Raw genomic sequence first — 109971 nt, forward strand, 5'->3', positions numbered from 1 at the left:
TTTCGCGCATAGGTCAGACCGCGATCGCCGCGCAAAACCCAGCGCCCTTCCGGTGGAACCTCGACCTTGGCGACATCGGTGCCGTTGAGCTCGACGATGCGGCCGCGCAACATCGGTACCTCGATCAGCTTGCCCTCGGGCGCCATGCCTTCAACGAGATTGCGGAAGCCGTCGATCTCGCCGCTCTGGATGTCGACGAAGAAGAAGTTCGGTGCCCTTTCCGGCAGATTGCCGGTCAGTTCTCGCCGCAGATTGCCATCGATCAGCGCCAGCGCCACGAGCAGGCTGAGGCCAAGGCCGAGCGACAGGGTGACTGCAGGGGTCAAAGCGCTCGGGCGGTGAATGTTGCCGACCGCAAGCCTGAGTGCCGCCGAATTGATGCGCGGGCTGCGTTTCGCAAGCCAGGCGATGCCCATGGCAACCACACGGAGCAGCACAAATCCAGCCGCCATGGCGCCTAGGAAGATCGTCGCGATCCGCTGTTGTTCGGAGGTGAAGATGGCAAGAGCTGCCAATGCGGCAAGCGCCAGAGCCATGGCGAGAAGGTAAGGCCAGGAGGGCAGGCCTGACGCCTCAAAGCCCTGCTCGCGGAACAGGGCTGTCGCCGGCACCTTGCGGGCATGGCCCAGCGGCAGGATGGCAAAGGCAAAGGTGACGAGCATGCCGAAGAGGGCCGCGAGCAGAAGGGCGCGTGGGTAAAGCGTCGCTTCGGCGGAGATCGGCAGGATGCCGGAGAGATAATTTGCAACGATCGGGGGTGCGATTGCGCCGAGGACCAAGCCGGCGAGAATGCCGACGGACGCCACAAGCGTGATCTGGATCAGATAGACCATGACAACGACCGAGGCGGGTGCGCCGACGCATTTCAGTGTGGCGATCACGGTTCGCTTGGAATCGAGGAAGGCGCGAACGGCATTGGCAACGCCGACGCCGCCAACCACGAGCGCGGTCAGGCCGACCAGGGTCAGGAATTGCGAGAAGCGCTCGACATTTTCAGTCAGGGCAGGAGCTGCCCGATCACTGCTGCGGATCGACCAGCCTGCCGTCGGATATTCGGCTTGAGCGCGTTCGCGAATGGCTTGCGCCGACGGTGCGGGGTCAGTGTAGCGGATCTTGTAGGCGTGTTCGACGAGGCTGCCGGTCGCCACGAGGCCGCTGGCGAAGAGCCCTTCGCGGCTCGTCAGAAAGCGCGGCGCAAAACCGAAGCCATCGGATATAGCATCCGGCTCGGTGACGATGGTGCCACTGATCCTGAATCGGCTATTGCCGACCAGCAGTTCGTCGCCGACCTTCATATTCATCCGCTCAAGCAGGAGCGGGGCGACAACCGCGCCATAAGCGCCATTGTCCGCAACGAGCAATTCGGAAAGTGGCTGGTCGGGGTCGGCGATCAGTCTGCCATAGAGCGGATAAGCCTCATCAACGGCCTTGATTTCGACGAGCGACTGATCCGATCCGTCGGGCAGGCGCGCCATGGAGCGCAGGTTGGTGGTGACCGAGACAGTGCCGAAACCTTCGAGGAAGGCCAGTTCGTCCGATGTCGCCTCGCGATTGTCGAGTTCGAAGCGAACGTCACCTGCCAGAAGCGTCCGTCCCTCCGAGGAAATCGCATTGGTGATCGCCGTCGAAACGGAGTTCACGGCTGCGATCGCGCCAGTGCCAAGTGCAATGCAGGCGAGGAAAATGTAGAAGCCGCTCAGGCCGCCACGCAGTTCGCGCAGAGCTATACGGAAAGCGATGGACAGACGGGTGCCGAAGGACGTCATGCGGACACCGAAGCGAGACGGGTCTGCTCGGTTCGGCTGTCGCCGGCGATGCGGCCGGATGCCACCTTGATCTGCCGGGTGCAGCGGGCGGCAAGCGACGGATCGTGCGTGACGAGGATCAGTGTCATGCCGCGTTCCTGCTGCTTGGAAAACAGAAGGTCGGCAATCTGCCGGCCGGTCTCCGTATCGAGGTTTCCTGTCGGCTCATCGGCGATCAGAACAGCCGGCGAGGGAGCCAATGCACGTGCGATTGCCACGCGTTGCTGCTCGCCACCGGACAATTGGCCGGGATAGTGGCTGAGACGCTCGCCGAGACCGACAGATTCGAGTTCCTTGCGTGCGATGTCGAAGGCGCCCTTCACATTCGCGAGTTCCAGGGGAACGGCGACATTCTCGAGCGCCGTCATGTTGGCAATCAGGTGGAAGGACTGGAAGACGATGCCGATGTTCTTGCCGCGGAAATCGGCGAGCCGATCCTCGCTCAGCGTGTGAAGCGGCGTGTTGCGAACGTGGATCTCGCCGCTGTCGAGGCGTTCCAGTCCGGCCAGCACCATCAAAAGCGTCGACTTGCCGGAGCCTGACGGCCCGACGATACCCACGGCTTCGCTCTCCGCGATCGACAGGTCGATGCTCTTCAAAACGTGAACGGAGGCTGCGGCTTTGCCAAGGGTGAGATCGGCGCTTTTCAGTTCGATGATGCTGTTTCTCACACTCATCCATCCTATATCTGCGGGACTGAAGCTTCGCCGCACTGCGGCATTCTTGCCAATCTAGGGAAGCCACCATGACATTTAAAGCAGCGCTCCTTCATTTCGCCGTGATCCTGCTGGCCACCTTTGCCGGTCCGCGGATTGCTGCGGCCGAACCGCTCCAGCTTGTGGGCCTCGGTGACAGCCTGATGGCAGGCTATCAATTGCCTCAGGAAGACGCCCTGCCGGCCCAGCTGCAGCGCGAGCTTGTGGCCAAGGGACATGACGTCGTGATCAGCAATGCTGGCGTGTCCGGGGACACGACTTCGGGCGGTCTTTCTCGCGTCGATTGGTCGGTGCCAGAGGGGACCGACGGCGTTATCTTGGAATTGGGCGCCAACGACGCACTGCGCGGTATTCCGCCGGAGCAGACCGAGAAGAATCTGGAGCAGATCATCATCCGGCTTAAAGAGCGCAATATCCCGATCCTGCTCGTGGGTATGCTGGCGCCGCCGAATATGGGTGATGACTACGGCCAGAGGTTCAATGCGATCTATCCACGGCTTGCCGAAAAGTACGCCCTGCCGCTTTACCCCTTTGTGCTCGACGGCGTCATCACCGAACGCAGCCTCCTGCTCGACGATGGAATGCATCCCAATACCGAGGGGCTGAAGCTCATGGCCGAGCGCATGCTGCCCCTCGCCGAATCTTGGGTGGCCGGCATCAAGGGGCAGGCAAACTAAACGCTTGCGCCTGATGTCATTGCATGATTCGCTGTGAGCACCTGCAAAAGATTCGGGGAGCGCTCCATGCCGAGATTGTTCACTGCCCTCGAAATTCCCCGCAGCGCCGCAATGAGCCTCTCATTGCTGCGCGGTGGTCTCCCCGGGGCTCGCTGGATCGATGTGGAGAATTACCACATCACGCTGCGCTTCATCGGTGATGTGGATGGCCGGACGGCGGACGAAGTCGTCGACAGGCTCGATCGGATCGAGCGCCCCGAGTTTTCCCTGAGTTTGAACGGTATCGGTTCCTTTGGTTCGAAGAAGCCGCATTCGATCTGGGCGGGTGTTTCTCCGGCTCCGGAACTCTTCGCGCTGCAAGGAGAGATCGAGCGCATTTGCCAGCGCATCGGCTTGCCGCCGGACCCGCGCAAGTTCACCCCGCATGTGACGCTTGCCCGCTTGAAGGCCTCACGCCTCGATGACGTCGTTCACTACCTGAGCGGTCGCGGCAACTTTCATACAATGCCATTCGGCGTTGGACGCTTCGTGCTCCTGTCGTCCCGGGAATCCGTCGGCGGCGGTCCCTATCTCACCGAGGAGATTTTCCCTCTCTATGAGACGGGTGGCTACTCGAATTTCGAGACGACCGCGCTGCAGCCCGAAAAAAGCATGCTGTAGACCCGCTCGAAATCTTCGATTTGACCGTAGTAGGGGTCGGGCACATCTTCTTGTGTCCCGAATGCTAGCTCGGCGAAGAGATGCAGGCTGGCTGTCGCGTTTTGCGGTCGAAGCGACTGCAGCCTGGCCAGATTGCTTCTGTCCATGGCGACCACCAGATCGAACCTGTCGAAGTCCTGCGGCTGCACCTGACGGGCTCGCTGCCGGGAGATGTCGATCCCGTTTGTCGCCGCGACCTTGATTGACCGCCGATCCGGTGGATTGCCGACATGCCAGTTGCCAATTCCGGCCGAGGCGATCACGGGCTTTTCGCTGGTCCCTGCTGTGAGGTGGCGGTAGATTCCTTCCGCCAGGGGTGACCGGCAGATGTTGCCTAGGCAGATGAAGAGAATGGATGGTGCCGGCATCGGTTGATCCAGAAGGAGGGGTTCCAGGATGAAATACGAAAAACTGGACGCGGCGTCCATTGCGGCACGTTTGGGAGAGGTGCACGGCTGGACGCTGGGGCGTGATGGCGCCGCTATTGAAAAACACTTCGTCTTTCGCGATTTCCGCCAGGCCTTCGGCTTCATGACGGAATGTGCGCTGGCTGCGGAAAAGCTCGATCATCACCCGGAATGGTTCAACGTCTACAAGAAGGTCGATGTGACCCTCACCACTCATTCTGCCGGCGGTGTGACGGAACTCGATTTCAAGCTCGCCGTTCTCATGGATCTGGCGGCTTCCCGGACTGGGTGACGGTGATTGAAATTTCAGGCTGCCATTCACATATGATTGATCGGGTCCGAACGAAAGGATCGATGGGCTATGGATGACGTGAAGATCGGTGAGATCCTGCTTCCCGGCGATGAGAAGACGCAGGAGAAACAGGAGGCGAAGGTTCGTAGCCGTTTCTGGCCGACCTTCAAAAAGGCTGCCCGGCAGATACCGTTTTCGCGGGATCTTGTGGCCGCTTATTACTGTGCCACGGACCGTGAGACACCTTTTCGCGTCCGGGGAATCCTGCTGGCTGCACTCGGATACTTTGTCCTGCCGATCGACATGATCCCTGACATGCTCGTTGTGGTCGGCTTCACGGATGACATCGCTGTGCTGACAACGGCAATCGCCTTGATCAACAGGCACATCAAGGATCGGCACTATGATGCTGCCGATGCGGCGCTCGCTGAACATGAGTTGCCCGCCTAAACGATTTTGTGGCTGCTCTGGTCTCCAGACAGCCCAACTCTTGCCTTTTTCTTTCCTTCTACATCGTCGGCAGGACCGAGGTCCCAAAACCGTTTTATGCCGGATTTCGGGGCGCCAGACGGAATGTCGACACCGAATGTGACAACAAGGCGTGCGTCGTTCATCGTTTGGTAAGGTAAATTAAGTCAAACTGAACACAGGTTTTGACGATGAGCGCCCGGTCGCATGGCTGGGTGATGGATGGAAACAACCGGCAGGAAGACATGTTCGTAAGAAGTAGCGTAACCGCACTGGCAATCCTCCTGGCGAGCAGCGGGCTCGCCAACGCGCAATCGCCCACGCGAATCGAGCAGTTCAGGGCCTGGGGTGCCTACTCCTACAAGTCGAATGGCGGCACCGTGTGCTACGTGCTTTCCGTTCCGACGGCGAAGGAGCCGGCGAGTGTCAATCATGGCGACATCTTCTTTGTCGTCTCGCAGCGCCCGGGTCAGAACATCTCGTATGAGCCGCAGGCTATGATGGGTTACCCGATGAAGGGCGACTCCAAGGTCAATGTGACGATCGACAACAAGAACTTCGTGCTGTTCGTCAAGGACAGCTCGGCATGGGTTGAAAACGCAGCCGAAGAACCGGCACTCGTTGCCGCCATGAGGGGCGGGTCGACCATGACCGTCAAGGCGACTTCGGCTCGTGGTACGGCCACAAGCTACACCTATTCGCTTTCGGGCATCTCTGCCGCGCTGCAGAAGATCCAGAACTGCAGGTAAGTCTGCATTGCCTGTTTGGTTTGGGGAGGCCGGCGCAACATCGCCGGCCTCCTTCATTTTTGCATGACCACCCTTCATGGGGTCGGGGTGACGGAAGGCAAAAAAGCTGCTATTGGCCGCTGCAAATGAAAGCGATGGGTCCTTGGCCCTGTTCGCAAGTTCCGTGAATCCATATCTGCCAGGCGGTAAGCGCTCCATCCGAGCGTCCTTCTCCCTATGGTCCAGAGGTCCAGACGATGACTGTCACCGTGACGCTTCCAGAGCGTAGCCAGACTGCGGCCCCGGTTCGCCCGGCCGCTTTCGCCGAGAAACCGAGCCTTGTTGGCCTCGACCGAGACGAGCTGGGCGAGGCTTTGCGCGACAAGGGCGTGCCGGAGAAGCAGATCAAGATGCGCGTGGCGCAGATCTGGAACTGGCTTTATGTGCGCGGCGTCTCCGACTTCGACCACATGGTGAATGTCTCCAAGGACATGCGCGCAATGCTGAAAACGCATTTCACCATCGCGCGTCCCGAGATCGTCGAAGAGCAGGTGTCCAACGACGGCACGCGCAAGTGGCTGCTGCGCTTTCCTCCGCGCGGCGCCGGCCGTCCGGTCGAAGTCGAAAGCGTGTATATCCCGGAAGAAGGTCGCGGCACGCTGTGCATTTCGAGCCAGGTCGGTTGCACGCTCACCTGTTCCTTCTGTCACACCGGCACCCAGAAGCTGGTGCGCAACCTGACGGCCGAGGAAATTCTCTCCCAGTTGCTCTTGGCGCGTGATCGCCTGGGTGATTTCCCGGACCGGGAAATTCCCGTCGGCACCATGATGCCGTCGAGCGATCGCAAGATCACCAATGTCGTCATGATGGGTATGGGCGAGCCGCTCTACAATTTCGAAGAGGTGAAGAAGGCACTGCTGATCGCGACCGATGGCGATGGCCTGTCGCTGTCCAAGCGTCGCGTCACGCTGTCGACTTCAGGCGTCGTGCCGGAGATCTACCGCACCGGCGAGGAGATCGGCGTCATGCTGGCGATCTCGCTGCATGCCGTGCGCGACGAACTCCGCGACATGCTGGTGCCGATCAACAAGAAGTATCCGCTGAAGGAGCTGATCGAGGCCTGTCGCAACTATCCTGGACTGTCGAACGCCCGTCGGATCACCTTCGAATATGTGATGCTGAAGGACGTCAACGACAGTCTCGAAGACGCTAAGGGACTGATCCAGCTCTTGAAGGGCGTTCCGGCCAAGATCAACCTCATCCCGTTCAACCCGTGGCCGGGCACCAACTACCAGTGTTCGGACTGGGCGCAGATCGAAAAGTTCGCCGACTTCATCAACCAGGCCGGCTATGCCTCGCCGATCCGCACGCCGCGCGGCCGCGATATTCTCGCCGCCTGCGGTCAGCTGAAGTCGGAATCCGAGCGCATGCGCAAAACCGAGCGTCTGGCGTTTGAAGCGATGATGATCGCCAATCACGGCGAAGACGACGATTGAGGGTGAGGCGGGACCGCTGTCCCGCCCTCGACCTTACTTGGCTTGCGTCATGAAGATCTTCACCGCGAAGATCGAGAAGACGCCGGCAAAGGTGTAATCGATGCCGCGCAAAACCTTGCGGTTCGCCTGCAGCCAGCTCGACATGAAATCCGCGCCATAGACGATGCCGACGCCGATCGGCAGCGACAGGATGATCGACCACAGTCCCAGAAAGATCAGCTTGCCGGTCACATGAGGGTCGGTCGCGGTGACGAATTGCGGCAGGAAGGTCATGAAGAAGATGATGACCTTGGGGTTCAGGAGGTTGACCCAGAGCCCGTTCAAGAAGGCGCCTTTCTTCGAGACGACCGCATCACCATCCGCCTTGATGACGAAGTTCGAGCCGTGCCTGACGGCCTGAAGCGCCAGCCAGAGCAGATAGGCAGCGCCACCCGTCTTCAGGAGCATGAAGGCCGTCGGCGAGGCGACGATGAGGGCGGAAATGCCGAAGGCGACCAGCAGCGTGTGGATCGAGATCCCGAAACTGGTGCCGGCGAGCGTCATTAGGCCTATGGCGCGTCCGTCGCGCAGCGAGCGGCTGATCCAAAGGGTCATATCCGGACCCGGCGTAATGGCGAGCAGCAGAAGTGCCAGGCTGAAGGCGAGAAAGACGGGAAGGCTGGGGATGAAATCCATTATGGTCACCGCATGACAAAGCGCCCGCGACCTGCGGGCGCTTCATCCTTAGCGGCGTTCAGTGAGCTTGCCAATCAGCCCTTGGGAACGGACAGGTAGGTCTTGAAGGCGTCGGCATGTTCGGGATGCCAGCGCGACAGCGGCGGGCGGTTTTCGATGATGTCGCCGGCAGCCCAGGCGATACGCTTCTCGTCGAGCGCACGCGTCACTTCATTGTCGGGGCAGAGGATGTAGAAATCGCCCGCAACGAGGCTTTGCAGCATGAAATCGACCGTTTCCTCCGGCGTCCACGCACCGGCTGGCTTCTCGGTGCGGCCGTTTGCCGTCAGACCCGTGAAGACGAAGCCGGGGATCAGGAGATGGGCGGTGACATTGCAGTCTGGCGTGTTTCGCAGCTCGTGTTGAAGCGCCTCGGTGAAGGCCTTCACGCCGGCCTTGGAGACATTGTAGGCCGGATCGCCGGGCGGCGTGGTGATCCCCTGCTTGGAGCCGGTGTTGATGATGAGGGCCGCATCCTTGTGGGCGACCATGCCCGGACCGAAGGTGCGGGTGCCGTTGATCACGCCCATCAGGTTGACGCCGAGGACATTGTCCCAGTTGGCCTGCGGGCCGAACAGTGCGCTGCCCGGCTGGATCCCGGCATTGTTCATCAGCACGTGCACGCGCCCGAAGCGCTGGATGACGGCGCGCTCAAGGGATTCAAGTTCGTCCAACTTCGAAACGTCGGTGCCGATCGCCACGACATCGGCTTCGCCGCCGGCTGCAAGAGCTGTGACTTCTACGGCCGCGCTCGCCAGCCGGTCTCCCTCGAGATCGACGAGAACGACGCAGAGACCCATTTGCGCAAAGGCTTTCGCGGCCGCAAGTCCGATGCCCGAAGCAGCGCCGGTGATGACGGCGACATGGCCTTTGACGAGTGCGGGATGCTGGGGCGTCATGGGCGAACTCCTTCAGAACCTGTAGTGTTGTGGCTGGTCGCGATATGGTATCCTGCCGGGACATCGTCAACGTGACAGCGCTCGATGGAGGCAAGGCTGCCCATGAACAAGGTTACGACCGTCACGGTCTCCGGGGAACTGGCGGAGTTCATCGAAGCCAAGATTTCTGCCGGGGAGTATGCCTCGGAAGCCGAGGTCATTGAGGCCGCGCTCGCCCTGTTGCGCGATGAGGTCGATGGTCTTGCCGCTATCCAGGCGGCCATTGAGGAGGGCGAGGCCTCTGGTGAGCCGCAGCCGTTTGACCCCAGGCGGTTTCTCGACGAAATGCACAGCAAATACGGAGCCTGATATGGCTGCCTACAGGCTTTCACCGCAAGCGCGGAGGGATCTTGAAGGCATATGGCGATATTCTTGGGAGCGTTGGTCTAAAGACCAGGCCGACCACTATTACATGGCGATCATCGAAGCGTTCGAAGATCTTGAGGCCGGACGAAAGGCTGGCAGACCCTTGGCTATCGCCAAGCGCGGCTATCTCAGTCTCGCCTGTGGATCCCACTTTATCATCTACGCGCAGCGAAAGCAGACTGTTGAAATTATCCGCATCCTCCACCAGCGCATGAATATCGGTCGCCATCTCTGACCCAGTTGCCTCCCGCCCTTGCACGCCAGCGGAATCTCGCTAAAAGTGCCGCCATTCTTGATCCAGGCGGGGTTTGAGCCTCGCTCCTTCCAGACGGAACATCGACATGGCACTCCCCAAAGACGTGAAGAAAGTCGTCCTCGCCTATTCCGGCGGTCTCGACACCTCGATCATCCTGAAATGGCTACAGACCGAACTCGGTGCTGAAGTGGTCACCTTCACTGCAGACCTCGGTCAAGGTGAAGAGCTCGAGCCGGCCCGCAAGAAGGCCGAGATGCTCGGCATCAAGGAGATCTTCATCGAGGACGTGCGCGAAGAATTCGTCCGCGATTTCGTCTTCCCGATGTTCCGCGCCAATGCCGTCTATGAAGGCGTCTATCTGCTCGGCACCTCGATTGCCCGTCCGCTGATCTCCAAGCACCTCATCGATATCGCCAAGAAGACCGGTGCCGATGCCATCGCCCACGGTGCGACCGGGAAGGGCAATGACCAGGTTCGCTTCGAACTCTCGGCCTATGCCCTGAACCCCGACATCAAGATCATCGCTCCCTGGCGCGACTGGGCCTTCAAGAGCCGCACGGACCTCCTGAACTTCGCCGAGCAGCACCAGATCCCGGTTGCCAAGGACAAGAAGGGCGAGGCGCCGTTCTCCGTCGACGCAAACCTCTTGCACTCCTCGTCCGAGGGCAAGGTTCTCGAGGATCCCTCGGTCGAAGCACCTGAATATGTGCATATGCGCACGATTTCGCCGGAAGCCGCCCCGGACAAGGCGACCGTCATCAAGATCGGCTTCGAAAAGGGCGATGCCGTCTCGATCAACGGCGTGCGCATGAGCCCGGCAACCCTCTTGGCCGAACTCAACTCCTATGGCCGCGATAACGGCATCGGTCGCCTCGACCTCGTCGAGAACCGCTTCGTCGGCATGAAGTCGCGCGGCGTCTACGAGACCCCCGGCGGCACGATCCTGCTTTCGGCCCATCGTGCGATCGAATCGATCACCCTCGACCGTGGTGCTGCCCACCTCAAGGATGAGATCATGCCGCGCTACGCCGAGCTGATCTATTACGGCTTCTGGTTCTCCCCCGAGCGCGAGATGCTGCAGGCCCTGATCGACAAGAGCCAGGAGCATGTCGAAGGCGAAGTGACGCTGAAGCTCTACAAGGGCAATGTCATGGTCATCGGCCGTGAATCGGCAAAGTCGCTTTATTCCGACCAGCTCGTCACGTTCGAAGACGACCAGGGCGCCTACGACCAGAAGGATGCAGCCGGCTTCATCAAGCTGAACGCGCTGCGTCTGCGCACGCTCGCCAAGCGCAATTTCGGCAAGTAAGCCAGCTCATGTATTCAAGATCGCCTGTCTCCCCGTTTGGGGAGGCGGGCTTTTTCATGCCTGGCGTTCGAGGTGGCGGAGCCAGAAGAAACCGGCGACAGCGCTCAACTCCATGAAGGGTATGATGATGCCGAAGGCGGTCAAGGGATCGCCGATCGACGCGGCTGCCACACCGCCGGCAAAGCCTGCGCTCATCTGTAGGAAGCCTGTCAAGGCGGATGCCGATCCTGCAATATGCGGGAAGGGTGCCATGCTCGTCGTCACGACATGAGGGCTCAGGAAAGCGAGACCGAAGGTGCAGATGGCCACCGGGGCCATGACGGAAAGGAAAAAGGGCGGCACGGATGCGACCGAGAGCGCCATGATGACAGCACCGCTGCCGCAGAGGGCGATGCCTATCCGCGACGCCGTCAGCCCGGAAATCCTGCGGGAAACGAGCTTCAGGGTCAGTGATCCTGTCAGATATGCGCCCGATTGCATCAGCATGCCCAGGCCAAACGCGGTCGGTGTCAGGCCGACCTCGTTGATGAGGACGAAGGGCAGCATGGTCGACTGCGCATAGAGCGCGCCGATGGTGCCACTCAGGACGAGCGATGCTGCGAGGAAGCGGGCATTGCCGGCGACCTCCAGATAGTTGCGCAGCAACTGGGCAGGGCGGAGGCGTCCAAGATCTGGAATGATCGTTTCTTTCAGCAGCAGCATGGTAAAGCCCACGGCCATGGCGCCGAAGCCAACCATCAGCAGGAAAACCGCATTCCAGCCGAAGGCCGCGAGGGTCAGGCCACCGAGGGTTGGTCCCATGGCCGGACCGACCGCGAGGAAGATGCCGATCGTATTGAGAATGCGGGCGGCATCCGCGCCGGTATAGAGGTCTCGCACGATCGCGCGCCCGACGACAACGCCGACGGAAGCGCCGATGCCTTGCACAAGGCGCGCGGCGAGGATGAACTCCACGCTTGGGGCAAGCGTCGCCAGCAGTGAGCCTGCGAGATAGATTGCCAGAAAGATCAAGGTCGCCTTCTTGCGTCCGAGGGCATCGGCGAGGGGGCCTGCGACCAGCTGGGCAAGGGCGAAGCCAGCAAAGAACATCGAGAGGCTGAGCTTGATTGCCGCATCGGTCGTGCCGAAAGCGCGCACCAGCTCCGGCATCGCCGGCGTGTAGATTGCCATGGAGATGGGGCCGAGCGTGGTCAGGAACGCACCGAGAAAGGTGGTGCGACGCTCGCTCATGCGCATTGCTGTCATCAGAACTCGTCCGGCATCAAGAAGAAAGGCGCCGTCGCGGCGCCTCGTTCTGATGACTTAGTGCGATTGTGGTCCGGGATCGAGTGCCAATTGTCGCTTGCTGCGCGATCAGGTCGATTTCGAAAAGAAATCGAGAACCTTCGCATAGGAGCCCGCCATGTCCATGTCGCCGATCATCTCGGCAAGCGACTGCTGCGTGCGGTAGTATTCCGCATAGTCGAAATGGGAATCGTCGGTCAGTGTCGACAGATCCATCATCTTGCCGTTGCGATCGACGATCTGCAAAGGTAGCTCCGTCGAGAGCTCGCGATAGGTGTCGGCGTCGATCTCTTCCCGTTGAAAGCTCTCCGAAGCAATCTCACGTAAGCGGCGCGGTGTCATGCTGGCGAAGACGGACAGCGCCTCTTCGAAAACCTCGGTTTCTCTAGAGTTCGCTGTCTTCGGCGAAAGCTCAGGCAGGCCGACATTGGATTGCGGGCTGGTTTCTTTGACGCGAAGGGAGGAAGCGCCTACCGGTTGGATCGAGAAGATTTCCATGGCCGTGACCGTCCTTTCATAGGATGTATCGATCTATGTTCTTATTCGAAACTACGTCAATTGGCGCCTGAACCCCTGGTGGAAAAATCTCGCCTTGTTCACCGATTTTTGCGTGCTCACCCATGTGTTGCCGGGATAACATGGTGGAAAATCATTGCTTCGCCCGTTTGCGGTGCGATGCGTCAGGAGGTTTTCACATGGTTCAGTCGTCTGTTTTCAATCCCGCCGTCACCGATTGGCAGGGGCCGTTTGGCCTGCCGCAATTCGAGAAGGTCGGCGACGACGACTACGCACCGGCTTTTGAAGCGGCGCTGAAGGAGCATGACGCAGAAATCGATGCGATCGCGGAGAATCCTGAACCGGCGACTTTCGCAAACACGATCGTTGCGCTGGAGATCGCAGGTGACGCGCTTTCCCGTGTGTCGGCCCTGTTCTGGAATCGGGCCGGTGCCCATACCAATCCCGACATCCAGGCTCTGGAGCGCGAGATCGCGCCGAAGATGTCTCGCCACTATTCCAAGATTGGCATGAACGCGGCGCTGTTCCGCCGTATCGACGACCTCTGGACGCGCCGGGCGGATCTTGGGCTTTCGGTTGAACAGACGCGCGTTTTGGAGCGCCATTGGAAGGGTTTCGTGAAAGCGGGTGCCAAGCTGCCGAAGGCCGAGCAGGAGCGGCTGGCGGCGATCAACGAACGGCTGGCGAGCCTCGGTGCCAGTTTCGGGCAGAATGTTCTCGGCGACGAATCGTCGTGGACCCTGCCGCTTGTCGGGGAAGAGGATCTCGCCGGTATTCCCGCCTTCCTGCGCGACGCCATGGCGTCTGCCGCTGCCGCCCATGGCGGCGGACACGCCCACGTGGTGACGCTGTCGCGCTCGATCATCGAGCCCTTCCTCACGTTTTCCGAGCGCCGCGACTTGCGCGAGATCGCCTTCAAGGCCTGGACCTCGCGTGGCATCAAGGGCGGCGCCACCGACAACCGGGAAATCGTCAAGGAAACTCTGGCCCTCAGGGCTGAGAAGGCGGCTCTGCTCGGTTACAAGGACTATGCGTCCTACAAGCTCGACAACACGATGGCGAAGACACCGGAAGCGGTGAACGGTCTCCTGATGCAGGTTTGGGAAAAGGCGGTCTCTCAGGCGCGCGCCGAAGAGGCCGAGCTTGCCGCCTTGATTGCCGAAGAGGGAAAGAACCACGAGGTAGCGCCGTGGGACTGGCGCCACTATGCCGAAAAGCTCCGGGCCCAGAAGTTCAATTTCTCCGAAACCGAGCTGAAGCCCTATCTGCAGCTCGAAAAGATCATCGAGGCCTGCTTCGACGTTGCGGGCCGGCTCTTTGGCATCCGCGCCGTGCCGCTCACGAATGTGGTTGGCTATCATCCTGACGTGCGCGTCTTCGAGATCCGCGACCGGAACGACAAGCTGGTGGCGCTGTTCCTCGGAGACTATTTCGCCCGTTCGTCGAAGCGCTCCGGGGCCTGGATGAGCAGCTTCCAGGCGCAGCACCGGCTGCCGCTGAAGAACGGCCGCGAGGGTGAGCTGCCGATCATCTACAATGTCTGCAATTTCGCCAAGCCCGAGGCCGGTAAGCCGGCGCTTCTCTCGCTCGACGATGCCCGGACCCTCTTCCACGAGTTCGGCCACGCCGCGCATGGCATGCTGTCGGATGTCACCTATCCTTCTGTCTCCGGCACGGGCGTATCGCGCGACTTCGTCGAACTGCCATCGCAGCTCTATGAACACTGGCTGACGGTGCCGGAAATCCTGAAGACCTATGCGGTCCACTACCAGACGGGCGAGCCGATGCCGCAAGCACTGCTCGACAAGGTGCTGGCCGCGCGCACCTTCAATGCCGGCTTCAACACGGTGGAGTTCACCTCGTCGGCGCTGGTCGACATGGCGTTCCACACAAGCGGGGCGGTCGAAGATCCGATCGCTGTCCAAACCGAGGTGCTCGAGAAGGTCGGCATGCCTTCTTCGATCGTCATGCGCCACGCCACGCCGCATTTCCAGCATGTGTTTGCCGGTGACGGATATTCTGCCGGCTACTATTCCTATATGTGGTCGGAGGTGCTCGATGCCGATGCCTTCTCGGCCTTCGAGGAGACCGGCAATCCCTTCGATCCGGAGATGGCATCGAAGCTCAAGACCCACATTTATGCCTCGGGTGGATCGGTCGATCCGGAGGATGCCTACAAGGCATTCCGCGGCAAACTGCCAAGCCCGGAGGCGATGCTGAAGAAGAAAGGGCTTGCCGCTTAAGGCCTGCAATGCACCCGAAATTTGCCGCCGGCGGTAACCATCGCCGGCGCATCGGGCGTTTCCCCCTTTCGCAAATGCAAAAAACAAGGTATGAGCGCGCCAAAGTAAATCGGCGCCACTCTCCCGTATTGCGCCCCAGCTATCAGAGATCACAAACATGAAAATGCGCAACATCGCGATTATCGCGCACGTCGACCATGGAAAAACGACCCTTGTGGACGAGCTTCTGAAGCAGTCGGGGTCTTTCCGTGAGAACCAGCGCACCGCCGAGCGCATGATGGACTCGAACGACCTCGAAAAGGAGCGTGGCATCACGATCCTGGCCAAGGCGACCTCCATCGAGTGGAAGGGTCACCGCATCAACATCGTCGACACACCCGGCCACGCCGACTTCGGCGGTGAAGTCGAGCGTATCCTCTCGATGGTGGACGGCGCGATCGTTCTGGTCGATAGCTCGGAAGGCCCAATGCCGCAGACGAAGTTCGTCGTCGGCAAGGCGCTGAAGGTCGGTCTTCGCCCGATCGTCGCGATCAACAAGATCGACCGTCCGGACGGCCGGCACGAAGAAGTCATCAACGAAGTCTTCGACCTCTTCGCCAATCTCGACGCGACCGACGATCAGCTCGACTTCCCGATCCTTTACGGTTCTGGTCGCGACGGCTGGATGAACGTCAATCCTGAAGGTCCGAAGGATGCAGGTCTTGCGCCGCTTCTCGACCTCGTGCTGGAACATGTTCCGGAGCCCAAGGTCGAAGAAGGCCCGTTCCGCATGATCGGTACGCTTCTAGAAGCCAACCCCTTCCTCGGCCGTATCATCACCGGTCGCATCGCTTCCGGCTCGATCAAGCCGAACCAGGCGGTCAAGGTTCTCTCCCAGGACGGCAAGACGGTCGAAACCGGCCGTATCTCGAAGATCCTCGCGTTCCGCGGCATTGAGCGCCAGCCGATCGAAGAGGCCCATGCTGGTGACATCGTCGCCATCGCCGGCCTCTCCAAGGGCACCGTTGCCGACACCTTCTGCGATCCTTCGGTCACCGAAGCCATGACCGCTCAGCCGATCGACCCGCCGACGGTCACCATGTCCTTCCTCGTCAACGACAGCCCGCTCGCCGGCACCGAAGGTGACAAGGTCACCTCGCGCGTCATCCGCGATCGCCTGTTCAAGGAAGCCGAAGGCAATGTCGCGCTGAAGATCGAAGAATCCGACGGCAAGGACTCCTTCTTCGTGTCCGGCCGCGGCGAATTGCAGCTCGCCGTCCTGATCGAGACCATGCGCCGCGAAGGCTTCGAGCTTGCCGTTTCGCGTCCGCGCGTCGTCATGCACAAGGACGAGAACGGCCAGACCATGGAGCCGATCGAAGAAGTCGTGATCGACGTCGACGAAGAGCATTCCGGCGTCGTCGTTCAGAAGATGTCCGAGCGCAAGGCCGAGATGGTCGAGCTTCGCCCATCCGGCGGCAGCCGCGTTCGTCTGCGCTTCTATGCGCCGACCCGTGGCCTGATCGGCTACCAGTCGGAACTGCTGACCGATACGCGCGGCACGGCGATCATGAACCGCCTGTTCCACGACTATCAGCCTTACAAGGGTGCAATCACCGGTCGCGTCAACGGCGTTCTCCTGTCTAACCAGTCGGGTGAAGCTGTTGCTTACGCCATGTTCAACCTGGAAGATCGTGGCCCGATGATCATCGAGCCAGGTGAAAAGGTTTATGCCGGCATGATCATCGGCATCCACACGCGTGACAACGACCTCGAAGTCAACGTTCTCAAGGGCAAGCAGCTGACCAACATCCGTTCGGCCGGCAAAGACGAAGCCGTCAAGCTGACCCCGCCGATCCGCATGACCCTCGACCGCGCGCTGTCCTGGATCCAGGATGACGAGCTGATGGAAGTCACGCCGAAGTCGATCCGCCTGCGCAAGATGTTCCTCGATGCGAACGACCGCAAGCGCATGGAAAAGTCCAAGGCTGCCATCTGAGACACAAGTCTCTGAAAATATGTATCGTTTTGAAACCCCGGTCCAAAAGGCCGGGGTTTTGTTTGTGCATCCTCCGCCTTCTGCCTTGCGAGTAATCTTAAAAAAGCGTTAAATTTTCTCGTTGGGCCGATGCAGGTCCAGGCTCCGCGTCTCATCTGGGGGCGCGCCAGAGTGGATTTACGTTATGAAGACGTTGTCGATCGACATGCGCTTGGCAGGTCCCGGTGATGCCGCCGCGATCGCGGATGCCCATCGCACTGCCTGGATGCACGCCTATTCCGGTATCATTCCCTATCGTGCGCTGACCCGTATGGTCGAGCGCCGCGGCGAGAGCTGGTGGCGCAAGGCGACGCGTGGTCCGGCCACTATCCTCGTTGCCGAAGTGGCAGGTCAAGTCGCCGGTTACGCCTCGCTTGGCTACAACAGGGCACGCGCCTTGCCGCATGAGGGCGAGATCTATGAATTGTATCTCCGGCCCGAATATCAGGGTATCGGGCTCGGTTATAAGCTGTTCCACGAGGCGCGGCGGATTCTGAAGTCGCTCGGTTGCAACGGCATGGTCGTCTGGTGCCTTGAAGATAGCGAGATCGCCGCCAATTTCTTCCGGACGAACGGCGGTACGGATGCAGTCGAGGGGATGGAAGACTTCGACGACGTCCACCTGAAGAAACTCGGCTTCATCTGGAACTGAGACGGCGCTACGCGTCTATTCCACGACATAACCCTCGGGCCAGCTGAACGTTCGCTCGCTGACAAGGTCGCCGCGCTTGCCGATCCATTGCGGCTCGTTCATGCCGCAGGCGAAATCGGCAGCCTCGGTGTCTGCCGCCTGCCTCGCCAGTTCGTTGGCCTTGGGGTTGGCCTTGGCATCCACCATGGCGACGAAGCAGGAGCCGCCGTCTCCTTGCGTCGCAACTTTGGACACGACGAGGATCACGGCACGGCCTTGCCTGGTCGAGCTGCCGTCCGGGCCGGGATTGTCGATGAACCAGCGCAGGATCGCCGCAAATGGCCGGTCACCGTCATCGAGACGCCATTCGATCCTGGTGTTGACGTGGTTGAAGGCCGCGAAACTCTCGAAGCCCCCGTCGATCAGCTCCCTGTCGACCTGACCGAAGATCACGCTCTGGCGGATGTCACCTTCCTTGAAATAGACGGGATAATCTTCGTAGCCCTCGCATTTCAAGGAAACCCCCATCACGTCCTCGGCCAGTGTTTCGCAGGCGTTGAGGTCGAGATCGGTGTATACGCTTTCCTGAGCTAGCGCGGGTCCGGAGAGGAGTGCAAAAGGCGCCAGCCAGTGCAATCCTGCGAGCAGATTTTTCGTTCCCCTGATCATGCCGCTAATCCCCCTTCGTCGCTTGCCCCTTGCAGCGCCCGTCGCGTCCGCCGAAAGCCGTGTTGCATTGCGCCATAATTCGCATTAGGTAGCGCAGGAATTCAACACTCTACGGGGTCCAATAATATGCGTATTGATGCAATTGCCATCGGCAAGAACCCGCCGGAAGACATCAACGTCATCGTCGAAGTTCCTGTCGGCGGCCAGCCGATCAAGTATGAGATGGACAAGGACGCGGGCACGCTGGTGGTCGACCGCTTCCTCTACACCCCGATGACCTATCCGGGCAATTACGGCTTCGTGCCGCATACGCTCTGCAAGGACGGCGACCCGCTCGACGTTCTGATCTGCAACACGCGCCCGCTGGTTCCGGGCTGCGTCATCAATGTCCGCCCGATCGGCGTCATGATGATGGAAGACGATGGCGGCATGGACGAGAAGATCCTCGCCGTTCCGGTGCCGAAGCTGACGCGCCGCTACGACAAGATCACCAACTATACGGATCTTCCGGAAATCACGCTGAAGCAGATCCAGCACTTCTTCGAACACTACAAGGATCTGGAGCCTGGCAAGTGGGTAAAGATCGGCGACTGGATGGATGTCGATGCTGCCAAGCAGATCATTCTCGACTCGATCGAGCGCGCCAAGGCTGAAGGCAAGTAAGTTCTGAGGTCGACGCGAGAGCGTCCAACCGCGATTTCAAATCCTCCGGATCGCCCTCGATCCGGAGGATTTTTTGTCTGGCGGTATCGCCTGACGCCACCGATATCGAGGACTTCGGGACCTTCAGGGCTTTCGACAGCAGCGCGATGAGCGCCTTGTTAGCCTTGCCCTTTTCCGGCACGCTGCTCACGCGTGCCTTCAGATGCGCCAGACCGTCGGCTGAAACTTCCACCCCGTCAAACGCATCGCGCCCGCCGTTCGGTGTCAACCGGACGGCGATCAGTATGTGATCATGCGCAAGACGGTAGGGTCTTGTCACGCCACCAGCGGATAGATGCTATTCCAGAGGAAGGAACGCAGGAAGAAGATGATCAACAGCACGACGATCGGCGAAATGTCGATACCACCGAGATCCGGCATGAAGCGGCGGATCGGGCGCAGAACCGGCTCGGTCACATTGTAGAGAAACTGTCCAAGCGCTGCGACGAAGCGGTTGCTGGAATTGATCACGTTGAAAGCGTAGAGCCAGGAGAAGATTGCACTCCCGATCAGAATCCAGGTGAAGATGCTCAAGGCAAGGTCAATCGTCTGAAACAGGGCGTACATTCAGGTCTCCATTTCTCGGTTGACAGAGATGTAGACATTGGCGACTTAACGGACAAGTGGATGGGGCCCACGCAATCCGAATCATGTTTAACGGCGGGCCTGCCCGCAGCTCAAGGTCACTTCGATGCACCCGTCCTCGGCCGACGATCGTTTCGCGGCATTTCGGCATTCCTCCTATACTCGTTTCTTCTTTGCCCGCTTCCTGGGAGCCTTCGCCACCCAGATCCTCAGCGTCTCCGTCGGCTGGCAGATGTACGACATGACGGGCAATGTCTTCTATCTCGGCCTGATCGGCCTGGTGCAGTTCCTGCCGTCGCTGCTTTTGATCCTCGTCACCGGTTCCGTCGCTGACCGCTACAATCGCCGGGCCATCGTCTCGATCTGTATGATCGTCAGCGCCATCTGCGCCGGAGCGCTGCTTGGGCTCACCATTGCCGATGCCTTCGAGCCGACGATCGTCTTTGCCATTCTCGTCGTCTTCGGCATCGAGCGCGCCTTTGCCGCTCCCGCCGTACAGTCGCTTGCGCCCAACCTCGTGCCGCAGAAGGACTTGTCGAACGCGGTCGCCTGGAATTCGTCCTCCTGGCAGACAGCGTCGATCGTCGGCCCCGTGGCCGGTGGTCTGCTCTACGGAGCAAGTCCTGTTGTCGCCTATTCGGTGTCCTTCGCCTTCTTTGCGGCCGCGTCGATCCTCGTCTTCCTCGTCAAGCGCCCGCCGCAGCGAAAGTCAGAAAAGGCCGTCAGCCTCGACACGCTGTTTGCCGGTTTCCGCTTCATCTTCGGTGAGAAGGTGGTCCTGGGCGCGATCTCGCTCGACCTCTTCGCGGTGCTGCTGGGCGGTGCCGTCGCGCTGATGCCGGTCTTTGCGCGCGACATTCTCGATCTCGGCCCCTGGGGGCTCGGCCTCCTGCGCGCAGCACCCGGAATTGGGGCGATCATCGTCGCGATCGCGCTTGCAAGCTTTCCAATCCGCCACAATGCCGGGATCTTCATGTTCATCGGTGTTGCGCTCTTCGGGGCCGGCACGATCGTCTTTGGAATGTCCGAATATGCGTGGCTCTCGATCGTCGCCCTGATGCTGATGGGGGCTGCGGACATGGCCTCGGTCTATGTGCGCGAGACGCTGATCGCGCTCTGGACGCCGGACGAGGTGCGTGGGCGCGTCAATGCCGTCAACATGGTCTTTGTCGGTGCGTCCAACGAGCTCGGCGAATTCCGCGCCGGCACCATGGCGCATTTCATCGGGCCCGTCCCGGCCGTCGTGATCGGTGGCTTCGGGACGCTCGCAGTCGCCGTCGTCTGGGCGCTCGGCTTCCCGCAGCTGCGCAAGATCGACAGCCTCGAGGCGCCGGAGCGTCAGGAGGCGCGCTGATCACGCTCGAAGATCAGGTCGAGGAAATCCGACAGCCAGACCCGCAAGGGAGCGTCGAAGATCATCCGCCCTTCCAGATGCTCACGGCCTTGCTGTGCATTGGGCAGCACGAAGCGATGGGCGCCGTGGACCACCCAGCGGTGCATCATGGCGCGGGTGAGTTCGGCATGGAACTGCACGCCCCAGGCGTTCTCGCCATAGCGGAAGGCCTGGTTCGGATAGATGTCGCCGGTCGCCAGCAATTTTGCACCATGCGGCAGGCTGAAGCCTTCGCGATGGAAGTGATAGACCATCTTTGGCCAATGCATCAGCAGGCGGCCGTGCTCCGTCGGTCGGATCGGATACCAGCCGATCTCCGTGCGCTCCTCGCGGTCGGCCTCCACCTTGCCGCCGAGGTGGCGGACCAGCATCTGGGCGCCGAGACAGATGCCGAGAAACGGCTTGTTCTCTTTCAGGGGCACGTCAAGCCAGTTGATCTCGGTCTTGATGTAGTCCTCGGGGTCGTTGGCGCTCATCGGACCGCCGAAGACGACCGCGCCGGCATGATCCGCCAGTGTCTTCGGCAGGTCCTGGCCGAGCACCGGGCGGCGGATATCCAGCGCATAGCCTTTTTCTTCCAGCATCTGGCCGACCCGGCCGGAGCTTGAACGCTCCTGATGCAGGACGATGAGAACCGGTTGTTTGCGATCGCTTAGACGCGACCGAAGGTCACGAGGCATCGTCGATTGCTCCGAGACCGGCGCGTTCCGCCGCCTCCTGTCGCTGCACGATCCGCTCCCGGGCCGACACGCCGAGGAGATCGGCGACCCGCCAGATGGCGTGGTCTTCCATCTCGCTCCTGTTGCCGTCGGCATAAACAATGTCCCAGAGCAGACCGACGAGCTGCTGGCGCTGTTCCTCATTGAGCTGTCGCTTCAATTCCGTCGTGAAGCGATAGTAGTCCACCGCTTCGCTCTCGGCGTCCTGCCCGGCGGCAATCAGGGCATCGAGTGCCGCATCGTCCAGTGCGTATTGATCTTTCAGGATTTCACGCAGCTTCACTCGTTCGGCGTCGCGGACGACGCCATCCGCCTCCATGACCTGGAGACAGAGAGCAGCGACTGCGATGCGCGGGTCGTCGGGGGCAAAGACCGCCTTGGGGCGGTCCTGCATCACGGATTGGAAAAAGGCTTGCAAGCGGTCGAGCATGCGGATCCCGTCAGAAGAGTTTCAGGCGCGTCTTGGCTTCCGGTGCCGCGAGCGCCGGATCCTTGACACCCGGGTCATCGGGTGGCCGGCCAAAGAAAGGCTCAACAACCGCCTGTTCCTGGGTAGCGGGAGTGGCATCTCCAGATGCGATCACCACGGGTTTGACCGGCTTTGCTGGCTTCGCCGGAGGGGTCTCCGGTTCGATCGCTTTTGCCTGAGGTTCGGCATCGATCACCCGGGCTTCCGGTTGCACGATTTTCGGCTTTGCCGTCTCGAACTCAGGTTCGGGTCGCGCCGGTGCTTCGGTTCTTGCAACAGGCGGCAGGGAGGCAAGTGCCTTTTCGCCCTCGGAGACATTGCCTTCCTCGATCGGACCCGCCAGTTGGTCGAAGGGCGTCTTCCATTCGAAGGCATCGAGGCGACCGGTGACCGGCGAGATCGGCATCCAGCGTTCCGAGACATGGCCGTCGGCCACCCAGGCGGGATCGCGCGGCGCCTTCAGGGCCTGGCCCATCCAGTGGCGGATGCGGCCCTGGTCACCGGTCTCGGCTTCCTCGATATCCGCAAGCAGCAGATAGACCCGTTCGCGCGAGGCGATGCGGGCTGCGGCTTCTGCCTTGGTGCGTGCCTTCTTGAAATCCTGGGCATCGAGGGCTGCTTCGGCGACAATGAGCAGGGACTCGTAATTGTTCGGCTTCAGGGCTTCGAGCTTTTCCGCTTTCTTCAGGCGATCCACCGCGCTGTCGCCGCTGCGGGCGCGAACATAGGCACGGGCAATTTCGGGATGCGGGTCGAGTTTCCAGACCTGCTCCAGCGTGCTGGATGCCTTGCGCAGGTTGTCTTCACGCATATAGGCCTTGGCGGCGACGATCGCGGCTGGCACCAAATCCTTGGCAAGCTTCAGGGCCTTCAATGCACTGTCGCGTGCGGCCGCCGGTTCGGCTTCGAGTTGGTCCTCTGCCTTTGCCGTCAGCAGCACAGCCTTCAGGCGCTCCGCTTCATGGCGCTCCAGAACATGGGCAATCTTCTGTTGATCCAGCAGGCGGATCGCATCATCCCAATGACCGGCGCGGCAGCGGTGTTCGAGCGTCGCCTTGGCCGCCCAGGGCAGGTAGGGGGCGGCTTCCGCTGCGGTTTCGGCATATTGCCGGGCGGCCTCATGGGCTCCCAGCCGGTTTGCCTCGACGTAGAGGCCGCGCAAGCCGAGTTCGCGCGTTTCCGGATCCTCGGACATCTCCTGGAACAGGCGACGTGCCTCATCGTGGCGCCCTTCGATCAGAGCGGCTTGGGCATCCAACACGCGGATCAAGGGCTCCTGATCAGCACGGATCAGGCTTCTCGCACGGGCGCTCATTTTGCGGGCTAGGATCGCGTTTCCAGCACCTGCAGCAATCAAACCGGTGGAGAGCGCCTGATAGCCGCGGTCCCGCTTGCGGGCGCGGAAGAAACGGCGGACAGAGTGAGGCGACGTCCAAAGCGTGCGGAGCAGCCACCATGTCACCATGATCACTGCGACGAGCCCGACCAGAGCCGTCACAGCCACGATGAGATCTGTGTTGTATTGCTGGCCTTCCCAAATCAGCGAGATCTCACCGGGGCGATCCGCGACCCAGGAGAAGCCGAAGCCAAGCGCCAGGATGAAGCCGAAGAAGAAGAGGATCTTGAGGATGGTCGTCATGCGTCAGCCTCCATTTCCGGCCACGGTCTGAGACAGGGCCGCAGATACCCGTTCCTCGGCCTCGATCCGGTTCTTCAGCGTGGTCGCAAATTCCGACGAGACCGCCTTGCCTGCTTCAGGCAGGGTCTCCCACTCAAGAGCCGCGCCCTTGAGGTCGCCGTTCTGCAACTTGTTCTCGACGCGTGCAACGATGGCTTCCGGCGTGTCGCCCTCGACATTTCCAACGGGTCGCACCTTGACCAGCGAGCGGGCGCTCGCCATCAGGCGATCGGTCCAGCCTTCGCCTTGTTCGGGCTGGTGGATGGCGGCGAGGATCTTTTCCGCCACCCGATTGAACTGTCGCGTCAGATCCGAACGTGACGGTACGCCATTGCTCGCGAGGGGGCTCAAGGCCGCAACTGCAGGGTCCTCTGGTGACACGCTCTTCAGGGCGTCAAGTTCCGACAGGAATGGTCCACCGCGATCGATTGCTGTCTTCAACCCGGAAAGGGCGATCGCGCGCGCCATTTCAACGTCGCTACGTGGTTCGTCTAGCTTGCGCTCGGCTTCATCAAGTCGCGTGGCGCTCTGGTCGAGCGCCTGCTTGTTGCTGGCGACTTCCGCACGCAGGGACTCAATCGCCTGTTCAGCAGCGACCAGCTGTGTCTTCAACGCTTCGACGGCGGCAGCATCGGCGGTCGGCTCGGAGCCTGCATTGGCGACACTGGTTTCAAGTGCTGCAATGCGATCGGCAAGTGCAGGGTCGGTAGCCGGTGCTGCCGGTTGTGCCGCCAGGCGCGCAACCTCGGCCTTCAACGCGTCAAGCTCTGCCGTGTCCATGGCTGTTGCCTGGACAGTCTGTTCCGGTCCGAGACCCGGAACAATTCCGGCATATTGCATGCTGCCGGCCAGCGCGAGCGCCACGAGGCCGCCGAAGATGCCGGAGGCAACCAGGGTCGAGGTCGGCGGGGATTGGCGAGTGGGTTCCCGGCTGGTGGTCGTGTCGCTTTTTGCTGCCGTTTCTTCACGTGTGTCCGTGTCATCGGCTGGGGTAGTTTCGGCCGTCGGCTCCGGCGTGGGTGTCCAGGGATCTGCCGGAGCTTCAGTCGCAGCGTCGTTCGAAGCCGCGGCACTTGCGCTCGGCTCGTCCGCGACGGCAGACGAGGCAGGGGCATCCGATGGCGCAGCATCGGACTCGGCATTGCCGGAGTCCGCAGCGGACTTGGTTTCCTGTGCGGTCAGATCTATCGTCACCGGATCATCGGTGGCTTTCGATCGACGGGGTGGCTTTCCGGAAACCATGGCAACCTCTTCATTTCGCGCGTGTGACTAAACCTAGTCAGTCCTCAGGGCGAAGGGAAGGCCCGAGGTTCCATTTCACGCGGCACTGCATCAAAGCAGAAGAAGGAGCAGATCCTCGCGAGGTTCCATCGGCCATTGGCTTCTGGCCTGAAAATCTGCCGGCAGGGCACGTGCGATCTTCTCACTGAGGCACAGAAAACGTGTCCGAGGCCAGTCGAGACATTCGGCCGTACGGTCGTGCAAGTCCCCGAGACGCCTTGCCGTTTCTGAGGAGTAGACAAGAATTGCATCCGGCATGGGCGTGAGCTTTTCGATGACCGCCGCGTCGGAATAGGTACTTGGCACCATCAAGTAACATTCGCGTACGTCCATGCTACGTCCCGCCTCCCGCATTTTGGCTTCGAAGTCTGGAGAGCGAGGAGTTCCGGTCAGATAGATGATCGAGGCGCCCGGATTTTGGCCCGAGTTCACGATGAGCAGTTCAGCGAGGGAGTGTCCGTCACCGTCTGCAACCGAAACATCTCCGAAGCCCGCCTCTCTTGCCGCGCGGGCCGTTGCGCGACCGACCGCGAAGAGGGGCAACGACTGGAAGGGTGCTCTTGCATCGCCCGGCACTGTTTCGAGCACGCGCATCGCTTCGGCACTGGTCACGGCAAGGGCAGCGGTGTCGGGTGCGGGAGGGGAGGCGAGTGCTTCGGGTTGTTGCACTGCCTGCATCAGGGGCAGGAGTACGGCCTCATGACCACGGCGTTCGAGTTCGGCGGCGGTTCTGGCCGAGGCCGGCTCCGGACGCGTCACGAGAACGCGCATGGCTTAACTCCAGCTGTCGAAGAAGTCGCTGCCTGCCGCGCTGCGGACCGTTCCGCCGGCTCTTGCGCCGAGCACGGCAGCCTCCGTCCGGCTTCCCTCGATCTCAACGTCATGCCAGCGGCTGCCGTCGGGCGTCAGGATCATGCCGGCAAAGCGGATCGCGTCGCCCTGCACCGTTGCAAGGCCTGCAATCGGCGTGCGGCAAGAGCCATCGAGGGCGCCGAGGAAGGCGCGTTCGCAGCTGACAGCGTCAAAGGTATCGTGGTCATTGATCGCTTCGAGCAGGTCGTTGACCCTCGTGTCGCCGATGCGGCTCTCGATACAGATCGCGCCTTGTGCCGGTGCCGGCGGAAACTCGCTGGGGTCAAGCAGTTCGGTCGGGATCTCAGGCTTACCGAGACGCTTCAGGCCGGCAAAGGCAAGCAAGGTTGCATCCACTTCGCCGTCGGCAAGCTTGCGCAGGCGGGTGTCGACCAGACCGCGGAAGGTGATGACGTTGATATCGGGACGGATGCGGCGGATGAGGGCTTGTCGACGTAGCGAAGAGGAGCCGACGGTTGCTCCTTGCGGAAGCTCCTTCAGCGTCGGAGCCGTGCGGCCAACGACGGCATCACGGACATCCTCACGTGGCAGGTAGGCGGAGAGGAAAAGCCCTTCCGGCAGCTTGGTCGGCATGTCCTTGGACGAATGCACGGCGAAATCGAGGTCGCCCGAGAGCAGCTGTTCTTCCAGTTCTTCGGTAAAGAGCCCCTTGCCGCCGATCTCCGAAAGGGCCCGGTCAGTGATCCGGTCGCCCTTCGTGGAGAGTACCACGATCTCGAACATCTCTTCCGGAAGTCCGTGAGCCACCATGAGGCGGGCGCGTGTCTCCGAAGCCTGGGCGAGAGCGAGCGGGCTGCCCCGCGTGCCGATGCGGAAAGGTTTTGTTTGCATCCGAACTTGTCCGTTGTTACCGACAGGTTTCGTAGACCGGTTTCTCGGCGACCGCAATCAATGAACAGGTTACATGACATCCAAACTGCGCATCCTCGGTATCGAAACGAGCTGTGACGAAACGGCCGCGGCCGTCGTCACGCGGCTTTCTGACGGCTCGGCCGTCACCGAGGCGGATGTCGTCTTGAGCCAGCTCGACGAGCACAGCGCCTATGGCGGCGTAGTGCCGGAGATTGCCGCCCGCGCCCATGTCGATGCGCTGGATACGTTGATCGAGGAAGCGCTGACACGGGCCGGCATCACGCTCTCAGAAGTCGATGCCATTGCTGCCACGTCCGGCCCCGGCCTGATCGGCGGGTTGCTGGTGGGGCTGATGACCGGCAAGGCTATCGCACGGGCGACGGGTAAACCGCTCTATGCCGTCAACCATCTCGAGGGCCATGCGCTGACGGCGCGGCTCACCGATGGCGTTGCTTTTCCCTATTTGATGCTGCTTGTTTCCGGCGGTCACACACAACTCGTGCTGGTCAAGGGTGTAGGTGAATACGAGCGCTGGGGCACCACCATCGACGATGCTCTGGGCGAGGCCTTCGACAAGACGGCGAAGCTTCTCGGGCTTCCCTATCCGGGTGGTCCGGCTGTGGAGCGGGCAGCCGCCACGGGCAATCCCAAGCGGTTTGCCTTCCCACGGCCGCTTGTCGGCGAAGCGCGCCTCGATTTTTCCTTCTCGGGGCTCAAAACTGCCGTGCGTCAGGCGGCCGAAGGCATCGCGCCAGTCACAGATCAGGACATCGCCGATATCTGCGCCTCGTTCCAGCATGCCATTTCGCGTACGCTGAAAGATCGCATCGGCCGTGGCCTGCAGCGGTTCAAGGAGACGTTTCCCGATGTGGCCGAACCTTCGCTGGTCGTCGCCGGCGGTGTGGCTGCCAATAAAGAGGTGCGCCAGACGCTGGATACGCTCTGCGGAGAGCATCGATTCCGGTTCGTCGCGCCGCCGCACCATCTTTGCACCGACAATGCCGTGATGATCGCCTGGGCAGGTCTGGAGCGCATGGCGCTTGGCATGCCCTCGGATGATCTTTTCGTCGCACCCCGCTCGCGCTGGCCGCTCGATCAGGATGCCAAGGCCTTGCTCGCTTATGGAAAGCGGGGCGCCAAGGCATGAGCGAGATACAACGTATCGCCGTCATCGGTGCAGGCGCCTTTGGGACGGCGCTTGCCGCCGTGATTGCCCAGACCGGCAAGGCAGAGGCAGTTCTGATCGGCCGCGACGCGTCCGGGATGGGCGATCTTGCGAACAGTCGGATACACGAGGCGGCACTGCCCGGCATTCGATTGCCCGAGGCGCTGGCCTACTCTGCCAGACCGCAAGACCTGACCACAGCGGACATCGTCCTCTTCGTTATGCCGTCGCAGGCACAGGTCGCTGCGGCGGAGACCTACGGTCCCTATCTGAAGCCGGGCGCGCCCGTTGTCATCTGCGCGAAAGGCATCGAGAAGCAGACGTCTCGCCTTCTGACCGATGTGCTGGAGGCGGCACTTCCCGATCATCCGATCGCCATGCTGTCAGGTCCGGGCTTTGCGGCTGATATTGCCAAGGGGCTGCCGACGGCCATGGCGATTGCTGCAGAAGATCTGTCCCTTGCCGAACATCTCGCCAAGGCGATTTCCGGACAGACGTTCCGGCTCTATGCCTCCGACGACCGGATCGGCGTGCAGCTCGGCGGTGCACTGAAGAACGTGCTGGCGATCGCCTGCGGTATCGTCGAGGGCATGGGGCTCGGGGATTCGGCGCGTGCGGCGCTGATCGCCCGTGGCCTCGCTGAGATGTCTAGACTGGTCGATGCGATGGGTGGGCGAGGCGATACGGTGCGGGGCTTGTCGGGGCTCGGCGACCTGGTGCTGACCGCGACCAGCCACCAGTCCCGCAACCTGCGCTTCGGTATTGCGCTTGGCCGTGGCGAACCCATGGGCTCTCAGCATGGTTCGCTCGTCGAAGGTGCCTTTGCGGCCGCAGTCGCTGCCCGTCTCGCCGAAGGTCACCAGATCGAGATGCCGATCACGCAGGCTGTTGCCGCGATCATCGATGGCAGGTTGGACATCCCGACCGCGATCACCCAACTGATGTCACGACCGATCACCACCGAATAAGAGACCCTTGAGGAGAGAAAAGATGCTGTTTGCCGTCATTTGCGCCGACAAGCCAGGACACCTGAACCTTCGGATGGAAACGCGTCCGCCGCATGTCGAATGGCTGAACGGGCTGAATGCCGCCGGCCAGCTGAAGATTGCCGGCCCTTTCCTCGATGCCGAGGGCAAGCCCTGCGGCTCGATGCTAATCATCGCGGCCGATGATATCGAGGCTGCCAAGGCGCTTGCAGCGCAGGACCCCTATGCCAAGGCCGGCCTGTTCGAGACTGTCGAGATCAAGCCCTATAACTGGGTCTTCAACAATCCGGAGGCGTGAACGGCATGGCATTCTGGCTCTACAAATCAGAACCCTTCAAGTGGTCCTGGGAAATGCAGAAGGCCAAGGGTGACGCCGGGGAAGAGTGGACCGGCGTTCGCAATTATCTTGCGCGCAACAACATGCGGGCGATGAAAATCGGCGACAAGGGCTTCTTCTACCACTCCAACGAGGGCCTGGAAGTCGTGGGCATCGTCGAGGTCTGTGCGCTCTCTCATCCGGATTCGACCGCGGAGGGTGACGCGCGCTGGGACTGCGTCGACATCCGCGCCGTCTGCGACATGCCTAAACCGGTCAGCCTCAAGGACGTGAAGGCGAATGAGAAGCTGTCGAAGATGGCGCTTGTCACCTCCATGCGGCTTTCCGTTCAGCCGGTGACGGATGACGAGTATTTCGAGGTCTGCCGCATGGGCGGCCTCGAAAATCCGCCCGTGTGACCCCCTCGTGAAGACAGACCCCGATCGATTCATCCTCGTAAACACCAGCGTGCTGTCGCCGCCGCATGTGCCGGAAATCCGGCTTCATCTGGCAAGCGAGGTGCATGATCTCTGGCTGAAGACGGAGGAGGATCTGGAGGCGATCGGGCTGCCGCCGCCGTTCTGGGCCTTTGCCTGGGCGGGCGGCCAGGGGCTTGCGCGCTTTGTGCTCGATCATCCGGAGACGGTTCGGGGCAAGCGTGTGCTGGATTTCGCCAGTGGCTCCGGCATGGTAGCCATTGCTGCGGCGAAAGCCGGTGCAGCAGAAGTGCTAGCCGCCGATATCGATCCTTGGGCCAGAAGTGCGGTGCGGCTGAATGCCGCCCTCAACGATGTAAGCGTCGACTTCACCACCGAGGATCTCATTGGTCGATCCGTCGATTTCGAGGTGATCCTGGCCGGTGACGTCTTTTACGAAAGCGACTTCGCTCGGGCGCTCGTCACCTGGTTCGCGGACATGGCGAAAGACGGTTGTCTGGTGCTTGTCGGCGATCCCGGGCGAAGCTATCGCCCGATCGAACACCTAGAGCCTGTGGCGACCTATGAGGTGCCTGTCACGCGCGTTCTGGAAGACAGCGAGATCAAGAAGACGACCGTCTGGAAATTTCTCTAGTTCTTCGGCCTGATCACACAGACACCGGCTTCGAACGAGCAAGCCTCATCCGGATTTTCGGCAGAAATTTCAATGATTTTTGCCTTGGGCGCGCGATAGGCAATGACTTGCGGCCTCAAGCCCCTGTCTATGGCCAGGAACACGCCGTTGCCTTTGATGCGCAGGCCCGAGACGCTGCCGACGAAGGTGCCGATGCCGGGGATGACAGAGGGAAGACCGTTGCTGCCGATCACCGCCTGGCCCTGGGATTTGTAATGGCCATGGCCTCGGTCATGCTGCTCCCCGGCGAGGCCGCCGTCGGCGGTGGAGATGAGCGCGATGGCCGCAGCTGTCAAAACGGAACCATACTTTAGCATGCGGCAACCTCCGGGACGCAGTTAACAAATCGTTAACGCAACATGCCGCAACTGGTTGCTAAAGTCATCCATCTCAACGCTTTTTTCGTACGGAGGCATGCGGTTCGCATGGACGCTAAAGGTCTGTTCACGCGAATCGATTAAATTGAAATCGTCAAGCGAATGTGCTTGTCGTCCGGGGTTTCGAGGATTAAACGTCCCCCTGATGCAATGCCACAAACGTTATGACGCATTGCAAACAATATGTCCGGACTCTCGGACCGCATCGAGACGCCGCGAGGTTTAGATGGCGAATGTGACTAAAAACCGGCCCCTGTCGCCGCACCTGCAAATCTACAAGCCGATCCCCACCATGGTCATGTCGATCCTGCACCGCATCACCGGTGCGGCGCTATATTTCGGCACGATCCTCGTGGCTTGGTGGCTCGTGGCAGCCTCCACCGGCGCCGAGTACTTCGAATGGGTCAACTGGTTCATGGGCACCATCATCGGTCGCCTGATCCTGTTCGGTTATACCTGGGCACTGATCCACCACATGCTTGGCGGACTTCGCCACCTGATGTGGGATGTCGGCTATGGCTTCGAGAAGCATTTCTCGACGAAGCTCGCCAAGGCGAACATCATCGCGTCCGTCGTCCTGACGATCCTCGTCTGGGTCGTCGCCTATATCATTCGCACCTGAGGCACCATTTCATGGATATGCGCACTCCGCTCGGCAAGGTCCGCGGTCTCGGCTCGGCCAAGGAAGGCACAGAGCACTTCTGGCGTCAGCGTCTGACGGCCGTTTCGAACATCCCGCTGATCCTCTTCTTCGTCGGCTTTCTGGTCATGTACAACGGCGCGCCCTATGCCGAGGTGGTTGGCGCATTGTCGCACCCGCTCGTTGCCGTCGTCATGGGTCTGGTCGTGCTTTCGGCCCTGATCCATATGAAGCTCGGCATGCAGGTGATCATCGAGGACTATGTCCATGCGGAGATCGCCAAGCTTCTGCTTCTGATGCTGAACACGTTCTTCGCGATCCTGATTGGTGGTCTCTGTCTTTTCGCCATCTTGAAGATCGCATTCGTAGGGTAAATCAACATGGCAACCATTCATAACTTCGCCCAGACCGGCAAAGCCTATACCTATGTTGACCATTCCTACGACGTCGTGGTCGTCGGCGCCGGTGGTGCTGGCCTTCGCGCGACGCTCGGCATGGCCGAACAGGGCTTCAAGACGGCCTGCATCACCAAGGTCTTCCCGACCCGCTCACACACCGTTGCGGCCCAGGGCGGTATTGCCGCTTCGCTGAACAACATGACGCCCGACTGCTGGCAGTGGCACCTCTATGACACCGTCAAGGGTTCCGACTGGCTCGGTGATGTCGATGCCATGCAGTATCTCGCCATGGAAGCGCCGAAGGCGGTCTATGAGCTCGAGCATTACGGTGTTCCCTTCTCGCGTAATGAAGAAGGCAAGATCTATCAGCGCCCCTTCGGCGGTCACATGCAGAACTATGGCGAAGGCCCGCCGGTACAGCGCACCTGTGCTGCTGCCGACCGTACCGGCCACGCCATCCTGCACACGCTTTACGGCCAGTCGCTGCGCAACAATGCGGAGTTCTTCATCGAGTATTTCGCGCTCGATCTGATCATGTCTGACGATGGCAGCCGCTGCACCGGCGTCGTTGCCTGGAACCTCGACGACGGCACCATCCATCGCTTCTCCGCGAAGATGGTCGTTTTGGCGACGGGTGGTTATGGCCGCGCCTACTTCTCGGCGACGTCCGCGCACACCTGCACCGGCGACGGCGGCGGCATGATTGCCCGCGCGGGTCTTCCGCTGCAGGACATGGAATTCGTCCAGTTCCACCCGACCGGTATCTACGGCGCCGGCTGTCTGATCACCGAAGGCGCACGCGGCGAAGGCGGTTATCTCGTCAACTCCGAAGGCGAGCGCTTCATGGAGCGTTACGCCCCGTCCGCCAAGGATCTTGCCTCGCGTGACGTCGTCTCGCGTTGCATGACGATGGAAATCCGTGAAGGCCGCGGCGTCGGCAAGAACAAGGACCACATCTTCCTGCATCTCGACCACCTTGATCCCGCCGTCCTGCACGAACGACTGCCGGGTATCTCGGAATCGGCCAAGATCTTTGCCGGCGTCGATGTGACCCGCGAGCCGATCCCGGTTCTGCCGACTGTTCACTACAACATGGGCGGCATTCCGACGAACTATTGGGGCGAAGTGCTGAACGCCGACTCCAACAATCCGGAACGCATCATTCCGGGCCTGATGGCCGTCGGTGAAGCTGGTTGCGCGTCTGTTCACGGGGCAAACCGTCTCGGCTCGAACTCGCTGATCGACCTTGTCGTCTTCGGTCGCGCTGCAGCTATCCGGGCTGCTGAGGTCATCGACCGTACCTCGCCGATCCCGGCGCTCAATGTCGCTGCCTGCGACAAGATCATGGACCGCTTCGACAACACGCGTCACGCTTCGGGCCAGACCCCGACCGCCGTGCTGCGCGACAAGATGCAGCGCGCCATGCAGGAAGACGCGGCCGTCTTCCGCACGCAGGAATCGCTTGAAAGTGGCTGCCAGCGTCTGTCGGCGATCTGGAAGGAGCTGCCAGACATCAAGGTCACCGACCGTTCGATGATCTGGAACTCGGATCTGGTCGAGACCCTCGAGCTGCACAACCTGATGGCCAATGCGATCACCACGGTCTATGGCGCCGAGGCCCGCAAGGAGAGCCGTGGTTCGCATGCGCGCGAAGACTACACCTCCGGTCCGTTTGGCGGTCGCGACGACGAGAACTGGCGCAAGCATACGCTGGCCTGGGTTTCGGAAGCGGGCGACGTCAAGCTCGACTACCGTCCTGTTCATACCGAGCTCATCGCTGAAGGCATCGATCCCCAGAAGATCGCGCCCAAGGCTCGCGTCTACTGATTTGAGGAACTCATCATGGTAGAACTCGCTCTCCCCAAGAATTCCCAGGTCACCGAAGGCAAGGTCTGGCCGAAGCCGGCCGGCGCCAAGAACGTGCGCGAATACCGGGTCTATCGCTGGAACCCGGATGACGGCGCCAATCCGCGCATCGATACCTACTACATCGATGTCGACGATTGCGGCCCGATGGTTCTCGATGGCCTTCTCTACATCAAGAACAATATCGACCCGACGCTGACGCTGCGCCGTTCCTGTCGTGAAGGCATCTGCGGCTCGTGCGCGATGAACATCGATGGCACGAACACGCTTGCCTGCACCAAGGGCATGGATGAGGTGAACGGGACCGTTAAGGTCTATCCGTTGCCGCATATGCCTGTGGTCAAGGATCTGGTGCCTGACCTCTCGAACTTCTATGCCCAGCATCGTTCGATCGAGCCCTGGCTGCAGACGGTGTCGCCGCCTCCGGCGAAGGAATGGAAGCAGAGCCACGAGGATCGCCAGAAGCTCGACGGTCTCTACGAGTGCATTCTCTGCGCCTGCTGCTCGACCTCCTGTCCCAGCTATTGGTGGAACGGTGACCGTTATCTCGGTCCGGCCGTGCTGCTGCAGGCCTATCGCTGGCTGATCGATAGCCGCGACGAAGCGACCGGCGAGCGCCTCGATAATCTCGAGGATCCCTTCCGCCTCTATCGTTGCCACACGATCATGAACTGCGCGCAGGCCTGCCCGAAGGGGCTGAACCCGGCTAAGGCGATCGCGGAAATCAAGAAGATGATGGTCGAGCGTCGCGCCTGAGCCACATTGTCAAAAGAATGAGAGGCCGTCCGGAACTGTTTCGGGCGGCCTTAATTTATCCTTATAGTGCCGGCTATCGATCGGGCGCGATATGGAACTTGATTAACCATATTCACGTAACATATTTAAAACCCAGTTGTACGGCAGGTTGCGGCGCAGGTCGCGAGAGCGGGAGTATAATGATGAAATTCAGCCATGCAGTCACCGGAGCAGCCATCCTTCTGGCGCTCGCGGGGTGCCAGCGTACATCCTACAGCAACATGAATTCTGCCAACAGCGCTCTTCCGCCGCTGCAGGCCCAGCCCGTACCCTCGGTGCAGTCCGGCCAGCTTCCGCCGCCCGGCTCGGCTGACCCCAATCAGTTCCCCGCTGCTCCGGCAACGAATACGGCGGCTGCCGTCGGCGCTGCCGGTGCTCCGGCCACCGCGCTCGACGTCACCAAGGAATCGATGGTCGGCAACTGGCGCGTCCAGAGCGCTGGCGCAAGCTGCGACATGTTCCTGACCCTCACCAATCTCGGCAGTGGTTCGCGTGGTGGCACCCGCGGCTGTGCTGGCGAACTCACGACGATGGGTTCCTGGGAAGTGGCGGGCGGCAAGCAGGTTGTGCTCAAGGACCGCAACGGCAATACGATCGGCAGCCTCTACAAGACGGCCGATGCCCGGTTCGACGGCAGCACCGCGTCCGGCCAGCCGGTCAGCCTCAGCCGCTGATCCTCTTCTCATTCCTGCGGTGGCCCGCCTTGGGCCACCCTCCCGGCGGGACATTCATTCATGCAGCCAGTTCCTGACTACGGCTTGAGCGTCGTTGAGCAATTGCGCGCGATGACGGAGGGGGGAACACTTCAGCCTGATCGCCATCAGTTCGGCGTTGCCGAGAAGCTTGACCGTATCCTGACGGAGTTCAAGGCGCGCAAGCCCGCTGCCAAGAAGAGCGCGCTGGGCTGGATGTTTGCCCAGCGGCGCAAACAGGAAATCCCAATCAAGGGTCTCTATGTCCATGGCAGCGTCGGTCGGGGCAAGACCATGCTCATGGACCTGTTCTTCAAGCTCGCACCCGTCGAGAAGAAGCGCCGCGCGCATTTCCACGAGTTCATGGCCGACGTGCATGCGCGGATTCATGCTCATCGCCAGAAACTGAAGACCGGCGAAACGAAGCAGGCCGATCCCGTGCCGCCGGTCGCGGCAGCACTTCGCGAAGAAGCGCAGCTTCTCTGTTTCGACGAATTCACAGTGACCGATATCGCCGATGCGATGATCCTTGCCCGTCTGTTCACCGAGCTCTTTGCGCGGGGTTGCACGCTTGTGGCAACCTCGAATGTCGAGCCTGACAATCTCTACCGCGACGGTCTCAACCGGGGGCTGTTTCTGCCCTTCGTCGATCTGCTGAAGAAGAATGTCGATGTTTCGACGCTCGATTCTCCGACCGACTACCGTCTGGAAAAGATGGAGAGCCTTCCGGTCTACATCGCACCGCTCGACGACGCGCCGAAGATGATGGACATTGCCTGGAGGCGTGTGACTGAAGGCGCGCCCGAGGTGAATACGTCGATCGAGATGAAGGGCAGGACCATCGAGATCCCGCGTGCGGCTGGCCGGGCTGCGCGCTTCAGCTTCCGCGATCTCTGCGAGCGTCCGCTCGGCGCATCCGACTATCTGGCGATCGCCAAGCGCTTCGATGTGGTTTTCGTCGAGAACATTCCGCATCTCGGCCCCGAGAAGCGGAATGAGACGAAACGCTTCATCATCCTGATCGATGCTCTTTATGACGCCAGTGTGCGGCTGTTCGCGTCCGCCGTTGCGATGCCGGAAGCCCTTCTGACGGAGAAGAAGGGCACCGAAGGCTTTGAATTTGATCGAACAGTTTCGCGTCTTTTCGAAATGCGCAGCGCAGATTACCTCGCGCTGCATCATTCAAAACGTCAAAATCATGACGGCTCAGTGACATAATATTTGACGTTTACGTAAGAATTTTATCTTCTAACCGATTGAAATTGATACACTGAAAATTATCGTTTGCGATTTACACCCTTTGGAGCTATGCGGTTTGTCCACAAGGGCAGGCTAAAACTTGTCTCGACCTTGGTCGCGGATCCAAAAGGAAGTCTACAATGGCGCGCAAAAAGATCGCTCTTATCGGTTCTGGAATGATTGGTGGAACGCTGGCGCATCTCGCCAGTCTGAAGGAACTGGGCGACATCGTCCTGTTCGACATTGCTGACGGCATCCCCCAGGGCAAGGGTCTCGACATCGCCCAGTCCGGCCCGGTCGAGGGCTTCAATGCCAAGCTTTCCGGCGCGAGCGACTATGCTGCGATCGAAGGTGCTGACGTCTGCATCGTGACTGCCGGTGTTGCCCGTAAGCCGGGCATGAGCCGCGACGATCTGCTTGGCATCAACCTCAAGGTCATGGAACAGGTCGGTGCCGGCATCAAGAAGTATGCCCCGAACGCCTTCGTCATCTGCATCACCAACCCGCTCGACGCGATGGTCTGGGCTCTGCAGAAGTTCTCGGGCCTGCCGACCAACAAGGTCGTCGGCATGGCCGGCGTTCTCGACTCCGGTCGTTTCCGCCACTTCCTGTCTGAAGAATTCAACGTTTCCGTCCAGGACGTCACGGCATTCGTTCTCGGCGGCCACGGTGACACCATGGTGCCGCTCGCTCGTTACTCGACCGTTGGCGGCATCCCGCTGACCGATCTCGTCAAGATGGGCTGGGTCACCAAGGAACGCCTCGAAGAAATCATCCAGCGCACCCGTGACGGTGGCGCCGAGATCGTCGGTCTGCTGAAGACCGGCTCGGCCTACTACGCACCGGCTGCTTCCGCCATCGAGATGGCCGAGTCCTACCTCAAGGACAAGAAGCGCGTACTGCCTTGCGCAGCCTACCTCACAGGCCAGTACGGCGTGAAGGACATGTATGTCGGCGTACCGGTCATCATCGGTGAAGGCGGCGTCGAGCGCATCATCGAAATCGACCTGAACAAGGCCGAAGAAGAAGCCTTCCAGAAGTCCGTCGGCGCCGTTGCCAGCCTCTGCGAAGCCTGCATCAACATCGCGCCGGCTCTCAAGTAATTGCCATTTCGCCCAAAACAGGGACACGACAATGAACATTCATGAATATCAGGCCAAGGCACTTCTGAAGAGCTTCGGCGCACCGGTCGCCGAAGGTGTGGCGATCTTCTCCGCAGAGGAAGCCGAAGCCGCCGCAAAGCAGCTGCCGGGCCCGCTCTATGTCGTCAAGAGCCAGATCCACGCTGGTGGCCGCGGCAAGGGCAAGTTCAAGGAACTGTCGCCGGATGCCAAGGGCGGCGTTCGCCTCGCTTTCTCGATCGACGAAGCCAAGGCGCATGCCAAGGAAATGTTCGGCAACACGCTGGTGACCGCACAGACCGGCGACGCCGGCAAGCAGGTCAACCGTCTCTACATCGAAGACGGTGCCGACATCGCCCGCGAACTCTACTGCTCGCTGCTCGTCGACCGCTCGGTCGGCCAGGTTGCCTTCGTCGTCTCGACGGAAGGCGGCATGGATATCGAAGCCGTCGCCCATGACACGCCGGAAAAGATCCACACGATTGCGATCGACCCGGAAACTGGCGTCACCGATGCCGACGTTGCCAAGATCTCGGCTGCGCTGGAGCTGACCGGCGCTGCTGCGGAGGACGCAAAGTCGCTCTTCCCGATCCTCTATAAGGCCTTCGTTGAAAAGGACATGGCCCTGCTCGAGGTCAACCCGCTGATCGTCATGAAGAATGACCATCTGCGCGTGCTCGACGCCAAGATGTCGTTCGACGGCAACGCGCTGTTCCGCCATGACGACGTTCGCGCGCTGCGCGACGAGACCGAAGAAGACGCCAAGGAAATCGAAGCCTCAAAGTGGGACCTCGCTTACGTGGCGCTCGACGGCAATATCGGCTGCATGGTCAATGGTGCCGGTCTCGCCATGGCGACGATGGACATCATCAAGCTGTACGGCAAGGAGCCGGCAAACTTCTGCGACGTCGGCGGTGGCGCCGGCAAGGAGAAGGTCGCGGCTGCCTTCAAGATCATCACCGCTGACCCGAAGGTCGAGGGCATCCTCGTCAACATCTTCGGCGGCATCATGAAGTGCGACGTCATCGCGGAAGGCGTCATTGCCGCCGTGAAGGAAGTCGGCCTGAAGGTTCCGCTCGTCGTGCGCCTCGAAGGCACCAATGTCGAACTTGGCAAGAAGCTCCTGAACGAATCCGGTCTCGCGATCACCGCGGCCGACGATCTGGACGACGCTGCCAAGAAGATCGTCGCGGCGATCAACGGCTAATCTGAGGAACCTATTCGATGTCCATTCTTGTAAACAAGAACACCAAGGTCCTCGTTCAGGGCCTGACCGGCAAGACCGGCACCTTCCACACCGAACAGGCGCTTGCCTATTATGGCACGCAGATGGTCGGCGGTATCCATCCGAAGAAGGGTGGCGAAAACTGGACCGGCTCCAAGGGTGAAACCCTGCCGATCTTCGCAACCGTTGCCGAAGCCAAGGAAAAGACCGGTGCCGACGCATCCGTGATCTACGTTCCGCCGGCAGGCGCTGCTGACGCCATCATCGAGGCGATCGACGCCGAGATCCCGTTCATCACCTGCATCACCGAGGGCATCCCGGTCATGGACATGGTGCGGGTCAAGGCCAAGCTCGACAAGTCCAAGTCGCGCCTTCTCGGTCCGAACTGCCCGGGTATCCTGACACCGGAAGAATGCAAGATCGGCATCATGCCGGGCTCGATCTTCCGCAAGGGTTCGGTCGGTATCGTCTCGCGCTCGGGAACATTGACCTATGAAGCGGTGTTCCAGACTTCGAATGAAGGCCTCGGCCAGACGACTGCTGTCGGTATCGGTGGCGACCCGGTCAAGGGTACCGAGTTCATCGACGTGCTCGAAATGTTCCTGGCCGACCCGGCCACGACCTCGATCATCATGATCGGCGAAATCGGTGGTTCGGCTGAAGAAGATGCAGCCCAGTTCCTGATCGACGAAGCCAAGAAGGGCCGCAAGAAGCCGATGGCCGGCTTCATCGCGGGCCGGACTGCTCCGAAGGGCCGCACCATGGGCCATGCAGGTGCTGTCGTATCCGGCGGCAAGGGCGATGCAGAATCGAAGATCGAAGCCATGGAAGCGGCTGGCATCAAGGTTTCGCCATCGCCGGCGCGTCTGGGCAAGACCCTGGTCGAAGTCCTCAAGGGCTGAGACCTGACGAAAATCAAGCCAGGCGAAGGGTTGGTCCGCCAATCCTTCGCCTGGACTTCGCATATCTGAGACGATTCGCAGTTTTTGACGATCGCGAGCGGCAGGCCGGGCATCCGGCCATCAATTCTAGTCGGGAGGCGAGCCGAGAGGTTCGCAAAACACCATGGGTAGGCAAGAAGCCAACGAGCAGTTTCTGATCACGTCCTTCCTCGACGGATCGAATGCGGCCTATATCGAGCAGCTTTATGCGCGCTACGAGGAAGATCCCTCTTCGGTTTCCGACGAGTGGCAGGCCTTCTTCAAGGCGCTTGCCGATAATCCGACCGATGTGAAGAAGGCCGCGAAGGGCGCCTCCTGGCGGCGCAAGAACTGGCCGATTGCCGAAGGTGGCGATCTCGTCAACGCGCTCGACGGCAACTGGGGCGTGGTCGAAAAGGTTATCGAAAAGAAAGTTCAGGCCAAGGCAGAAGCGACCGCCGCTTCGACCGGAAAGTCTGTTTCGGAAGCTGAAGTCCTGCAGGCAACGCGGGATTCCGTTCGCGCCATCATGATGATCCGTGCATATCGCATGCGCGGTCACCTGCACGCCAAGCTCGACCCGCTCGGTCTCGCCGCTCCGGTTGATGACTACAACGAGCTTTCGCCGACCGCTTACGGCTTCACTGACGCCGATTACAGCCGCAAGATCTTCATCGACAACGTGCTGGGCCTGGAATACGCCACGATCCCGCAGATGCTCGACATCCTGCAGCGCACCTATTGCTCGACGCTCGGCGTCGAGTTCATGCACATCTCCAATCCGGAAGAAAAGGCCTGGATTCAGGAGCGCATCGAAGGCCCCGGCAAGGGTGTCGAATTCACGCCAAACGGCAAGAAGGCGATCCTCCAGAAGCTGATCGAGGCCGAAGGCTTCGAGCAGTTCATCGACGTCAAGTACAAGGGCACCAAGCGCTTCGGTCTCGACGGCGGTGAATCCCTGATCCCGGCGCTCGAACAGATCATCAAGCGTGGTGGCCAGGAAGGCATGGAAGAGATCGTGTTCGGCATGGCCCATCGCGGCCGTCTGAACGTTCTGTCCCAGGTCATGGGCAAGCCGCATCGCGCCATCTTCCACGAATTCAAGGGCGGCTCCTTCAAGCCCGATGAAGTCGAAGGCTCCGGCGACGTCAAGTACCACCTCGGCGCCTCCTCGGACCGCGAGTTCGATGGCAACAAGGTGCATCTGTCGCTGACAGCAAACCCGTCGCACCTGGAAATCGTCAATCCGGTCGTCATGGGCAAGGCCCGCGCGAAGCAGGACCAGCTTGCCAAGGTTTGGGAAGGCGATGTCATCCCGCTCAAGGAGCGCGCCAAGGTTCTGCCGCTGCTTCTGCACGGTGATGCGGCCTTTGCCGGTCAGGGCGTCGTTGCCGAAATCCTCGGTCTCTCCGGTCTGCGCGGTCACCGCGTCGCCGGCACGATGCACTTCATCATCAACAACCAGATCGGCTTCACCACCAATCCGGCTTTCTCGCGCTCGTCGCCCTATCCGTCCGACGTTGCCAAGATGATCGAAGCGCCGATCTTCCACGTCAATGGCGACGATCCGGAAGCCGTGGTCTACGCGGCCAAGGTCGCGACCGAATACCGGATGAAGTTCCACAAGCCTGTCGTCGTCGACATGTTCTGCTATCGCCGCTTCGGTCATAACGAAGGCGATGAGCCGTCCTTCACGCAGCCGAAGATGTACAAGGAAATCCGCGCCCACAAGACCGTGGTCAACATCTATGGCGAGCGTCTGATCGCCGAGGGCCTGATCACCGAGGGCGAACTCGAGAAGATGAAGGCCGACTGGCGCGCCCATCTCGAGCAGGAGTTCGAAGCCGGTCAGAGCTACAAGCCGAACAAGGCCGACTGGCTGGACGGCGTCTGGTCGGGTCTGAGGACCGCCGACAATGCCGACGAGCAGCGTCGTGGCAAGACGGCTGTGCCGATGAAGCAGCTCAAGGAAATCGGCCGCAAGCTGTCGACCATTCCCGAGGGCTTCAAGGCGCACCGCACGATCCAGCGCTTCATGGACAACCGCGCGCAGATGATCGAAACCGGCGAAGGCATCGACTGGGCCATGGGCGAAGCTCTCGCCTTCGGTTCGCTTGCCGTCGAAGGCCACAAGATCCGTCTGTCCGGTCAGGATTGCGAACGCGGTACCTTCTCGCAGCGCCATTCGGTTCTCTACGATCAGGACACCGAAGAACGCTACATCCCGCTCGCCAATCTCGCCCCGAACCAGGCGCGCTACGAAGTCATCAACTCGATGCTGTCGGAGGAGGCTGTTCTCGGCTTCGAATACGGCTATTCGCTCGCCCGTCCGAATGCGCTGACGCTCTGGGAAGCCCAGTTCGGCGACTTCGCCAACGGTGCGCAGGTCGTCTTCGACCAGTTCATCTCGTCGGGTGAACGCAAGTGGCTGCGCATGTCCGGTCTCGTCTGCCTGCTGCCGCACGGCTATGAAGGCCAGGGTCCGGAACACTCTTCGGCCCGCCTCGAGCGCTGGCTGCAGATGTGTGCCGAAGACAATATGCAGGTCGCGAACGTCACGACGCCGTCGAACTACTTCCACATTCTGCGCCGTCAGATGAAGCGTGACTTCCGCAAGCCGTTGATCATGATGACGCCGAAGTCCTTGCTGCGCCACAAGCGGGCAACCTCGAGCCTTGCCGAAATGGCCGGCGAAAGCTCGTTCCACCGCCTGCTGTGGGACGATGCCGAGGTCATCAAGGACGGCCCGATCAAGCTTCAGAAGGATGCAAAGATCCGCCGCGTCGTCATGTGCACGGGCAAGGTCTACTACGATCTGCTCGAAGAGCGCGAAAAGCGCGGCATCGACGACATCTACCTGCTGCGTATCGAACAGCTCTACCCGTTCCCGGCCAAGGCGCTCATCAACGAGCTGTCGCGTTTCCGCAATGCGGAGATGGTCTGGTGCCAGGAAGAGCCGAAGAACATGGGCGCCTGGTCGTTCATCGATCCGTATCTGGAATGGGTGCTTGCCCATATCGACGCCAAGTACCAGCGCGTTCGCTACACCGGTCGTCCGGCTGCTGCCTCGCCGGCAACGGGCCTGATGTCGAAGCACCTCGCCCAGCTCGAAGCCTTCCTTGAGGACGCTCTGGGCGGTTGATCCGCCCAGTCTTCTCCTCGCAGACCGTAACGTTCTCTGACCAACGGAATTGAGATCATGGCCACTGAAATCCGCGTACCCACCCTCGGCGAATCCGTCAGCGAAGCCACTGTCGGCACCTGGTTCAAGAAGGTCGGCGACACCGTGAAGGCCGACGAACCGATCGTCGAACTGGAAACCGACAAGGTGACCGTTGAAGTCCCGGCTCCCGCCTCTGGCGTGCTGACCGAAATCGTCGCCCAGAACGGCGAGACCGTCGGTCTCGGCGCGCTGCTCGGCCAGATCGCTGAAGGCGCTGCCGGTTCCGCCGGTGCTGCTGCCCCGGCTCCCGCTGCTGCGCCTGCACCTGCTGCAGCCCCGGCTCCGGCCGCTGCTGCTCCGGCCGCTTCTTCCGCCATGCCGGCTGCTCCGGCTGCCGCCAAGCTCGCTGCCGACAACAACATCGCGACCGCCGATGTCGATGGTTCCGGCAAGCGTGGCCAGGTGCTGAAGGGTGACGTGCTCGCCGCCATCGCCAAGGGCAGCTCCGCTCCGGCGCCGACCGCAGCCCCGGCTGCTCCGCGTCCGGCATCTTCCGGTGACGATGCCTCCCGTGAAGAGCGCGTCAAGATGACCCGTCTGCGCCAGACGATCGCCAAGCGCCTGAAGGATGCCCAGAACACGGCCGCCATGCTGACCACCTATAACGAGGTGGACATGAAGGCGGTCATGGATCTGCGCAACCGCTACAAGGACATCTTCGAAAAGAAGCACGGCGTGAAGCTCGGCTTCATGGGCTTCTTCACCAAGGCCGTGACCCACGCCTTGAAGGAACTGCCGGCCGTCAACGCCGAAATCGACGGCACCGACATCATCTACAAGAACTACTGCCATGTCGGCGTTGCTGTCGGCACGGACAAGGGTCTCGTCGTTCCGGTCGTGCGCGATGCCGACCAGATGTCGATCGCCGAGATTGAGAAGGAAATCGGTCGTCTCGGCAAGGCTGCCCGTGACGGCCAGCTGTCGATGGCCGACATGCAGGGCGGCACCTTCACCATCTCGAACGGTGGCGTCTACGGCTCGCTGATGTCCTCGCCAATCCTGAACGCACCGCAGTCGGGTATCCTCGGCATGCACAAGATCCAGGAGCGTCCGGTCGTTGTCGGCGGCCAGATCGTCATCCGTCCGATGATGTATCTCGCGCTCTCCTACGATCACCGCATCGTCGACGGCAAGGAAGCCGTCACCTTCCTCGTTCGCGTCAAGGAAAGCCTTGAGGATCCGGAACGTCTGGTTCTCGATCTCTAAGGAATATTCACGATGGAGCCGGTAACCGCTTCCGCCTCTCCGCTCGTCCTGCTCCTAGCCTGGAGCGTGGTCCTGCTGGTGGCCCATGTTCTCCTTCAGGGCATGCTGGCCACCAAGGAGCTGGGTACGGAGTGGAATGCCGGCCCTCGTGATGAAGGCAAACAGCCGGAGAGCAAGCTTGCCGGCCGCGCCGCGCGGGCATCCTCGAACTTCCGCGAAACCTATCCGGCCTTCGTCGCGCTTGCGGCAGGGTTGCTGTTCATCGGTGAGACCTCGGGCCTCGGCCTGATCGGCGCGATCGTCTGGTTTGTCGGGCGCATCGTCTACTACCCGCTCTATCTGGCGGGCATTCCCTATATCCGCTCGCTCGTCTGGCTCGGCGCCATGGCCGGCCTCGGCTTGATGTTCCTCGCGCTGGCGTTTTGAGGTGAGGCATGGGCGCGTCGTCAGGAGCAACCGTCCTTCTTGCCGCGCTCGCGCTGTCTGACGCGGCTCTAGCCGCCGATTGCCGTATTGAAAAGGCCACCTACCGCGAAGCCGAGACGGGCGTCGAGCTGGTCTTTGCTGCGGCCAGTGGCGAGAACACGCCTGTTTCCCATGGGTTCAGTACCGCAATCGGCGGTTTCAAGCTTAATGGTCATGTCATTTTCGATCCCGAGATCGAACGTCCTGTCGGCATGCTGATGAACAACTGCCCCGACGGCGATGTGACCGGTGAAACGATCGCTGCCTGCACCGTCTGGAAGGGCATCGTTTACGGCATCGATGAGACGACCGGCCATGTCGATCTCCTGCCGCCGGAAAGTGCCGATGCACCGGATGCACTTTTGCTCCCCGGCTTTGGCCCTGCGATCCTGTCGTCTGCTGTCGGCAAGGGGATGGAACGCGCGCCCTGGGATGTCTTCGAATTCAAGGGATGCGCCTCATGACCAACCGTCCCCTTCTCCTCGTCACCGGCGGTAGCCGTGGTATTGGTGCAGCCGTCTGCCGAAAGGCGGCAGCGCAGGGTTATGACCTGCTGGTCAATTATCACTCGAACGCAATTGCGGCTGAGGCGGTTGCGGCTGACTGCAGGGCTTTCGGCGCGAATGCTGAGGTTGTCCAGGGCGATACCGCGACAGAGGCTGGCATCGAAAGCATCTTCCAGGCGGTTGACCGCCTTGGATCGCTCCACGGTCTCGTCAACAATGCCGGTGTTGTCGATGCCACGGCGCGGGTCGAGGAATTCGACCGGGCGCGGCTCGACCGGATGTTTGCCGTCAACGTCATCGGCAAGATCCGCTGCGCCACGGAAGCCGTGAAGCGCATGTCGACAAAACATGGCGGGCAGGGTGGCGTGATCGTCAATATCTCGTCCATGGCCGCCGTCATCGGCAGTTCGGGCCAGTATGTCGACTATGCCGCCGCCAAGGCTGCGGTTGATACATTTACTGTGGGCTTGTCCCGCGAGGTCGCGACCGAGGGCATCCGGGTCAATGCCATCAGGCCCGGCATCATCGATACCGAAATTCACGCATCCGGCGGATTGCCGGACAGGGCGCGCGATCTGGCCCCGATCGTTCCGATGCAAAGGCCCGGAACGGCCGACGAAGTGGCCGACAGCGTTCTTTATCTCCTCTCGCCTCAGGCATCCTATGTGACGGGTGCCCTTTTGAATGTCAGCGGCGGTCGGTAACCGTCGAAAACGAAGGAAGCTCCCCATGTCTTATGATGTCATCGTTATCGGCTCCGGCCCCGGCGGCTATGTCTGCGCCATCAAGGCGGCCCAGCTCGGCATGAAGGTCGCCGTGGTCGAAAAGCGCGCCACCTATGGCGGCACCTGCCTCAACATCGGCTGCATTCCGTCCAAGGCCCTGCTGCACGCGTCGGAAGTCTTCCACCACGCGGCTCATGGCATGGCTGATCTCGGGGTCGAAGTCGGCGCACCGACGCTGAACCTTTCCAAGATGATGGCGCACAAGGACGCGACCGTGAAGTCGAACGTCGAGGGCGTCTCCTTCCTGTTCAAGAAGAACAAGATCGACGGCATCCAGGGCACCGGCAAGATCCTCGGCGCCGGCAAGGTCGAAGTCACCAACGACAAGGGCGAAGTCCAGGTTCTTGAAACCAAGAACATCGTCATCGCAACCGGCTCCGACGTCGCCGGCATTCCGGGCGTCAATGTCGATATCGATGAGAAGATCATCGTCTCCTCGACCGGCGGTATCGCGCTCGACAAGGTTCCGGGCAAGATGATCGTCGTCGGCGGCGGCGTCATCGGTCTCGAGCTCGGGTCGGTCTGGTCGCGCCTCGGCGCCAAGGTCACCGTTGTCGAATATCTCGACACGATCCTCGGCGGCATGGACGGCGAAGTGTCCAAGCAGTTCCAGCGCATTCTCGCCAAGCAGGGCATCGAGTTCAACCTCGGCGCCAAGGTCACCGGCGTCGAGAAGTCGGGCGAAGGCGCCAAGGTCACGTTCGAGCCGGTCAAGGGCGGTGAAGCCCAGACGCTCGACGCCGACGTGGTTCTCGTCGCCACCGGCCGCAAGCCCTATACGGCAGGCCTCGGCCTCGAAGAATCCGGCGTTGCCCTCGACAATCGTGGTCGCGTCGAGATCGACGGCCACTACCGCACAAATGTTGCCGGCATCTATGCCATCGGCGACGTGGTGAAGGGGCCGATGCTCGCCCATAAGGCAGAAGATGAAGGCGTGGCACTCGCCGAAATTCTCGCCGGCCAGCATGGTCACGTGAACTACGACGTCATCCCCGGCGTCGTCTACACCCAGCCGGAAGTCGCTTCCGTCGGCAAGACCGAGGAAGAACTGAAGGCTGCCGGCGTAGCCTACAAGGTCGGCAAGTTCCCCTTCACCGCCAATGGCCGTGCGCGCGCCATGCAGGCCATGGACGGCTTCGTCAAGGTTCTGGCCGACAAGGACACCGACCGCGTCCTCGGCGTCCACATCATCGGCCTCGGCGCTGGCGAGATGATCCACGAAGCTGCCGTGCTGATGGAATTCGGTGGTTCGTCGGAAGATCTGGGCCGCACCTGCCACGCCCACCCGACCATGTCGGAAGCCGTAAAGGAAGCCGCACTCGCGACCTTCTTCAAGCCGCTGCACATGTAAGGTTGCCGACCTAACATAGGCCAATTATTATATTTCGGTAAGGTTGAAGGCCGTCGCTTGTGCCCCAAGCGGTGGCCTTTATCATGTGTGGGCAGTGCCTCCCTTTGCTCCTCCCGAAAGGCAAGCCCATGGACCATGTCGCACCCGCCTCCTATTCCATCCCGCAGAAGGCCCTTCACTGGCTGATGGCCCTGCTCATCCTGTTCAACCTCCTCTTCGCCGAGGCGATGGAGGAGGTTGCCGAAGCCTATGAACGCGGCGAGGTGCCGTCGCCTGACGATCTTACCTTCGCGAACATCCATGCCTATGTCGGGATCGCCGTGCTCTGTCTCGGGGCCATCCGTATCGTCTTGCGGCTCATCAAAGGCGCGCCTTCGGCACCGCCGGAAGAGCCACCGGTCTTGCGTCTCGCTGCCAAACTCGCCCATGGCACCTTCTATGCGCTCTTCTTCCTTCTGCCGCTTAGTGGCATCGGCGCCTATTACTTCGGCAACGAGACGGCGGGTTTCGTGCATGGCGGCCCGCTGAAGAGCCTGATGTGGCTTTTGATCGCGGTGCATATCCTCGCGCTTCTGGTACACCAGTTCTACTGGAAGACGCCGGTCGCCACGCGAATGACGCGGGGGTGAGCGAAGATGGGGGTGCAGGATGGGTGTCGTTGTCGAGCAACAGGTCGCGTTGCCGCATCCCGACCTCCCCGAAGCTGACTGGGCGGACAGCTATGGCGTCCGGCTCGATGGATCGGATCTCGACCCGATGGAGGTCGCCCGGGATCTGATGGGTCGAGCGCCGCGCTGGGTCGGAGCTCTCCTGAAGATTCGGAACCTGATCGTCGGTTTTTTCGGATTGAAATCAGCTGAGCTGGAGCTGACGGGCCAGGACCGGATCGGTGGCTTTCCGGTCATTGCCCACGACGGCGATCATGTGCTGCTCGGCTTCAACGACAAGCATCTCGATTTCCGGATCATCGTTGCAGTCGAACCGGAGGGCACCGGACATCAGCATGTGTCGCTGACGACCCTCGTTCAGCGCCACAATCTCTTCGGCCGGGTCTACATCCTCGTCGTCACGCCGTTCCACAAGCTGATCGTGAAGACATTTCTGAAGCGTTTTGCCGCTTCAAGAGGTCTCAGCCGTCGATCCGCGTGACGGTATAACCCTGGCTGCGGATCAGTTCGACGAGGCCTTCTTCGCCCGGGAGATGCAGAGCACCGACGGCGATAAAGGCATTGCCCTTTTCCAGATGCTTCTTGCTGCCTTCCGCCATGACAAGGTTGCGATCTCGGACGATCCGGGTCTCGAAAGCGGCATAGGCGCTCTCGTCTTCACCGGCGGCGGTGGGGGCGACGACTTTCAGCAAAGGCATGGTCATGCCGATGTCACCGGCGAGGTAAAGTTCGGTCATCGTTTCGATGACGTCTTCCATCTTGTCGCCGAGTTCGATCGTTTCGATCAGCGCCTTGAAATGGAAATCGACCGGCAGGTCAGCCATGGCTTCCAGCTGCTCGACCAGCGTTTCGAGGCCGGCCACCGGCTTATCTGCGGCAACGGCATCTTCGGCGATCTTCTTGTCCAGGAAGGATGCGCCGGCCGCCTTGCGCGAAAGCTCGCAGGCCGGTAGCGCAACGAAACTTGCCAGGATCCAGGGCTTCATCTTGGCAACAGCGCCAAGCGCCAGGCCACGCTCTTTCAGCCCGGCTTCCAGTCGCTGGAGTTCCTCGGCGTCGAGATGGTCCTTCACCGACTTACCATCGGTGAACATGGTCAGTTCGGGATGCATGAGAAGCGAGGCCGCGGCATTCTTCTCGTCGAGGATCTCATCCGATTCGATCACCACGACATCAGCGGCGGCGGCCGCCTCACTGGCGCCTTGCGGCATGGTGAGAACGCGGGGGTCGGTGACATGCATGGTGCCGAGCAGGTAGGAGGGTTTAAGCCCGTCCTTTTCAATCTTCCAGAAAATGCCCTGGCCGTTCGGAACCTTGGCCGCCTCGGCGCGGATCTTCGCGAGCTCTTCCGGTTGTTCCGTCTCCATGGCGAGAAGCAGGTTTTCGCCATGGCAAGCGACGTCGGAGGCACGGGCGGGCGCGACCGCCACAAGTGCAGCGAGCAGGAGGGCGAAAACCATAAGAGGCAGTGCGCCTGTGATCCAGAGACCGATCTCGGACAGCGAAAGGCGCGGCAAGCTCGGCCGCGTAGGAAAAAGGCGGTGCGCGTTCATGTCATCTCCTGTCAGACGTTGCGGACAATAGGAGTGATCGCCCTCATGTTCGATTAACGACCTTGGTTAACGCAGGTCTGGTTGCACGCGTCAGGCGCGGGGATGGGCGCGATCGTAGATGTCTAGAAGCCTTGCACTGTCGACGCCGGTATAGATCTGCGTGGTCGAGAGGCTTGCATGGCCAAGCAGTTCCTGGATCGTCCTCAAGTCGCCACCGCTGCCGAGTAGATGGGTCGCGAAGGAGTGGCGAAGAGCATGAGGTGTGGCCGAATCCGGCAGGCCGAGCGCCGACCGCAGCTTCTGCATTTCCCGCTGGATGATCGCCGGCTGAAGCGGGCCGCCCCGGGCGCCTCGGAAAAGCGGTGCGCCGGCTTCGAGATGATAGGGGCAGAGCTTGTAGTAGGTTTCTACCGCCTCCATGACGACGGGAAGCAGGGGCACCAGCCGCGTCTTGCCGCCCTTGCCGGTGATGCGCAGGCTGGTCGGCCGGCCCTGGAAGACGTCGGGTGTCAGCCCTAGTGCCTCCGAAATGCGAAGACCGCAGCCGTAGAGAAGCGAAAGCACGGCGGCGTCGCGCGCCGCGATCCAAGGCTCCTCGTTCATCTGCGTATCGACCGCGACGACGGCCAATGCCTGGCGCCCACTCAGCGGCTTGGGGAGGGATTTCGGCTGCTTCGGAGACCGGATCGCGCTGGCACCCGCTGCATTCACCAGCCCCTTGCGCTCAAGATGGCGCAGGAAGGAGCGCAGGCCGGCGAGATGGCGGCCGAGAGACCGGGCGCCGTCCCCTTCCTTGCGGCGATGGGCGAGGAAGCCGCGCAGGTCTGCCGGGCGCAAGGCCTTGATATCATCGATCTTCACCGGCCCCCCGACATGGCCTGACAAAAATTGCAGAAATTGCCTCGTGTCGCGTTCATAGGCGTCGAGCGTGTTGGCCGACAGGCGGCGCTCGGCACCGAGGCTCTCCAGCCATGCGGCGCGTTCGCCGAGAAGTTTTTCGTCTGCGGGGATCAATTGCGCGCCTTTTGCGTTGTTGGCTGTTGGCCACCCGGCTCACGATGGCGCGGGAGGGTTAACGAAAGACGAATTCCGGGGCTGTCATGAACAGATCACAGATGGCTGCCACAAGACCTCTGGAATTCTGGCGAGGTAAATGCTGATGCGCCGCTCTCCCGCTTCCGCCTTGTCGAGCGTTACCGACACCCTGTCGCTCCTGTCTCACGGGCGCCCCGGACATATCGTCGACACGCTGATCGCCGAGCGCGGGCAAAGGCTGGTGGAGCATCCGCTCTGGCCCGCAATGCGTCCCTTTCTTTATAGCGTTTTGCGCTATGACAAGGCGATCCAGTTCGCCAATGATGTCGCAAATCTCCCGGGGCCGCAGGTGTTCGACTATCTGAGTGCGGCACTTGGCCTCGATATCCAGGTCCGTCACGCCGACCGCATCCCGTCATCCGGTGGATTCATCCTGGTCAGCAATCATCCGACCGGCATTGCCGATGGGGTCGCGATGTATGACCTGCTGAAAGATCGCCGTCCCGACATGACCTTCTTCGCCAACCGCGATGCCATCAGGGTCAACCCGCGGCTTGCCGAAATCATTATTCCGGTCGAATGGCGCGAAGAGCACAAGTCGAAGCTCAAGGCGCGCGAGACGCTGAAGCTCACCACGCGCGCCATAGAAGAGGGCAGGGTCACTATCCTCTTTCCCTCGGGCCGCATCGCCTATTGGGACGAGGGAAAGCTCAACGAGCGGCCCTGGAAGACGTCCGCGATATCGCTCGCGCGCAAATACAATCTGCCGATCCTGCCGGTGAACATGAAGGCCCGCAATTCGGGCCTCTTTTACTGGTTCGCCCGCTGGTCGACCGAGCTGCGCGACATGACCGTCTTCTACGAGCTTCTGAACAAGCGCGGCGGTCGCTTCGATTTCACGGTCGGCAATCTGATCCCGGTCGAGGCGCTGAACGGCGATCCCGCCGAGGTCACCCGTGCGCTGGAGGATTATACAGTCCATCAGCTGCCTGCCGATCCCGACCGCAGCTTCCGCTGATCTCCCCTCACATAAAGCCTGTTTTCTTTCCGTTCTTCCGGGGGCAAGTTGCAGCCCGATGAAGGACGATTCGAAAAGCCTGTTCGGGGAACTGTTCGAAACACCGCGCCGCAAGGTGGTGCCGGTGCTCGTTCCCATGCCAGCACCAACCGCCTATAGTTATGCCGTACCGGATGGCCTCACGGTCGAGCCGGGTGCCATCGTGCAGGTGCCGCTCGGGCCCCGTCAGGTCATCGGCGTCGTCTGGGACGGTGGCGAGGACACATCAGTTGATCCGAAGAAGCTCAGGGAAATCACGAAGGTCTTCGACTGCCCGCCGCTCGACCAGGATATGCGCACCTTCCTCGATTGGGTGGCCGCCTATACGCTGTCGCCGCCCGGCTATGTCGCCCGCATGGCGCTCCGGGCGCCTGCCGCCCTGGACCCGGATCCGATGATCGAGGGCCTGCGATATGCCGGCTATGAGCCAGAGCGGCTGACACCTGCGCGCCAGAAGGTGCTGGAGATAGCAGCGGATGGCCTCTCCTGGACGAAGAGCGGACTTGCCCATGCGAGTGGCGTCTCGACCAGCGTCATCGATGGTCTCGTGAAGCAGGGCGTGTTCGAACAGGTTTTCCTGCCGCCGCCGCCGCTGGTCGCCGCTCCGGATCCTGACTATGCCGAAAGCCGGCTCGCCGGCCCGCAGAAGGAGGCGGCCGAAGAGATCCTTCAGAGCCTGAGCAAGGGCGGCTTTCACGTCTCGTTGATCGATGGCGTGACGGGCTCGGGCAAGACGGAGGTTTATTTCGAGGCGATTGCCGAGACACTGAAACAGGGCAAGCAGGTGCTGATCCTGCTGCCGGAAATCGCGCTGACAGCCAATTTCCTCGAACGCTTCCAGGATCGTTTCGGCTCCAAGCCCGGTGAATGGCATTCGGACCTTGCGACCCGCACCCGTGAAAAGGTCTGGCGCCAGGTCGCGACCGGCGAGATCCGTGTCGTGGCCGGTGCGCGTTCGGCGCTTTTCCTGCCCTTCGAGAATCTCGGCCTGATCATCGTTGACGAAGAGCATGACCCCGCCTTCAAGCAGGAAGACCGCGTCTTCTATAATGCGCGGGACATGGCGGTCGTGCGGGCCCGCATCGCGGGCTTCCCCGTCGTGCTGGTCTCGGCAACCCCCTCCGTCGAGAGCCAGGTCAACTGTATCGCCGGCCGCTACACCCGCATTCATCTGCCGACACGCTTTGCCGATGCGGCGATGCCGGATCTGCATCTCATCGACATGCGGCGTGCGCCGCCCGAACGGGGTGGCTTTCTGTCGCCGATCCTGCTCCGCTCCGTCGGCAAAGCCGTGGAACGGGGCGAACAGGCCCTGCTCTTCCTCAACCGACGGGGATACGCACCCCTGACGCTTTGCAGAGTCTGCGGCCATCGTTTCCAGTGCCCGCAATGTTCAAGCTGGCTGGTCGAGCATCGCTTTCGTGGCCAGATCCAGTGCCACCAATGCGGCTATCACGAGCCGACGCCGAATGCCTGCCCGGAATGTGGGACCCTTGACCACCTCGTCGCCTGTGGTCCCGGGGTCGAGCGTATCGCCGAGGAGGTCGAGAAGCACTTTCCCGATGCACGCACACTGGTGCTCTCCTCCGACATCGGCGGCGTCAAACGTTTACGCCTGGAGCTCGAAGCGATCGCCAATGGCGAGGCCGATATCGTCATCGGCACGCAGCTCGTCGCCAAGGGCCATAACTTCCCGCTGATGACCTTGGTCGGAATCATCGATGCGGATATCGGCCTTTCCAACGGCGATCCACGTGCTGCCGAGCGAACCTTTCAATTGCTTTCCCAGGTGACCGGTCGTGCCGGCCGTACCGGACGCAAGAGCCTTGGTCTGTTGCAGACGTTCCAGCCCCAGCATCCTGTCATGCAGGCGATCATTTCAGGCGATGCCGCCGCTTTCTATGAGCGCGAAATTCTGGAGCGCGAGCGGGCGCAACTGCCACCCTTCGGTCGTCTCGTCTCGATCATCGTCTCAGCCGATAGCCGCGCCGAGGCAGAGGGGCATGCGCGCGGGCTGCGTCAGGCTGCACCCCACGAAAGCGGCATCATGATCCTCGGTCCCGCCGAAGCGCCGCTTGCGCTCGTCCGTGGTCGCCATCGCTTCCGACTGCTCGTCCATGGGCGCCGCAACAGCGACATGCAGGCTTTCGTCCGAAGCATGCTTGAGCGCGGGCCGAAGGAACGACGGTCGATCCAGGTACAAGTGGATGTCGATCCGCAGAGCTTCCTTTGAGCCGATCGGTAAAGATTGCGTTGCATCACCTGAGAATTAGGGCTCGGAGCCATACCGCAGGCGCGCGTTTCGTGGCATAAGCCGCGCGATTTGTTTCCAAGCGGGTTAATCCATGGAATTCTACTTTCCCATCGAACTCGGCGAGCAGCTCGCCTTTCTTTCGGCTTCTGTCGCAGCGCTCATCGGGTGCTTTATCCTGTTTGCTCCAGGTCTCACCCTGAAGGCGCTTGCGCTTGTTCCGGCAGACGGCCGCCCGGAAGGGCTGGGAGCTGCGCGATCCATCGGCGGCTTGATCGTCGGCTTTGCCGGGACTGCGCTGCTGCTTGGCCAGCCAACGGTCTATCTGGCATTTGGCGCCGCCGTCGGGCTGTCCGCCTTCGCCCGGGTCCTATCCATCATGTCCGACCAGGGCAGCACCTGGCGCAACCTTCTCCTCCTGGTTGTGCAAGCGATCATCGCTTCGCTCGCCCTTGCCTATGTCTTTGGTCTGACTTGATCTTCGGTTTGTGGCAGGGCTTGGCCGATATCTCGTCAATTTGACGCAGTTTCGGACAAAAAAAGCCCCAAGGCCTTGCTCTCAAGGAGCAAACCGTTAATACGCGTGTTGCGAGTCTAGACCTGCTATGCTAGACGAACCGCGAAATTCGGAAAACGCAAGTGCAACATGCTTGTGTTTTTGGGGAAAAACAAAACGATATCAGGAGCTTGAGAGGCCTCGATAGAGGTGTCCGGCGCCCTGGATCAAGATCAGGGAATTTTTTGCCCGTGGCAGACGCATCCCAAGTGATTTCAGGCGTGGCGGAGCGTTACGCATCGTCGCTTTTCGAGCTTGCGCTCGAAGCCGGCGTGCTTGACGCCGTCGCCGCCGATCTCAACCGTTTCCAGGCGATGATCGACGAAAGCGCCGATCTGAAGCGCCTGGTACAGTCGCCCGTCTTCACGGCCGAAGACCAGGTCAAGGCTATCAGCGTCATCGGCGAAAAGGCCGGTTTCAGCGCGCTGGTGTTGAACTTCCTGAAGGTCGTCGCAAGCAATCGTCGCCTGTTTGCCGTTCCCGGCATGGTGGCTGCCTATCGCCAGATCCTCGCCCGTCACAAGGGTGAGATGACGGCTGACGTCACGTCTGCTCATGCCCTCTCGGCCGAGCAGGAAACTGAACTGAAAGCGGCGCTGAAGGGCGTTACCGGCAAGGAAGTTTCGATCTCCGTCACGGTCGACCCGTCCTTGCTCGGCGGCCTGATCGTCAAGATCGGCTCCCGCCAGATCGACACGTCCCTTCGCACCAAACTTTCCACCCTTAAGCTTGCACTGAAAGAGGTTGGCTGATGGATATCCGCGCCGCGGAAATTTCCGCAATTCTTAAAGATCAAATCAAGAACTTCGGCAAAGAGGCGGAAGTCTCTGAAGTTGGCCAGGTTCTGTCCGTCGGTGACGGTATCGCCCGCGTCTACGGCCTCGACAACGTTCAGGCCGGCGAAATGGTCGAGTTCCCGGGCGGCATCCGCGGCATGGCGCTCAACCTCGAAGCCGACAACGTCGGTGTGGTTATCTTCGGTGCCGACCGTGGCATCAAGGAAGGCGACATCGTCAAGCGGACCGGCGCAATCGTTGACGTTCCGGTTGGTCCGGAGCTGCTCGGCCGCGTCGTCGACGCGCTCGGCAACCCGATCGACGGCAAGGGCCCGATCAACGCGACCCGCCGTTCGCGCGTCGACGTGAAGGCTCCGGGCATCATCCCGCGCAAGTCGGTTCATGAGCCGATGTCGACCGGCCTCAAGGCCATTGACGCCCTGATCCCGGTCGGCCGTGGCCAGCGCGAGCTCGTCATCGGTGACCGTCAGACCGGTAAGACCGCCATCATTCTGGACGCCTTCCTCAACCAGAAGGCCATCCACGACAACGGTCCTGACGCTGAAAAGCTGTACTGCGTCTACGTCGCTATCGGTCAGAAGCGTTCGACTGTCGCCCAGTTCGTGAAGGTTCTCGAAGAGCGTGGCGCTCTCCAGTACTCGATCATCATCGCTGCTACCGCTTCGGACCCGGCTCCGATGCAGTATCTCGCACCGTTCGCCGGTTGCGCCATGGGCGAATACTTCCGCGACAATGGCCAGCACGCCCTGATCGCTTACGACGACCTGTCCAAGCAGGCTGTTGCTTACCGTCAGATGTCGCTGCTGCTGCGCCGTCCGCCGGGCCGCGAAGCTTACCCGGGCGACGTCTTCTATCTGCACTCCCGTCTGCTCGAGCGCGCCGCCAAGATGGGTGACGCTGCCGGTGCCGGCTCGCTGACCGCTCTGCCGGTCATCGAAACCCAGGGTAACGACGTTTCGGCCTTCATTCCGACCAACGTCATCTCGATCACCGACGGTCAGATCTTCCTTGAAACCGACCTGTTCTATCAGGGCATTCGTCCGGCCGTTAACGTCGGTCTGTCGGTATCGCGCGTCGGTTCTGCCGCGCAGATCAAGGCGATGAAGCAGGTTGCCGGCTCGATCAAGGGTGAACTCGCCCAGTATCGTGAAATGGCCGCCTTCGCCCAGTTCGGTTCCGACCTCGATGCCGCAACCCAGCGCCTGCTGAACCGTGGTGCCCGTCTGACGGAACTCCTGAAGCAGCCGCAGTTCTCGCCGCTGAAGACGGAAGAACAGGTTGCGGTGATCTTTGCTGGCGTGAACGGTTATCTGGACAAGATCCCCGTCAGCGACGTCGGCAAGTTCGAGCAGGGCTTCCTTTCCTACCTTCGTTCGGAAGGCAAGGCGATCCTGGACTCGATCCGCACCGAAAAGGCGATCAGCGACGACACCAAGGGCAAGCTCAAGGCCGCCCTCGACAGCTTCGCGAAGAACTTCGCCTAATTCAGGCTCAAGCCAAGGACGGATAACGGATGCCTTCACTTAAGGATCTGAAAAACCGGATCGCCTCCGTCAAGGCGACGCAGAAGATCACCAAGGCGATGAAGATGGTCGCCGCGGCGAAACTGCGTCGTGCGCAGGAAGCGGCCGAGGCTGCCCGCCCGTACTCGCAGCGCATGGGTGTCGTCCTGGCCAACATCGCGCAAGCCGTGGGTTCGGACGACAGCGCACCCCGCCTGATGACCGGTACTGGCAAGGACGACGTGCATCTGCTCGTCGTCTGCACTGCCGAGCGTGGTCTGTGCGGCGGTTTCAACTCGTCGATCGCCCGTTTCGCCCGTGACCATGCGCGCAAGCTCCTGGCCCAGGGCAAGACGGTGAAGTTCTTCTGCGTCGGCAAGAAGGGTTACGACAGCCTGCGTCGCGAATTCGCGGGCATGATCGTCGAACGAACGGATCTGCGTGAAGTGAAGCGTGTCGGCTTCACCAATGCGGATGCCATCGGTCGCAAGGTCATCGGCATGTTCGATCGCGGCGAATTCGATGTCTGCACGTTGTTCTACTCCGAGTTCAAGTCGGTGATCAGCCAGATCCCGACCGCCCAGCAGATCATCCCGGCCGCCCCGGCCGAGGCTGCTCCGCAGGGTGGCGCATCGGCTCTCTATGAATATGAGCCGGATGCGGCTGGGATCCTCGAGGATCTCATCCCGCGCAACATCTCGGTTCAGATTTTCCGGGCCCTGCTCGAGAACGTCGCGGGTGAAATGGGCGCCAAGATGAGCGCCATGGACAATGCGACACGCAATGCCGGTGAGATGATCAATAAGCTGACGCTTTCGTACAACCGCCAGCGTCAGGCGCAGATCACCAAGGAACTCATTGAAATCATTTCGGGCGCGGAAGCGCTCTGAGGTTAAGGAAAGAGGGTAAGATAAATGGCTAAGGCAGCTACCCCCAAGTCTAAGGCGGTGAAGTCCGCAGCCGGCGCTCTCGGCAAGGTCACGCAGGTCATCGGCGCCGTCGTCGACGTCTCGTTCGAAGGCGAACTGCCCCCGATCCTGAACGCGCTGGAAACCGACAACGGCGGCAACCGCCTCGTTCTCGAAGTTGCGCAGCACCTCGGTGAAAACCAGGTCCGCACGATCGCCATGGACTCGACCGAAGGTCTCGTCCGCGGTCAGCCGGTAACCGACACGGGCGCTCCGATCACCGTTCCGGTTGGTCCGGAAACGCTCGGTCGCATCATGAACGTCATCGGTGATCCGGTTGACGAAGCCGGCCCGCTGGTCACCGAAGGTCGCCGCGCCATCCACCAGGAAGCGCCGTCCTACGTCGAACAGTCGACGGAATCGCAGATCCTCGTCACCGGCATCAAGGTTGTCGACCTGCTCGCTCCTTACGCTAAGGGCGGCAAGATCGGCCTGTTCGGCGGCGCCGGCGTTGGCAAGACCGTTCTGATCATGGAACTGATCAACAACGTTGCGAAGGCACACGGCGGTTACTCGGTGTTCGCTGGCGTGGGTGAACGTACCCGCGAAGGCAACGACCTTTATCACGAAATGATCGAGTCCGGCGTCAACAAGCACGGCGGTGGCGAAGGCTCGAAGGCTGCGCTCGTTTACGGCCAGATGAACGAACCGCCGGGCGCCCGCGCTCGCGTTGCTCTCACCGGTCTGACGATCGCTGAAGACTTCCGCGACAAGGGCCAGGACGTTCTGTTCTTCGTCGACAACATCTTCCGCTTCACCCAGGCAGGTTCCGAAGTGTCGGCTCTGCTCGGCCGTATCCCGTCGGCCGTTGGTTATCAGCCGACGCTCGCCACCGACATGGGCCAGATGCAGGAACGCATCACCACCACGACCAAGGGCTCGATCACCTCGGTTCAGGCCATCTACGTTCCCGCCGACGACTTGACGGACCCGGCTCCGGCCACCTCGTTCGCCCACTTGGACGCAACGACCGTTCTGTCGCGTTCGATCGCCGAAAAGGGTATCTACCCGGCCGTTGACCCGCTCGACTCGACCTCGCGCATGCTCGACCCGATGATCATCGGCGAAGAGCACTACGAAGTCGCCCGTAAGGTTCAGTCGACCCTGCAGCGCTACAAGGCACTTCAGGACATCATCGCGATCCTGGGCATGGACGAACTGTCGGAAGACGACAAGCAGACCGTTGCCCGCGCTCGTAAGATCGAACGCTTCCTGTCGCAGCCGTTCTTCGTTGCCGAAGTCTTCACCGGTTCGCCGGGCAAGCTGGTTGCTCTCGAAGACACGATCAAGGGCTTCAAGGGCCTGGTCAACGGCGACTACGACCACCTGCCCGAAGCTGCCTTCTACATGGTCGGCTCCATCGAGGAAGCTATCGAGAAGGCCAAGCGCTTGGCTGCAGAAGCCGCTTAAGTACAGGGACTGCCGGCACGCGGGATCAACTCGCGTGCCGCCTCATCCTTCATGAGAGAAGTGAACGACCATGGCCGACAATTTCAACTTTGAGCTCGTTTCGCCCGAGCGTCTTCTGCTCTCCGAACTGGTGAGCGAAGTCGTGATTCCGGCAACGGAAGGCGAAATGACCGTCATGGCCAATCATGCGCCGACCATGACGACGATCAAGCCGGGCGTCGTGACTGTGAAGCTCGCTTCCGGTCAGGTCACGAAGTACGTGGTCTTCGGCGGCTTTGCCGACGTTCTGCCGACCGGCTGCACGCTGCTTGCCGAATCGGCCGTCCCGCTGGCCGAAATCGCTCCGGATACGCTGACCAAGCGCATCGACGAGGCACGCAAGGAACTCGAAGGCGTCGAGCATCACGAGCACCGTACCAAGCTCGAGCAGTATCTTGCCGAGCTGACCAATCTGAACGGCGTTCTCGTCGCTGCCTGATCGGCTTCGGACGACGGACAAGAATTGAAGCCGGACCTTTGGGTCCGGCTTTTTTAATGCCCTTAGGTCAGGCGGAGACGGCGTCTTCGAGGATCATCGCAGCACCCTTTTCCGCAACCATCATGGTCGGGGCGTTGATGTTGCCGGCTGTAATGTTGGGGAATACAGAGGCGTCGACGATGCGGAGACCCGGCACGCCATGCACGCGGAGCCGCGCATCCACCACAGCCTCATGCGGATTGGCACCCATCGCGCAGGTGCCGCAGAGGTGATAGATCGAGCCGCTGTTGAGACGGAAATAGTCGAGCAGCTTGTCATCTGTATCGGCAGCCTTGGATGGCGACACTTCCTCCTCGACCCAGCCTTCCAGCGCCCGCGCGTCCACGATGCGGCGCATCAACCGGCTGCCTTGCAAGACTTCCTCGATATCGCGATCCGTCGACAGGTAGTTTGGTCGAATGAGCGGAGCGTCGGCAGCGTCGGGCGAGGCGATCGAGATCGTGCCCTTGCTGGTCGGGCGGCAGGCATTGAAGGCGATCAGGAAACCGGGATAGGGCTCCGGTGTCAGGCCCGCGCGCGGGTTGTCCGGAATGCGGTAGGAGAGCGGGTTGAAATAGACCTGGATGTTCGGGCGCGTCTCCTCAGGCGATCCGCGGAAGAAGCCCCCGGCCTGATTGACGCTCATGGCGAAGGGGCCGGTACGCTTCAGGAGCCATGTCAGTCCGAAGCGCACCTGGCCAATGAGGCTCGCGAAATCGCCGTTCAGTGTGGGCTCTTTCGAACGGAAGTAGTAGCTGGCGCAGAGATGGTCCTTAAGGTTCTGGCCGACCGCCGGCAGATGTTTGCGGGTCTCGATGCCCTGCGCAAAGAGCATCGATCCATCGCCAAAGCCTGAAAGCTGCATCAGCTTTGGCGTATCGACGGCGCCGGCCGCCAGTATGACCTCGCGGCGCGCGGTGAAAGTTCTCACCCGGCCATGCTGCATGACCTCGATGCCCGACACCCTGCCATCCGTCTCGACCAGCAAACGCCGCGCATGTGCCTCGCGCTCGATTGTCAGGTTCGGTCGTTTGAGCGCCGGGCGCAGATATTCGGCGCTGGAATGCGAACGCTGGCCGCGCCTTGTATTGACGTCGTAGACGCCGGCCCCCTCAAGCGTCTCGCCGTTGAAATCCTCGTTCAGCGGGATGTCGAGCTCGTTACAGGCATTGAGGAAGGCGTCGCTTACCGGATGCGTGGCGCCACGCATCGGTGTCACATGGATCGGGCCGCTTCCGCCATGCCAGCGGCTTTCGCCACGGGCATGGGTTTCCAGCTTCCGGAAGAAGGGAAGCACGTCATCGAAGCCCCAGCCCGGGTTTCCGGCGTCGCGCCAGTCGTCGAAATCTTCGGCTGCGCCACGCACGAAAACCATGGCATTGATCGAGCCGGAGCCGCCCTGCACCTTGCCGCGCGGGGCGTAGATCCGCCGCCCGCCAAGGTTTGCCTCCGGCTCGGTACGGTACATCCAGTTGACCTTGGGATTGTAGTAGCTCTTGGCGTAGCCGACCGGGATCTTAAACCAGAAGGACTTGTCTTCGCCACCCGCCTCGATGAGCAGCACGGAATGACGCCCGCTTTCGCTCAGGCGGCTCGCCACGATGCAGCCTGCCGAGCCTGCACCGACCACGATGAAATCGAAGATCATGGGCGGAATCCTTTAGCCCTTGGCCGGCATGAAGGCCTTCACATCGGCATGCTCCGGCGCCATCTGCAGGTGCAGTCGCTCGCCGGTATAGGGCGTGTGGCGGGCGATGACCTCGTGGTTCAGCTCAATGCCGAGGCCCGGCTCGCGTGACGGGATGAGATAGCCGTGGTCGAAGCTCAGCTTTGTCTTCAGCACCTCGGCGTGGAAGCCGCCAAAATCCATGATCGCCTCATGGATGAGGAAGTTCGGGCAGGTGGCTGTGAGCTGGATCGAAGCGGCTGCCCCGACCGGGCCGTTGTAGAGATGCGGCGCAATCTGCGCATAAAAGGCCTCGGCCATCCCGGCGATCTTCTTCGCCTCCAGCAAGCCGCCGACGCGCGCGACATTCATTTGCAGGATGGACGCAGAGCCGTGCTGCAATACCCTCTGGAATTCATACTTTGTCGTCAGCCGCTCGCCAGTCGAGACAGGGATCGAAGTGGCGCGCGCGACTTCGGCCATCGCTGCTTCCTGGCCGGGCGGTACAGGCTCCTCGAACCAGAGCGGATCGTATTTCTCAAGGCGTTTGGCCAGCCGGATTGCCGAAGAGGGCACCATCTGGCCATGGGTGCCGAAGAGGATGTCGGCGCGGTTGCCGATCGCATCGCGGATCTTGCGGCAAAACTCCTCGCAGCGGTCCATGACCGGCAGCGACAGCTGATGGCCGGAATAGTTGGTGTAGGGGCCGGCCGGATCGAATTTCAGCCCGGTGAAGCCGGCCTCGACCATGCGGATTGCCTCTTCGGCAGCAAGATCCGGATCGTTGTAGTCGTATTCGCCGGCTGAATTCTTCGGATAGAGATAGGTATAGGCGCGCAGCTTGTCGTGGACCGGGCCGCCGAGCAGGTCTGCGACCGGCCGTCCTGCCGCCTTGCCGATGATGTCCCAGCAGGCGATTTCGAGACCCGAGATGATCCCGACCATAGTCGGATCGGGCCGCTGGGTGAAGCCGCTCGAATAGGCAGCGCGCCAGAATCGCTCGATCTGGTGCGGATCATGACCTTCGAGATAGCGGGTGAAGACGTCTTCGACGAGGACGGCGATGCCAGAGGGGTGAAAGGCGGTCGAGTAGATTTCACCGACGCCCTTGATGCCACAGGCCGTCTCCAGCTCGACAAAGATCCAGTACATCCCGCCGATATGCGGTGCGGGCGTTGCGACAACGTGTGTCTTGAGCGAAGCGACTTTCATAGATGCCCCCGATGAAGAATTCTTGAGCCGGCTAATCGGCGATCAGTGTTTCAAGATGACGAGGCGGGTCTGGGTGAACTCCAGCATGCCGTGCTTGCCATCATCGCCGCCGAGACCGGAGCGCTTCCAGCCGGCGTGGTAGCCCTGGTAGGGATCGGCCGGAAAGCGGTTGATGTAGAGCTCACCCGCCTCGATCTCGTTCGCCGCCTTCATCACCTTGCGGTAGTTTTCGGTGAAGACGACGGAGGCGAGGCCGAACTGGTGGTCGCTGGCCATGTCCAATGCCTCGTCGAAATCGGTGTAGGGAATGACTGCGAGTACGGGGCCGAAGACTTCTTCCTGGACGATTTCCATGTCCTGGCGGCAGTCGGAGAGCAGGGTCGGCGGATAGAAATAGCCGTCGCCTGCAGGCAGGAATCCGCCCGTCTCGATGACGGCGCCGTCTGCCTTGGCACGTTCCACCATGTGATGAACCCTGAGACGGGCTGCGGCATTGGCCAGCGGTCCCATGCGTGTCGGATCCTCGGCGCGGTCGCCATAATGGCGGCGTTCGAAGGCATCCTTGAGCTTGGCGAGAAGTGGGCCATGCACGGAGGCATGTACGTAAAGACGCTCGACGGAGGTGCAGACCTGGCCGCAATGGGCCGTCTTGGCCGCAAGCACGCTTTTCGTCACCACATCGAGATCGGCATCCGGCTCGACGATGACAGGTGTCTTGCCGCCGAGTTCCAGCGAGGGCTTGGCGATGTTTGCCTTGCAATAGTCGAGAACCACCTGGCCGGCAGCCACGCTTCCGGTCAGCGTGATCATGCCGACTTCGCGGCGGGTGCACATGACTTCTGCCACCTCATGGCTCATGGTCATGATGCTGACGAGACCCGCAGGGAGATCTGCCTCCTGGATCGCTTCGGCAAACACAAATGCGGAGCTCGGTGTGTTGTTGCTGGGCCTGACGACCACGGCATTGCCGGTGATCAGGGCCGGGGCGATCTTGCGCACCAGCGTGTAGATCGGGAAGTTGAAGGGGATCAAGCAGGCGACGACGCCGATCGGTGCCCGCTTCAGCATCAAGGTTTCATCCGGCGTATCGCTCTCGATCACCTCGCCCTCGACGCGGCGCGCCCATTCGGCGTGGTAGCGCATCAGTTCCACGCCGTAACCGGTTTCGGCCACGGCATCCTCGAGGCTCTTGCCGGATTCCTCAGCCAGTGCTGCACCAATCTTCTGCTGGTGGCGCTCCACGGCGTCGGCGAGCCTGCGGAGTGCATTGCCGCGCTCAATGGCGGGCAGACGCCCCCAGGGCTTCTGGGCAATAGCAGCAGCGTCCACCGCCTCGATCACATCAGCCTCTGTCGCCGATGTCACTGACGCAAAGACCCGACCGGTCGCCGGGTTCTTCACCTCGATCGGCTGGCGGGAACCGGTCTCGCGAAAGGATCCGGCGATGAAGTTGTGGAAGGTGGACATGGCAGGCACTCCGACTAAGGTCAGTTCGCCAGCAGTAGGAAGTTGCCCTTCCTGCTTCGCAAGCGACTTATTGTCGGGTCGAGCATTCCAAAAAGGAATGCTTCAAGCGTGCGCTTGTTTGAGCTGTGCAATCGAGCCTTCGGTGATTTCTTGCCGCAGCCAGCATTTGAGCGCTTCGACATGCGGAGACAGCGCCCGGTCGGTGCGTGTCACCAGCCAGTAAGATTCGTGCCCCTCCACCTCGACATCCAATACCTGGGTGAGCGCGCCCGTCTGCATCAGCGGTGCTACCATCGAGCGATCCGCCACCGCGACCCCGAGTCCATTGCAGGCGGCTTCGATCACGAGATCGAGGAGGTCGAATTCAAGGCCACCAGCTGTGTCAGTTTCGGTGAGCCCCGCCGCATCCAGCCAACGTTGCCAGGTGAGGTAACGTTGATCGGCAGATGCGAGTACATGCAGGAAGGTGAAGCGCGAGAGATCGATGGTCTCGCCAGCTCGCAATCCGTCCATGAGATGTGGCGCGCAGATGGCAATATGCCGTTCGGTGAACAGTCGTTCCGACTTGAGGCTTGGCCATTCTCCATCGCCGAAGCGGATCGCGCAGTCCAGCATTCCGCGCTCCGAAAGATTGTCTTCGACATCCGTGGTGATGCTCAGATCCACGTCGGGCAGGATGGCTCGAAGGTTCGTCAGGCGCGGCATCAGCCAGCGCTTGGCAAAGGTCGGCGGCACATTGATCCGGAGACGGCGGAGATTGCTCTTCTCGCGAATATTGCGAACGGTCATCTCGACCGTGTGGAAGGCCTGCTGCAGCGAGGCCAGCAGTTCGGCACCGGAGGGCGTCAGCTCCAGGTGATGATGCCTGCGGATGACAAGGGGTTCGCCGAGCTGTTCCTCGAGATTGCGCACCTGACGGCTGACGGCGCTCTGGGTAAGGTTCAGCAATTCCGCTGCACGCGTGAAGCTGCGGGTCTGACCGACCACCTCAAATACCTTCATCGCGGATAGCGCCGGCAGTCGTCTCATGATCCCTCGTGATGCTCCGATGAGCCTTTGATGATTAAATCAGAGGCCACAGACCTGCGCCATGCAGTTTTGACGCGAATGTGTCATGCTTTCCGGTATAGCTGATTGAAAGTGTCGGGTGACCGATGAGATAAGGAACCAGCATTTTATGCTTTCGGGGGAATCGGCATGAAGGTCGGTATCGTGGGTGCGGGAATGGTCGGCAGCTCGGCGGGTTATGCGCTGGCGCTGATGGGGCTTGCCAGCGAGATCGTGCTCATCGATCGCAATGAGGCACTCGCCATCGCGCAGGCGGAAGACATTGCCCATGCGGTACCGTTCATGTCCTCGACCATCGTGAATGCCGGGCAGTACCGGGATCTTGAGGGCGCGGGTGTGGTCATCCTCTCCGCCGGTGTGAGCCAGAAACCCGGCGAAACACGCCTCGAGCTTCTGGAGCGCAACGCTGCGGTCTTCCGTTCCGTGCTTGCCGAGGTGTTGCCGGTCGCACCGGATGCAATTCTGCTGATCGCCTCCAACCCCGTCGATATCATGACCCAGATCACCACACGACTTTCCGGGCTCGATCCTCGCCGGGTGATCGGCTCCGGGACCATTCTCGACACCGCGCGTTTCCGCAGCCTTGTCGGGCGGCATCTCGGGATTTCCCCGCAATCGGTGCATGCCTATGTGCTCGGCGAACATGGTGACAGCGAGGTTCTCGCCTGGACGAGTGCCCGTGCAGGCTCCGTGCCGCTGTCTTCCTTTGCCGCGCAAGTCGGGTCCCCGCTTACGGCGGAAGTCCGCGCCCAGATCGACGACGGCGTGCGCAACGCGGCCTACAAGATCATCAACGGCAAGGGCTCGACCTATTACGGGATCGGCGCAGGTCTCGCCCGTATCGTCAAGGCGATCGCGCGTGATCAGCGCGATGTGCTGTCCGTTTCCATCACAACCCCGGAGGTGGCTGGCGTTCGTGATGTCGCTCTATCAATTCCGCGCGTGGTCGGTGCCGAAGGTGTCGTCGCCGATCTGTTTCCCGATCTCGACGACGAGGAGTATGCGGCCTTGAACCGCAGTGCGTCGCTTTTGAAGGAACGAGCCGACGCCATTCCTTTATAGGGGGAACTGCCTATATAATGCCAGGATATGCAGGCGCACAAGCGCCGCGACGATCAGATACTGCGCTCCGATTTCTGGATCACTTGATGGACGAAACGCCGCCACTCACCCCTGAGGCTCTCGATGATTTCCTGCTGAAGGCGCGTGCCGCCAGCGGGCTTTTAAAGGCGCTGTCGCACGAGACGCGTCTGTTGATGCTCTGCATGCTCTGCCAGGGCGAGAAGACGGTCACGGAAATCGAACAGTTCCTTGGCATCCAGCAGGCCGTCGTTTCCCAGCAGCTTGCGCGGCTCAGAGGCGACAAGGTTGTCCAGACCCGCCGCGAAGGACGCCAGATCTATTACCGGATCGCCGATCCGCAACTCGCTGAACTGATCTCTGTTCTCTACAAGATGTATTGCGGCCCGACACCCGTCACGAACAGCCAAACGGCGGCGCTCACCGAGGCGTAAGCTCAAGAGCGCATCGAAAGGGCGGGGGATGATCGACAAGCTGGAATTCTTCATCGCGCTCGCCCGCCAGCAGCATTTCGGTCGCGCAGCCGAGGAATGCGGCGTGACACAGCCGACGCTGTCGGCCGGCATCCGACAGCTCGAGGAGCAGCTGGGCGTCATGCTGGTGCAGCGCGGTTCGCGCTTTCTCGGTCTCACCCCGGAAGGCCAGCGGGTGCTCGAATGGGCGCGGCGGATCGTTGGCGATACACGCACCATGCGCGAAGAAATGCGCGCTGCCCGGCGCGGTCTTGCGGGGCATATCCGGCTCGCGGTCATTCCCACCGCGCTTGCCATGGTGCAGAAGCTCACCGAACCCTTCCAGGCCCGGCATCCGGACGTCACTTTTTCCGTCGTGTCGCGCACCTCGCTGCAGGTGTTGAGCCTACTTGAGAATCTCGAGATCGACGCCGGCATCACCTATCTCGACAACGAGCCGCTCGGGCGGGTGACAAGCGTGCCGCTCTATTCCGAGCGCTACCACCTGATCACCGGTGTCGGTACCCCGCTTGCCGATCGCGACAGCGTCACCTGGAGCGAGGTTGCCGATCTCAGGCTCTGTCTTCTGACTGCCGACATGCAGAACCGCCGGATCATAAACCAGCACATGACTGAGGCGGGCGTGTCGCCCATGCCGACACTCGAATCCAATTCGATGATCGTGCTTTTCTCCCATATCCGCACCGGCAAATGGGCCTCGATCATGCCGAGAAACGTGGCTGAATCCTTTGGCTTCGGCGAGGAGATCCGGATGATCCCGATCACGGCCCCGGACGCCGAGCATCTGGTGGGACTGGTCGCCACCCATCGCGAACCCTTCACCCCGCTCGTCTCCGGCCTGTTGCATGAGGCACGCTTGCTGGCGGCCTCGCATGCCTTCGATAGAAATCTTCTATCGAGCGACGGAAGCGCCGTATTGACCTCCTGACATCAGACCCATCATCATCTTCCGATAGACGAACCTGTCAGAGCTCGGCGGGCGAGGAGGATTTCGATGAATATTCGTGTGGCTGCGGACGACGTCTCCGCCCGCATATCGGCCGTGATCGCCGAGTTGCAGCATCTGGAGGGGCCGATGCTGCCGATCCTGCACCGTCTGCAGGAGGAATTCGGCTATATCCCTGAGATCGCAAAGCAGATCATCGCCAGCGCGCTGAACCTGTCGCGCGCCGAGGTGCATGGCGTCATCACCTTCTACCACGACTTCCGCGCCCAGCCGGCCGGACGGCATGTGCTGAAGCTCTGTCGCGCCGAGGCTTGCCAGTCGATGGGCTGCGAGCCTCTTGCGGACAAGATCAAGGCCAAGCTCGGCATCGACTGGCACGAGACGACGGCGGATGGTGCTGTCACCCTCGAACCCGTCTTCTGTCTCGGCCTCTGCGCCCAGGCGCCAGCCGCCATGCTCGATGGTGAGCTGCACGCCCGGCTCGACGAGCACTGTCTTAGCGACATTCTGGCGGAGGTGCGCTCATGAGCGTTACCGTTTTCGTCCCTCGCGATGCCGCAGCGCTTGCCGTCGGTGCCGACAAGGTGGCGGCTGCCATCGAGCACGAAGCCAGGGCGCGCGGCCAGGATGTCAACATCGTCCGCAATGGCTCACGCGGCATGCTATGGCTGGAAGTGCTGGTCGAGGTCCGCACAGACAAGGGCCGTGTCGCCTATGGTCCAGTCAAGGCTTCGGATGTGCCATCCCTGTTCGATGCCGGTTTCCTTCATGGGGGCGACCATCCGCTCGGCCATGGCCTCACCCACGACATCCCCTTCCTCAAGGGGCAGACGCGGCTGACCTTCGCCCGCTGTGGCGTCACCGATCCACTGTCGCTTGATGACTACCGCCACTATCAGGGCCTCAAGGGTCTCGCCAATGCGATTGCCATGGCGCCGGCCGAGATCGTCAAACAGGTCACCGACAGCGGCTTGCGCGGTCGTGGCGGTGCCGGCTTCCCGACCGGCATCAAGTGGAAGACGGTTGCGGACGCGAAGGCCGACCAGAAATACATCGTCTGTAATGCAGACGAGGGCGACAGCGGCACCTTTGCCGACCGGATGATCATGGAAGGCGATCCCTTCGTGCTGATCGAAGGCATGGCGATTGCCGGCATCGCGGTCGGCGCCACCAAGGGCTATGTCTATACCCGCTCCGAATATCCGCATGCCATCGCCATGATGGAAGAGGCGATCGCGATCGCCCGCCGCGAGGGCATCCTCGGTGACTCCGTCCTGGGCTCACCTTACGCCTTCGATATGGAAGTGCGCATGGGCGCCGGTGCCTATGTCTGCGGCGAGGAAACCTCTCTGCTCAATTCGCTGGAAGGAAAGCGCGGCGTGGTGCGCGCCAAGCCGCCGCTTCCTGCGCTTCAGGGCCTGTTCGGCAAGCCGACCGTCGTCAATAACGTCATGTCGCTCGCTTCCATTCCCGTGATCATGGATCGGGGTGCTGCGTTCTACCGCGATTTCGGCGTCGGCCGCTCGCATGGCACGATCCCGATCCAGCTTGCCGGCAATCTCAAGCATGGCGGCCTCTTTGAGACCGCCTTCGGTCTGCCGCTCGGCCAGCTCATCAACGAGATCGGCGGCGGCACGATTTCGGGGCGTCCGGTCAAGGCAGTGCAGGTGGGCGGGCCGCTCGGCGCCTACTTCCCGCCGTCGCTGTTCGACACGATCTTCGACTACGAGGCCTTCACCGCCGCCGGTGGCCTGATTGGCCATGCCGGCGTGGTGGTCTTCGACGATACGGCTGACATGCTGAAACAGGCGCGTTTCGCCATGGAGTTCTGTGCGGTCGAAAGCTGCGGCAAGTGCACGCCCTGTCGCATCGGCTCCACCCGTGGTGTGGAGACGGTCGACAAGATTGCTCGGGGCATCGAGCCAGAGAAGAACAAGGTGCTGCTGGAGGATCTCTGCAACACCATGAAGTTTGGATCGCTCTGTGCTCTGGGTGGTTTCACGCCTTATCCTGTCATGAGCGCCATGACGCATTTTCCGGAGGATTTTGCGCGGGTGCCTGTGGTGGAGGCTGCGGAATGATGGGCGGTTCTCTTTCGTCATCCTCGCGCTTGTCCCGAGGATCTACCGACTTTGTCATGCGGGTGACGTTCATTGCTGAACCGACACCCGAAATTCAGACGCAGCAGATCCTCGGGACAAGCCCGAGGATGACGGCGGAAAGGTAAGCGCCATGCCCCTCGTTCCTGAAATCGACTACGGCACGCCCGCTTCGCGCTCGGAAAAACTGGTGACGCTCACCATCGATGGCCGCGAGATCACGGTGCCGGAGGGTACGTCGATCATGCGCGCCTCGATGGAGGCCGGCATTCAGGTGCCGAAGCTCTGCGCCACGGACATGGTCGATGCCTTCGGTTCCTGCCGCCTCTGTCTGATCGAGGTGGAGGGCCGCAACGGCACGCCCGCCTCCTGCACGACGCCGGTTGCGCCCGGCATCGTCGTTCACACCCAGACGGAGCGGTTGAAGGCCATCCGCAAGGGCGTGATGGAGCTCTATATCTCCGACCACCCGCTCGACTGTCTGACCTGTGCTGCCAATGGCGACTGCGAGCTGCAGGACATGGCCGGTGCCGTGGGCCTGCGCGATGTGCGCTATGGCTATGAGGGCGAAAACCACGTGAAGGCGCGGTCTGCCGAAGGCGGGATCAACGCCCAGTGGATGCCGAAGGACGAGAGCAATCCCTATTTCACCTATGACCCGTCGAAATGTATCGTCTGTTCGCGTTGCGTGCGCGCCTGCGAAGAGGTGCAGGGTACGTTTGCGCTGACCATCGAGGGCCGTGGCTTCGACAGCCGCGTGTCACCCGGCGCGCATGAAGCCTTCCTCTCGTCGGAATGCGTCTCCTGCGGTGCCTGCGTGCAGGCCTGCCCGACCGCGACGCTGACGGAGAAGTCCGTCATCGCCATTGGTCAGCCGGAGCATTCCGCCGTCACCACCTGCGCCTATTGCGGCGTCGGCTGTTCGTTCAAGGCGGAGATGCGCGGCGAAGAGCTGGTGCGCATGGTGCCGTGGAAGGATGGCCAGGCCAATCGCGGCCATTCCTGCGTCAAGGGCCGCTTCGCCTATGGCTATGCCAGCCACAAGGACCGCATTCTCAACCCGATGATCCGCGAGAAGATCAGTGATCCCTGGCGCGAAGTAACCTGGGAAGAGGCCTATGCGCACGTCGCCTCCGAGTTCAAGCGGATCCAGTATCAGTATGGCCGGGAAGCCATCGGCGGCATCACCTCGTCGCGCTGCACCAATGAAGAGACCTATCTGGTCCAGAAGCTGATCCGCGCCGGCTTCGGCAACAACAATGTCGACACCTGCGCCCGCGTCTGCCATTCGCCGACCGGTTACGGTCTCGGCCAGGCTTTCGGCACCTCTGCCGGTACGCAGAATTTCGATTCGGTCGAGCATTCCGATGTCGTGGTCGTCATTGGCGCCAACCCGACCGATGGCCATCCCGTCTTCGGCTCGCGGCTGAAGAAGCGGCTGCGCCAGGGCGCCAAGCTGATCGTGATTGACCCGCGCCGCATCGATCTTGTGCGCACCCCGCATGTGGAAGCGGCCCACCATCTGCCGCTGAAGCCCGGCACCAATGTCGCCGTCTTGACGGCACTGGCCCATGTCATCGTCACCGAAGGCCTGTTCGATGAGCGCTTCATCCGCGAGCGTTGCGACTGGTCGGAGTTTGAGGATTGGGCCGGTTTCGTCTCCGAGCCGCAACATTCGCCGGAGGAAACCGAGAAGTTCACCGGCGTGCCTGCTGCCGAACTCCGTGGTGCCGCCCGCCTGTTTGCCACCGGCGGCAATGGCGCCATCTATTACGGCCTCGGCGTCACGGAACACAGCCAGGGCTCCACCACGGTTATGGCGATCGCCAATCTCGCCATGGTCACCGGCAATATCGGCCGCCCCGGCGTTGGCGTGAATCCGCTGCGCGGCCAGAACAATGTCCAGGGTTCCTGCGACATGGGTTCCTTCCCGCATGAGCTTCCGGGTTACCGCCACGTCTCCGACGATGCGACTCGCGAGACCTTCGAAAAACTCTGGGGTGTCGAGCTCAGCAACGAGCCTGGCCTGCGCATCCCCAACATGCTGGACGCTGCCGTCGATGGCTCCTTCAAGGGGATCTATATCCAGGGCGAGGACATCCTGCAGTCCGATCCCGATACCAAGCATGTCTCGGCGGGACTCGCTGCCATGGAATGCGTCGTGGTCCACGACCTCTTCCTCAACGAGACGGCAAACTACGCGCATGTCTTCCTGCCGGGTTCGACCTTCCTCGAAAAGGACGGGACCTTCACCAATGCCGAGCGCCGTATCAACCGCGTGCGCAAGGTGATGAGCCCGAAGAACGGCTATGCGGATTGGGAAGTGACCCAGAAGCTCGCCCAGGCCATGGGGCTTTCCTGGAACTACACCCATCCGTCTCAGATCATGGACGAGATCGCAGCGACGACCCCGAGCTTTGCCGGCGTCTCCTACGACTATCTGGAAAAGATGGGCTCCGTGCAGTGGCCCTGCAACGAGAAGTTCCCTGTGGGATCGCCGATCATGCATGTCGACGGCTTCGTGCGCGGCAAGGGAAAGTTCATCCGCACCGAATACGTCGCGACGGACGAGCGCACCGGACCGCGTTTCCCGCTGCTGTTGACGACAGGTCGCATCCTTTCCCAGTACAATGTCGGGGCGCAGACGCGGCGTACCGACAATGTCGTTTGGCATGAGGAAGACCGGCTGGAGATCCATCCGCACGATGCAGAACAGCGCGGCGTCAAGGATGGCGACTGGATCAAGCTTGCCAGCCGTTCCGGCGATACGACGCTTCGCGCCTTGATTACCGATCGCGTCGCGCCGGGCGTGGTCTATACGACCTTCCACCATCCGAATACGCAGGCGAATGTCATCACCACCGACTTCTCCGACTGGGCCACCAATTGCCCGGAATACAAGGTGACCGCCGTGCAGGTCTCGCCGTCGAACGGCCCTACCGAATGGCAGGAAGAGTATGAAGAACTGTCGCGTCAGTCGCGGCGGATCGTCGGCAAGCTGGAAGCGGCGGAATGAGCGACCTGATCGGCTCCACGGCGCGCATGGTCGGCGGGCTCAAGGCGAGCCGCGGGCTCGTTTCGAGCAGCAGCCGGCTCGTGCCGGAGGAGGTGCCGATTGCTTTTTCCTATGGCGGCACCACCCATGCGGTGATGATGGCGACGCCCGATGATCTCGAGGATTTTGCCGTCGGCTTTTCGCTCGCCGAAGGCATCATCGAGAGTGCCGAGGATGTACTTGCCATCGACCCAATCGAAGTGGGTGAGGGGATCGACGTCCAGGTGACCCTGAAGGAGATGACGGCCGAGGCGCTGGTTGCCAGGCGTCGGCGGATGGCCGGCCCTGTCGGCTGCGGTCTTTGCGGCATCGAGTCGATCGAACAGGCGAGCCGCCCTGTCCGGCTTGTCGGGGCGGAGGGATTGCGTATCACCGCGCGTGAGATCGCCGACGCCATGGTGCGCCTCGGTGCAGCGCAAGACCTCAACTGCCAGACGCGTGCCGTGCATGGCGCCGGCTTTTATATTCCCGATCAGGGGCTTGTCGCGATTCGCGAGGATGTCGGCCGTCATAATGCGCTCGACAAGCTCGTCGGTGCTGTTGTTATCGGCGGCTGGGGCCCTGCCCAAGGGGCGGTCGTGGTGACGAGTCGTCTGTCCGTCGAGATGGTGCAGAAGACGGCGGCCCTTGGCGCGCCGCTGCTGATTGCCATTTCCGCGCCGACGGCACTTGCCATCCGCACGGCGGCGCAAGCCGGGATCACCTTGATCGGGATCGCGCGTGACGAGGATTTCGAGATTTTCACCCGGCCCGACCGGGTGGCTGAGGGAGTAGCGCTGCATGTCTGAAACCGGCACGGATGCCAAACTGATCCGCATGGCGAACCAGATCGCCACTTTTTTTCTGTCGCAGCCGGAAGAGGTTCGTGCGGAGGGGGTGGCCACGCATATCAACAAGTTCTGGGAGGTCCGCATGCGTCGGCGTTTCCATGAACTGGTGGCGATCCCCGATGCCGGTTTTCTGCCGCTGGTGATCGAGGCCGCCAGCGGCATCAAACGCCCCGGCGCGCCGGATGCCACCGCCGTCGGCCTTGGACGGGAGGCCGCCGATGGTGCACCCGGCGGCAAAGGTGTTGCCGCAGGCGAATCGCTATCGGAGCCGAGCATCCCGGAGACCACGCTCTAAGCGAGGTGCCGCCCCCAGTGGGCGATGTCTGTTGAAACACGCGGAATGACCGAAGAGCTTTCGTCAGTTCAGCCAGAGATGGATGAGCGCGGCTTCCGGTGTCTCGGTGCCACCGTTTTCGATGCCCGTGCTCCAGAGACCGGCGCCGGCCGCATAGGCGCCCGGTGACAGGCCACCTGCCTCGCACTGGCTCACCGCCCGCAGCCGCTTTCCGTTTCTCACTGCTTCGGCGAGCACCGACAGCAGAACGGTATCGTTCATCGCCGTGCCGGCGCCGAAAATACGCAGCACCGCACCGTCCAGTCTTTCTAGCATCGCCTTCACGGCTTCTGCCGGAATGCCGGGGGAGAGCGTCAGGATCGCGAGCTTTCGGTCCTCAAAAGTCCGACGCTGCGGCACGTCGGGTGTCGCCTGCGGCTGCGCGCGAAACGCATCCGCTTCGTGGCTGTCATGTTTCACCAGGCCGTCAGCGGCGAGAAGTTTGCCTGCGAAGGCAAGGAAAACGCCGGGCTCTTTGCTTGCCGTAGCCGAGATCGCGAGATCGAGATTGCCCTCGGCATCGCCCTGATGCCCGAGTGGCAGCATCGAGCCGCAGAGGATCACGCGGCGGTTCTCCCCCGCCAGAGCCTGGCTCAGCGCTGCACCGGTAAAGGCCATGGTGTCTGTGCCGTGGGTGATGATTACGGCTGCGTCGGGGTGGCGGCGGACCGTTTCGAGCATTCGGTTCCAGTGGGCAGGACCCACATCGGCACTGTCGAGCAGGGGGTCGAAGACGTCAGCGGTCAAAACCGCGCCAGCGGGCAGGCGTTCCGCAATCGCTTCTTCCACGAGCCCCTTGAGGGGTGCCAGGCCCTCGGATGTCTCGGCCATCCCGATCGTTCCACCCGTGTGGATCAGCAGCAATTTCATTCTCGCCTCCCGGATTTGTCGTCATCTGGTAGGGCAGGGCTACGCTGAGATCAACCGGGCTTCGAAACGCGAAAGGGCAGCGCCTGACAGCGCTGCCCTTTCAAAATCAGTGAACTGTCGCCGTGATCAGGCGGCCAGATCTTCGAGATCGCTGCCCTTGAACATCTTGGCGAGGTTCAGGAAGCAGATCATGCCGTTCTCGTTGGCGATGATGCCTTCCGAGAAGGTCTTGTCGAAGGAGGCGGAAACTTCCGGCACCGGCTGTACCTGACTCGACGGGATGGTCAGGATGTCCGAAACGCGGTCGACCAGCATGCCGATGACCATGTTGTGGACTTCGGCCACGACGATCGCCGAACGCTCGTTGGCAACCGTGCTCTTCATGCCCAGCTTGTAGGCCAAGTCGATGATCGGGATAACCGAGCCGCGCAGGTTCATCACACCGATGACATCGGCCGGCGCATGCGGGATCGGCGTCGAGGGTGCCCAGCCGCGGATTTCGCGGATGGTCGTAGTCTTGACGCAGAATTCCTGATCATGAAGCCGGAAGGCGATGATCTCGAGGGTCTCACTGCCGAAGCTGGTGGAGCTGATAGTTGCCATTAGAAATCTTCCCAACCTTCCTGTACCTTGGCGGCGGCGGCGCCACCTGTGGCGCGAGCGACACTCGCCATGAGCTTGCGTGCCGGTGATGCCACAGGTGAAGCATCGGGACGCGCTTCCATGACTTTATGCGAAGAGTGTTGCCCAATTCTAAACTGCGACACCAGTTCGCGCAGTGAAGCCGCCTGTTTTGCAAGACTATGGCTCGCGGCAGTCGATTCTTCGACCATGGCGGCATTCTGCTGGGTGTTCTGGTCCATGGCGTTGACCGCCTTGTTGATCTCCGACAGTCCGGTCGACTGTTCGCGCGAGGCTTCGACGATCGCTGCGACGTTGGTGTTGATGTCCTTGACTTCAATGACGATCTGCTCGAGCGCCTTGCCCGTCTCGCCCACCAGCTGGACACCCGTCTTCACCTGATCCGAGGAGGTGTTGATCAGCGCCTTGATCTCCTTGGCGGCCGTTGCCGAACGCTGCGCCAGTTCACGTACTTCCTGGGCAACCACGGCAAAGCCCTTACCGGCTTCACCTGCGCGGGCAGCCTCGACACCCGCATTCAGGGCGAGGAGGTTCGTCTGGAAGGCGATGTCGTCGATCACGCCGATGATGTTGGAGATCTCCTTCGAGGAGTTCTCGATCTGGCCCATTGCTTCGATGGCGTTCTTGACCACATGACCCGAGCGCTCGGCACCTTCCTTGGTGCGTGCCACCAGCTGGCCAGCCTCATTGGCGCGCTTGGAACTATCGGCGACGGTCTGGGTGATCTGCTCCAGTGCGGCCGCCGTCTCCTCGACGGCTGCGGCCTGCTGTTCGGTGCGCTTGGCGAGATTGTCCGAAGCTTCGCGGATCTGCGAGGAGCCTGAGGCAATAGCATCCGTATTGTGGCTGACATTCTGCATTGCGGCTGCAATGCGTGTCATGGCGGCATTGAAGTCGGTGCGGATCTGTTCGAGCGACGGGATAAAGGGCTTGTCGATGGTCGCCGTCAGATCACCGTTGGCGAGCGCCGTCAGACCTCTGGCGATCTCCTCAACGGCGTTGACGCGGCCGGTGATATCAGTCGCATATTTCACGACCTTGAATACCCGTCCGCTGGCATCGAAAATCGGATTGTAGGAGGCCTGGATCCAGACGACCTTGCCGCCCTTGCCGATGCGCTTGAACTCCTCGGAGACGAATTTTCCCGCAGCGAGCGTCTTCCAGAAGTCGCGATAGGCGTCTGTTCGCGCGTAGTCTGGCTCACAAAACATAGAATGGTGCTTGCCGGCGATTTCACCCAGCGAATAGCCGAGAGTCGACAGGAAGTTTTCGTTGGCCGTCAGAATCTCGCCTGTCGGTGTGAACTCGATCGTCGCCTGCACGCGGGAGATCGCCTCGAGCTTGCCGCTGTCTTCCGCCGTTTTCAGCTTGGCTGCCGTGATGTCGGTCGCAAACTTGACGATCTTCCAGAGCTTGCCGTTCCTGAAGACAGGATTGTAGGAGGCCTGGATCCAGATTTCGCTGCCATCCTTCCTGAAACGCTTGTATTCGCGGCTCTCGAATTTCCCGGAATTGAGCATAGCCCAGAATTCTCGGTAGTCAGCGGTGGCGGTGTAGGCGGGATCACAGAAGATGCGGTGATGCTTCCCCTTGATCTCTTCTAGGCTATAACCGAGCGCACGACAGAAATTCTCGTTCGCTGTGATGATCGTCCCGTCCAGTTTGAACTCGATGACGGCCTGCGAGCGACCGAGTGCATCCAGCACCGCTTTCGATTCCAGTCCGGGAAATGCAATCAGTGCCATGTCGGCCCCCCAATAAGCGTGCACCGCCATTGGTGCTCACGGCGAATATTAGCCATTCCATCTTAAGCAATGGTCAATGTTTTGTGCTGTGGGCAAATGCCCGTGAGTAAAAATCGCTCATTTCTGATATTTTTTAGGGGGGTAAAGCTAACAAATTTCAATTTGGCTGCGGGAAATCATTCATACCGGTGCCAGCAGATATACAAGCGATGACCTAACCACCCCTCGTCGGACGGTCCAGAATGCGGCGGCCGAAGAGGCTCGCAGCCAGTTCCACCATGACACGGGCGCTGCGGCCTCGGTCATCGAGAAACGGGTTGAGCTCGACGAGGTCGAGGGAGGAGACAAGCCCGCTGTCGTGCAAAAGCTCCATGATCAGATGCGCCTCGCGGAAGGTCGCGCCGCCCGGAACCGTGGTGCCAACGCCGGGTGCAACGTCGGGATCGAGGAAGTCGACATCGAGGCTGACATGCAGCAGAGCGTTGGCCTCGCGGACATCGGCCAGGATGCGCTTGACGATGCTTCCCATGCCCTCTTCATCAATCGCGCGCATGTCGTAGACATTGACGGCATTCTCCGAGATCAGTCGGCGTTCCTCCTCGTCTACTGAACGGATGCCGACCTGGTAGACATGGCGTGAATCGACAAAGGGCCGTTCTTTGGGAAGGATCGGGGCAAATTCAGCCTTGCCGCAGAAGAACGCGACGGGCATGCCGTGGATATTACCCGACGGAGAGGTCTCCGGCGCATTAAAGTCCGAATGGGCATCCAGCCAAAGCACGTAGAGCGGTCGGCCCACCTCACTTGCATAACGCGCCATGCCGGAAACGCTGCCCATGGAGAGGCTGTGATCGCCGCCGAGCAGGATCGGGACGCCACCGCTTGTGGCCGCCTCATAGGTGGCGGCCTCGATTGCGCGGGTGAAGGCGCCGACGACGGGCAGGTTCTTGGCACGTGGCATGTCCGCCAGATCCGTCGCCGGCTCCGGCCGAAGATCGCCGCGATCCTCAACTTGATAGCCGAGGTCACGCATGGCCGGACCGATCCCCGCGATGCGATAGGCCGCAGGCCCCATGGCGCATCCGCCGCGGCCCGATCCCTCTTCGAGCGGTACCCCGATGAGGGCGACAGTCTTCTGTTGCATGGCCATGTCTCGTCCTTCTCTTCACTGACCCGCATGATCGGGCAAAGCGACGTTGTCAAAAAGGTGGAACTTCGTCACAAAGCGCTATAGTTTGCGCAGATCGCAACCGTGATGTGACAGTTTGTAAAAATGGACGACCTCGATCGCACCATCCTCGGCGCATTACGCCAGAACGCTCGCCTGCCCGTTGCTTCGCTTGCGGCGATGACGGGGGCTTCGCGCGCGACGATTTCGGCCCGAATCGACCGGCTGGTGGCGAACGGCACGATTGCAGCCTTTACCATCCTGACCGGCAGCGAGATCCAGCCCAGCGGTGTCAGGGCGATCATCATGATCGAGGTTGTCGGGAAGTTTCACGACCGGGTGGCGCATCAGCTGCGCGGTATGCCGCAGGTGCGTTCCCTGCACAGCACGAACGGCAAGTGGGACTTCATTGCCGAGCTGGAGGAGCGGGATCTCGCGAGCTTCGATGAGACGCTGCGACGGATCCGGCTGATCGAGGGGATCAACTTCACCGAAACCAACATTCTCCTCAAGACCAGCAAGGTCGCCTGATCGTTTCGACCGGCGACCGGCTCAGTATTCCCTTTCGTAGAAGATGCCGCCGCCGGCACCGTCTCCACCGGCTTCGCCTTTCAGCTTCAATCCCCGGCCGATGTCCAGGTTGATTGTTGCCCTCGTCTCGCCGGCACCGCTCTGCTCCAGTTCGATATAGGTCCGGTCGTTCAGATATTTCCCGGCACTGATACTGGTGCCCCCGGTTTCATCGGTCGAAATATCGAGATCATCAATGCCGAGTGTGCTGCGCAGGGACTGGAAGAGCGATGTGCCCTGTCCGCCGGCCAGTTGCGCAGCGGCATCGGCCAGCTGGGCGATCTGCAGCGGCGAGAGGCGCGACAGCGACTGACCGAAAATCAGCTGGGCCAGGATCTCGTCCTGAGGCAGCGAAGGGGTCGAAGTGAAGGTCACCTGCGGATTGCTGGCGAGCCCTGTCAACAGAATGACGATGGTTGCGTTGCCGGAGGTGGTGGTCGCCTCGAGGTCGAGCAGTGGCACGAGATCGCCACCAAAGGTGATCGTGGCGCGGGTGATGTCCAGCCGTTTGGTCAGGATCTGCATGCGACCGCGCCGCAGTTCGAAGGCGCCCGAAACCACAGGAGCGGCAGCGCTGCCGGTCAGGCGAATCGTCCCGCCCAGTTCCGCATCGATGCCTCGGCCCCGAATGAAGGTTTGGGATGGAGAGGAGATCGTCAGGTCGAGCGCAATGGGTGCGCTGGCGGAACGGCCTTCGGCCGGCGCCTGCTCGCGTTGTTGCCTGAGGATTGCCGGCGGGGCGTGGCGGTGTTCGATGTCCAGCGCCTGGAGGCTGGCAGGGCGGCTCTCCTGGAGTGTGACCGATGTGCGCGAAAGGTTGATGGTGCCGCCCAGCGTCGGGCCGTTCAGCAATTGCCCTGTCAGGGTAAGCCGGCCATCCGCCGTGCTGGTCACGGTAGTGCCGTCAACATAAACGGCCTGGTCGAGGTTGATCGTCAGGTCCGCGGGCAGGCCCGGATTTGCGATGTCGATGAAACCGCTTGCGGATACCCGTCCGCCGGTCGCGAGGTTTCCGGTGAGGCTGCCGATCTCGGCGCGCGTGCCGGTGAGGTTCACTGTCGTTGCAATCTGTTCGATCGCAAGGTTGCGCCTCACGTCGACGATACGGGCGCCGCTGGTCGATACGGTACCGCTGATGTTCGGCTGTGCGCCGGTTCCGCCGATCGTGAGGTTAACGCTTGCATTGCCCTCGGCGACGAAACCCTGCGCACCCAGCTGGCCGTTGGCGGCGGAAAGCGGCACATCGCCCTGGACCCGGATGTCGAGGCCGGGACCGTTCTGGAGCGAGACGGTGCCGCCAGCCGCGAGGCCGATGCCAGCCCCGCTGATACGGCTGTCCAGGGTCAGGTTCTGGTTTTCGAACCGGCCGTTTGCCGTGATGCCGAGCGGAGGCACCCCGGCGCCCCGGGTCTGGGCGATCGCCGCGTTCTGCCAGTCGAGGCGATAATCGGCAACGGGCGCCGCTGTCGTACCACGCACCGTGACCGTGCCGGAAATCGTGCCTTCCGGCGCGATCTCGGGTGCAAGCGCCGCGGCGAGCGAGGCGGGAAGGGCGGTGATGTCGGCTGCGAGATCCAGCCTTTCACCAACCGTGCCCGACAGGGCGATCCGGCCTGAACCTGCGGAAATGACTGTCTCGGCGATCGAGACCTGCCCGTCCGTCAGGCGAATAGAGGTGGGAGACGCCAAAGCGAGTGCAATGCCACGCGGTGCAGCGTTCAGTTCTTCGATCGCGACAGCGAGGCCTGCGTCTCCCTGGTTCAGTGCGCCACGGAGGCGAACAGGAGCATTGTCGTATCGCCCGGTGACGTCGAAATCCGTATCGGTGCCCGATCGCGTAAAGGCTACTGTCACCGCATCCAGGCGGTTGGCGCCGGATGCGATACTCGCTGCGCGTATCGTGCCCTCGGCGGCAAGCGCCATGACGTCGGACAGCCGAAGATCGATTGTCGGCTCTGCAATCGTCAGCGCACCTTGTCGGATTGCCGTGCCGGAGGCCTGAACGTCAGCCGCGAGCCGGCCCTCGCGAGAGGCGAGCGTCACCTCTCCCTTGAGATCGCCCGCTACGGTCTGACCGGCAAGTGCAGCAAGCAGGCTCAGATCCGGAAAGTCGAATGCAACGTCGCCGCTCGGCAGCATGTCCGGCCCGAGGTCGAGCGCACCCGTCAGCCGGTTCGGGCCGATGGCAAGATCCAGTGCATCGACCCGCGTCACGCCATCGGCACTGACGACCTGCGCCTTCGCATCGACCGGCTTCCCATCGATCTGGCCGCGTGCGGTCAGGTTGGCGGACGGCGCCTGGCGATTTGCCACGCCGTCGAGCTGGAGCGTCAGATCGTCGATGCGATAACCGGCGGCCTGGCCCTCTTCGACCACGAGGGTGACGGACGCCTCGATCGCATCGAGTGGGCCGGATGCCGAGAGGTTGAAGGAGGCGGGCGCCTCAAGTCGTTCAACGAAAAGCCCGATGTCGCGGAGCTGGCCGGTCAGGTCGGTGGCGATCATGCCGTCCTGATCGAGGGAGAGGGAGCCTTCGGCTTGGGCGATGTCGCTCGACAGGACGATCTCCCGCAGCGCCACCGCGCTCGGAGCGACGTAATCGACCCGGGCCGACAGGTCGACGGGTCCGTTGAGTCGGCTCGAAAGCGCGGGAGGAAGCATTTCGGGTTCTGCCCGAACGGCGAGACGCCCGGAAAACCCGTTGTCGGAGAGCGTGTATTCACCGGCGCCTTGCAGATCGAGCCCATTGCTGTCCAGGACCAACTGCTCGAAGGTGATCGTTTCCGAAGTCACGGTCAGCGGCGCTGTCAGCGTCAGCGGACCCCTGACATAAGGGCGGATGGCCTCGTCGCGGATGTCTGTTCTCTGGACCGATGCCTGAAGGTTGACCGGTCCCGCACGGTTTGCAAGGTGGAAGCTGTCACTGGCGGCCGAGAGCGTCACATCCGAGAAGAGGCCCTGCGGGACGGTAATCTCTGCCAGATCGGCGCGCAGCGACAGGCTTGCGGCCGGTGCCTGTCCCGTCACGGCAAGATCGAGGCTCCGGAGCTTCACACCGCCGGTGAAGTCCGGCGACTGCGAGGTGATGCCGACGGGTTCACCGGTCGCACGAGCCGTCAGCCTGAGATCGTTCTGACCGTTGGGATCATAGAGACCGGCGGCCTCGACTTCGGCCGAAGACGTTGCAAACTGGCCGCGCTCGATGGCAACCGATCCGTCTGCCCCCAGTCGGGCCGCGACATCGATCGACGTTTCCCCGGCCATGACATCACGCAGTTCCGGCGGGACAAGACCGGAGAACAGGCCGCCGCCATTTGCGGTCAGTGTTCGCATTCCGTCCTGGGCGAGCTTGTGGGTGACATCGACCGTGATCGTGCGTTCGCCGTCGAGCGACGCTGTGACCTCGCCTGCCCAGTCATCGAGCGGTCCGTCGCCGTCCACCTTGATCGCCAGCGCCGGGAGACCGGGCAGTTGCAGCCTTTCGCCGAGAAGACCTGCTGCCGGCTCCTGATAGTCCAGGTTGATGCGCAGCTGGTTGTCGTTCGGCGCATAGAGCAGGTCGACCACGGCATTGTTGCCGGGATCGTCGAGCCGTGTCGCTGTCAGTCGGCTTGCAATCGTCTCGCCGACAATCGTCAGGGATCCCAGTGCCGAAAGGTTCAGGTCCTGTTCTGCGAGGGCTGCCCCGATTGCGATCGACGGCAGGTCGACTGAGGCGACATCGATCTCGATTGGCAACGAGAACGGCTCGTCCGATTGTGGCTCCTCGGATGGAAGCGGTGCGCGTTCGACACTCACTTGGCGCGCCGTGATGCGTTCGGCCGTAAACCGCTTGCGGATGAGGTCGCGCGGTGTCCAGTCGAGTGAAAGGTCATCGACGGTCGCGTAGACGCCCTGGCTGTCTGCAATCGTGATGCGATCGACGGAAAACTTGCTGCTGAGCAAAGGTCCGGTGCCGGTCAAAGTGATCTGCTGATTGTCGGCCGAGATGAGCTTGGCAATCTGGTCGGCGAGAAATTGGCTTCCCGTGCGCGAGAAGCCGCCGACGAGAATGATGACCACAAAGAGCGCGATCAGCGCAGCCATCAAGCCGCCCAGCAGGCGAATCGTCCAGGTCAGGATGCGCTTCAACCAGATCATGTTTACTATTGTCCTGTCTCGCTCGGTCAGAAGCTCTGGCCGATGCCGGCATAGATTGCGTAACGGCTGCCGCCGTCATACGGATCCAGAGGAACCGCTACATCGAGCCGCAGAGGGCCGAATGGGGTCGTGTATCGCAGACCAACACCTGCGCCCATCTTGATGTCCGAGAAATCAGGCACTGTGGTGTCGGTGACCGTGCCGATGTCGAAAAAGGGCACGATGCCGATCGTATCGGTCACTCCGATGCGGGCTTCAAGATTGGCCGTGACATAGGATCGGCCGCCGGTGCCCTCGTCGGCGGCGGTCTTCGGGGTGATTTCCTGGAAGGAATAGCCGCGCACCGAGCCACCGCCTCCGGCGAAGAAGCGTCGGGTTGCGGGGATGGCCGAGAGGTCGCCGCCGCCAACCAGCGTGCCTGCGTTCAGGCGACCGGCAAGCACGAAGCGGTCTTCTTCGCCAAAGCCGAGATAGGCTGAAATCGAGCCCTCAAGCGAGGTAAAGAAGGTCTGGCCGAGGAAATCGTAGCTCGGTGTCAGCGAGATGGTGCCGTAATGGCCCTCGGTGGCGTTCAGCCGGTTGTCGCGCGTGTCCCTGATGTAGCCGAGCGGAATGCCGAAGGTCAGGTATTCGTTGTCGTCGCCGAAGGCGTCGTCGATGCTGTCATAGGCCAATGACACCCCGGCATTGACGATGTCGGTATCGGTCAGTTCATAGGCATAGGATACCTTGCCGGTCACCGTTGCGGCATCATAGTAGTCTGTTTCGAGCGTGCTGCCCTTGATGCTGGCCTCAAGCGTGCCCGAGGGGACGAAGGCGCCCGGCTTGATGAAAGTGATGCCGGCCGTGTAGTCGAGCGAGGTGACGTCGCTGACGTCCTTCAATTCTCCAAGCCCGCGCACAGCGCCTTCGATCCTCAGCGATTCCGCCTGGCCGAACAGATTGCGGTGGCCCCAATAGCCTTCGACGCCGCCGCCATCGAGCGAGGAGTAACTCGCGCCGATGCCGAAATAGCGATGCTTGCCCTCCGAGACGGTGATGCCGATCGGCAGGGATCCGCTCGGATCCAGTCCTTCCGCCTCGTTGATGGTCGCAGACGAGAAGACGCCGAGTGTGCGCAACCGCTCGCCTGCCTTGCGCAACTGTTCGGGCGAATAGGTCTGGCCCGGCCTCAGTCTCGAATAGTAGGCGATGAAGTCCGAATCGACTGTCCGAGCGCCCTTGACCGTGACGGCGCCAAGCGGCGCGACGGGCCCTGCGTCAACGGCGATCGTTACATCGACGGTATTTGTCTGGTGGTCGGCGACCACCTGACGGCGGGTCACGTTCGTCAGGGGCCTACCTTCTTCTTTCAGGCGCTCTGCCATCTGTTCGGCTGCGCGCAGAATGACCAACGAGCCCGCATTGCCTCCGGGCACCAGATCGAATTCCGTGGGGTCGAGACGCGCCGCATCGCCTTCGAGGCTGATATCCCCCAGTTCAAAGGTCGGACCAGGCTGCACGGTGATGGCGACCGGGACCGGGCGTGAGCGGTCGAAGACGGGGTTCGGCGGCAGGGTATCGATGTCGCGGCCGTCGATGGTCACGGTGACGATGCCGCCATAGAGCGCGTTTTCATAGAGTGTCGCGATGAGGCGATCGCGATCATCGCGGGCCTTGATGACGAGGCCAAGATCGCCGGACACCGGCTGATCTTCGTCAGCGACCAGCAACGACGTGCGTTCCAGGGATTTCTTTAGGGCGCGATCGGCCTCACCGGTATCGAGGACAATGCTGTAATCGACGGGATCGATAATGTCGCGGTCGGCTTCGTCGCTGCCAAAAAGACGGATTCCGAACAGCTCGAAAGCGTGGGCCTGCGAGGTTATGCCGATGGACAGGGGGCTCGCGACGGTCAGTAAAAGCCCGAGCCGGAACGCATGACTAAATTTCGGCAATGTCCATCCACTCGGTCTCGGCATGTCGCTTTCATCGCGATCCGTCAGGCACTCCCCACCCGCCGGACAACTTAGGCGGAAATGCGCCTCATAGCATACCCCCTTTTTAAGCGCTCATGAAAAAAAGGCGGGAAGTGTTGCTTCCCGCCCTGTCTCGTTTGCGGCAGTAGCTTCAGTAGCTGCGCGGGCAAGCGTCGATATAGCGGTTGCCGTAACGGTCGCGGTAGTAGCACTGGCCCGGCTGCTCCGAGACGCGGCCGATCACGGCGCCTGCTACGCCGCCGATGGCTGCGCCGACTGCGGCACCCCGGACATTGCCAGTGGCAATGCCACCGATAATCGCGCCAGAGGCAGCGCCGATGCCGGCACCGCGTTCCGTCTGGGTGCAGCCTGCGACCGAAAGGCCGACCAGCATCAGCACAAGAGCTTTCTTCATCTTCATCTCTCCAAGTTCCACGCGCCCGGTCGAACCGGTCTTGTTGTCACACTATGCCTCGCCGCTCGAGCTCTCCCCACGCGGCTTAAGGCTTTCATGAGCATAATCTTGGCCATGGGAAAGTCCATGGCCGTGGCTCACACCCGATGGGGTGTTCCATTGCATGAGACACGGAAGATGAACCCAGGATTTACAGGCGGTTTGATGCTGCGATGCGGCACATAATTTTTCGTTTGCGACGTTCTAGACGGTTGCACATGTCACATAAAACTCACACCATGCTCCTCGTGTCCGGGAGAGACACGAGGAGGAACAAGATGGCTAAAGTGACACTGACGGTGAACGGCCGGACAGTGAGCGGAGAGTGCGAGGATCGCACCCTGCTCGTGCATTTCATTCGCGAAAAACTTGGTCTGACGGGAACGCATGTGGGTTGCGATACGACTCAGTGTGGTACCTGTGTCGTGCATATGGACGGCAAATCGATCAAGAGCTGTTCGATCCTTGCCGTACAGGCCTCGGGATCGTCAATCACGACGATTGAAGGTCTCTCTTCCGGCGGCGGTGAGCTCCATCCGGTTCAGGCAGCGTTCAAGGAGCACCATGGCCTGCAATGCGGCTTCTGCACGCCCGGCATGGTGATGACGGCGCTCGACATGATCTGTCGTCACAATGGTGCGCTTGACGAGGCCACCGTCCGCCACGAGCTTGAAGGCAATATCTGTCGCTGCACGGGCTACCATAACATCGTTAAGGCCGTGCTTTCGGCCAACGAAGCGATGACCGCCGGCCGCCAGGCCGCCGAGTGACTTAAAGCGAATAGGGAATAGTGGGTAGCGAATGGTCCGTCGCGTCGCGACGCCACTCAAACGCCCTCCGTCCTTTATTCGCCGTTCGCTATTCGCTCACTTCTGGAGGAGAAGACAATGGGTGTTGAAGGAATCGGCGCACGCGTGGCGCGCAAGGAAGACAAACGTTTCCTGACCGGCAAGGGCCGGTATACCGACGACATGGTCGTCCCCGGCATGAAATATGCCTATTTCGTCCGTTCGCCCTATGCACATGCCAAGATCAAGTCGATTGATGTCGCCGCTGCCAAGGCGATGCCCGGTGTCATCGATGTCCTCGATGGCAAGCAGCTCTTGGCCGATGGCATTGGCAACCTGATCTGCGGCTGGATGATCCATTCGAAAGACGGCACGCCGATGAAGATGGGCGCCTGGCGTCCCCTCGCGCATGAGACCGTGCGTTATGTGGGTGATGCGGTCGCCATCGTCGTTGCCGATAGCATTGGCGAGGCGCGTGATGCTTCGGAGGTCGTTTCGGTCGAGTATGAAGAACTGCCTGTTGTCACCGGTGCGGTTGATGCGCTGAAATCAGGTGCGCCGCAGCTTCATCCGGAAGCCCCAGGCAATCTGATCTTCGACTGGGAGATCGGTGACAGCGCTGCGGCCGATGCCGCAATCGCCAGTGCCGCGCATGTCACTGAAATCGACATTTACAACAACCGCCTCTCGCCCAACCCGATGGAGCCGCGCGCGACGCTCGGCATCTACGACACGGCGGAAGATCACTTCACCTGCTATACGACCTCGCAGAACCCGCATGTCGCGCGTCTCGTGATGAGCGCCTTCTACAATGTGGCGCCCGAGCACAAACTGCGCGTCATCGCGCCTGATGTCGGCGGTGGCTTCGGCTCGAAGATCTACATCTATCCGGAAGAGGTCGTCTGTCTCTGGGCCTCGAAAAAGACCGGCGTACCGGTCAAGTGGACCTCCGATCGCACCGAAGCCTTCCTCACCGACGCCCATGGCCGTGACCATGTGTCGAAGGTGAAGATGGCCTTCGACAAGGACCACAGGATCATCGGCCTGAAGGTCGATACGATCGCCAATCTCGGCGCCTATATGTCGCTCTTCTCGTCCTCGGTCCCGACCTATCTCTACGCCACGCTGCTGTCAGGCCAGTATGCCATTCCGGCGATCCATGCCAATGTGCGGACCGTCTATACCAATACCGTGCCGGTCGACGCCTATCGCGGGGCAGGGCGTCCGGAGGCGACCTATCTCCTCGAACGCACCGTTGAAACCGCCGCTCGTGAACTCGGCATCTCCCCGGCGGAACTGCGCCGCAAGAACTTCGTGCGGACCTTCCCGTACCAGACGCCGGTGATCATGTGCTACGACGCTGGTGACTACGACGCCTCGCTGGAAGCCGCTATGTCTGCCTCCGACTGGAACGGTTTCCCGGCGCGCAAGGCGGAAGCGGCCCGGCGCGGCAAGCTGCGCGGCATCGGCATGAGCTGCTATATCGAGGCCTGCGGCATTGCGCCGTCGGCGGCGGTCGGTTCGCTTGGTGCTGGTGTGGGCTTGTGGGAATCGGCTGAAGTCCGCGTCAATGCGGTTGGCACGGTCGAGGTGCTGACCGGCTCGCACAGCCACGGCCAGGGCCATGAGACGACGTTTGCGCAATTGGTCTCGGAGCGCTTCGGCCTGCCAATCGACAATGTCTCCATCGTCCATGGCGATACCGACAAAGTGCAGATGGGCATGGGCACCTATGGCTCGCGCTCCGGTGCCGTCGGCATGTCGGCCATCGTCAAGGCGCTCGACAAGGTCGAGCTGAAGGCGAAGAGGATCGCCGCTCATCTGATGGAAGCCGACGAGAGCGACATCGTCATCGAAAATGGCGAACTAAAGGTGGCGGGGACCGACAAGTCGGTGCCGTGGTTCCAGGTGGCGCTCGCCGCTTATACGGCCCACAACCTGCCATCGGGCATGGAGCCGGGTCTGAAGGAAGGCGCCTTCTACGACCCGTCGAACTTCACCTTCCCGGCCGGCTGCTACATCGCGGAAGTCGAGGTCGATCCGGAAACCGGCAAGGCCGAGATCGTGCAGTTTGTCGCGGCTGATGACTTCGGCAACATCATCAATCCGATGATCGTCGAGGGACAGGTGCATGGTGGCATTGCGCAGGGCATTGGCCAGGCAATGCTCGAAGGCGTGCATTACGATCCGCAGACCGGCCAGCTTCTGACCGCGAGCTACATGGACTATGCGATGCCGCGTGCCGACGACCTGCCGTCCTTCAATGTCTCGCACCAGAACACGCCATGCCCGGGCAATCCGCTCGGAATCAAGGGCTGTGGCGAGGCCGGTGCGATCGGGTCGCCGCCGGCGCTGATCAATGCGATCACCGATGCGATTGGCAATAACGACCTCAACATGCCGGCGACGCCGCTTGCCGTCTGGAGCGCGCTCCAGGCCAATGCGACCCGCCAGGCAGCCGAATAAGGGAGGAGAGGACCATGCAGCTCTATTCAACCAGCTACCATCGTGCCTCCTCCCTCGAGGATGCCGGCAAGCTCCTCTCCGGTGCCGAGGACGGCAAGTTCATCGCCGGCGGGCAGACGCTGATTGCGGCACTCAAACAGCGCCTCGCCCAGCCGTCTGATCTCGTCGATCTCCGGCACATCGACACCCTCAAGGGCATCAAGGTCGAGGGCCGCCGCGTCACGATCGGGGCGGCCGTCACCCATGCGGAGGTCGCCTCTTCTTCGGCCATCCGCGCGATCTGCCCGGCGATTTGCCATCTTGCCTCGATGATCGGCGATCCGCATGTCCGCCATATGGGCACGATCGGCGGATCCGTCGCCAATGATGATCCGGCTGCCGATTACCCGTCAGCCGTCCTCGGCCTTGGTGCGACTGTCGTCACCAACACCCGCGAGATCGCCGCTGACGATTTCTTCCTGGGCCTATTCGAGACGGCGCTTGCCGAGGATGAAATCATCACGGCCATCCGTTTCGACGCTCCGGAAAAGGCCGGCTATGCCAAGTTCGCCAATCCGGCCTCGCGTTATGCGATGACCGGCGTCTTTGTCTCGAAGGGGGCAGGGGGTGTGCGTGTCGCGGTGACCGGCGCCGGATCGTCAGGCGTCTTCCGGCATGCCGGACTTGAAGCGGCTCTTTCGGCCAACTGGTCACCGGAGGCAGTCGCAGGTGTCGAGATCGATTCGTCGGAGCTGATGTCAGACCTGCATTGCACGGCCGAATACCGTGCCAATCTCATCCGGGTCATGGCCAAGCGCGCCGTCCAGGCGTCTTGATGCCTGGGTCTGTCACCAAAAACGGAAAAGGGCGACCGTTGTCGCCCTTTTTCTCTGCAGCTTGACGCAGATCAAGTTTCGACCGCTGCAATCCGTTAGGATTTATGTGAGAAAGTTCTGAAATTCGCGCCTTTTGTCGCAGTTTAGAATGAATATACAGAAGCAGGGTTGACCGGAACCGCGGACGGACCCAAAAGAGGCTGAAAGACTGGAGTGACAGGCATGGATTTCGAGGCGTTTTTCAAGGATCAGCTCGCGGGGCTTCACGAGGAAGGCCGATACCGCGTCTTCGCTGATTTGGAACGCCAGCGCGGAAACTTCCCGCGCGCGACCCGCTACACCGAAAACGGCACCCAGGAGGTGACCGTGTGGTGCTCCAACGATTATCTCGGCATGGGCCAGAACCCGCTCGTCATCGACGCCATGAAACAGGCGATCGACGACTGTGGCGCGGGTGCGGGAGGCACCCGGAATATCTCTGGTACCAACCACTACCATGTCCTGCTTGAGCGCGAACTCGCTGACCTGCACGGCAAGGAATCGGCGCTGATCTTCACCTCGGGCTATGTGTCGAACTGGGCGGCGCTCGGCACGCTCGGCGCCAAGATCCCGGGTCTGATCATCTTCTCCGACGCCCTCAACCACGCGTCGATGATCGAAGGCATCCGCCATTCCAAGGCCGAGCGCGTCATCTGGAAGCACAACGACGTGAAGGATCTGGAAGCCAAGCTTGCCGCTGCCGATCCCAAGGCGCCGAAGATGATCGCATTCGAATCCGTCTACTCGATGGATGGCGACATCGCACCGATCAAGGAAATCTGTGATCTCGCCGACAAGTATGGCGCGATGACCTATCTCGATGAAGTGCATGCTGTCGGCATGTACGGCGCCCATGGTGGTGGCATCGCAGAACGCGAAGGCCTGATGGATCGCCTGACGATCATCGAAGGCACGCTCGGCAAGGCCTTTGGCGTCATGGGTGGCTACATCGCCGCCTCGACCGCTCTCTGTGATTTCGTTCGCTCGTTTGCCTCGGGCTTCATCTTTACGACGGCTCTGCCGCCGGCGCTCGCTGCAGGTGCGGTTGCCTCCATCCGCCATCTGAAGACGAGCCAGGTGGAGCGCTTCGCCCATCAGGAGCGCGTGCGTCGTCTGCGTTTCATGCTCGACAAGGCCGGCATTCCGCATATGCCGAACCCGAGCCATATCGTGCCGGTCATGGTCGGCGATGCCGCCAAGTGCAAGTGGATCTCCGACCTCTTGCTCGACAACTGTTCCATCTATGTGCAGCCGATCAACTACCCGACGGTCCCGAAAAAGACCGAGCGTCTGCGTATTACGCCGACGCCGCTGCACACGGACGCCGATCTCGAACACCTGGTCGGCTCGCTGCACCAGCTCTGGTCGCGTTGCGCCCTGGCGCGTGCGGTGGCTTGATCGGGCTCAAACCTTCCAAAATGCAAAACGGGCTGCGGTGACGCGGCCCGTAACCGAGATATAGAAATCCAAACCTACTTACCAAAGCGGATTCGATAGTCGGATGGAGCAATCCCCTTGGTTCTGTGAAAAGCCCGGCGCATTCGTTCCGCGTTACCGAAGCCGAAAAGAAGCGGTAGTTCCGATAGTCGGGCTTCTCCCCTTTGGAGGGCTTCGCAAGCTGCATCAACCCGCAGATCTTCTACGAAACGAGCCGGGGCGGTACCCATCGTAGCAGTGAACTTGCGGGCAAAGCTTCTCTCGCTCATCCGTGCCATCGCGGCCAGACGGGGCACTGACAGGTCGGATGACAGGTGTGCAAGCACCTTGGCAATGAGGTCGTCAAACTCCCCGCCTTTGCTCTGCATCTGCCTTGTCAGAGCTGCACTGAACTGATGCTGCCCTCCTGTTCGCCTGACATAGAGAACCAGAGACTGAGCCAGCCGTAGTGCTTCTGACCGATTCAAGTCTTGCTCGATCATCGCCAGGGCCATGTCTATGCCTGCAGTGACGCCGGCCGAGGTCCAGATCCCGCAGTCCTCTTCAAAAATGGCGTCACTGTGCACGTCGATTTTTGGAAATTCCTCTCGGAGTTGCGCGCAGTTCTCCCAATGGGTCGTCGCGCGCCGTCCGTTCAGATGGCCGCCATGCGCAAGCACGAACGCGCCGAGACATACCGAGGCGAGGCGGCGGCATTGCCCCTTCATCTCATCAAGGAAGGACAGCAGCGCGGTTGATCGGGCGGCGAGGATGGCACTGTCGCCACCGGATACGATCACTGTGTCCGGTGGGCTTGCCCGGCATGTCTCAAACGGCTGGGTTTCCAGTGCAAAGCCTGTATCCGTCACAACAGGGCCGCCGGCTTCCGAAACGAGCGATACACGGTAGGCTTTTTCGCCGGAGGGCAACCGGGCGTCGTTGAAAACCTGCAAAGGTCCGGTGACGTCTATAAGCTTGGTACGGTCGAACAGCACAATGGCGACATGGCGCTGGAACGGAAGATGATTGGCGGAAAACGAGGGCATATTGTCATTTCTGCCAAAATCGTCCCGAGGTAGCAATATGGGCTGACATTGTTCTTAAAGGAGGCTTCTTTGCTGGAATTGCGCCCCAACTGCGAACTCTGCGACCGTGACTTGGCCCCGGATTCCGCCGATGCTCGCATTTGCACCTATGAATGCACCTACTGCGCTGACTGTGTGGACTCCGTCCTGCAAAACGTCTGCCCGACCTGCGGCGGCGGGTTTGCACCACGTCCGATCCGACCTGCCAATGCTTGGCGTCCTGAAAAGCGGTTGGGGCTGCGCTATCATCCAGCAAGCACAACCCGTCATTATACGCCCTTCACACTGGATGATATCAAGGCGCATGTTGACCGCATCAAGGACTTGCTGCCGGCGGGCCGTTGAGGTCGCCGGCGCACGGTGTCGCGAAGATCCTGACTTCCGTCGCAAAAAAAACGGCGCCACGGAGTTCTGAGGAAAGGTCTGCCGCAACAGTCAGATGCAAAGATCGGAGTTCCGCGCCAGGGAGCAGTCCAACTTCAACTCCCGGCCCGTTTCTTGTTCGCATAGGCGGTTAGCTCAGTCACCGCGCAGCGATAACCTCAGCCGCCTTGCGACGCGCTTCCCTGTCCGCGGCATAGACGTCGGCAATCGTGTCCGCCGGCACGCCCTCGACCATGGCATCCATCACTATCTCAACGACCTCTGCCATGTCGAGGAAGCGGATCTTGTCCTCGACGAAGGCATTGAAGGCTGTCTCCTCGGCCGCATTGAGGATCGCGCCCTGCAATCCGCCACGCACAAGCGCGGTGCGGGCAAGTCTCAGGGCCGGGAAGCGCGTCTCGTCCGGCGCCTCGAAATCGAGCCTTGCGAGCTTGGCAAAGTCGAGCCTGTCGACATTGAGCGCCGGGCGCTTCGGATAGGTCAGCGCGTAGCCGATGGCGGTGCGCATGTCCGGCACGCCGAGCTGGGCGATGACGGAGCCGTCGGTGTAGCCGACCATGGAATGAATGATCGATTGGGGATGCACCACAACCTCGATCTGGTCGGGGCGGACGTCGAAGAGGTGCTTTGCCTCGATCATCTCCAGCGCCTTGTTGAACATCGAGGCGCTGCCGACGGAGATCTTGAGGCCCATCGACCAGTTCGGATGGGTGCGAGCCGTCTGCACCGTGACATTGGCCATCTGCTCGCGGGTGTGGGTGCGGAAGGGGCCGCCCGAGGCCGTGAGCACGATACGCTCCAGCGCGTGGCGCTGGTCTTGCTCCAGACACTGGAAGATCGCCGAGTGCTCGCTGTCGACCGGGATCAGGCGCCCGCCGCCCTTGTTTACCGCATCGACAAAGAGAGGGCCTGCAGACACAAGGCATTCCTTGTTGGCGAGCGCGATATCGGCACCGCGCGCGGCCGCCTTCAAGGTCGGAGCCAGACCTGCCGTGCCGACAATCGCCGCCATCACCCAGCCGGCGTCCATGTCAGCGGCCTCGTCCAGTCCGCTTGCGCCTGCGGCGACGTCTGTGTCGGATCCCGACAGCAGATCCTTGAGCGTCCTATACTGGCTCTCGTCGGCGGTGACGGCGAGCTTGGCGCCGGTGCGGCGGGCCTGTTCGGCGAGCAGATCGAGATTGCCGTTGCCGGTGAGCGCCATCACTGCGAAGCTATCGCGACCGCCTAGCTGTTCGATCACGTCCAGCGTGTTCACGCCGATCGAACCCGTCGAGCCAAGGATGGTAAGGCGGCGGGGCCGGTCGTTATCGATCATGCTGCTTACGTCCGATTGCTTCATGCTCAGAAGGCTCTACAAGGGAAAGAGAAGACCAGCAAGAGAGGTCAGTTTCGACCGATCGGCAGCGCCTTTGGGAATGTGACGATGCCGGACGTTCTGCAGCCGACACGATTGCGTGAGAGCCTGCCGGTCCTCCTTGCAGCGCTCGCCTTTCTCTGTCTCGCCGGCGGCGGGGTGCTGTTCCTCGCCGCCTTGCCAGAACAGGCGGCGCAGGTCTGGATGATCGGTGCGGCCGCCGTTCTCGTCGTTCTCGTCTTCGATATCCTTCGCGCACTTCTGCAAGGGCGCATGGGGGTTGATGCGATCGCGGCGCTGTCGATCGGCGTCGGTCTCGCGCTCGGCGAAAACCTCGCGGCCGCGATTGTCGCCGTGATGTATGCCGGCGGACAATTGCTCGAAAGTTTTGCCGAGGGCCGTGCCCGGCGCGACATGACCGCGCTTCTCGGCCGTGTCTCGCGAACCGCAATGCTGTATCGCGGCACAAATCTCGACAGCGTGGCGATCGAAGCGCTCAAGCCGCAGGACCGGATCCTGGTCCGCAAAGGCGAAGTCGTGCCCGTCGATGGTCGTCTGCTTGCACCGTCCTCGGTGCTCGACCTGTCGGCACTGACGGGGGAGTCCCTCCCGGTCTCGATCACGCTCGGCGCAGAGGTGCCGAGTGGCGCAACGGCAGTCGGGGATGCCTTCGATCTTCTGGTTCTCAGGGAATCGAAAGAGAGCACCTATGCCGGCATCGTCCGCCTTGTCGAACAGGCGCAGGCGAGCCGTGCTCCGATGGCGCGACTGGCCGATCGCTACGCACTCGTCTTTCTCGCCATCACGCTGCTGCTTGCCGGCGGCGCCTGGTGGTGGAGCGGCGAGGCGACGCGGGCCCTTGCGGTGCTCGTGGTGGCCACCCCCTGTCCGCTGATCCTCGCCGTGCCCGTTGCCGTCATTGCCGGCATGTCTCGAGCTGCGTCCCAGGGCGTGCTGGTCAAGACGGCCGGTGCATTGGAAGCGCTGGCCGCCGTCACCACCGTTGTGGTCGACAAGACGGGCACTGTCACCTCGGCACGCCCCGAGGTCGCAGATGTCAGGGCGGAAGCCGGTTTCACGGTGGATCAGGTGCTCGCGCTTGCCGCCTCGCTGGATCAGGCTTCGAGCCATGTCGCGGCCGAAGCTCTCGTACGGGCCGCCACCGCGCGTGGCCTCGCCCTCACCCTGCCGCAGGGTGTGGCTGAAGATGCCGGCCGCGGCTTGTCAGGGCTCGTCGGTGAGCGGCGGGTGGTGCTGGGCGGCAGCGGCTATGTACTGTCACACCTGGTGGCGGGGGAGGCGTTCGATCGCGCAAATGTGGAGAATGGTGCCGCCGTCGTGGCGGTCGGTATCGACGGACGTGCCGCAGGGCTTGTCCTGCTCTCCGATCCGCTCCGGCACGATGCCGGCGATGCGATCGCCGGTTTCCGGGCTGAGGGCATAGGGCGGATCGTCATGGCGTCCGGCGACAGGACCGATGTTGCCGAAAAGGCGGCCGCAACTCTTGGTCTCGACGCCGTTTCGGGTGATCTGACGCCGGAAGGGAAGGTGGAGCTGATCCGTCGCGAGCGTGACACGGGCACAGTGATGATGGTCGGCGACGGGGTCAATGATGCGCCGGCGCTGGCGCTGGCCGATGTCGGCGTGGCGATCGGTGCGCGGGGTTCGGCGGCTTCGTCGGAAGCGGCCGATGCGGTGCTGCTAGCGGATGATCTGTCACGCCTGCCGCTGGCCTGTGGCATCGCGAGGCGATCCCGCAACATCGCCCGGCAAAGTGCGGTTGCCGGGCTGATTCTCTCCGGCGGCGCGATGATCTTCGCTGCCTTCGGTTATCTCACGCCCGTTCAGGGTGCGCTGCTGCAGGAGGTCATCGACGTCGCCGTCATCCTCAACGCCTTGCGCGCTCTTCGGAGCTAGGTCGGCCTCAGGCCTGCGTCATGACGCTGCCTTCGCCTGAAATCCGCACACGCAGATTGTTCTGCACATGGGCAACGCCACTGACGCGCTCGGCACAGTCTTCAGCGCGGCGTTTTTCGAAGCGATCCGTCACATGGCCGGACAGTGTCACTTCGGCATCCTTCACGGTCACCTCGATATCGGAGGCATCGACGGCGGGGTCGTCGACCAGACGGTCATTGACGTCTTCCAGGATGCGGGCATCCGAACGGCGGTAGCCCTTGGGACCCTTGCCGCGGTGGCTGTCCATCTCGCGACGCCGTGCGGCCTCTTCGTCACCGAACCACGATGCGACTTCGTCGCTGGCGCGGTCAACGAAGCCGCGTTCGTCGTCGTAGTCGCGATTGCCTCGATTGTAACGACCGCGATAGCCGCGATTGTTGTCTGACGGATAATGGCCGCGTCCGGCACCCCGGGCATAGCGGCGTTCGTCATCTCCGTAACCGCGGTCACTGAGCTCGCCGTCATAGCCCAGATCGTCGGTCGTCCAGTCGGAGCGTCCCATGCGTGGATAGCGCGATCCGCTGGCGCCGTAACCGCCATCCATGCCGTAGTCGCGCTGGCGCATGGCGTCATAGCGATCGGCATCGGGGCGGTTGTCGCCATAGCCGCGAACGAAGCCGCTGTCACCGGGGCCGTAGTCACCGGTCGGGCTGTGGCGCGTGTTGCGATTCCGGTTCCGGCCGTCTCCGGCGTCCCAATTGTCGTTGCGATTGACCATCGTTTCCTCCTTCGGGTCTGGAGGGCAGCGTCGTGCGCCACCTGCGAATCTAACCCTGCGGAGCCGTGGATCGTTCCGGTGAAAACCTGAAAAACAAGTCAGGAACAAAGCGCCATCCGGCCGGTTCTTTTCTCGCCATAACCGATAACCGAGGAGATAACGACATGGCTACCAAGACACTGGAAGAGCTTTTTCACGAGACCCTCAAGGACATCTATTATGCTGAGCGCAAGATCCTCAAGGCCCTGCCGAAAATGGCACGTGGCGCGCAGGACGAGAAGCTGAAGGCCGCCTTCCTGCAGCACAAGGAAGAGACTGAGGGCCAGGTCGAGCGCCTGCAGCAGGTGTTCGAGATCATCGGCAAGCGTCCGCGCGCCAAGACCTGTGCCGCCATCGACGGCATCGTCGAAGAGGGCGAAGAGATCATGGAAGAGTTCAAGGGTTCGCCCGCCCTCGATGCCGGTCTGCTCGCCGCCGCTCAGGCCGTCGAACACTATGAAATCAGCCGCTACGGCACGCTGCGTACCTGGGCCCAGCAGCTCGGCTACAAGGATGCTGTCAAGCTTCTCGACGAGACGCTGGCGGAAGAATCGAAGACCGACGAGGCGCTGACCAAGCTCGCCGAAACGGCGGTCAATGCCGCAGCCCAGAAGAAGGCGGCCTGATCGCTGCCAATCGAAGCAAGGGGTCGGATCTGTTCCGGCCCCTTTTTCCGTGCGGGTTGACTTTGCGTTCGCGCACTCAGTCCTTGGCTGAGCCCTTCCGGGCATAATGATCCTGCAGAAAAGCCATCAGCCGGTTTTCGTCGGCGCGAAGCAGGGCGCGTGAAGGTCCCGTCCGCACCAGGTCACGCACAGCATCAAGGTCCGTGCTCTTGTCGGCAAGGTTGAGGATCGCCGGATGCACATAGCTTGAGCGGCAGATCGTCGGCGTGTTGTGCAGGCGGTCGGAGGCCATCTGGCACATCTGCCGGATTGTGGGACGTTCCGAAGCCTCGATATGCTTCCATGCTTCGGCAAATGCCGCGACAGATCCGCCCCAGGTGCGGAAGGTCTTGGCCGAAAGCCGCATGTTGGTGATCTCAGCGAGATAGGTGTTGAGACGGCCCGAATCGATGCGATGCAGCTGCCCGTCTTTGTCCCGCCACGAAAACAGGTCCCGTCCGGGCAGGTCGGCAATCTCTTCGAGGATCTTTTGCAGTTTCGGCTGGCGAAGCTTTCGGCGCACCCGCTTGCCGCCCTTCGCGATGAAGCTCAGCCGGATGCCATCGGGCTCGAAGGTCAGATGACGTTTCTGAAGCGTGGTTGCGCCATAGGTCTTGTTTTCCTCGGCATAGGCGCGGTTGCCAACGCGCATATAGGTCACGTCGAGCAGACTGATCAGAGCTGAGAGCAGGAAGTAACTTGAATCGGCATGTTCGGCGATGTCGCGGGCGATCTTGCGCCGGATCGTCGGAAGCGCCTCGCCGAAGCCGATGAGATCATCGAATTTCCGCTCGCTGCGCCACGCGGCCCAGTCGAGATGATAGCGATACTGCTTGCGTCCCCTGGCGTCGTACCCCGTGGCCTGAAGGTGGCTGCGGGGCTCGAGGCTGATCCAGACCCGTTCGTAGGCCGGTGGCAGCGCGAGCTTGCGGACGCGGGCGAGAACAGTCTGGTCGGCAACGACCGTGCCGTCCGGAAGATGATAGGAAAAACCCTTGCCGCGGCGGCGGCGACTGATGCCGGGCTCGGAGTCTGTGCCATAGATCAGACCGATCTCGGTCAGCTCAGGCACATCGTCCGTCGAAGGGGGAGGTCCCGCAGTCTCCGCTGCATCCTCGATGTCGGTCTTGCTCATCCGACGGGACTGTCCGTCCCGGTTTCGCCGAGTTCACGGCGCAATTGCTGGCGCGCGCGGCTCAAACGGCTCTTGACCGTGCCTACGGCACAGCCACAGATTTCGGCTGCATCTTCATAGCGTTCGCCGAGCATGACGATCAGGACCAGCATTTCCCGGTGGTGTTCGGGCAATCGGTTTAGAGCCCGGCGCACCTCGTCCGCCTGAACGGTCCATTCCTGGCTCGCCTCGCTGGTCAGTCGCGAGGCCACACCCTCGGGCAAGCCAACGGTCTCGCGGCTGCTCTTCTTGAAGCGCGTGCAGAAAGTGTTGCGCATGATCGTGAACAGCCAGGATTTCAGGCGTGTTCCCGGCTCGAATTTGTCAAGATTGGCCAGCGCTTTTGTCAGGGTTTCCTGGACGAGATCATCTGCCTCTTCAGGCTTCTGGCAAAAGGTCCGCGCAAAGGCGCGCAATGCCGGTATCAACTCGACCACTTCAGATTGTGCGGCAAGCTCGGCTCTACGGGTCGTCAAGATCGCCATCCTCCGATGTCTGTGGTACCAGGCAGAACGACGCAAAAACGCGCGTCCCATGCCTTGGTTCCCGAAATTGTGAACGGTCGGCCAAGCCGGCGACCATGTCAGCTACGGCTTACGAACTTGCTGAAGCGGCTCAGTTTGCCGTCGGCAGTTTTGTCCTGATGGAGAAAGGCGAGATCGTTCTTTTCGAAGATTCGAAAGAACTCCTCCCATTCGACCTTTTCCAGCGTTTCCTCCGGCTTGCCGAAATCCACTCGCAGGATGCCGCCTTCGCCGCTGTCCTTGACGCGCGTCGGCATGCCATCCCGCTCCTCGATCCAGCGGCGTATCTCATCATGGTCCGTCGTTTGACGCGCACTGCTCATGGTGTGTCTCGCTTGTTGTCATTCCTCCCCTTGACCCGTTGATGGAACGCCTCTGTCAGCCAGTGGTTCCCGGCCCTGCACCGCTTTTTCCGACGGAACCGAGAGCGTCTCCGGATGTTCTCTTTCCCGAAAGATCCGAAAGCGAGAGGGAGAAGCATGACACATGTGCAGAATGTCGACGGCCAGGGCCAGTTGCTGATCGGCGAACGCGTATCACCCATCAGCTATCACGTCGCAGTGGAGCGACGGGGAGAAGGCTATACCGCGAAGGTCGAGATTCAGGCGCCGCGCGATTGGCTGATTCGCCAAGGCTTCGAGACGCGCGCCACCTTGGTGTTCGCATCGGGCGGGCGAGCTGAACTCGAGCACGATGGCCAGCTGGACGTATCCGACAGCATCAGCGTAATCCTTCAAGCTGAGCCGCTGGAATACACGGATCGCCAGAAGCTGATCGAAGCCTTTCCTGAAGCGGAAAGGGGCGTCAACTGACCAAGGCGGTTGATTTCGGCAAAAAGACTAATCCGAGATGGACCGGATGACGTATTGAAGCATCAGGGACAAATCAAACTCAACCCGCCAGCAATGCCCTCAAGTCGGAGGTCCACATGGAAGAACTGAAAATCTCATCTCCGGAGACGCGACGCGACAGGACGGGCGGCATCGTACGCGACAAGCTGGACCTGCTGATGCACGAGACGCGCCGTGAAGCAGTGCCTGAGCACCTGATTACCCTTGCCGAAGAGTTGCAATCGGCCATCGATGAAAAGGTTGCGTCCTCCAAGACGCCGACCTGATTACCATCGGAACCTTTTCCTCCTGCGATTGGTTGCACTTTTGAATGTGCATCCAGATTTGAGGAAAGGGTATTTCATGACCAACTATTTATGGTTGTTTGTCGTCGCGCTCGGGCCGATTCTGCTCGGTGTTGCCGTCTTTTATGCCATCATGCGGCAGAGACGGCTCAGCGCCCGTGAGCGCATCAATCAAGACGCGGCCACGAGGGAGCTGTATGAAAAAGATGAAAGGGCAGATACCAGCCCCTATGGCGGCAACCGATAGACATCGGTGCCGTATTCGTCGTTACAGGAAACTGCCGTTGTTCGGGTCGTAACGCTTACCATTCGCGATGCTCGCGAGTTCGACGAGATCGTCTTCGTCACGAATGCCGCTCTTCACCAGATAGCTGACGAGCGCTTCGGCATTTTCCTGGACATGCCTGTCGGTATGCTTGCGCTCGTACAACCGCCGTACGGCCCGTTCCACGATCGCATGTTCGTCATTGTTCTTGCCCGGGGGTCTTGGTGCCATGGCATTCCCTCCGTTCGAGGCCGACGATAAAAAGAATAAGCACCCGTCGGCGTGGCATGGAACCATCATGCCGTATAACGGCACGAACGCAACCCTAGATTCGTAATGGCAAGATGTGGGTGGTCAGTTGATGGTGATCCCGACGCGATTCGAACGCGTGACCCTCAGATTAGGAATCTGATGCTCTATCCTGCTGAGCTACGGGACCACTTCTTCCTCCATACAAAAGCACAGGCTTCAAGCCAAGCGGTTTTGCGCGGTTGAAATGTCGTGTTCAGCGTTGCAGGCGTTGCTCGGTCAGACGCACCCAATACGATATCCCCGCTGCGATCGCCTCGTCGTTGAAGTCGTAAGCCGGATTGTGGAGGCCCGCCGTCTCGCCATTGCCGATCATGATGTAGGCGCCGGGGCGCGACTGGAGCATGAAGGCGAAATCCTCGCCGGCCATGCTCGGATCCACTTCGGTGTCGACGTTGTCAGGGCCGACCACGTCGATCGCTGCACGCGCGGCGTAGTCCGTCTCGGCAGGATGATTGACGGTGACGGGGCAGGCGCGCTCGTATTCGTATTCGATGGTGGCGCCATGGGCAGCCGCAATGCCGGCAGCGATTTCACCGATGCGGCGCTCCGCGAGATCACGCACGCCTTCGTCGAGCGAGCGGACGGTACCTGATATGAAGGCCTCCTCCGGGATGATGTTATGGGTCGTGCCGGCATGAAACTGGGTGACGGAGACCACGACCGAGCGTAGCGGATTGGCGTTGCGAGCAGCAATGGTCTGGAGGGCGCCGACGATCTGGGCCCCGATGACGATGGTATCCGCGGTATTGTGCGGTTCGGCAGCATGGCCTCCCAGTCCTGTCAGCTTAAGCTGGAACTTGTCGGGCGCTGCCATGATGCCGCCCTTGCGGATGGCGAAGGTTCCGACAGGTTTTCCGGGCATGTTGTGCATGCCGTAGATCTCGTCGATGCCGAAGCGCTCCATCATTCCGTCTTCGACCATGGCGAGCGCGCCGCGCCCGCCTTCCTCGGCCGGCTGGAACACCACCGCCACCTGGCCTGTGAAGTTGCGGGTTTCGGCAAGATATTTCGCTGCTCCAAGCAGCATGGCCGTGTGTCCGTCATGGCCGCAGGCATGCATGCGGCCTGGAATGGTCGAAGCCCAGGGCTTGCCGGTGATTTCGTCGAGAGGAAGCGCATCCATATCGGCGCGCAGGCCGATTGTCCTGCCTTCGCCGCCAGAGCCCTTGATGATGCCGACGACTCCCGTGCGGCCGAGGCCGGTTGCGATCTCGTCGACGCCGAATTCCCGCAACTTCGCCTCGACAAAGGCTGCCGTGTTTTCAACGTCGTAAAGGATTTCCGGATTGGCATGCAGATGGCGGCGCCATTCGGTGGCTTCCGACTGGAGTTCGGAAGCACGGTTCAGAAGCGGCATTCTCTCTTCCTGCGTTCATTCTAGATCACGGTCGCGCGGATCACGTGATTGTCGGCATGAATGTGCGCCTTTCAATTGACGTATTCAATGGGCTTTGCCATTCCTTCCCTACATAAGATCTCGTCATGCGTTGATGAGAGCCCAGCCGAACAAGAGGATCGAAGTCGTGTTAGCGAAACGTCCCCGCATGTTGTCTTCAACCGGATCCGCCCGCCGACTGGCGGTCGCCGTCTCGCTGGTGGCGATGGTTCTGCCGGGTCTGGCTGCCGCGAATCCGATGATGGTGGTCGATGTCGGCAGTGGCCGGGTCATCGCCCATGAAGAAGCCTTCCGCAAATGGTATCCGGCCTCGCTGACCAAGCTGATGACGGCTTATACGACCTTCCGCTCCATGCGCTCGGGCGAGCTTTCGCCCGAGACGGTGGTGGTCATGAGCAAACATGCGGCTGACCAGCCGGCAAGCAAAATGTATTTCAGGCCGGGCTCCAAGCTGACGCTCGACAGTGCCTTGAAGCTTCTGATCATCAAGTCTGCCAACGACGTCGCGGTCGCCATCGGGGAGACCGTCAGCGGCAGCGAAGCGGCTTTCGTCCAGCGCATGAATCAGGAAGCCGCCCGGCTCGGCATGACGTCGACGCGCTTCGTCAATCCGAATGGTCTGCCGGGCAAGGGGCAGTATACGACCGCCCGCGACATGGCCCTGCTTGCGACGACCATCCGGCGGGAATTCCCTGAATATGCTGGTTATTTCGCGCTGGAAGGGGTGACGACCGGCAAGAAGGACTATCCGAATTTCAACCTGCTCGTGGGCCGCTTTCCCGGTGCCGATGGCATGAAGACCGGCTATGTCTGTGCCTCCGGTTTCAACCAGGTCTCGTCTGCCACCCGCAACGGACGCACCGTGATCTCGGTGGTGCTCGGCGCCGACAGCCTCGGTGCGCGCGCCGATCTCTCCGCCGATCTCCTGCAGAAGGGCCTAACGTCTTCGGTCGCCGGCAACCGGCTGGATCAGCTCGCGCCGTATGGCGAAGGGCAGGATCAGGTCACCGACATCAGCGCCGAGATCTGCAATCCGAAGGCGCGCCAGATCCGCAGCGAAGGCCGTGACGAAGCCGGGCGCATGAAGCTGACCTCTCCTTACATCCGCGAGATGGGCCGCCCGCCGGCGATGAGCTTTGCCGGCCTCATTCCCGGCAGCGAGCCGGTCGAAACAAAACAGGGCTCCGGCACGGGTGAGATCGCCAATGTGCCGATCCCGAGGCCCCGTCCCACATTCTGAGTAACTTGATGACCCAGTCGCGCATTCCCGTCTCCATCCTCACCGGCTTCCTCGGGGCCGGCAAGTCGACGCTTCTCAACCGGTTGCTCAAGGACCCGGCGATGCGGGATGCGGCCGTCATCATCAACGAGTTCGGGGAAGTGGGTATCGATCATCTGCTCGTCGAGACCTCGAACGATGCAGTGGTCGAGTTGGCCGACGGTTGCCTCTGCTGCACCGTGCGCGGCGAACTCGTGGATACGCTGGCGGAGCTGATCGACGGCATGCAGACCGGCAAGGTGAAGCCGCTGTCACGCGTCGTCATCGAGACGACGGGCCTTGCCGATCCGGCACCCGTCATGCAGTCGGTCATGGGCCATCCGTCGATCGCCCAGCATTTCGATCTAGACGGTGTCGTGACGGTCGTCGACGCGGTCAATGGCCTCTCGACCATCGATGCCTTTCCGGAGGCCTACAAGCAGGTCGCGGTCGCCGATCGGCTGATCCTGACCAAGAAGACGCTCGCCGACGAGGCCGCCGTCTCAGCCATCACGCAGCGCCTGCGCATGCTCAACCCCCGTGCGCCGATCACCGATGGCGATGCTGAGGATGCCGGCTCGGCCGCGATGCTGATCAACGGGCTTTACGACGCCTCAAGCAAGATCGCCGATGTCGATCGCTGGCTGAAGGACGAAATGGCTGCGGTCGGCGATCACGAGCACCATGACCACCATAATCATCATCATGATCACGGTCATCATAGCCACGGGCACTCGCACGGCCATCACCACCATCATGACGTTAACCGGCACGGTACCTCGATCCGCTCCTATTCCATCCTTCACGACGAGCCGATCGATCCGATGGCGATCAACATGTTCATCGATCTCCTGCGCTCCACGCATGGCGAGAAGCTGCTCCGGATGAAGGCAATCGTGGCGCTCACCGACCGGCCGGACAAGCCGCTGGTGCTGCATGGCGTGCAGTCGATTTTCCATCCGCCCGTGCGCCTGCCGGCCTGGCCTGAAGGGTCCGACCGCAAGACGCGGCTGGTGCTGATCACCAGGGATCTGTCGGAGAGCTATGTGCGGGATCTCTTCGGTGCCTTCACCGGCAAGGTGGCAATCGACCGCCCGGATCGCGCGGCAATGATGGATAATCCGCTGTCGGTTCCCGGTCTCAAGTTCTAGCCGAGCGTCACGCCGCCCTTGCGTATGTGAAAGCGGTGACCGGCGTCGAGCCGTTCCTGCGCGACCAGTTCATGGCCGTCCTCGTTACAGAAATGTGGAATGTCGATGCCGGCGAGCGGATCGCTGGTCTCCACCACCAGTTCGTCGCCGGGCTTCATGTCGGCCATGCGCCGGCGGGTCTTCAAAACGGGAAGGGGGCATTTCAGCCCCCTCAGATCATAGATCACCGTCTCGGTCATGCCCTTACCAGAGTTTCCAGAAGGGCTTCTTGTCGGCCGGTGCCTGTGCTTGCGCCGGTGATGCAACTGCGGCCTCGGCTGTCTGAGGTGCAAGCGGATTGGGCTGCGGCACCGGGACGGCGGAGGTGGCCGGCGCTGCAGGCGCCGCTGTCTCTGCGGCCTGCGCCTGCGGGTCGCCGTTCGGGTTGGTCGCCATCTGGTTGACAGCGGCCGTGCCATTGGCAGCCGGAGGCGCAGACTGGTCCGCATCGTTGATGTTAAGCAGCCTGCCGGCCTTCAGGGCAGAGCCCGTCGGGGCGAAAGCGAGATCGTGCGAACGCGATCTGCGCAGGTCGGCCACCAGCGCCTTGCGCTCGGCTTCCGTCGGGTCATACCAGATCTTGCCGTCATATTTCTTCAGCGCCTTGGCATAGGCAGCGTCATAGGCTTCGTTGAAGCCGTTAAGCGCGACCGAGAGTGCCGGAGGCGTGCTCATGGCCGGGCAGGCGCCCTGTGGATTGAAGCTCGAGCCGGCCGGAACCGACTGATTGAAGACGTATTTCTTCTCGCAGACATTCACCTCGGGCGGCCGTTTGGTGACCTCGAAATTGTCGTAGCCGACCTTCAGCATCTTCCAGAAATCGAAGTGCGGGCTGTGGCGATGACGCGCCATGTTTTCCGCCGTCATGCGGAAGGGGAAGGCCTGCAACTGCACCGCTTGCTGTCCGCCCTTGAAGGCGTCGCGCGCAAAGGCGTAGATCTCCAGCATCTGGGCATCGGTCATCGAATAGCAGCCTGACGACGAGCAGGCCCCGTGGATCATCAGGTGTGATCCGGTGCGGCCGTTCGCGCGGTCGAACTGGTTCGGAAAGCCGGTGTTGATCGCCAGGAAATACTTGGAATTCGGGTTCAGGTGATAGGGCGTCAGCGGATAGAAGCCTTCAGGCGCCTGACGGTCGCCTTCCTTCAACTTCGGCCCGAGGCGACCCGACCAGGCGCAGATATCATATTCGACGACCTTGTCGAAGCGGCCGTTGGTCTTTGCCTTCCAGACCTCGAGCTTGCCCTCTTCCTTGAAGATGCGGATCATGATCGGCGAGTTGCGATCCATGCCCTTCTTCTGGATTTCGGAAATCAGGCGGGCGGGGAGTGGCTGCGCGACCTTGTTGGCGACGCGCGGCGTATCGTAGGCAGCACTCTCCAACGTGTCGTTGCAGCCTGCGAGGGCGGCGGCGAAAACCAGAACCAGGGCCGTTGATGTCAAACGCATGCGCGAAGGCTCTTTCCAGAAACACATGTTGGTGGCTCGAACCGAGCCGATCATGCGTAGTTTAGAACTGCTTTCTTCACAAATTATAAACCAATGGCCGCCGATTTCGCCATCCGTCTTCCGCCGCTACCGCTGCAAAGCGGCGGAGTGATGGCAAATTGCCGCAGCCGCAGCCTCAGATCTTAGAGGTTGCGGCCGATGTCGAGAAACTTCTGGCGGCGGTCAGTGCGCAGCTGGTCGCCGGGAATCGGTGTCAGTTCCGCAAGCGCGGTCGCGATCACGTCGCCCGTCATGCCGATCACCCGGTCCGGTGCGCGATGGGCGCCGCCGACGGGCTCCGGAATGATGGCGTCAATAATGCCGAGGCCTTTAAGGTCTTCCGCCGTGATCTTCATGTTGGTCGCGGCTTCCTTGGCGCGGGTCGAATCACGCCAGAGAATGGAGGCGGCACCTTCCGGCGAGATCACCGAATAGATCGCATGCTCGAGCATGTAGACGCGGTTGCCGGTGGCAATCGCGATCGCGCCGCCCGAGCCGCCTTCGCCGATGACGACGGAGACCATCGGCACCTTGAGGCCGAGGCACATCTCGGTGGAGCGGGCAATCGCTTCCGCCTGGCCGCGTTCTTCTGCTCCAACGCCCGGATAGGCGCCGGCCGTATCGATCAGGGTGATGACTGGCAGGCCGAAGCGGTCGGCCATTTCCATGACGCGGATCGCCTTGCGATAGCCTTCGGGGCGCGGGCTGCCGAAGTTGTGCTTGATGCGCGACTTGGTATCGTTGCCCTTTTCCTGGCCGATCACGGCCACGGGCTGGCCGCGGAAGCGCGCGAGGCCGGCCTGGATGGCGGCGTCCTCGGCAAACTTGCGGTCACCGGCCAGAGGGGTGAATTCGGTGAACAGCGCTTCGGCATAGTCGACGAAATGCGGACGCTGCGGATGCCGCGCGACCTGCGTCTTCTGCCAGGCGTTGAGCTTCGAATAGATATCCACCATCGCCTCGTCGACGCGGCTTTCCAGCCGGCTGATCTCTTCCGAGGTGTCGATGCTCTCGTCCTCTTCCGCGATCTTCTTCAGTTCGCGGATCTTGGCCTCGAGGTCGGAGATGGGCTTTTCGAAGTCGAGATAGTTGTGCATGAACTCCGTTCCGATCGTTAGTTCCTGGCGCTCGCCGCCCGCAGGAACCGGCTTTGCCGGTCCTAATCGGGGTTTTTGGCCTGTTTTGCAAGGGGGTGATGCGTATGCACCAGTTGCTGCAGGCGCTCTTCGAGCACATGCGTATAGATTTGTGTCGTTGAAATGTCGCTGTGGCCGAGCAGTTCCTGCACGGCGCGAAGGTCCGCACCATTGCCGAGAAGGTGGCTGGCAAAGGCATGTCGCAGAACATGTGGAGATACGGCATTCGCCGATAATCCCGCCCGTATGGCGAGATCCTTGAGGTCGCGCGCAAAGACCTGGCGGGGCAGATGGCCTTCCTTGCTGGCGGCTGGAAACAGAAATGGGCTGTCGGCGTGAACGGGATCGGCCCCACGAACTTTACCGTATCTTGCCAGGGCTTCGATCGCCGTCCGCGACAGGGGGACAAGCCTTTCCTTGTTGCCCTTGCCGCGCACCAGCAGAAAGCGACCCTCCTGCGTCAGCACCTTTACCGGCAGCGAGACAAGTTCGCTGACGCGCATGCCGGTTGCATAGAGAAGCTCGATCAGCGCCAGTCGCCGGATCCGCGCCGGCCGGTCCGGTCCTTCGAGGTTCGCCTCCTGCTCGGCGAGCGACAGAAGCCCGGTGACATCCTCGACAGTCAACACCTTGGGCAGGGAGCGGGTCTTCTTCGGCGCGTCGAGGATCGCGGTCGGATCATCGCTGCGCAGGCCTTCCGCATAGAGAAACTTGTAGAACTGGCGCATCGCCGACAGACGCCTTGCCTGGGACGTTGGCTGAAAGCCGCGTCGGGCAAGGTCGGAGAGATAGGCGGCCAGATCTTCCCGTGTCGCTGCACCCAGCGTCACCTTGCGGCCGGAAAGAAAATCGGCGAGATCGTCGAGGTCCCGCTCATAGGAAGTGAGCGTGTTCTGGGCTGCTCCGCGCTCGGCGCTCAGCATTTCCAGAAAGGCTTCGACGCGAGCCCGGCTCAGATCCGACATGTCTTGCTTCCCGCTATTGCTCGACCGGATTGATCCGCTCGGAAGGAATGCGCACCGTGACGTCGCGTTCCCGCGGTTCGACGAAGACGGCAAAGGACCACATGGTGACATAGACCAGGCCGACGATGGTCCCGCAGATGAACAGGAAGCGAAACAGAGTGGGCATGGTTGGTCCTTCGCCGGTTCTCAAAATAAATAGGTCGAAACATGGAGTTTACCAAGGCCGGGACAGGCCTTGCGGAAATGCAGCCATGGCTTGACGCTAGCCCTCTATATGTCAATAGGTCATGAAACAGTCGTGAACAGGCCGATGACCGATACGATCCTCAACCTTGCTCCCAGTCTGGGTGTGCGTGCCAAGACGGCGCTCGGCAAACGCAATCTTGTTCTCGTTGGTCTGATGGGGGCCGGCAAGTCGGCGATCGGCCGGATTGTCGCGCAGCAACTCGGTCTGCCATTTGTCGATACCGATACGGAGATCGAGCGGGTGTCGCGGATGACGATCGCCGAACTGTTTGCCGCCTATGGCGAAGAGGAGTTCCGTGCGCTCGAAACCCGCGTCATCAAGCGTTTGCTGCGCACGGGGCCGCGTGTCGTCTCGACCGGCGGCGGCGCCTTCATCAACGAGAGGACCCGCAAGCAGATCGAGCGTGGCGGGCTTTCGGTGTGGCTCAATGCCGATCTCGATGTGCTCTGGGAGCGGGTGAATAAGCGCGACCACCGGCCCCTGCTCAAGACCGAGAACCCGAAGCAGACGCTGAAGGATCTGATGGACAAGCGATATCCGATCTATGGATTGGCGGATATCACGGTCCAGTCGCGTGACGTGCGTAAGGAAGTGATCGCCAACGAGGTCTTGACCTCGGTGATCGAACATATCGGCAAGGACAAGACGCAATGACGAAGGTCGAGACCCTGGAACGCCTGGTGCATGTGCCCTTGGGTGAGCGCTCTTATGACATTCTCATCGGGCCTGGCCTGATGGCGCGTGCCGGCGGCGAAATCTCGACCCGCATCAAGGGTCGCCGTGCCGCCATCGTCACCGACGAGAATGTCGGTGCGCGCTATCTCGATGGGCTGATGGACAGTCTGCAGACCGATGGCATCGAGGCAGTCTCGGTCACGCTTCCCGCCGGCGAGAAGACCAAGAGCTTCGACTATCTCACCAAGGTCTGCGACGTGCTGCTTGAAGCGCGCATCGAGCGCAATGATACGGTGATTGCGCTCGGCGGCGGCGTTATCGGCGATCTCACCGGCTTTGCCGCCGGCATCGTCCGGCGTGGTGTGCGTTTCGTGCAGATCCCGACCTCGCTGCTCTCGCAGGTCGACAGCTCCGTTGGCGGCAAGACCGGCATCAATGCGCGGCAGGGCAAGAACCTTGTCGGCATCTTCAATCAGCCGGATCTGGTGCTCGCCGATACCGACGTGCTCGACACGCTGTCTGAGCGCGAATTTCGCGCCGGTTATGCGGAAGTGGCGAAATATGGCCTGATCGACAAGCCTGACTTTTTTGAATGGCTGGAAAAGAACTGGCGCGAGGTTTTTGCCGGCGGTGCTGCCCGTATCGAGGCGATCGCCGTCTCCTGTCAGGCCAAGGCCGACGTGGTCGCTGCCGACGAGCGCGAAAACGGGCGCCGTGCGCTCCTCAATCTCGGCCATACTTTCGGCCATGCGCTGGAAGCCGCGACCCAGTATGACAGTAGCCGGCTCGTGCATGGCGAGGGGGTTTCGATCGGCATGGTGCTCGCGCATCGCTTCTCGGCGCGCATGAACCTCGCCAGTCCAGATCTCGCGGATCGCGTAGAGGCGCATCTGAAGGCTGTCGGCCTGCCCACCCGGATGGATCAGATCCCCGGCGAATTGCCGCCAACCGGTGTCCTGATGGATGCCATCGCCCAGGACAAGAAGGTCAAGAGCGGTCAGCTCACCTTCATCCTCACCCGTGGTCTCGGCCAATCCTTCGTCGCCGACGACGTACCGACATCGGAAGTTCAGCGTTTCATCGAGGAGATGCGCCCATCATGATCGAGCAAATCCTGGCCGGCCTTGCCGAGTACTGGCTCACCATCCTCGCCATCTTTCTGTTGATCTGTTGCTCAGGCTTCTTTTCCGGGTCGGAGACGGCGCTGACCGCCAC

The 109971-nt window shown here is 61.5% G+C and carries 111 protein-coding genes and 1 tRNA gene (2 of these 112 cut by a window edge); 68 read left to right on the forward strand and 44 right to left on the reverse strand.

Annotation, left to right across the window (positions count from 1 at the left end):
* Positions 1-1766, reverse strand: partial view of an ABC transporter permease gene (locus tag ACQKP1_RS19640; protein WP_427276661.1) — the 5' portion only. It extends 781 nt beyond the left edge of the window; only the first 1766 of its 2547 coding nucleotides appear in the window; it begins with the start codon at positions 1764-1766; its stop codon lies beyond the left edge, outside the window.
* The gene (locus tag ACQKP1_RS19645) at positions 1763-2476 is read right to left on the reverse strand and encodes an ABC transporter ATP-binding protein (RefSeq protein WP_427276662.1); all 714 of its coding nucleotides are present in this window, start codon (positions 2474-2476) and stop codon (positions 1763-1765) included. Before ACQKP1_RS19645 ends, ACQKP1_RS19640 begins: the two co-directional genes overlap by 4 nt.
* 74 nt (positions 2477-2550) lie before the next feature.
* Between ACQKP1_RS19645 and ACQKP1_RS19650 the strand changes: the two genes are divergently transcribed.
* Complete coding sequence (locus ACQKP1_RS19650) at positions 2551-3198, forward strand: arylesterase (RefSeq protein ID WP_427276663.1); 648 nt, start codon at positions 2551-2553, stop codon at positions 3196-3198.
* A gap of 66 nt (positions 3199-3264) precedes the next feature.
* On the forward strand, positions 3265-3858 hold the full coding sequence (gene thpR / locus ACQKP1_RS19655; RefSeq protein ID WP_203018508.1) for an RNA 2',3'-cyclic phosphodiesterase: 594 nt from the start codon (positions 3265-3267) through the stop codon (positions 3856-3858).
* Here the strand turns inward: thpR and ACQKP1_RS19660 are convergent.
* Entirely contained in the window at positions 3807-4265 is a 459-nt protein-coding gene (locus ACQKP1_RS19660; protein WP_427276664.1) for a low molecular weight protein-tyrosine-phosphatase, read from the reverse strand. The genes thpR and ACQKP1_RS19660 overlap by 52 nt on opposite strands.
* Before the next feature lie 28 nt (positions 4266-4293).
* On the opposite strand from ACQKP1_RS19660, the gene ACQKP1_RS19665 reads away from it, so the two are divergent.
* From ACQKP1_RS19665 to rlmN, 4 genes are all read left to right on the forward strand, one after another.
* A complete protein-coding gene (locus ACQKP1_RS19665; RefSeq protein ID WP_427276665.1) occupies positions 4294-4596 on the forward strand; it encodes a 4a-hydroxytetrahydrobiopterin dehydratase in 303 nt (100 codons plus the stop codon).
* Between the two features lie 69 nt (positions 4597-4665).
* Positions 4666-5046 carry a YkvA family protein gene (locus tag ACQKP1_RS19670; protein ID WP_203018501.1) on the forward strand — a complete coding sequence of 127 codons (381 nt, stop codon included), beginning with the start codon at positions 4666-4668 and terminating at the stop codon, positions 5044-5046.
* Between the two features lie 263 nt (positions 5047-5309).
* On the forward strand, positions 5310-5813 hold the full coding sequence (locus ACQKP1_RS19675) for an invasion associated locus B family protein (protein ID WP_203019837.1): 504 nt from the start codon (positions 5310-5312) through the stop codon (positions 5811-5813).
* 236 nt (positions 5814-6049) lie between these two features.
* Positions 6050-7288 carry a 23S rRNA (adenine(2503)-C(2))-methyltransferase RlmN gene (gene rlmN, locus ACQKP1_RS19680; RefSeq protein ID WP_427276666.1) on the forward strand — a complete coding sequence of 413 codons (1239 nt, stop codon included), beginning with the start codon at positions 6050-6052 and terminating at the stop codon, positions 7286-7288.
* A gap of 33 nt (positions 7289-7321) precedes the next feature.
* Here the strand turns inward: rlmN and ACQKP1_RS19685 are convergent, their stop codons facing one another.
* Positions 7322-7963, reverse strand: coding sequence for a LysE family translocator (locus tag ACQKP1_RS19685; protein ID WP_427276667.1), 642 nt, complete (start codon positions 7961-7963; stop codon positions 7322-7324).
* A 74-nt stretch (positions 7964-8037) separates the two neighbouring features.
* The gene (locus ACQKP1_RS19690) at positions 8038-8901 is read right to left on the reverse strand and encodes an SDR family NAD(P)-dependent oxidoreductase (RefSeq protein WP_427276668.1); all 864 of its coding nucleotides are present in this window, start codon (positions 8899-8901) and stop codon (positions 8038-8040) included.
* Positions 8902-9003: 102 nt separating this feature from the next.
* On the opposite strand from ACQKP1_RS19690, the gene ACQKP1_RS19695 reads away from it, so the two are divergent.
* From ACQKP1_RS19695 to ACQKP1_RS19705, 3 genes are all read left to right on the forward strand, one after another.
* Positions 9004-9249, forward strand: a complete 246-nt coding sequence (locus tag ACQKP1_RS19695) for a type II toxin-antitoxin system ParD family antitoxin (RefSeq protein ID WP_006724430.1) — start codon at positions 9004-9006, stop codon at positions 9247-9249.
* A gap of 1 nt (position 9250) precedes the next feature.
* Complete coding sequence (locus tag ACQKP1_RS19700; RefSeq protein WP_203018493.1) at positions 9251-9541, forward strand: type II toxin-antitoxin system RelE/ParE family toxin; 291 nt, start codon at positions 9251-9253, stop codon at positions 9539-9541.
* 106 nt (positions 9542-9647) lie between these two features.
* Positions 9648-10871: an argininosuccinate synthase gene (locus ACQKP1_RS19705; RefSeq protein WP_427276669.1), complete on the forward strand. Its 1224-nt coding sequence runs from the start codon at positions 9648-9650 to the stop codon at positions 10869-10871.
* A gap of 54 nt (positions 10872-10925) precedes the next feature.
* Here the strand turns inward: ACQKP1_RS19705 and ACQKP1_RS19710 are convergent, their stop codons facing one another.
* Positions 10926-12116, reverse strand: a complete 1191-nt coding sequence (locus tag ACQKP1_RS19710) for a multidrug effflux MFS transporter (RefSeq protein WP_427276670.1) — start codon at positions 12114-12116, stop codon at positions 10926-10928.
* Positions 12117-12224: 108 nt separating this feature from the next.
* Positions 12225-12653 carry a hypothetical protein gene (locus ACQKP1_RS19715; protein ID WP_427276671.1) on the reverse strand — a complete coding sequence of 143 codons (429 nt, stop codon included), beginning with the start codon at positions 12651-12653 and terminating at the stop codon, positions 12225-12227.
* 197 nt (positions 12654-12850) lie between these two features.
* Here ACQKP1_RS19715 and ACQKP1_RS19720 point away from each other — a divergent pair, with 197 nt between their 5' ends.
* The 3 genes from ACQKP1_RS19720 (at position 12851) to ACQKP1_RS19730 (ending at position 17583) form a co-directional block, all read left to right on the forward strand.
* Positions 12851-14914, forward strand: coding sequence for a M3 family metallopeptidase (locus tag ACQKP1_RS19720; RefSeq protein WP_427276672.1), 2064 nt, complete (start codon positions 12851-12853; stop codon positions 14912-14914).
* A gap of 157 nt (positions 14915-15071) precedes the next feature.
* On the forward strand, positions 15072-16892 hold the full coding sequence (gene typA, locus ACQKP1_RS19725) for a translational GTPase TypA (RefSeq protein ID WP_006724436.1): 1821 nt from the start codon (positions 15072-15074) through the stop codon (positions 16890-16892).
* Between the two features lie 184 nt (positions 16893-17076).
* The gene (locus ACQKP1_RS19730) at positions 17077-17583 is read left to right on the forward strand and encodes an N-acetyltransferase family protein (RefSeq protein WP_427276673.1); all 507 of its coding nucleotides are present in this window, start codon (positions 17077-17079) and stop codon (positions 17581-17583) included.
* 15 nt (positions 17584-17598) lie between these two features.
* On the opposite strand, the gene ACQKP1_RS19735 is transcribed toward ACQKP1_RS19730, so the two are convergent.
* Positions 17599-18231, reverse strand: coding sequence for a hypothetical protein (locus ACQKP1_RS19735; protein WP_427276674.1), 633 nt, complete (start codon positions 18229-18231; stop codon positions 17599-17601).
* 126 nt (positions 18232-18357) lie between these two features.
* Between ACQKP1_RS19735 and ppa the strand changes: the two genes are divergently transcribed.
* Complete coding sequence (ppa, locus tag ACQKP1_RS19740) at positions 18358-18894, forward strand: inorganic diphosphatase (protein ID WP_427276675.1); 537 nt, start codon at positions 18358-18360, stop codon at positions 18892-18894.
* Here ppa and ACQKP1_RS19745 read toward each other — a convergent pair.
* Together ACQKP1_RS19745 and ACQKP1_RS19750 are read right to left on the reverse strand one after the other, a co-directional pair.
* Positions 18851-19213 carry a DUF167 domain-containing protein gene (locus ACQKP1_RS19745; protein WP_427276676.1) on the reverse strand — a complete coding sequence of 121 codons (363 nt, stop codon included), beginning with the start codon at positions 19211-19213 and terminating at the stop codon, positions 18851-18853. The two genes, ppa and ACQKP1_RS19745, sit on opposite strands and share 44 nt — an antisense overlap.
* Positions 19210-19500, reverse strand: coding sequence for a YggT family protein (locus ACQKP1_RS19750; protein WP_427276677.1), 291 nt, complete (start codon positions 19498-19500; stop codon positions 19210-19212). The genes ACQKP1_RS19745 and ACQKP1_RS19750 overlap by 4 nt, the downstream gene beginning before the upstream one ends.
* A gap of 124 nt (positions 19501-19624) precedes the next feature.
* Between ACQKP1_RS19750 and ACQKP1_RS19755 the strand changes: the two genes are divergently transcribed.
* Positions 19625-20872, forward strand: coding sequence for an MFS transporter (locus tag ACQKP1_RS19755; protein WP_427276678.1), 1248 nt, complete (start codon positions 19625-19627; stop codon positions 20870-20872).
* Here ACQKP1_RS19755 and ACQKP1_RS19760 read toward each other — a convergent pair.
* The 6 genes from ACQKP1_RS19760 to hemC all read right to left on the reverse strand — a co-directional run bounded on the left by ACQKP1_RS19760 (position 20857) and on the right by hemC (position 26762).
* Entirely contained in the window at positions 20857-21591 is a 735-nt protein-coding gene (locus tag ACQKP1_RS19760) for a glutamine amidotransferase (RefSeq protein WP_427276679.1), read from the reverse strand. The two genes, ACQKP1_RS19755 and ACQKP1_RS19760, sit on opposite strands and share 16 nt — an antisense overlap.
* A complete protein-coding gene (locus ACQKP1_RS19765; RefSeq protein ID WP_006724444.1) occupies positions 21581-22060 on the reverse strand; it encodes a TerB family tellurite resistance protein in 480 nt (159 codons plus the stop codon). Before ACQKP1_RS19765 ends, ACQKP1_RS19760 begins: the two co-directional genes overlap by 11 nt.
* A 10-nt stretch (positions 22061-22070) precedes the next feature.
* Positions 22071-23738, reverse strand: a complete 1668-nt coding sequence (locus ACQKP1_RS19770; protein ID WP_427276680.1) for a heme biosynthesis HemY N-terminal domain-containing protein — start codon at positions 23736-23738, stop codon at positions 22071-22073.
* Positions 23739-23741: 3 nt separating this feature from the next.
* On the reverse strand, positions 23742-25019 hold the full coding sequence (locus tag ACQKP1_RS19775) for a mitofilin family membrane protein (protein WP_427276681.1): 1278 nt from the start codon (positions 25017-25019) through the stop codon (positions 23742-23744).
* A 90-nt stretch (positions 25020-25109) separates the two neighbouring features.
* Complete coding sequence (locus ACQKP1_RS19780; RefSeq protein WP_427276682.1) at positions 25110-25829, reverse strand: uroporphyrinogen-III synthase; 720 nt, start codon at positions 25827-25829, stop codon at positions 25110-25112.
* 3 nt (positions 25830-25832) lie between these two features.
* Positions 25833-26762 (reverse strand): hydroxymethylbilane synthase, encoded by a 930-nt coding sequence (gene hemC, locus ACQKP1_RS19785; protein ID WP_427276683.1) that lies wholly within the window; start codon positions 26760-26762, stop codon positions 25833-25835.
* Positions 26763-26835: 73 nt separating this feature from the next.
* Between hemC and tsaD the strand changes: the two genes are divergently transcribed.
* The 5 genes from tsaD to ACQKP1_RS19810 are packed head-to-tail and all read left to right on the forward strand — an operon-like array spanning position 26836 to position 30321.
* On the forward strand, positions 26836-27930 hold the full coding sequence (gene tsaD, locus ACQKP1_RS19790; protein ID WP_427276684.1) for a tRNA (adenosine(37)-N6)-threonylcarbamoyltransferase complex transferase subunit TsaD: 1095 nt from the start codon (positions 26836-26838) through the stop codon (positions 27928-27930).
* A complete protein-coding gene (locus tag ACQKP1_RS19795) occupies positions 27927-28916 on the forward strand; it encodes an NAD(P)H-dependent glycerol-3-phosphate dehydrogenase (RefSeq protein ID WP_427276685.1) in 990 nt (329 codons plus the stop codon). The genes tsaD and ACQKP1_RS19795 overlap by 4 nt, the downstream gene beginning before the upstream one ends.
* 22 nt (positions 28917-28938) lie before the next feature.
* On the forward strand, positions 28939-29232 hold the full coding sequence (locus ACQKP1_RS19800) for a YciI-like protein (RefSeq protein ID WP_427276686.1): 294 nt from the start codon (positions 28939-28941) through the stop codon (positions 29230-29232).
* Between the two features lie 5 nt (positions 29233-29237).
* A complete protein-coding gene (locus ACQKP1_RS19805; RefSeq protein WP_427276687.1) occupies positions 29238-29669 on the forward strand; it encodes an EVE domain-containing protein in 432 nt (143 codons plus the stop codon).
* A gap of 7 nt (positions 29670-29676) precedes the next feature.
* Complete coding sequence (locus ACQKP1_RS19810) at positions 29677-30321, forward strand: class I SAM-dependent methyltransferase (RefSeq protein WP_427276688.1); 645 nt, start codon at positions 29677-29679, stop codon at positions 30319-30321.
* Here ACQKP1_RS19810 and ACQKP1_RS19815 read toward each other — a convergent pair.
* Positions 30318-30677, reverse strand: coding sequence for a hypothetical protein (locus tag ACQKP1_RS19815; RefSeq protein ID WP_427276689.1), 360 nt, complete (start codon positions 30675-30677; stop codon positions 30318-30320). The genes ACQKP1_RS19810 and ACQKP1_RS19815 overlap by 4 nt on opposite strands.
* A 286-nt stretch (positions 30678-30963) precedes the next feature.
* Here ACQKP1_RS19815 and sdhC point away from each other — a divergent pair, with 286 nt between their 5' ends.
* The 17 genes from sdhC to ACQKP1_RS19900 all read left to right on the forward strand — a co-directional run bounded on the left by sdhC (position 30964) and on the right by ACQKP1_RS19900 (position 48318).
* Positions 30964-31359 (forward strand): succinate dehydrogenase, cytochrome b556 subunit, encoded by a 396-nt coding sequence (sdhC, locus tag ACQKP1_RS19820; RefSeq protein WP_203018464.1) that lies wholly within the window; start codon positions 30964-30966, stop codon positions 31357-31359.
* Between the two features lie 11 nt (positions 31360-31370).
* On the forward strand, positions 31371-31751 hold the full coding sequence (gene sdhD / locus ACQKP1_RS19825) for a succinate dehydrogenase, hydrophobic membrane anchor protein (protein ID WP_006724456.1): 381 nt from the start codon (positions 31371-31373) through the stop codon (positions 31749-31751).
* A gap of 6 nt (positions 31752-31757) precedes the next feature.
* Complete coding sequence (gene sdhA / locus ACQKP1_RS19830; protein ID WP_006724457.1) at positions 31758-33602, forward strand: succinate dehydrogenase flavoprotein subunit; 1845 nt, start codon at positions 31758-31760, stop codon at positions 33600-33602.
* Positions 33603-33617: 15 nt separating this feature from the next.
* Positions 33618-34397, forward strand: a complete 780-nt coding sequence (locus ACQKP1_RS19835) for a succinate dehydrogenase iron-sulfur subunit (RefSeq protein ID WP_006724458.1) — start codon at positions 33618-33620, stop codon at positions 34395-34397.
* A 182-nt stretch (positions 34398-34579) separates the two neighbouring features.
* Positions 34580-35110, forward strand: a complete 531-nt coding sequence (locus ACQKP1_RS19840) for a protease inhibitor Inh/omp19 family protein (protein WP_006724459.1) — start codon at positions 34580-34582, stop codon at positions 35108-35110.
* Positions 35111-35170: 60 nt separating this feature from the next.
* A complete protein-coding gene (gene zapE / locus ACQKP1_RS19845; RefSeq protein ID WP_427276690.1) occupies positions 35171-36346 on the forward strand; it encodes a cell division protein ZapE in 1176 nt (391 codons plus the stop codon).
* Positions 36347-36507: 161 nt separating this feature from the next.
* The gene (gene mdh / locus ACQKP1_RS19850; RefSeq protein WP_427276691.1) at positions 36508-37470 is read left to right on the forward strand and encodes a malate dehydrogenase; all 963 of its coding nucleotides are present in this window, start codon (positions 36508-36510) and stop codon (positions 37468-37470) included.
* 31 nt (positions 37471-37501) lie between these two features.
* Entirely contained in the window at positions 37502-38695 is a 1194-nt protein-coding gene (sucC, locus tag ACQKP1_RS19855) for an ADP-forming succinate--CoA ligase subunit beta (RefSeq protein ID WP_427276692.1), read from the forward strand.
* 17 nt (positions 38696-38712) lie between these two features.
* Positions 38713-39615, forward strand: coding sequence for a succinate--CoA ligase subunit alpha (sucD, locus tag ACQKP1_RS19860; RefSeq protein ID WP_006724463.1), 903 nt, complete (start codon positions 38713-38715; stop codon positions 39613-39615).
* A 163-nt stretch (positions 39616-39778) separates the two neighbouring features.
* Complete coding sequence (locus ACQKP1_RS19865) at positions 39779-42775, forward strand: 2-oxoglutarate dehydrogenase E1 component (protein ID WP_427276693.1); 2997 nt, start codon at positions 39779-39781, stop codon at positions 42773-42775.
* 57 nt (positions 42776-42832) lie between these two features.
* Entirely contained in the window at positions 42833-44062 is a 1230-nt protein-coding gene (gene odhB, locus ACQKP1_RS19870; RefSeq protein ID WP_006724465.1) for a 2-oxoglutarate dehydrogenase complex dihydrolipoyllysine-residue succinyltransferase, read from the forward strand.
* 12 nt (positions 44063-44074) lie between these two features.
* Positions 44075-44488, forward strand: a complete 414-nt coding sequence (locus ACQKP1_RS19875; RefSeq protein ID WP_427276694.1) for an MAPEG family protein — start codon at positions 44075-44077, stop codon at positions 44486-44488.
* An 8-nt stretch (positions 44489-44496) separates the two neighbouring features.
* Entirely contained in the window at positions 44497-44991 is a 495-nt protein-coding gene (locus ACQKP1_RS19880) for a hypothetical protein (RefSeq protein ID WP_427276695.1), read from the forward strand.
* On the forward strand, positions 44988-45737 hold the full coding sequence (locus ACQKP1_RS19885) for an SDR family oxidoreductase (protein WP_203018452.1): 750 nt from the start codon (positions 44988-44990) through the stop codon (positions 45735-45737). Before ACQKP1_RS19880 ends, ACQKP1_RS19885 begins: the two co-directional genes overlap by 4 nt.
* Before the next feature lie 25 nt (positions 45738-45762).
* The gene (gene lpdA / locus ACQKP1_RS19890) at positions 45763-47169 is read left to right on the forward strand and encodes a dihydrolipoyl dehydrogenase (protein ID WP_203018451.1); all 1407 of its coding nucleotides are present in this window, start codon (positions 45763-45765) and stop codon (positions 47167-47169) included.
* A gap of 128 nt (positions 47170-47297) precedes the next feature.
* Positions 47298-47798, forward strand: a complete 501-nt coding sequence (locus tag ACQKP1_RS19895; protein WP_203018450.1) for a cytochrome b — start codon at positions 47298-47300, stop codon at positions 47796-47798.
* 19 nt (positions 47799-47817) lie between these two features.
* Positions 47818-48318 carry a DUF2867 domain-containing protein gene (locus ACQKP1_RS19900; protein WP_203018449.1) on the forward strand — a complete coding sequence of 167 codons (501 nt, stop codon included), beginning with the start codon at positions 47818-47820 and terminating at the stop codon, positions 48316-48318.
* On the opposite strand, the gene ACQKP1_RS19905 is transcribed toward ACQKP1_RS19900, so the two are convergent.
* Both ACQKP1_RS19905 and ACQKP1_RS19910 read right to left on the reverse strand, forming a co-directional pair.
* The gene (locus ACQKP1_RS19905) at positions 48299-49297 is read right to left on the reverse strand and encodes a TraB/GumN family protein (RefSeq protein ID WP_427276807.1); all 999 of its coding nucleotides are present in this window, start codon (positions 49295-49297) and stop codon (positions 48299-48301) included. The two genes, ACQKP1_RS19900 and ACQKP1_RS19905, sit on opposite strands and share 20 nt — an antisense overlap.
* A 183-nt stretch (positions 49298-49480) precedes the next feature.
* Positions 49481-50404 carry a tyrosine recombinase XerC gene (locus ACQKP1_RS19910; RefSeq protein WP_203018447.1) on the reverse strand — a complete coding sequence of 308 codons (924 nt, stop codon included), beginning with the start codon at positions 50402-50404 and terminating at the stop codon, positions 49481-49483.
* Between the two features lie 142 nt (positions 50405-50546).
* Here ACQKP1_RS19910 and ACQKP1_RS19915 point away from each other — a divergent pair, with 142 nt between their 5' ends.
* From ACQKP1_RS19915 to ACQKP1_RS19950, 8 genes are all read left to right on the forward strand, one after another.
* Complete coding sequence (locus ACQKP1_RS19915) at positions 50547-51443, forward strand: GNAT family N-acetyltransferase (protein ID WP_427276808.1); 897 nt, start codon at positions 50547-50549, stop codon at positions 51441-51443.
* Between the two features lie 58 nt (positions 51444-51501).
* Positions 51502-53715, forward strand: coding sequence for a primosomal protein N' (locus tag ACQKP1_RS19920; RefSeq protein ID WP_427276696.1), 2214 nt, complete (start codon positions 51502-51504; stop codon positions 53713-53715).
* A gap of 112 nt (positions 53716-53827) precedes the next feature.
* Entirely contained in the window at positions 53828-54211 is a 384-nt protein-coding gene (locus ACQKP1_RS19925) for a DUF4345 domain-containing protein (protein ID WP_427276697.1), read from the forward strand.
* 263 nt (positions 54212-54474) lie between these two features.
* On the forward strand, positions 54475-55041 hold the full coding sequence (locus ACQKP1_RS19930) for a F0F1 ATP synthase subunit delta (protein ID WP_203018443.1): 567 nt from the start codon (positions 54475-54477) through the stop codon (positions 55039-55041).
* Positions 55041-56570, forward strand: a complete 1530-nt coding sequence (gene atpA, locus ACQKP1_RS19935; protein ID WP_203018442.1) for a F0F1 ATP synthase subunit alpha — start codon at positions 55041-55043, stop codon at positions 56568-56570. Before ACQKP1_RS19930 ends, atpA begins: the two co-directional genes overlap by 1 nt.
* 29 nt (positions 56571-56599) lie before the next feature.
* Complete coding sequence (locus tag ACQKP1_RS19940) at positions 56600-57478, forward strand: F0F1 ATP synthase subunit gamma (protein WP_203018441.1); 879 nt, start codon at positions 56600-56602, stop codon at positions 57476-57478.
* A 24-nt stretch (positions 57479-57502) separates the two neighbouring features.
* Positions 57503-58966, forward strand: a complete 1464-nt coding sequence (gene atpD, locus ACQKP1_RS19945; RefSeq protein WP_203018440.1) for a F0F1 ATP synthase subunit beta — start codon at positions 57503-57505, stop codon at positions 58964-58966.
* Positions 58967-59036: 70 nt separating this feature from the next.
* A complete protein-coding gene (locus ACQKP1_RS19950; protein ID WP_006724481.1) occupies positions 59037-59444 on the forward strand; it encodes a F0F1 ATP synthase subunit epsilon in 408 nt (135 codons plus the stop codon).
* A gap of 67 nt (positions 59445-59511) precedes the next feature.
* Here ACQKP1_RS19950 and ACQKP1_RS19955 read toward each other — a convergent pair whose 3' ends face one another.
* From ACQKP1_RS19955 to ACQKP1_RS19970, 4 genes are all read right to left on the reverse strand, one after another.
* Positions 59512-61131 (reverse strand): GMC family oxidoreductase, encoded by a 1620-nt coding sequence (locus ACQKP1_RS19955; protein WP_427276698.1) that lies wholly within the window; start codon positions 61129-61131, stop codon positions 59512-59514.
* A gap of 12 nt (positions 61132-61143) precedes the next feature.
* Complete coding sequence (locus ACQKP1_RS19960) at positions 61144-62361, reverse strand: mandelate racemase/muconate lactonizing enzyme family protein (RefSeq protein WP_427276699.1); 1218 nt, start codon at positions 62359-62361, stop codon at positions 61144-61146.
* 42 nt (positions 62362-62403) lie between these two features.
* On the reverse strand, positions 62404-63828 hold the full coding sequence (aldA, locus tag ACQKP1_RS19965) for an aldehyde dehydrogenase (RefSeq protein ID WP_203018437.1): 1425 nt from the start codon (positions 63826-63828) through the stop codon (positions 62404-62406).
* Between the two features lie 102 nt (positions 63829-63930).
* Positions 63931-64857 carry a LysR substrate-binding domain-containing protein gene (locus ACQKP1_RS19970; protein ID WP_427276700.1) on the reverse strand — a complete coding sequence of 309 codons (927 nt, stop codon included), beginning with the start codon at positions 64855-64857 and terminating at the stop codon, positions 63931-63933.
* 168 nt (positions 64858-65025) lie between these two features.
* Between ACQKP1_RS19970 and ACQKP1_RS19975 the strand changes: the two genes are divergently transcribed.
* The 8 genes from ACQKP1_RS19975 (at position 65026) to ACQKP1_RS20010 (ending at position 73674) form a co-directional block, all read left to right on the forward strand.
* On the forward strand, positions 65026-65958 hold the full coding sequence (locus ACQKP1_RS19975; protein WP_203018436.1) for an L-lactate dehydrogenase: 933 nt from the start codon (positions 65026-65028) through the stop codon (positions 65956-65958).
* Positions 65959-66044: 86 nt separating this feature from the next.
* Positions 66045-66410, forward strand: coding sequence for an ArsR/SmtB family transcription factor (locus ACQKP1_RS19980; protein WP_427276701.1), 366 nt, complete (start codon positions 66045-66047; stop codon positions 66408-66410).
* A 28-nt stretch (positions 66411-66438) separates the two neighbouring features.
* Positions 66439-67377, forward strand: a complete 939-nt coding sequence (locus ACQKP1_RS19985) for a LysR family transcriptional regulator (RefSeq protein WP_427276702.1) — start codon at positions 66439-66441, stop codon at positions 67375-67377.
* Positions 67378-67443: 66 nt separating this feature from the next.
* Positions 67444-67923 carry a formate dehydrogenase subunit gamma gene (locus ACQKP1_RS19990; protein ID WP_140829549.1) on the forward strand — a complete coding sequence of 160 codons (480 nt, stop codon included), beginning with the start codon at positions 67444-67446 and terminating at the stop codon, positions 67921-67923.
* Positions 67920-69476 (forward strand): formate dehydrogenase beta subunit, encoded by a 1557-nt coding sequence (locus ACQKP1_RS19995; protein ID WP_427276703.1) that lies wholly within the window; start codon positions 67920-67922, stop codon positions 69474-69476. The genes ACQKP1_RS19990 and ACQKP1_RS19995 overlap by 4 nt, the downstream gene beginning before the upstream one ends.
* Positions 69477-69627: 151 nt before the next feature.
* Complete coding sequence (gene fdhF, locus ACQKP1_RS20000) at positions 69628-72510, forward strand: formate dehydrogenase subunit alpha (protein WP_427276704.1); 2883 nt, start codon at positions 69628-69630, stop codon at positions 72508-72510.
* Positions 72507-73337 (forward strand): formate dehydrogenase accessory sulfurtransferase FdhD, encoded by an 831-nt coding sequence (fdhD, locus tag ACQKP1_RS20005; RefSeq protein WP_427276705.1) that lies wholly within the window; start codon positions 72507-72509, stop codon positions 73335-73337. The genes fdhF and fdhD overlap by 4 nt, the downstream gene beginning before the upstream one ends.
* Entirely contained in the window at positions 73330-73674 is a 345-nt protein-coding gene (locus ACQKP1_RS20010; protein ID WP_427276706.1) for a formate dehydrogenase subunit delta, read from the forward strand. The genes fdhD and ACQKP1_RS20010 overlap by 8 nt, the downstream gene beginning before the upstream one ends.
* A gap of 63 nt (positions 73675-73737) precedes the next feature.
* Here ACQKP1_RS20010 and ACQKP1_RS20015 read toward each other — a convergent pair whose 3' ends face one another.
* From ACQKP1_RS20015 to rocF, 4 genes are all read right to left on the reverse strand, one after another.
* The gene (locus ACQKP1_RS20015; RefSeq protein ID WP_427276707.1) at positions 73738-74583 is read right to left on the reverse strand and encodes an asparaginase domain-containing protein; all 846 of its coding nucleotides are present in this window, start codon (positions 74581-74583) and stop codon (positions 73738-73740) included.
* Positions 74584-74709: 126 nt separating this feature from the next.
* A complete protein-coding gene (locus ACQKP1_RS20020) occupies positions 74710-75186 on the reverse strand; it encodes a chemotaxis protein CheW (protein ID WP_006724495.1) in 477 nt (158 codons plus the stop codon).
* The gene (locus ACQKP1_RS20025; RefSeq protein WP_203018424.1) at positions 75186-76970 is read right to left on the reverse strand and encodes a methyl-accepting chemotaxis protein; all 1785 of its coding nucleotides are present in this window, start codon (positions 76968-76970) and stop codon (positions 75186-75188) included. Before ACQKP1_RS20025 ends, ACQKP1_RS20020 begins: the two co-directional genes overlap by 1 nt.
* 214 nt (positions 76971-77184) lie before the next feature.
* Positions 77185-78120, reverse strand: a complete 936-nt coding sequence (gene rocF, locus ACQKP1_RS20030; RefSeq protein WP_427276708.1) for an arginase — start codon at positions 78118-78120, stop codon at positions 77185-77187.
* Between the two features lie 123 nt (positions 78121-78243).
* On the opposite strand from rocF, the gene ACQKP1_RS20035 reads away from it, so the two are divergent.
* Positions 78244-78669 carry an Lrp/AsnC family transcriptional regulator gene (locus ACQKP1_RS20035; protein ID WP_006724498.1) on the forward strand — a complete coding sequence of 142 codons (426 nt, stop codon included), beginning with the start codon at positions 78244-78246 and terminating at the stop codon, positions 78667-78669.
* 21 nt (positions 78670-78690) lie between these two features.
* Here the strand turns inward: ACQKP1_RS20035 and ACQKP1_RS20040 are convergent, their stop codons facing one another.
* From ACQKP1_RS20040 to ACQKP1_RS20050, 3 genes are all read right to left on the reverse strand, one after another.
* A complete protein-coding gene (locus ACQKP1_RS20040; protein WP_427276709.1) occupies positions 78691-82848 on the reverse strand; it encodes a translocation/assembly module TamB domain-containing protein in 4158 nt (1385 codons plus the stop codon).
* 26 nt (positions 82849-82874) lie between these two features.
* Positions 82875-84809: an autotransporter assembly complex protein TamA gene (locus ACQKP1_RS20045; protein ID WP_427276710.1), complete on the reverse strand. Its 1935-nt coding sequence runs from the start codon at positions 84807-84809 to the stop codon at positions 82875-82877.
* A 148-nt stretch (positions 84810-84957) separates the two neighbouring features.
* Entirely contained in the window at positions 84958-85221 is a 264-nt protein-coding gene (locus ACQKP1_RS20050; protein ID WP_006724501.1) for a glycine zipper domain-containing protein, read from the reverse strand.
* Between the two features lie 317 nt (positions 85222-85538).
* Here ACQKP1_RS20050 and ACQKP1_RS20055 point away from each other — a divergent pair, with 317 nt between their 5' ends.
* The 4 genes from ACQKP1_RS20055 (at position 85539) to hemA (ending at position 90766) form a co-directional block, all read left to right on the forward strand.
* The gene (locus tag ACQKP1_RS20055) at positions 85539-86030 is read left to right on the forward strand and encodes a (2Fe-2S)-binding protein (RefSeq protein ID WP_427276711.1); all 492 of its coding nucleotides are present in this window, start codon (positions 85539-85541) and stop codon (positions 86028-86030) included.
* A gap of 117 nt (positions 86031-86147) precedes the next feature.
* A complete protein-coding gene (locus ACQKP1_RS20060; RefSeq protein WP_427276712.1) occupies positions 86148-88514 on the forward strand; it encodes a xanthine dehydrogenase family protein molybdopterin-binding subunit in 2367 nt (788 codons plus the stop codon).
* 14 nt (positions 88515-88528) lie between these two features.
* Positions 88529-89329, forward strand: a complete 801-nt coding sequence (locus tag ACQKP1_RS20065) for an FAD binding domain-containing protein (protein WP_427276713.1) — start codon at positions 88529-88531, stop codon at positions 89327-89329.
* Between the two features lie 222 nt (positions 89330-89551).
* A complete protein-coding gene (gene hemA / locus ACQKP1_RS20070) occupies positions 89552-90766 on the forward strand; it encodes a 5-aminolevulinate synthase (protein ID WP_427276714.1) in 1215 nt (404 codons plus the stop codon).
* Positions 90767-90840: 74 nt separating this feature from the next.
* On the opposite strand, the gene ACQKP1_RS20075 is transcribed toward hemA, so the two are convergent.
* Positions 90841-91830 carry a GlxA family transcriptional regulator gene (locus ACQKP1_RS20075; RefSeq protein ID WP_427276715.1) on the reverse strand — a complete coding sequence of 330 codons (990 nt, stop codon included), beginning with the start codon at positions 91828-91830 and terminating at the stop codon, positions 90841-90843.
* Between the two features lie 69 nt (positions 91831-91899).
* Here ACQKP1_RS20075 and ACQKP1_RS20080 point away from each other — a divergent pair, with 69 nt between their 5' ends.
* Entirely contained in the window at positions 91900-92214 is a 315-nt protein-coding gene (locus ACQKP1_RS20080; RefSeq protein ID WP_427276716.1) for a DUF1272 domain-containing protein, read from the forward strand.
* 178 nt (positions 92215-92392) lie between these two features.
* On the opposite strand, the gene dxr is transcribed toward ACQKP1_RS20080, so the two are convergent.
* Positions 92393-93571, reverse strand: a complete 1179-nt coding sequence (gene dxr / locus ACQKP1_RS20085) for a 1-deoxy-D-xylulose-5-phosphate reductoisomerase (RefSeq protein WP_427276717.1) — start codon at positions 93569-93571, stop codon at positions 92393-92395.
* A gap of 108 nt (positions 93572-93679) precedes the next feature.
* Here dxr and ACQKP1_RS20090 point away from each other — a divergent pair, with 108 nt between their 5' ends.
* The gene (locus ACQKP1_RS20090) at positions 93680-95527 is read left to right on the forward strand and encodes a heavy metal translocating P-type ATPase (protein WP_427276718.1); all 1848 of its coding nucleotides are present in this window, start codon (positions 93680-93682) and stop codon (positions 95525-95527) included.
* 7 nt (positions 95528-95534) lie between these two features.
* Here ACQKP1_RS20090 and ACQKP1_RS20095 read toward each other — a convergent pair whose 3' ends face one another.
* Entirely contained in the window at positions 95535-96287 is a 753-nt protein-coding gene (locus tag ACQKP1_RS20095) for a BON domain-containing protein (RefSeq protein ID WP_246754027.1), read from the reverse strand.
* 164 nt (positions 96288-96451) lie between these two features.
* On the opposite strand from ACQKP1_RS20095, the gene ACQKP1_RS20100 reads away from it, so the two are divergent.
* Positions 96452-96952 (forward strand): ferritin-like domain-containing protein, encoded by a 501-nt coding sequence (locus ACQKP1_RS20100; RefSeq protein ID WP_006724510.1) that lies wholly within the window; start codon positions 96452-96454, stop codon positions 96950-96952.
* Positions 96953-97028: 76 nt separating this feature from the next.
* Here ACQKP1_RS20100 and ACQKP1_RS20105 read toward each other — a convergent pair whose 3' ends face one another.
* The 3 genes from ACQKP1_RS20105 to ACQKP1_RS20115 all read right to left on the reverse strand — a co-directional run bounded on the left by ACQKP1_RS20105 (position 97029) and on the right by ACQKP1_RS20115 (position 99012).
* Positions 97029-98126: a DNA topoisomerase IB gene (locus ACQKP1_RS20105; protein WP_427276719.1), complete on the reverse strand. Its 1098-nt coding sequence runs from the start codon at positions 98124-98126 to the stop codon at positions 97029-97031.
* Complete coding sequence (locus ACQKP1_RS20110; protein ID WP_427276720.1) at positions 98123-98650, reverse strand: sigma-70 family RNA polymerase sigma factor; 528 nt, start codon at positions 98648-98650, stop codon at positions 98123-98125. The genes ACQKP1_RS20105 and ACQKP1_RS20110 overlap by 4 nt, the downstream gene beginning before the upstream one ends.
* Positions 98651-98748: 98 nt before the next feature.
* Positions 98749-99012: a hypothetical protein gene (locus ACQKP1_RS20115; RefSeq protein WP_006724513.1), complete on the reverse strand. Its 264-nt coding sequence runs from the start codon at positions 99010-99012 to the stop codon at positions 98749-98751.
* A gap of 156 nt (positions 99013-99168) precedes the next feature.
* On the opposite strand from ACQKP1_RS20115, the gene ACQKP1_RS20120 reads away from it, so the two are divergent.
* The 3 genes from ACQKP1_RS20120 to ACQKP1_RS20130 all read left to right on the forward strand — a co-directional run bounded on the left by ACQKP1_RS20120 (position 99169) and on the right by ACQKP1_RS20130 (position 100071).
* Positions 99169-99501: a hypothetical protein gene (locus tag ACQKP1_RS20120; protein ID WP_203018410.1), complete on the forward strand. Its 333-nt coding sequence runs from the start codon at positions 99169-99171 to the stop codon at positions 99499-99501.
* Positions 99502-99617: 116 nt separating this feature from the next.
* Positions 99618-99806: a hypothetical protein gene (locus tag ACQKP1_RS20125; protein ID WP_427276721.1), complete on the forward strand. Its 189-nt coding sequence runs from the start codon at positions 99618-99620 to the stop codon at positions 99804-99806.
* Between the two features lie 76 nt (positions 99807-99882).
* Positions 99883-100071, forward strand: a complete 189-nt coding sequence (locus tag ACQKP1_RS20130; RefSeq protein WP_203018408.1) for a hypothetical protein — start codon at positions 99883-99885, stop codon at positions 100069-100071.
* A gap of 21 nt (positions 100072-100092) precedes the next feature.
* Here the strand turns inward: ACQKP1_RS20130 and ACQKP1_RS20135 are convergent, their stop codons facing one another.
* The 3 genes from ACQKP1_RS20135 to ACQKP1_RS20145 form a co-directional block, all read right to left on the reverse strand.
* Positions 100093-100320, reverse strand: coding sequence for a hypothetical protein (locus ACQKP1_RS20135; RefSeq protein ID WP_427276722.1), 228 nt, complete (start codon positions 100318-100320; stop codon positions 100093-100095).
* A 131-nt stretch (positions 100321-100451) separates the two neighbouring features.
* Positions 100452-100528: transfer RNA gene (locus ACQKP1_RS20140), tRNA-Arg, on the reverse strand.
* Between the two features lie 66 nt (positions 100529-100594).
* Positions 100595-101758 carry a M20 aminoacylase family protein gene (locus ACQKP1_RS20145; protein ID WP_427276723.1) on the reverse strand — a complete coding sequence of 388 codons (1164 nt, stop codon included), beginning with the start codon at positions 101756-101758 and terminating at the stop codon, positions 100595-100597.
* Between the two features lie 187 nt (positions 101759-101945).
* Here ACQKP1_RS20145 and ACQKP1_RS20150 point away from each other — a divergent pair, with 187 nt between their 5' ends.
* Positions 101946-103037 (forward strand): D-alanyl-D-alanine carboxypeptidase family protein, encoded by a 1092-nt coding sequence (locus ACQKP1_RS20150; protein ID WP_427276724.1) that lies wholly within the window; start codon positions 101946-101948, stop codon positions 103035-103037.
* An 8-nt stretch (positions 103038-103045) separates the two neighbouring features.
* Positions 103046-104206 carry a CobW family GTP-binding protein gene (locus tag ACQKP1_RS20155; protein WP_427276725.1) on the forward strand — a complete coding sequence of 387 codons (1161 nt, stop codon included), beginning with the start codon at positions 103046-103048 and terminating at the stop codon, positions 104204-104206.
* Here the strand turns inward: ACQKP1_RS20155 and ACQKP1_RS20160 are convergent.
* The 5 genes from ACQKP1_RS20160 to ACQKP1_RS20180 form a co-directional block, all read right to left on the reverse strand.
* A complete protein-coding gene (locus ACQKP1_RS20160) occupies positions 104203-104445 on the reverse strand; it encodes a sulfurtransferase TusA family protein (RefSeq protein ID WP_427276726.1) in 243 nt (80 codons plus the stop codon). The genes ACQKP1_RS20155 and ACQKP1_RS20160 overlap by 4 nt on opposite strands.
* A gap of 4 nt (positions 104446-104449) precedes the next feature.
* Positions 104450-105694 (reverse strand): L,D-transpeptidase family protein, encoded by a 1245-nt coding sequence (locus ACQKP1_RS20165; RefSeq protein ID WP_427276727.1) that lies wholly within the window; start codon positions 105692-105694, stop codon positions 104450-104452.
* 182 nt (positions 105695-105876) lie between these two features.
* Positions 105877-106830: an acetyl-CoA carboxylase carboxyltransferase subunit alpha gene (locus tag ACQKP1_RS20170; RefSeq protein ID WP_427276728.1), complete on the reverse strand. Its 954-nt coding sequence runs from the start codon at positions 106828-106830 to the stop codon at positions 105877-105879.
* 62 nt (positions 106831-106892) lie between these two features.
* The gene (gene xerD, locus ACQKP1_RS20175) at positions 106893-107834 is read right to left on the reverse strand and encodes a site-specific tyrosine recombinase XerD (protein WP_427276729.1); all 942 of its coding nucleotides are present in this window, start codon (positions 107832-107834) and stop codon (positions 106893-106895) included.
* Between the two features lie 13 nt (positions 107835-107847).
* Positions 107848-108000, reverse strand: a complete 153-nt coding sequence (locus tag ACQKP1_RS20180; protein ID WP_006724525.1) for a hypothetical protein — start codon at positions 107998-108000, stop codon at positions 107848-107850.
* 144 nt (positions 108001-108144) lie between these two features.
* Between ACQKP1_RS20180 and ACQKP1_RS20185 the strand changes: the two genes are divergently transcribed.
* The 3 genes in view from ACQKP1_RS20185 to ACQKP1_RS20195 are tightly spaced (each overlapping or abutting the next) and all read left to right on the forward strand, a layout consistent with a single transcriptional unit that may run on beyond the window.
* The gene (locus ACQKP1_RS20185; RefSeq protein ID WP_427276730.1) at positions 108145-108735 is read left to right on the forward strand and encodes a shikimate kinase; all 591 of its coding nucleotides are present in this window, start codon (positions 108145-108147) and stop codon (positions 108733-108735) included.
* On the forward strand, positions 108732-109859 hold the full coding sequence (aroB, locus tag ACQKP1_RS20190; RefSeq protein WP_427276731.1) for a 3-dehydroquinate synthase: 1128 nt from the start codon (positions 108732-108734) through the stop codon (positions 109857-109859). The genes ACQKP1_RS20185 and aroB overlap by 4 nt, the downstream gene beginning before the upstream one ends.
* A protein-coding gene (locus ACQKP1_RS20195; RefSeq protein WP_427276732.1) for an HlyC/CorC family transporter crosses the window boundary here: on the forward strand, positions 109856-109971 show its beginning. The gene runs 1189 nt beyond the window's last position; the window shows 116 of its 1305 coding nt (coding positions 1-116); its start codon is at positions 109856-109858; its stop codon lies beyond the right edge, outside the window. The genes aroB and ACQKP1_RS20195 overlap by 4 nt, the downstream gene beginning before the upstream one ends.

This window comes from Allorhizobium sp. NPDC080224 (genome assembly GCF_050281005.1).
GTDB lineage: Bacteria > Pseudomonadota > Alphaproteobacteria > Rhizobiales > Rhizobiaceae > Allorhizobium.

What these genes read in the sequence shown, in the direction of transcription:
- ACQKP1_RS19650 (WP_427276663.1), top strand. Translation starts at nt 2,551, where the DNA reads ATGACATTTAAAGCAGCGCTCCTTCATTTCGCCGTGATCCTGCTGGCC.
- thpR (WP_203018508.1), top strand. Translation starts at nt 3,265, where the DNA reads ATGCCGAGATTGTTCACTGCCCTCGAAATTCCCCGCAGCGCCGCAATG.
- ACQKP1_RS19660 (WP_427276664.1), bottom strand. Translation starts at nt 4,265, where the DNA reads ATGCCGGCACCATCCATTCTCTTCATCTGCCTAGGCAACATCTGCCGG.
- ACQKP1_RS19665 (WP_427276665.1), top strand. Translation starts at nt 4,294, where the DNA reads ATGAAATACGAAAAACTGGACGCGGCGTCCATTGCGGCACGTTTGGGA.
- ACQKP1_RS19670 (WP_203018501.1), top strand. Translation starts at nt 4,666, where the DNA reads ATGGATGACGTGAAGATCGGTGAGATCCTGCTTCCCGGCGATGAGAAG.
- ACQKP1_RS19675 (WP_203019837.1), top strand. Translation starts at nt 5,310, where the DNA reads ATGTTCGTAAGAAGTAGCGTAACCGCACTGGCAATCCTCCTGGCGAGC.
- rlmN (WP_427276666.1), top strand. Translation starts at nt 6,050, where the DNA reads ATGACTGTCACCGTGACGCTTCCAGAGCGTAGCCAGACTGCGGCCCCG.
- ACQKP1_RS19685 (WP_427276667.1), bottom strand. Translation starts at nt 7,963, where the DNA reads ATGGATTTCATCCCCAGCCTTCCCGTCTTTCTCGCCTTCAGCCTGGCA.
- ACQKP1_RS19690 (WP_427276668.1), bottom strand. Translation starts at nt 8,901, where the DNA reads ATGACGCCCCAGCATCCCGCACTCGTCAAAGGCCATGTCGCCGTCATC.
- ACQKP1_RS19695 (WP_006724430.1), top strand. Translation starts at nt 9,004, where the DNA reads ATGAACAAGGTTACGACCGTCACGGTCTCCGGGGAACTGGCGGAGTTC.
- ACQKP1_RS19700 (WP_203018493.1), top strand. Translation starts at nt 9,251, where the DNA reads ATGGCTGCCTACAGGCTTTCACCGCAAGCGCGGAGGGATCTTGAAGGC.
- ACQKP1_RS19705 (WP_427276669.1), top strand. Translation starts at nt 9,648, where the DNA reads ATGGCACTCCCCAAAGACGTGAAGAAAGTCGTCCTCGCCTATTCCGGC.
- ACQKP1_RS19710 (WP_427276670.1), bottom strand. Translation starts at nt 12,116, where the DNA reads ATGACAGCAATGCGCATGAGCGAGCGTCGCACCACCTTTCTCGGTGCG.
- ACQKP1_RS19715 (WP_427276671.1), bottom strand. Translation starts at nt 12,653, where the DNA reads ATGGAAATCTTCTCGATCCAACCGGTAGGCGCTTCCTCCCTTCGCGTC.
- ACQKP1_RS19720 (WP_427276672.1), top strand. Translation starts at nt 12,851, where the DNA reads ATGGTTCAGTCGTCTGTTTTCAATCCCGCCGTCACCGATTGGCAGGGG.
- typA (WP_006724436.1), top strand. Translation starts at nt 15,072, where the DNA reads ATGAAAATGCGCAACATCGCGATTATCGCGCACGTCGACCATGGAAAA.
- ACQKP1_RS19730 (WP_427276673.1), top strand. Translation starts at nt 17,077, where the DNA reads ATGAAGACGTTGTCGATCGACATGCGCTTGGCAGGTCCCGGTGATGCC.
- ACQKP1_RS19735 (WP_427276674.1), bottom strand. Translation starts at nt 18,231, where the DNA reads ATGATCAGGGGAACGAAAAATCTGCTCGCAGGATTGCACTGGCTGGCG.
- ppa (WP_427276675.1), top strand. Translation starts at nt 18,358, where the DNA reads ATGCGTATTGATGCAATTGCCATCGGCAAGAACCCGCCGGAAGACATC.
- ACQKP1_RS19750 (WP_427276677.1), bottom strand. Translation starts at nt 19,500, where the DNA reads ATGTACGCCCTGTTTCAGACGATTGACCTTGCCTTGAGCATCTTCACC.
- ACQKP1_RS19755 (WP_427276678.1), top strand. Translation starts at nt 19,625, where the DNA reads ATGCACCCGTCCTCGGCCGACGATCGTTTCGCGGCATTTCGGCATTCC.
- ACQKP1_RS19760 (WP_427276679.1), bottom strand. Translation starts at nt 21,591, where the DNA reads ATGCCTCGTGACCTTCGGTCGCGTCTAAGCGATCGCAAACAACCGGTT.
- ACQKP1_RS19765 (WP_006724444.1), bottom strand. Translation starts at nt 22,060, where the DNA reads ATGCTCGACCGCTTGCAAGCCTTTTTCCAATCCGTGATGCAGGACCGC.
- ACQKP1_RS19770 (WP_427276680.1), bottom strand. Translation starts at nt 23,738, where the DNA reads ATGACGACCATCCTCAAGATCCTCTTCTTCTTCGGCTTCATCCTGGCG.
- ACQKP1_RS19775 (WP_427276681.1), bottom strand. Translation starts at nt 25,019, where the DNA reads ATGGTTTCCGGAAAGCCACCCCGTCGATCGAAAGCCACCGATGATCCG.
- ACQKP1_RS19780 (WP_427276682.1), bottom strand. Translation starts at nt 25,829, where the DNA reads ATGCGCGTTCTCGTGACGCGTCCGGAGCCGGCCTCGGCCAGAACCGCC.
- hemC (WP_427276683.1), bottom strand. Translation starts at nt 26,762, where the DNA reads ATGCAAACAAAACCTTTCCGCATCGGCACGCGGGGCAGCCCGCTCGCT.
- tsaD (WP_427276684.1), top strand. Translation starts at nt 26,836, where the DNA reads ATGACATCCAAACTGCGCATCCTCGGTATCGAAACGAGCTGTGACGAA.
- ACQKP1_RS19795 (WP_427276685.1), top strand. Translation starts at nt 27,927, where the DNA reads ATGAGCGAGATACAACGTATCGCCGTCATCGGTGCAGGCGCCTTTGGG.
- ACQKP1_RS19800 (WP_427276686.1), top strand. Translation starts at nt 28,939, where the DNA reads ATGCTGTTTGCCGTCATTTGCGCCGACAAGCCAGGACACCTGAACCTT.
- ACQKP1_RS19805 (WP_427276687.1), top strand. Translation starts at nt 29,238, where the DNA reads ATGGCATTCTGGCTCTACAAATCAGAACCCTTCAAGTGGTCCTGGGAA.
- ACQKP1_RS19815 (WP_427276689.1), bottom strand. Translation starts at nt 30,677, where the DNA reads ATGCTAAAGTATGGTTCCGTTTTGACAGCTGCGGCCATCGCGCTCATC.
- sdhC (WP_203018464.1), top strand. Translation starts at nt 30,964, where the DNA reads ATGGCGAATGTGACTAAAAACCGGCCCCTGTCGCCGCACCTGCAAATC.
- sdhD (WP_006724456.1), top strand. Translation starts at nt 31,371, where the DNA reads ATGGATATGCGCACTCCGCTCGGCAAGGTCCGCGGTCTCGGCTCGGCC.
- sdhA (WP_006724457.1), top strand. Translation starts at nt 31,758, where the DNA reads ATGGCAACCATTCATAACTTCGCCCAGACCGGCAAAGCCTATACCTAT.
- ACQKP1_RS19835 (WP_006724458.1), top strand. Translation starts at nt 33,618, where the DNA reads ATGGTAGAACTCGCTCTCCCCAAGAATTCCCAGGTCACCGAAGGCAAG.
- ACQKP1_RS19840 (WP_006724459.1), top strand. Translation starts at nt 34,580, where the DNA reads ATGAAATTCAGCCATGCAGTCACCGGAGCAGCCATCCTTCTGGCGCTC.
- zapE (WP_427276690.1), top strand. Translation starts at nt 35,171, where the DNA reads ATGCAGCCAGTTCCTGACTACGGCTTGAGCGTCGTTGAGCAATTGCGC.
- mdh (WP_427276691.1), top strand. Translation starts at nt 36,508, where the DNA reads ATGGCGCGCAAAAAGATCGCTCTTATCGGTTCTGGAATGATTGGTGGA.
- sucC (WP_427276692.1), top strand. Translation starts at nt 37,502, where the DNA reads ATGAACATTCATGAATATCAGGCCAAGGCACTTCTGAAGAGCTTCGGC.
- sucD (WP_006724463.1), top strand. Translation starts at nt 38,713, where the DNA reads ATGTCCATTCTTGTAAACAAGAACACCAAGGTCCTCGTTCAGGGCCTG.
- ACQKP1_RS19865 (WP_427276693.1), top strand. Translation starts at nt 39,779, where the DNA reads ATGGGTAGGCAAGAAGCCAACGAGCAGTTTCTGATCACGTCCTTCCTC.
- odhB (WP_006724465.1), top strand. Translation starts at nt 42,833, where the DNA reads ATGGCCACTGAAATCCGCGTACCCACCCTCGGCGAATCCGTCAGCGAA.
- ACQKP1_RS19875 (WP_427276694.1), top strand. Translation starts at nt 44,075, where the DNA reads ATGGAGCCGGTAACCGCTTCCGCCTCTCCGCTCGTCCTGCTCCTAGCC.
- ACQKP1_RS19880 (WP_427276695.1), top strand. Translation starts at nt 44,497, where the DNA reads ATGGGCGCGTCGTCAGGAGCAACCGTCCTTCTTGCCGCGCTCGCGCTG.
- ACQKP1_RS19885 (WP_203018452.1), top strand. Translation starts at nt 44,988, where the DNA reads ATGACCAACCGTCCCCTTCTCCTCGTCACCGGCGGTAGCCGTGGTATT.
- lpdA (WP_203018451.1), top strand. Translation starts at nt 45,763, where the DNA reads ATGTCTTATGATGTCATCGTTATCGGCTCCGGCCCCGGCGGCTATGTC.
- ACQKP1_RS19895 (WP_203018450.1), top strand. Translation starts at nt 47,298, where the DNA reads ATGGACCATGTCGCACCCGCCTCCTATTCCATCCCGCAGAAGGCCCTT.
- ACQKP1_RS19900 (WP_203018449.1), top strand. Translation starts at nt 47,818, where the DNA reads ATGGGTGTCGTTGTCGAGCAACAGGTCGCGTTGCCGCATCCCGACCTC.
- ACQKP1_RS19905 (WP_427276807.1), bottom strand. Translation starts at nt 49,297, where the DNA reads ATGGTTTTCGCCCTCCTGCTCGCTGCACTTGTGGCGGTCGCGCCCGCC.
- ACQKP1_RS19920 (WP_427276696.1), top strand. Translation starts at nt 51,502, where the DNA reads ATGAAGGACGATTCGAAAAGCCTGTTCGGGGAACTGTTCGAAACACCG.
- ACQKP1_RS19925 (WP_427276697.1), top strand. Translation starts at nt 53,828, where the DNA reads ATGGAATTCTACTTTCCCATCGAACTCGGCGAGCAGCTCGCCTTTCTT.
- atpA (WP_203018442.1), top strand. Translation starts at nt 55,041, where the DNA reads ATGGATATCCGCGCCGCGGAAATTTCCGCAATTCTTAAAGATCAAATC.
- ACQKP1_RS19940 (WP_203018441.1), top strand. Translation starts at nt 56,600, where the DNA reads ATGCCTTCACTTAAGGATCTGAAAAACCGGATCGCCTCCGTCAAGGCG.
- atpD (WP_203018440.1), top strand. Translation starts at nt 57,503, where the DNA reads ATGGCTAAGGCAGCTACCCCCAAGTCTAAGGCGGTGAAGTCCGCAGCC.
- ACQKP1_RS19950 (WP_006724481.1), top strand. Translation starts at nt 59,037, where the DNA reads ATGGCCGACAATTTCAACTTTGAGCTCGTTTCGCCCGAGCGTCTTCTG.
- ACQKP1_RS19955 (WP_427276698.1), bottom strand. Translation starts at nt 61,131, where the DNA reads ATGATCTTCGATTTCATCGTGGTCGGTGCAGGCTCGGCAGGCTGCATC.
- ACQKP1_RS19960 (WP_427276699.1), bottom strand. Translation starts at nt 62,361, where the DNA reads ATGAAAGTCGCTTCGCTCAAGACACACGTTGTCGCAACGCCCGCACCG.
- aldA (WP_203018437.1), bottom strand. Translation starts at nt 63,828, where the DNA reads ATGTCCACCTTCCACAACTTCATCGCCGGATCCTTTCGCGAGACCGGT.
- ACQKP1_RS19970 (WP_427276700.1), bottom strand. Translation starts at nt 64,857, where the DNA reads ATGAGACGACTGCCGGCGCTATCCGCGATGAAGGTATTTGAGGTGGTC.
- ACQKP1_RS19975 (WP_203018436.1), top strand. Translation starts at nt 65,026, where the DNA reads ATGAAGGTCGGTATCGTGGGTGCGGGAATGGTCGGCAGCTCGGCGGGT.
- ACQKP1_RS19980 (WP_427276701.1), top strand. Translation starts at nt 66,045, where the DNA reads ATGGACGAAACGCCGCCACTCACCCCTGAGGCTCTCGATGATTTCCTG.
- ACQKP1_RS19985 (WP_427276702.1), top strand. Translation starts at nt 66,439, where the DNA reads ATGATCGACAAGCTGGAATTCTTCATCGCGCTCGCCCGCCAGCAGCAT.
- ACQKP1_RS19990 (WP_140829549.1), top strand. Translation starts at nt 67,444, where the DNA reads ATGAATATTCGTGTGGCTGCGGACGACGTCTCCGCCCGCATATCGGCC.
- ACQKP1_RS19995 (WP_427276703.1), top strand. Translation starts at nt 67,920, where the DNA reads ATGAGCGTTACCGTTTTCGTCCCTCGCGATGCCGCAGCGCTTGCCGTC.
- fdhF (WP_427276704.1), top strand. Translation starts at nt 69,628, where the DNA reads ATGCCCCTCGTTCCTGAAATCGACTACGGCACGCCCGCTTCGCGCTCG.
- fdhD (WP_427276705.1), top strand. Translation starts at nt 72,507, where the DNA reads ATGAGCGACCTGATCGGCTCCACGGCGCGCATGGTCGGCGGGCTCAAG.
- ACQKP1_RS20010 (WP_427276706.1), top strand. Translation starts at nt 73,330, where the DNA reads ATGTCTGAAACCGGCACGGATGCCAAACTGATCCGCATGGCGAACCAG.
- ACQKP1_RS20015 (WP_427276707.1), bottom strand. Translation starts at nt 74,583, where the DNA reads ATGAAATTGCTGCTGATCCACACGGGTGGAACGATCGGGATGGCCGAG.
- ACQKP1_RS20020 (WP_006724495.1), bottom strand. Translation starts at nt 75,186, where the DNA reads ATGGCAACTATCAGCTCCACCAGCTTCGGCAGTGAGACCCTCGAGATC.
- ACQKP1_RS20025 (WP_203018424.1), bottom strand. Translation starts at nt 76,970, where the DNA reads ATGGCACTGATTGCATTTCCCGGACTGGAATCGAAAGCGGTGCTGGAT.
- rocF (WP_427276708.1), bottom strand. Translation starts at nt 78,120, where the DNA reads ATGGCCATGCAACAGAAGACTGTCGCCCTCATCGGGGTACCGCTCGAA.
- ACQKP1_RS20035 (WP_006724498.1), top strand. Translation starts at nt 78,244, where the DNA reads ATGGACGACCTCGATCGCACCATCCTCGGCGCATTACGCCAGAACGCT.
- ACQKP1_RS20040 (WP_427276709.1), bottom strand. Translation starts at nt 82,848, where the DNA reads ATGATCTGGTTGAAGCGCATCCTGACCTGGACGATTCGCCTGCTGGGC.
- ACQKP1_RS20045 (WP_427276710.1), bottom strand. Translation starts at nt 84,809, where the DNA reads ATGCCGAGACCGAGTGGATGGACATTGCCGAAATTTAGTCATGCGTTC.
- ACQKP1_RS20050 (WP_006724501.1), bottom strand. Translation starts at nt 85,221, where the DNA reads ATGAAGAAAGCTCTTGTGCTGATGCTGGTCGGCCTTTCGGTCGCAGGC.
- ACQKP1_RS20055 (WP_427276711.1), top strand. Translation starts at nt 85,539, where the DNA reads ATGGCTAAAGTGACACTGACGGTGAACGGCCGGACAGTGAGCGGAGAG.
- ACQKP1_RS20060 (WP_427276712.1), top strand. Translation starts at nt 86,148, where the DNA reads ATGGGTGTTGAAGGAATCGGCGCACGCGTGGCGCGCAAGGAAGACAAA.
- ACQKP1_RS20065 (WP_427276713.1), top strand. Translation starts at nt 88,529, where the DNA reads ATGCAGCTCTATTCAACCAGCTACCATCGTGCCTCCTCCCTCGAGGAT.
- hemA (WP_427276714.1), top strand. Translation starts at nt 89,552, where the DNA reads ATGGATTTCGAGGCGTTTTTCAAGGATCAGCTCGCGGGGCTTCACGAG.
- ACQKP1_RS20075 (WP_427276715.1), bottom strand. Translation starts at nt 91,830, where the DNA reads ATGCCCTCGTTTTCCGCCAATCATCTTCCGTTCCAGCGCCATGTCGCC.
- dxr (WP_427276717.1), bottom strand. Translation starts at nt 93,571, where the DNA reads ATGATCGATAACGACCGGCCCCGCCGCCTTACCATCCTTGGCTCGACG.
- ACQKP1_RS20090 (WP_427276718.1), top strand. Translation starts at nt 93,680, where the DNA reads ATGCCGGACGTTCTGCAGCCGACACGATTGCGTGAGAGCCTGCCGGTC.
- ACQKP1_RS20095 (WP_246754027.1), bottom strand. Translation starts at nt 96,287, where the DNA reads ATGGTCAATCGCAACGACAATTGGGACGCCGGAGACGGCCGGAACCGG.
- ACQKP1_RS20100 (WP_006724510.1), top strand. Translation starts at nt 96,452, where the DNA reads ATGGCTACCAAGACACTGGAAGAGCTTTTTCACGAGACCCTCAAGGAC.
- ACQKP1_RS20105 (WP_427276719.1), bottom strand. Translation starts at nt 98,126, where the DNA reads ATGAGCAAGACCGACATCGAGGATGCAGCGGAGACTGCGGGACCTCCC.
- ACQKP1_RS20110 (WP_427276720.1), bottom strand. Translation starts at nt 98,650, where the DNA reads ATGGCGATCTTGACGACCCGTAGAGCCGAGCTTGCCGCACAATCTGAA.
- ACQKP1_RS20115 (WP_006724513.1), bottom strand. Translation starts at nt 99,012, where the DNA reads ATGAGCAGTGCGCGTCAAACGACGGACCATGATGAGATACGCCGCTGG.
- ACQKP1_RS20120 (WP_203018410.1), top strand. Translation starts at nt 99,169, where the DNA reads ATGACACATGTGCAGAATGTCGACGGCCAGGGCCAGTTGCTGATCGGC.
- ACQKP1_RS20125 (WP_427276721.1), top strand. Translation starts at nt 99,618, where the DNA reads ATGGAAGAACTGAAAATCTCATCTCCGGAGACGCGACGCGACAGGACG.
- ACQKP1_RS20130 (WP_203018408.1), top strand. Translation starts at nt 99,883, where the DNA reads ATGACCAACTATTTATGGTTGTTTGTCGTCGCGCTCGGGCCGATTCTG.
- ACQKP1_RS20135 (WP_427276722.1), bottom strand. Translation starts at nt 100,320, where the DNA reads ATGGCACCAAGACCCCCGGGCAAGAACAATGACGAACATGCGATCGTG.
- ACQKP1_RS20145 (WP_427276723.1), bottom strand. Translation starts at nt 101,758, where the DNA reads ATGCCGCTTCTGAACCGTGCTTCCGAACTCCAGTCGGAAGCCACCGAA.
- ACQKP1_RS20150 (WP_427276724.1), top strand. Translation starts at nt 101,946, where the DNA reads ATGTTGTCTTCAACCGGATCCGCCCGCCGACTGGCGGTCGCCGTCTCG.
- ACQKP1_RS20155 (WP_427276725.1), top strand. Translation starts at nt 103,046, where the DNA reads ATGACCCAGTCGCGCATTCCCGTCTCCATCCTCACCGGCTTCCTCGGG.
- ACQKP1_RS20160 (WP_427276726.1), bottom strand. Translation starts at nt 104,445, where the DNA reads ATGACCGAGACGGTGATCTATGATCTGAGGGGGCTGAAATGCCCCCTT.
- ACQKP1_RS20165 (WP_427276727.1), bottom strand. Translation starts at nt 105,694, where the DNA reads ATGCGTTTGACATCAACGGCCCTGGTTCTGGTTTTCGCCGCCGCCCTC.
- ACQKP1_RS20170 (WP_427276728.1), bottom strand. Translation starts at nt 106,830, where the DNA reads ATGCACAACTATCTCGACTTCGAAAAGCCCATCTCCGACCTCGAGGCC.
- xerD (WP_427276729.1), bottom strand. Translation starts at nt 107,834, where the DNA reads ATGTCGGATCTGAGCCGGGCTCGCGTCGAAGCCTTTCTGGAAATGCTG.
- ACQKP1_RS20180 (WP_006724525.1), bottom strand. Translation starts at nt 108,000, where the DNA reads ATGCCCACTCTGTTTCGCTTCCTGTTCATCTGCGGGACCATCGTCGGC.
- ACQKP1_RS20185 (WP_427276730.1), top strand. Translation starts at nt 108,145, where the DNA reads ATGACCGATACGATCCTCAACCTTGCTCCCAGTCTGGGTGTGCGTGCC.
- aroB (WP_427276731.1), top strand. Translation starts at nt 108,732, where the DNA reads ATGACGAAGGTCGAGACCCTGGAACGCCTGGTGCATGTGCCCTTGGGT.